The sequence below is a fragment of the Kitasatospora xanthocidica genome, from assembly GCF_014656195.1.
Taxonomy (GTDB): Bacteria; Actinomycetota; Actinomycetes; order Streptomycetales; family Streptomycetaceae; genus Kitasatospora; species Kitasatospora xanthocidica.
In genome coordinates this window covers 1-114,201 of sequence record NZ_BNBY01000007.1, presented here as the reverse complement: position 1 = coordinate 114,201, position 114,201 = coordinate 1, and the positions used below count along the sequence as shown (strand labels likewise).

General features: G+C 73.8%; 103 protein-coding genes and 1 riboswitch (1 of these 104 only partly in view). Of the genes, 65 read left to right on the top strand and 38 right to left on the bottom strand.

What is annotated here, in order from left to right; all coding sequences use genetic code 11:
• Nucleotides 1-338: the 5' end (the start) of a 2-trimethylaminoethylphosphonate dioxygenase gene (tmpA, locus tag IE332_RS15010; protein WP_189916345.1), read on the bottom strand. Its footprint begins 1,243 nt before the window's first position; 338 of the gene's 1,581 nt are visible here — the first part of the coding sequence; it begins with the start codon at nt 336-338; its stop codon lies off the left edge, out of view.
• A 182-nt stretch (nt 339-520) separates the two neighbouring features.
• Here tmpA and IE332_RS15005 point away from each other — a divergent pair, with 182 nt between their 5' ends.
• Both IE332_RS15005 and IE332_RS15000 read left to right on the top strand, forming a co-directional pair.
• Complete coding sequence (locus tag IE332_RS15005) at nt 521-1,147, top strand: hypothetical protein (RefSeq protein WP_189916344.1); 627 nt, start codon at nt 521-523, stop codon at nt 1,145-1,147.
• 141 nt (nt 1,148-1,288) lie between these two features.
• Nucleotides 1,289-2,932: an APC family permease gene (locus IE332_RS15000; protein ID WP_189916343.1), complete on the top strand. Its 1,644-nt coding sequence runs from the start codon at nt 1,289-1,291 to the stop codon at nt 2,930-2,932.
• A gap of 76 nt (nt 2,933-3,008) precedes the next feature.
• On the opposite strand, the gene IE332_RS14995 is transcribed toward IE332_RS15000, so the two are convergent.
• On the bottom strand, nt 3,009-5,090 hold the full coding sequence (locus IE332_RS14995; RefSeq protein WP_229928611.1) for a transglycosylase domain-containing protein: 2,082 nt from the start codon (nt 5,088-5,090) through the stop codon (nt 3,009-3,011).
• A gap of 251 nt (nt 5,091-5,341) precedes the next feature.
• Nucleotides 5,342-6,427 (bottom strand): pyridoxal-phosphate-dependent aminotransferase family protein, encoded by a 1,086-nt coding sequence (locus IE332_RS14990; protein WP_189916341.1) that lies wholly within the window; start codon nt 6,425-6,427, stop codon nt 5,342-5,344.
• A gap of 104 nt (nt 6,428-6,531) precedes the next feature.
• Here IE332_RS14990 and IE332_RS14985 point away from each other — a divergent pair, with 104 nt between their 5' ends.
• From IE332_RS14985 to IE332_RS14950, 8 genes are all read left to right on the top strand, one after another.
• Entirely contained in the window at nt 6,532-7,623 is a 1,092-nt protein-coding gene (locus IE332_RS14985) for an amidohydrolase family protein (RefSeq protein WP_189916340.1), read from the top strand.
• A gap of 136 nt (nt 7,624-7,759) precedes the next feature.
• Entirely contained in the window at nt 7,760-8,437 is a 678-nt protein-coding gene (locus IE332_RS14980; RefSeq protein WP_189916339.1) for a uracil-DNA glycosylase, read from the top strand.
• Between the two features lie 147 nt (nt 8,438-8,584).
• Entirely contained in the window at nt 8,585-9,604 is a 1,020-nt protein-coding gene (locus tag IE332_RS14975) for an SCO1860 family LAETG-anchored protein (RefSeq protein ID WP_189916338.1), read from the top strand.
• 167 nt (nt 9,605-9,771) lie between these two features.
• Nucleotides 9,772-10,794 (top strand): glutamine synthetase, encoded by a 1,023-nt coding sequence (gene glnII / locus IE332_RS14970; protein WP_189916337.1) that lies wholly within the window; start codon nt 9,772-9,774, stop codon nt 10,792-10,794.
• A gap of 300 nt (nt 10,795-11,094) precedes the next feature.
• Entirely contained in the window at nt 11,095-12,192 is a 1,098-nt protein-coding gene (locus IE332_RS14965; protein WP_189916336.1) for an LLM class flavin-dependent oxidoreductase, read from the top strand.
• A 128-nt stretch (nt 12,193-12,320) separates the two neighbouring features.
• Entirely contained in the window at nt 12,321-12,908 is a 588-nt protein-coding gene (locus tag IE332_RS14960) for a hypothetical protein (RefSeq protein ID WP_189916335.1), read from the top strand.
• A complete protein-coding gene (locus tag IE332_RS14955; protein ID WP_189916334.1) occupies nt 12,905-13,441 on the top strand; it encodes a hypothetical protein in 537 nt (178 codons plus the stop codon). Before IE332_RS14960 ends, IE332_RS14955 begins: the two co-directional genes overlap by 4 nt.
• Nucleotides 13,438-14,253, top strand: a complete 816-nt coding sequence (locus tag IE332_RS14950; RefSeq protein WP_229928610.1) for an MOSC domain-containing protein — start codon at nt 13,438-13,440, stop codon at nt 14,251-14,253. Before IE332_RS14955 ends, IE332_RS14950 begins: the two co-directional genes overlap by 4 nt.
• Before the next feature lie 64 nt (nt 14,254-14,317).
• Here IE332_RS14950 and cobC read toward each other — a convergent pair whose 3' ends face one another.
• Together cobC and IE332_RS14940 are read right to left on the bottom strand one after the other, a co-directional pair.
• Complete coding sequence (gene cobC / locus IE332_RS14945) at nt 14,318-15,361, bottom strand: Rv2231c family histidinol phosphate aminotransferase CobC (protein WP_189916333.1); 1,044 nt, start codon at nt 15,359-15,361, stop codon at nt 14,318-14,320.
• Nucleotides 15,358-16,689: a cobalamin biosynthesis protein gene (locus IE332_RS14940; RefSeq protein WP_189916332.1), complete on the bottom strand. Its 1,332-nt coding sequence runs from the start codon at nt 16,687-16,689 to the stop codon at nt 15,358-15,360. Before IE332_RS14940 ends, cobC begins: the two co-directional genes overlap by 4 nt.
• A gap of 331 nt (nt 16,690-17,020) precedes the next feature.
• On the opposite strand from IE332_RS14940, the gene IE332_RS14935 reads away from it, so the two are divergent.
• From IE332_RS14935 to IE332_RS14920, 4 genes are all read left to right on the top strand, one after another.
• Entirely contained in the window at nt 17,021-17,989 is a 969-nt protein-coding gene (locus tag IE332_RS14935; RefSeq protein ID WP_189916331.1) for an alkaline phosphatase family protein, read from the top strand.
• A 5-nt stretch (nt 17,990-17,994) separates the two neighbouring features.
• Nucleotides 17,995-19,302 carry an MFS transporter gene (locus IE332_RS14930; protein ID WP_189916330.1) on the top strand — a complete coding sequence of 436 codons (1,308 nt, stop codon included), beginning with the start codon at nt 17,995-17,997 and terminating at the stop codon, nt 19,300-19,302.
• Between the two features lie 20 nt (nt 19,303-19,322).
• Nucleotides 19,323-20,330 (top strand): TolB family protein, encoded by a 1,008-nt coding sequence (locus IE332_RS14925; RefSeq protein ID WP_373313740.1) that lies wholly within the window; start codon nt 19,323-19,325, stop codon nt 20,328-20,330.
• Nucleotides 20,331-20,422: 92 nt separating this feature from the next.
• A complete protein-coding gene (locus tag IE332_RS14920; protein WP_189916329.1) occupies nt 20,423-21,223 on the top strand; it encodes a hypothetical protein in 801 nt (266 codons plus the stop codon).
• A 274-nt stretch (nt 21,224-21,497) separates the two neighbouring features.
• Here IE332_RS14920 and IE332_RS14915 read toward each other — a convergent pair whose 3' ends face one another.
• Complete coding sequence (locus IE332_RS14915; protein ID WP_189916328.1) at nt 21,498-22,433, bottom strand: EamA family transporter; 936 nt, start codon at nt 22,431-22,433, stop codon at nt 21,498-21,500.
• Nucleotides 22,434-22,599: 166 nt separating this feature from the next.
• Here IE332_RS14915 and IE332_RS14910 point away from each other — a divergent pair, with 166 nt between their 5' ends.
• Both IE332_RS14910 and IE332_RS14905 read left to right on the top strand, forming a co-directional pair.
• Entirely contained in the window at nt 22,600-23,112 is a 513-nt protein-coding gene (locus IE332_RS14910) for a MarR family winged helix-turn-helix transcriptional regulator (protein WP_189916327.1), read from the top strand.
• Between the two features lie 158 nt (nt 23,113-23,270).
• Nucleotides 23,271-23,738, top strand: a complete 468-nt coding sequence (locus tag IE332_RS14905) for a hypothetical protein (RefSeq protein WP_189916326.1) — start codon at nt 23,271-23,273, stop codon at nt 23,736-23,738.
• Between the two features lie 16 nt (nt 23,739-23,754).
• On the opposite strand, the gene IE332_RS14900 is transcribed toward IE332_RS14905, so the two are convergent.
• Nucleotides 23,755-24,936, bottom strand: coding sequence for an FAD-dependent monooxygenase (locus tag IE332_RS14900; RefSeq protein ID WP_189916325.1), 1,182 nt, complete (start codon nt 24,934-24,936; stop codon nt 23,755-23,757).
• 129 nt (nt 24,937-25,065) lie between these two features.
• Here IE332_RS14900 and IE332_RS14895 point away from each other — a divergent pair, with 129 nt between their 5' ends.
• On the top strand, nt 25,066-25,653 hold the full coding sequence (locus IE332_RS14895; RefSeq protein WP_189916324.1) for a TetR/AcrR family transcriptional regulator: 588 nt from the start codon (nt 25,066-25,068) through the stop codon (nt 25,651-25,653).
• Between the two features lie 74 nt (nt 25,654-25,727).
• Here IE332_RS14895 and IE332_RS14890 read toward each other — a convergent pair whose 3' ends face one another.
• The 7 genes from IE332_RS14890 to IE332_RS14860 all read right to left on the bottom strand — a co-directional run bounded on the left by IE332_RS14890 (nt 25,728) and on the right by IE332_RS14860 (nt 33,595).
• Nucleotides 25,728-26,204, bottom strand: a complete 477-nt coding sequence (locus IE332_RS14890; RefSeq protein WP_189916323.1) for an OsmC family protein — start codon at nt 26,202-26,204, stop codon at nt 25,728-25,730.
• A gap of 76 nt (nt 26,205-26,280) precedes the next feature.
• Nucleotides 26,281-26,817, bottom strand: a complete 537-nt coding sequence (gene cpt / locus IE332_RS14885) for a chloramphenicol phosphotransferase CPT (protein WP_189916555.1) — start codon at nt 26,815-26,817, stop codon at nt 26,281-26,283.
• A gap of 15 nt (nt 26,818-26,832) precedes the next feature.
• The gene (locus IE332_RS14880; RefSeq protein ID WP_229928609.1) at nt 26,833-28,248 is read right to left on the bottom strand and encodes a cobyrinic acid a,c-diamide synthase CobB; all 1,416 of its coding nucleotides are present in this window, start codon (nt 28,246-28,248) and stop codon (nt 26,833-26,835) included.
• Nucleotides 28,249-28,264: 16 nt separating this feature from the next.
• Nucleotides 28,265-28,870: a cob(I)yrinic acid a,c-diamide adenosyltransferase gene (gene cobO, locus IE332_RS14875; RefSeq protein WP_189916322.1), complete on the bottom strand. Its 606-nt coding sequence runs from the start codon at nt 28,868-28,870 to the stop codon at nt 28,265-28,267.
• Nucleotides 28,871-28,873: 3 nt separating this feature from the next.
• Nucleotides 28,874-30,988: a putative cobaltochelatase gene (locus tag IE332_RS14870; RefSeq protein ID WP_189916321.1), complete on the bottom strand. Its 2,115-nt coding sequence runs from the start codon at nt 30,986-30,988 to the stop codon at nt 28,874-28,876.
• Nucleotides 30,989-31,115: 127 nt separating this feature from the next.
• Entirely contained in the window at nt 31,116-32,630 is a 1,515-nt protein-coding gene (locus tag IE332_RS14865) for a cobyric acid synthase (RefSeq protein WP_189916320.1), read from the bottom strand.
• Complete coding sequence (locus IE332_RS14860; RefSeq protein ID WP_189916319.1) at nt 32,627-33,595, bottom strand: cobalamin biosynthesis protein; 969 nt, start codon at nt 33,593-33,595, stop codon at nt 32,627-32,629. The genes IE332_RS14865 and IE332_RS14860 overlap by 4 nt, the downstream gene beginning before the upstream one ends.
• Nucleotides 33,596-33,736: 141 nt before the next feature.
• A riboswitch (cobalamin riboswitch) is annotated at nt 33,737-33,869 on the bottom strand.
• 197 nt (nt 33,870-34,066) lie between these two features.
• Here IE332_RS14860 and IE332_RS14855 point away from each other — a divergent pair.
• From IE332_RS14855 to IE332_RS14845, 3 genes are all read left to right on the top strand, one after another.
• Nucleotides 34,067-34,750, top strand: coding sequence for a helix-turn-helix domain-containing protein (locus tag IE332_RS14855; RefSeq protein ID WP_189916318.1), 684 nt, complete (start codon nt 34,067-34,069; stop codon nt 34,748-34,750).
• 250 nt (nt 34,751-35,000) lie between these two features.
• Nucleotides 35,001-36,143 (top strand): alpha/beta hydrolase family protein, encoded by a 1,143-nt coding sequence (locus IE332_RS14850; RefSeq protein ID WP_229928608.1) that lies wholly within the window; start codon nt 35,001-35,003, stop codon nt 36,141-36,143.
• A 609-nt stretch (nt 36,144-36,752) separates the two neighbouring features.
• The gene (locus IE332_RS14845) at nt 36,753-38,078 is read left to right on the top strand and encodes a hypothetical protein (RefSeq protein ID WP_229928607.1); all 1,326 of its coding nucleotides are present in this window, start codon (nt 36,753-36,755) and stop codon (nt 38,076-38,078) included.
• A gap of 74 nt (nt 38,079-38,152) precedes the next feature.
• Here IE332_RS14845 and IE332_RS14840 read toward each other — a convergent pair whose 3' ends face one another.
• The 9 genes from IE332_RS14840 to IE332_RS14800 all read right to left on the bottom strand — a co-directional run bounded on the left by IE332_RS14840 (nt 38,153) and on the right by IE332_RS14800 (nt 49,780).
• The gene (locus IE332_RS14840) at nt 38,153-39,031 is read right to left on the bottom strand and encodes a CDP-alcohol phosphatidyltransferase family protein (RefSeq protein ID WP_030242067.1); all 879 of its coding nucleotides are present in this window, start codon (nt 39,029-39,031) and stop codon (nt 38,153-38,155) included.
• Complete coding sequence (locus IE332_RS14835) at nt 39,018-39,710, bottom strand: phosphatidylserine decarboxylase (RefSeq protein WP_229928606.1); 693 nt, start codon at nt 39,708-39,710, stop codon at nt 39,018-39,020. The genes IE332_RS14840 and IE332_RS14835 overlap by 14 nt, the downstream gene beginning before the upstream one ends.
• 486 nt (nt 39,711-40,196) lie before the next feature.
• Nucleotides 40,197-41,399 (bottom strand): acyl-CoA dehydrogenase family protein, encoded by a 1,203-nt coding sequence (locus IE332_RS14830; RefSeq protein WP_189916315.1) that lies wholly within the window; start codon nt 41,397-41,399, stop codon nt 40,197-40,199.
• Between the two features lie 145 nt (nt 41,400-41,544).
• Complete coding sequence (locus IE332_RS14825) at nt 41,545-42,048, bottom strand: MaoC family dehydratase (RefSeq protein WP_189916314.1); 504 nt, start codon at nt 42,046-42,048, stop codon at nt 41,545-41,547.
• Nucleotides 42,049-42,052: 4 nt separating this feature from the next.
• On the bottom strand, nt 42,053-43,015 hold the full coding sequence (locus IE332_RS14820; protein WP_189916313.1) for an HpcH/HpaI aldolase/citrate lyase family protein: 963 nt from the start codon (nt 43,013-43,015) through the stop codon (nt 42,053-42,055).
• Between the two features lie 43 nt (nt 43,016-43,058).
• Nucleotides 43,059-45,089 (bottom strand): ethylmalonyl-CoA mutase, encoded by a 2,031-nt coding sequence (locus IE332_RS14815; protein ID WP_189916312.1) that lies wholly within the window; start codon nt 45,087-45,089, stop codon nt 43,059-43,061.
• 10 nt (nt 45,090-45,099) lie between these two features.
• Nucleotides 45,100-46,437, bottom strand: a complete 1,338-nt coding sequence (gene ccrA / locus IE332_RS14810) for a crotonyl-CoA carboxylase/reductase (RefSeq protein ID WP_189916311.1) — start codon at nt 46,435-46,437, stop codon at nt 45,100-45,102.
• Between the two features lie 380 nt (nt 46,438-46,817).
• Nucleotides 46,818-47,738 carry a TetR family transcriptional regulator gene (locus IE332_RS14805; protein ID WP_189916310.1) on the bottom strand — a complete coding sequence of 307 codons (921 nt, stop codon included), beginning with the start codon at nt 47,736-47,738 and terminating at the stop codon, nt 46,818-46,820.
• 266 nt (nt 47,739-48,004) lie between these two features.
• Nucleotides 48,005-49,780, bottom strand: coding sequence for a 3-hydroxyacyl-CoA dehydrogenase family protein (locus IE332_RS14800; RefSeq protein WP_189916309.1), 1,776 nt, complete (start codon nt 49,778-49,780; stop codon nt 48,005-48,007).
• 557 nt (nt 49,781-50,337) lie between these two features.
• Here IE332_RS14800 and IE332_RS14795 point away from each other — a divergent pair.
• The 5 genes from IE332_RS14795 to IE332_RS14775 all read left to right on the top strand — a co-directional run bounded on the left by IE332_RS14795 (nt 50,338) and on the right by IE332_RS14775 (nt 57,992).
• A complete protein-coding gene (locus tag IE332_RS14795) occupies nt 50,338-53,028 on the top strand; it encodes an MXAN_6230/SCO0854 family RING domain-containing protein (protein WP_189916308.1) in 2,691 nt (896 codons plus the stop codon).
• Between the two features lie 76 nt (nt 53,029-53,104).
• Nucleotides 53,105-54,565 (top strand): type I glutamate--ammonia ligase, encoded by a 1,461-nt coding sequence (locus tag IE332_RS14790; RefSeq protein ID WP_189916307.1) that lies wholly within the window; start codon nt 53,105-53,107, stop codon nt 54,563-54,565.
• A 3-nt stretch (nt 54,566-54,568) separates the two neighbouring features.
• Nucleotides 54,569-55,687 carry an amidohydrolase family protein gene (locus IE332_RS14785; RefSeq protein WP_189916306.1) on the top strand — a complete coding sequence of 373 codons (1,119 nt, stop codon included), beginning with the start codon at nt 54,569-54,571 and terminating at the stop codon, nt 55,685-55,687.
• 322 nt (nt 55,688-56,009) lie between these two features.
• Entirely contained in the window at nt 56,010-57,452 is a 1,443-nt protein-coding gene (locus IE332_RS14780) for a S8 family peptidase (RefSeq protein WP_229928605.1), read from the top strand.
• Nucleotides 57,453-57,644: 192 nt separating this feature from the next.
• A complete protein-coding gene (locus IE332_RS14775) occupies nt 57,645-57,992 on the top strand; it encodes a hypothetical protein (protein WP_189916304.1) in 348 nt (115 codons plus the stop codon).
• A gap of 35 nt (nt 57,993-58,027) precedes the next feature.
• Here the strand turns inward: IE332_RS14775 and IE332_RS14770 are convergent, their stop codons facing one another.
• Entirely contained in the window at nt 58,028-58,936 is a 909-nt protein-coding gene (locus IE332_RS14770; RefSeq protein WP_189916303.1) for a HipA family kinase, read from the bottom strand.
• 91 nt (nt 58,937-59,027) lie between these two features.
• Between IE332_RS14770 and IE332_RS14765 the strand changes: the two genes are divergently transcribed.
• The 9 genes from IE332_RS14765 (at nt 59,028) to IE332_RS14725 (ending at nt 70,033) form a co-directional block, all read left to right on the top strand.
• Nucleotides 59,028-59,468, top strand: a complete 441-nt coding sequence (locus tag IE332_RS14765; RefSeq protein WP_189916302.1) for an SRPBCC family protein — start codon at nt 59,028-59,030, stop codon at nt 59,466-59,468.
• Between the two features lie 204 nt (nt 59,469-59,672).
• Complete coding sequence (locus IE332_RS14760; RefSeq protein ID WP_189916301.1) at nt 59,673-60,827, top strand: glycosyltransferase; 1,155 nt, start codon at nt 59,673-59,675, stop codon at nt 60,825-60,827.
• 394 nt (nt 60,828-61,221) lie between these two features.
• Nucleotides 61,222-62,745 carry a sugar transferase gene (locus tag IE332_RS14755; protein ID WP_189916300.1) on the top strand — a complete coding sequence of 508 codons (1,524 nt, stop codon included), beginning with the start codon at nt 61,222-61,224 and terminating at the stop codon, nt 62,743-62,745.
• A gap of 5 nt (nt 62,746-62,750) precedes the next feature.
• The gene (locus tag IE332_RS14750) at nt 62,751-64,193 is read left to right on the top strand and encodes an O-antigen ligase family protein (protein ID WP_229928604.1); all 1,443 of its coding nucleotides are present in this window, start codon (nt 62,751-62,753) and stop codon (nt 64,191-64,193) included.
• On the top strand, nt 64,190-65,965 hold the full coding sequence (locus IE332_RS14745) for a lipid II flippase MurJ (protein ID WP_189916299.1): 1,776 nt from the start codon (nt 64,190-64,192) through the stop codon (nt 65,963-65,965). Before IE332_RS14750 ends, IE332_RS14745 begins: the two co-directional genes overlap by 4 nt.
• The gene (locus tag IE332_RS14740) at nt 65,955-66,815 is read left to right on the top strand and encodes a polysaccharide deacetylase family protein (protein WP_189916298.1); all 861 of its coding nucleotides are present in this window, start codon (nt 65,955-65,957) and stop codon (nt 66,813-66,815) included. Before IE332_RS14745 ends, IE332_RS14740 begins: the two co-directional genes overlap by 11 nt.
• On the top strand, nt 66,812-67,927 hold the full coding sequence (locus IE332_RS14735) for a glycosyltransferase (RefSeq protein WP_189916297.1): 1,116 nt from the start codon (nt 66,812-66,814) through the stop codon (nt 67,925-67,927). Before IE332_RS14740 ends, IE332_RS14735 begins: the two co-directional genes overlap by 4 nt.
• 49 nt (nt 67,928-67,976) lie before the next feature.
• Complete coding sequence (locus IE332_RS14730) at nt 67,977-68,879, top strand: Wzz/FepE/Etk N-terminal domain-containing protein (protein ID WP_189916296.1); 903 nt, start codon at nt 67,977-67,979, stop codon at nt 68,877-68,879.
• Nucleotides 68,876-70,033 carry a GNAT family N-acetyltransferase gene (locus IE332_RS14725; RefSeq protein WP_189916295.1) on the top strand — a complete coding sequence of 386 codons (1,158 nt, stop codon included), beginning with the start codon at nt 68,876-68,878 and terminating at the stop codon, nt 70,031-70,033. Before IE332_RS14730 ends, IE332_RS14725 begins: the two co-directional genes overlap by 4 nt.
• A 6-nt stretch (nt 70,034-70,039) precedes the next feature.
• Here IE332_RS14725 and IE332_RS14720 read toward each other — a convergent pair whose 3' ends face one another.
• Nucleotides 70,040-71,242, bottom strand: a complete 1,203-nt coding sequence (locus IE332_RS14720; protein WP_189916294.1) for a glycoside hydrolase family 26 protein — start codon at nt 71,240-71,242, stop codon at nt 70,040-70,042.
• Between the two features lie 357 nt (nt 71,243-71,599).
• Between IE332_RS14720 and IE332_RS14715 the strand changes: the two genes are divergently transcribed.
• The 9 genes from IE332_RS14715 to IE332_RS14675 all read left to right on the top strand — a co-directional run bounded on the left by IE332_RS14715 (nt 71,600) and on the right by IE332_RS14675 (nt 78,702).
• Entirely contained in the window at nt 71,600-72,655 is a 1,056-nt protein-coding gene (locus tag IE332_RS14715; protein ID WP_189916293.1) for a PQQ-binding-like beta-propeller repeat protein, read from the top strand.
• Between the two features lie 216 nt (nt 72,656-72,871).
• A complete protein-coding gene (locus IE332_RS14710) occupies nt 72,872-74,470 on the top strand; it encodes an ABC-F family ATP-binding cassette domain-containing protein (protein ID WP_189916292.1) in 1,599 nt (532 codons plus the stop codon).
• A gap of 327 nt (nt 74,471-74,797) precedes the next feature.
• Nucleotides 74,798-75,031 carry a helix-turn-helix domain-containing protein gene (locus IE332_RS14705; protein WP_030059940.1) on the top strand — a complete coding sequence of 78 codons (234 nt, stop codon included), beginning with the start codon at nt 74,798-74,800 and terminating at the stop codon, nt 75,029-75,031.
• 251 nt (nt 75,032-75,282) lie between these two features.
• Nucleotides 75,283-76,089, top strand: a complete 807-nt coding sequence (locus IE332_RS14700; RefSeq protein ID WP_189916291.1) for an enoyl-CoA hydratase/isomerase family protein — start codon at nt 75,283-75,285, stop codon at nt 76,087-76,089.
• 192 nt (nt 76,090-76,281) lie between these two features.
• Nucleotides 76,282-76,794, top strand: a complete 513-nt coding sequence (locus tag IE332_RS14695) for an Asp23/Gls24 family envelope stress response protein (protein ID WP_189916290.1) — start codon at nt 76,282-76,284, stop codon at nt 76,792-76,794.
• Nucleotides 76,795-76,851: 57 nt separating this feature from the next.
• The gene (locus IE332_RS14690; RefSeq protein ID WP_189916289.1) at nt 76,852-77,043 is read left to right on the top strand and encodes a hypothetical protein; all 192 of its coding nucleotides are present in this window, start codon (nt 76,852-76,854) and stop codon (nt 77,041-77,043) included.
• Complete coding sequence (locus IE332_RS14685; protein ID WP_189916288.1) at nt 77,043-77,396, top strand: Asp23/Gls24 family envelope stress response protein; 354 nt, start codon at nt 77,043-77,045, stop codon at nt 77,394-77,396. The genes IE332_RS14690 and IE332_RS14685 overlap by 1 nt, the downstream gene beginning before the upstream one ends.
• Nucleotides 77,393-78,058 (top strand): DUF6286 domain-containing protein, encoded by a 666-nt coding sequence (locus IE332_RS14680; protein ID WP_189916287.1) that lies wholly within the window; start codon nt 77,393-77,395, stop codon nt 78,056-78,058. The genes IE332_RS14685 and IE332_RS14680 overlap by 4 nt, the downstream gene beginning before the upstream one ends.
• Nucleotides 78,059-78,063: 5 nt before the next feature.
• A complete protein-coding gene (locus IE332_RS14675) occupies nt 78,064-78,702 on the top strand; it encodes an Asp23/Gls24 family envelope stress response protein (protein ID WP_189916286.1) in 639 nt (212 codons plus the stop codon).
• A 7-nt stretch (nt 78,703-78,709) separates the two neighbouring features.
• On the opposite strand, the gene IE332_RS14670 is transcribed toward IE332_RS14675, so the two are convergent.
• Nucleotides 78,710-79,480, bottom strand: coding sequence for an SDR family oxidoreductase (locus IE332_RS14670; protein ID WP_189916285.1), 771 nt, complete (start codon nt 79,478-79,480; stop codon nt 78,710-78,712).
• A 134-nt stretch (nt 79,481-79,614) separates the two neighbouring features.
• Here IE332_RS14670 and IE332_RS14665 point away from each other — a divergent pair, with 134 nt between their 5' ends.
• Both IE332_RS14665 and trxA read left to right on the top strand, forming a co-directional pair.
• Nucleotides 79,615-80,022, top strand: coding sequence for a MerR family transcriptional regulator (locus IE332_RS14665; RefSeq protein ID WP_189916284.1), 408 nt, complete (start codon nt 79,615-79,617; stop codon nt 80,020-80,022).
• Nucleotides 80,023-80,025: 3 nt separating this feature from the next.
• Complete coding sequence (trxA, locus tag IE332_RS14660) at nt 80,026-80,358, top strand: thioredoxin (RefSeq protein WP_308437569.1); 333 nt, start codon at nt 80,026-80,028, stop codon at nt 80,356-80,358.
• A 19-nt stretch (nt 80,359-80,377) separates the two neighbouring features.
• Here trxA and IE332_RS14655 read toward each other — a convergent pair whose 3' ends face one another.
• Nucleotides 80,378-81,175, bottom strand: coding sequence for an SURF1 family cytochrome oxidase biogenesis protein (locus IE332_RS14655; protein ID WP_189916283.1), 798 nt, complete (start codon nt 81,173-81,175; stop codon nt 80,378-80,380).
• A gap of 31 nt (nt 81,176-81,206) precedes the next feature.
• The gene (locus IE332_RS14650; RefSeq protein WP_189916282.1) at nt 81,207-82,190 is read right to left on the bottom strand and encodes a DEDDh family exonuclease; all 984 of its coding nucleotides are present in this window, start codon (nt 82,188-82,190) and stop codon (nt 81,207-81,209) included.
• Between the two features lie 126 nt (nt 82,191-82,316).
• Here IE332_RS14650 and IE332_RS14645 point away from each other — a divergent pair, with 126 nt between their 5' ends.
• The 4 genes from IE332_RS14645 (at nt 82,317) to moaA (ending at nt 86,657) form a co-directional block, all read left to right on the top strand.
• Entirely contained in the window at nt 82,317-83,360 is a 1,044-nt protein-coding gene (locus IE332_RS14645; protein ID WP_189916281.1) for a zinc-dependent alcohol dehydrogenase family protein, read from the top strand.
• A 259-nt stretch (nt 83,361-83,619) separates the two neighbouring features.
• Nucleotides 83,620-83,976 carry a DUF485 domain-containing protein gene (locus tag IE332_RS14640; RefSeq protein ID WP_189916280.1) on the top strand — a complete coding sequence of 119 codons (357 nt, stop codon included), beginning with the start codon at nt 83,620-83,622 and terminating at the stop codon, nt 83,974-83,976.
• Nucleotides 83,973-85,592: a monocarboxylic acid transporter gene (locus tag IE332_RS14635; protein WP_189916279.1), complete on the top strand. Its 1,620-nt coding sequence runs from the start codon at nt 83,973-83,975 to the stop codon at nt 85,590-85,592. Before IE332_RS14640 ends, IE332_RS14635 begins: the two co-directional genes overlap by 4 nt.
• Before the next feature lie 75 nt (nt 85,593-85,667).
• Nucleotides 85,668-86,657 carry a GTP 3',8-cyclase MoaA gene (moaA, locus tag IE332_RS14630; protein ID WP_189916278.1) on the top strand — a complete coding sequence of 330 codons (990 nt, stop codon included), beginning with the start codon at nt 85,668-85,670 and terminating at the stop codon, nt 86,655-86,657.
• Between the two features lie 34 nt (nt 86,658-86,691).
• On the opposite strand, the gene IE332_RS14625 is transcribed toward moaA, so the two are convergent.
• From IE332_RS14625 to IE332_RS14600, 6 genes are all read right to left on the bottom strand, one after another.
• Nucleotides 86,692-86,922, bottom strand: coding sequence for a hypothetical protein (locus IE332_RS14625; RefSeq protein ID WP_189916277.1), 231 nt, complete (start codon nt 86,920-86,922; stop codon nt 86,692-86,694).
• A 263-nt stretch (nt 86,923-87,185) separates the two neighbouring features.
• Nucleotides 87,186-87,569: a DUF3099 domain-containing protein gene (locus IE332_RS14620; protein ID WP_189916276.1), complete on the bottom strand. Its 384-nt coding sequence runs from the start codon at nt 87,567-87,569 to the stop codon at nt 87,186-87,188.
• A gap of 162 nt (nt 87,570-87,731) precedes the next feature.
• The gene (locus IE332_RS14615) at nt 87,732-88,283 is read right to left on the bottom strand and encodes an RNA 2'-phosphotransferase (RefSeq protein WP_189916275.1); all 552 of its coding nucleotides are present in this window, start codon (nt 88,281-88,283) and stop codon (nt 87,732-87,734) included.
• A 29-nt stretch (nt 88,284-88,312) separates the two neighbouring features.
• Complete coding sequence (locus IE332_RS14610; protein ID WP_189916274.1) at nt 88,313-89,719, bottom strand: metallopeptidase TldD-related protein; 1,407 nt, start codon at nt 89,717-89,719, stop codon at nt 88,313-88,315.
• Nucleotides 89,719-91,311 carry a TldD/PmbA family protein gene (locus IE332_RS14605; protein WP_229928634.1) on the bottom strand — a complete coding sequence of 531 codons (1,593 nt, stop codon included), beginning with the start codon at nt 91,309-91,311 and terminating at the stop codon, nt 89,719-89,721. The genes IE332_RS14610 and IE332_RS14605 overlap by 1 nt, the downstream gene beginning before the upstream one ends.
• 175 nt (nt 91,312-91,486) lie before the next feature.
• The gene (locus tag IE332_RS14600) at nt 91,487-92,632 is read right to left on the bottom strand and encodes an MBL fold metallo-hydrolase (protein WP_189916272.1); all 1,146 of its coding nucleotides are present in this window, start codon (nt 92,630-92,632) and stop codon (nt 91,487-91,489) included.
• A 326-nt stretch (nt 92,633-92,958) separates the two neighbouring features.
• Between IE332_RS14600 and fabG the strand changes: the two genes are divergently transcribed.
• Nucleotides 92,959-93,678, top strand: a complete 720-nt coding sequence (gene fabG / locus IE332_RS14595) for a 3-oxoacyl-[acyl-carrier-protein] reductase (protein ID WP_189916271.1) — start codon at nt 92,959-92,961, stop codon at nt 93,676-93,678.
• Nucleotides 93,679-93,680: 2 nt separating this feature from the next.
• A complete protein-coding gene (gene fabI, locus IE332_RS14590) occupies nt 93,681-94,448 on the top strand; it encodes an enoyl-ACP reductase FabI (RefSeq protein WP_189916270.1) in 768 nt (255 codons plus the stop codon).
• A 111-nt stretch (nt 94,449-94,559) separates the two neighbouring features.
• Here fabI and IE332_RS14585 read toward each other — a convergent pair whose 3' ends face one another.
• Nucleotides 94,560-95,234 (bottom strand): FadR/GntR family transcriptional regulator, encoded by a 675-nt coding sequence (locus IE332_RS14585; RefSeq protein WP_189916269.1) that lies wholly within the window; start codon nt 95,232-95,234, stop codon nt 94,560-94,562.
• 116 nt (nt 95,235-95,350) lie between these two features.
• On the opposite strand from IE332_RS14585, the gene IE332_RS14580 reads away from it, so the two are divergent.
• The 3 genes from IE332_RS14580 (at nt 95,351) to IE332_RS14575 (ending at nt 97,566) form a co-directional block, all read left to right on the top strand.
• Entirely contained in the window at nt 95,351-96,667 is a 1,317-nt protein-coding gene (locus IE332_RS14580) for a CynX/NimT family MFS transporter (RefSeq protein WP_373313730.1), read from the top strand.
• Between the two features lie 151 nt (nt 96,668-96,818).
• Entirely contained in the window at nt 96,819-96,941 is a 123-nt protein-coding gene (locus IE332_RS41885) for an SGM_5486 family transporter-associated protein (protein WP_268256572.1), read from the top strand.
• A 97-nt stretch (nt 96,942-97,038) separates the two neighbouring features.
• Nucleotides 97,039-97,566, top strand: a complete 528-nt coding sequence (locus IE332_RS14575; RefSeq protein ID WP_189916267.1) for a SixA phosphatase family protein — start codon at nt 97,039-97,041, stop codon at nt 97,564-97,566.
• 153 nt (nt 97,567-97,719) lie between these two features.
• Here the strand turns inward: IE332_RS14575 and serB are convergent, their stop codons facing one another.
• Nucleotides 97,720-98,982, bottom strand: a complete 1,263-nt coding sequence (gene serB, locus IE332_RS14570; protein WP_189916266.1) for a phosphoserine phosphatase SerB — start codon at nt 98,980-98,982, stop codon at nt 97,720-97,722.
• Nucleotides 98,983-99,206: 224 nt separating this feature from the next.
• On the opposite strand from serB, the gene IE332_RS14565 reads away from it, so the two are divergent.
• The 3 genes from IE332_RS14565 to IE332_RS14555 all read left to right on the top strand — a co-directional run bounded on the left by IE332_RS14565 (nt 99,207) and on the right by IE332_RS14555 (nt 104,076).
• Nucleotides 99,207-101,801, top strand: coding sequence for an FHA domain-containing protein (locus IE332_RS14565; RefSeq protein WP_229928603.1), 2,595 nt, complete (start codon nt 99,207-99,209; stop codon nt 101,799-101,801).
• Nucleotides 101,802-102,317: 516 nt separating this feature from the next.
• Nucleotides 102,318-103,415 carry a GAF domain-containing sensor histidine kinase gene (locus tag IE332_RS14560; RefSeq protein WP_229928633.1) on the top strand — a complete coding sequence of 366 codons (1,098 nt, stop codon included), beginning with the start codon at nt 102,318-102,320 and terminating at the stop codon, nt 103,413-103,415.
• Complete coding sequence (locus IE332_RS14555) at nt 103,408-104,076, top strand: response regulator (protein WP_189916263.1); 669 nt, start codon at nt 103,408-103,410, stop codon at nt 104,074-104,076. The genes IE332_RS14560 and IE332_RS14555 overlap by 8 nt, the downstream gene beginning before the upstream one ends.
• A 202-nt stretch (nt 104,077-104,278) precedes the next feature.
• On the opposite strand, the gene IE332_RS14550 is transcribed toward IE332_RS14555, so the two are convergent.
• Entirely contained in the window at nt 104,279-105,082 is an 804-nt protein-coding gene (locus tag IE332_RS14550; protein ID WP_189916262.1) for an Rv1486c family protein, read from the bottom strand.
• A 151-nt stretch (nt 105,083-105,233) separates the two neighbouring features.
• Between IE332_RS14550 and IE332_RS14545 the strand changes: the two genes are divergently transcribed.
• From IE332_RS14545 to IE332_RS14515, 7 genes are all read left to right on the top strand, one after another.
• On the top strand, nt 105,234-106,025 hold the full coding sequence (locus tag IE332_RS14545; RefSeq protein ID WP_189916261.1) for an ABC transporter ATP-binding protein: 792 nt from the start codon (nt 105,234-105,236) through the stop codon (nt 106,023-106,025).
• A 177-nt stretch (nt 106,026-106,202) separates the two neighbouring features.
• Nucleotides 106,203-106,625 carry an NfeD family protein gene (locus IE332_RS14540; RefSeq protein ID WP_229928602.1) on the top strand — a complete coding sequence of 141 codons (423 nt, stop codon included), beginning with the start codon at nt 106,203-106,205 and terminating at the stop codon, nt 106,623-106,625.
• 10 nt (nt 106,626-106,635) lie between these two features.
• Nucleotides 106,636-107,685 carry an SPFH domain-containing protein gene (locus IE332_RS14535; RefSeq protein ID WP_189916260.1) on the top strand — a complete coding sequence of 350 codons (1,050 nt, stop codon included), beginning with the start codon at nt 106,636-106,638 and terminating at the stop codon, nt 107,683-107,685.
• Nucleotides 107,686-107,915: 230 nt separating this feature from the next.
• The gene (locus IE332_RS14530; RefSeq protein WP_189916259.1) at nt 107,916-108,674 is read left to right on the top strand and encodes a sulfite exporter TauE/SafE family protein; all 759 of its coding nucleotides are present in this window, start codon (nt 107,916-107,918) and stop codon (nt 108,672-108,674) included.
• Between the two features lie 91 nt (nt 108,675-108,765).
• The gene (locus tag IE332_RS14525; protein ID WP_189916258.1) at nt 108,766-108,945 is read left to right on the top strand and encodes a DUF1272 domain-containing protein; all 180 of its coding nucleotides are present in this window, start codon (nt 108,766-108,768) and stop codon (nt 108,943-108,945) included.
• A gap of 55 nt (nt 108,946-109,000) precedes the next feature.
• A complete protein-coding gene (locus tag IE332_RS14520; RefSeq protein WP_189916257.1) occupies nt 109,001-109,306 on the top strand; it encodes a 4a-hydroxytetrahydrobiopterin dehydratase in 306 nt (101 codons plus the stop codon).
• Between the two features lie 112 nt (nt 109,307-109,418).
• Nucleotides 109,419-111,503 carry an outer membrane protein assembly factor BamB family protein gene (locus IE332_RS14515; protein WP_189916256.1) on the top strand — a complete coding sequence of 695 codons (2,085 nt, stop codon included), beginning with the start codon at nt 109,419-109,421 and terminating at the stop codon, nt 111,501-111,503.
• 55 nt (nt 111,504-111,558) lie between these two features.
• Here the strand turns inward: IE332_RS14515 and IE332_RS14510 are convergent, their stop codons facing one another.
• Nucleotides 111,559-112,089: an HNH endonuclease gene (locus IE332_RS14510; protein ID WP_189916255.1), complete on the bottom strand. Its 531-nt coding sequence runs from the start codon at nt 112,087-112,089 to the stop codon at nt 111,559-111,561.
• Between the two features lie 293 nt (nt 112,090-112,382).
• On the opposite strand from IE332_RS14510, the gene tyrS reads away from it, so the two are divergent.
• Nucleotides 112,383-113,651 (top strand): tyrosine--tRNA ligase, encoded by a 1,269-nt coding sequence (gene tyrS, locus IE332_RS14505; RefSeq protein WP_189916549.1) that lies wholly within the window; start codon nt 112,383-112,385, stop codon nt 113,649-113,651.
• The last annotated feature ends 550 nt before the right edge of the window (nt 113,652-114,201 follow it).

Here is a 114,201-nt window from a genome sequence, read left to right as displayed (position 1 = left end):
GCGGCGAGCACGGCGGCCTGCTCGGCCGGGTCGGCGAGGTAGGCCTCCCACTCCGCCTCGGGGATGCCGCGGGCGAAGTCCCCGGCCGTCCAGAGCCGCTTGCCCTCCTCGGTGCGGCCGTCCTCTCCGGCTTCCTCCGCCAGCCAGGAGAGCGGGTAGCGGGAGCGGTGCCCGTCCGACCAGAGCACCTCCAGCCGTCCGTCGGCCTCGGTGCTCGCCGCGACCGCCAGGTCCTGGGGCAGGTCGTCGATCTGGAACAGCTTCTGCCCGTTCCGGGGGTCCCGGCACTCGGCGCACGGGCAGTTGTCGCGCAGCCAGTACGGCGGCAGCTCGGTCATGGGTGGTCTCCTCCTCGGCGGCTTTTCGGGCTGAAGTTGTATAGCCAACTTGCCCTCCCGCTGGAGCCTTCCTGCCCCCGATGAGTTCCACGTGCCGCGCAGGTGAACGCTGCGGGAACTGTGCCGGCGGCGGTGGCCGGGAACCCTTGCGCCAGGTGGTCCAGACCTGCTCGGATGTGCCGGTGAACGATCGACTCCCGAGGGCCGTCGCGCTGACGGCCCTGGCCGCGCTGGCGGCCTCCTGCACCGGCGGCGCCGCCACCCCGGCCGCCGCACCGGCTGCCACCCAGCCCGCCACCCAGCCCGCCACCCAGTCCGCCACCCAGGCCGTGACTCGGACCGCGGCGGACTGGCGGTACCTCCCGCCGCCGGCGTTCGACGGCGTCCCCTCCGTCCCGGACTCCGCCTTCGTGAAGCTCATCCGCAGCGGGGTGGCCAAGGGGGACCTGCCCGCCACCGCCGTGGGCACCAGCTACATCAGCGCCGACCAGGCCCGGAAGATCAGCATCCGCGCGGTGCCGCAGCACAACGCCGACCCGGCCGGGGCCCTGGACGACCTGCTGCGGAAGGAGTTCCCCAAGGGGGACGTACGCGCGCACTACACGGACGTCGACCCCGGCGGGCGCGGCGGCGCGATGCGCTGCGACGCGGTCCGGGGCGACGAGGGCACGGTGACCGGGCTCTGCTTCTGGAGCGACGGCAGCATGGTCGGCATCTACGGCGAGTACGTCCTGGGCACGGACCTGGGCGTCGACACCACCGCCCGGCACACCCGCGACTTCCGCGTCCTCGCCGAGGTCCCGTCCTGAGCCGGGGGGCGCGTGGCCGGTAGGGGCGCTTCGCCCGTCTGGCTGACGGGGGCGGGGTGCCGGGTGTTTCGGGGTGGGGGAGGGGGCGGGGCTGCGGCACTGTCGGGGTGGATTTTCCCCTGATGTGAGAGGCGGCCGCGCATGGCTCATTCCGATACGAACACGGGTCCGGCGGCCTCGGGGCACACCGAGCTCAAGCGCGAGGTCGGTGTCATCGGGCTGTTGTGGGCCTCGGTCGGGGCGATCATCGGGTCCGGCTGGCTGTTCGGGGCGCAGAAGGCGGCGGTGGCGGCGGGGCCCGCCGCGCTGTTGTCGTGGGGGATCGGCGCGGTGGCGATCATCCTGCTGGCGCTGATCCACGCCGAGCTGGGCGGGCTGTTCCCGGTGGCGGGCGGGACGGCGCGGTACCCGCACTACGCGTTCGGCGGGTTCGCGGGGATGTCGTTCGGGTGGTTCACCTGGCTGCAGGCGGCGACCATCGCGCCGATCGAGGTGCAGGCGATGATCAACTACGCCCAGCACTGGTCCTGGGCGGACGGCCTGCTGAACAAGAACCTGACGCTCACCGGCGCCGGGTTCGTGGTCGCGGCCGTCCTGCTCGGGGTGTTCGTCGCGATCAACTTCCTCGGCGTCCGGCTGCTCGCGCACACCAACAGCGCGGCCACCGTGTGGAAGGTCGCCGTCCCGGTCCTGGCCATCTTCGCCCTCGGGATCACGGAGTTCCACGGCTCCAACTTCAGCGTGCACGGCTTCGCGCCGGACGGCGCCAAGGGCGTGCTCGCCGCGATCAGCACCAGCGGTGTGATCTTCGCCCTGCTCGGCTTCGAACAGGCCATCCAGTGGGCGGGCGAGAGCCGCAACCCGCGCCGGGACATCCCCCGGGCCGTCCTCGGCTCGGTCGTGATCGGCACGGTCGTCTACGTGATGCTCCAGGTGGTGTTCATCGGCGCCCTGCCGCCGGAGACCTTCGCCGACGGCTGGGGCTCGCTGACCTACCCCGGCATCAGCGGGCCGTTCGCGGGCCTCGCCACGCTGATCGGGCTCGGCTGGCTGGCCACCGTCCTGTTCATCGACGCGATCATCTCGCCCGCCGGCACCGGGCTGGTCTACATCACCTCCAGCTCGCGGGTCACCTACGGCCTGAGCCGCAACGGCTACGCCCCGCAGGCCCTGCAGTACACCGACCGCAACTCGGTGCCCTGGCTGGGCCTGGTCATCGCCTGGGTCGCCGGGGTGCTCTGCTTCCTGCCCTTCCCCAGCTGGCAGCGGCTGGTCGGCTTCATCACCTCGGCCGTGGTGCTGATGTACGCGGGCGCGCCGCTGGCCTTCGGCGTGCTGCGCAAGCGGCTGCCCGCGCTGGAGCGGTCGTACCACCTGACCGGCGGAACGATCATCTCGCCGCTGGCCTTCGCGGTGGCGAGCCTGATCATCTACTGGTCCGGCTGGGACACCCTGTGGCGCCTGGGCCTGGCGATCGTGATCGGGTACGTGCTGCTCGGCGGTTACTCCGCGTACGCCGCCTCGAAGGGGGTGCCGAACGCGCCGCGGATGGACTTCAAGGCCGGGCAGTGGCTGCCGGTCTACCTGGTCGGGATGGGGATCATCTCCTGGCAGGGCACCTTCGGCGAGGGCTCGCAGGGGAACCTGCCGCTGTGGTGGGACATCGGCGTGGTGGTGGTGTTCGCGCTGGTCGTCTACTACTGGGCGCTGGCGGTCGCGCTGCCGGCCGAGGAGATCGAGCGGAACATCCGGGGCGTCGAGGTGGTGGAGGCCGGCGGCCACTGAGGCTCGTGTACGCGCGCGAACGGCCCCGGTCGGTCGACCGGGGCCGTTCGATGTTCCGACCGGATCGGCGAAGCGGTCAGCGCTGGCGGCCGGCCGGAGTGGTGGGCGGCGCGCCCGTGCCGGAGCCGGTTCCGGTGGCGTTCTGGTCGGGCCTGGGGGCCGGGTCGGGGATGTCGGCCATCGGCAGGTTCTGCTTGGGCGCACCTCGCAGGGCCTGGTTCATGGCGTCGCGCCAGATCGGCCCGGGGCCGGTGGCGCCGAACACCTCGTCGTAGTGCTCCCCGTTGATGGTGATGTCGCGCATCTCGACCCCGCCGTCGGGCCCCCCGAGCCAGACGGCGGCGGCGAGTTGGGGGGTGTAGCCGCTGAACCAGGCGGCCTTCTTGTGGTCGGAGGTGCCGGTCTTTCCGGCGATCTGCCGGTTGCCGTCCAGCTTGAGCGCGGAGCCGGTGCCGTCCACGGTCACGCCGTTCAGGATGGTGTTGATCGCCTTCGAGGTCTCGTCGGAGATGACCTTCTCGCAGTGGCCGGCCGGGACGGGCACGTTCTTGCCGTCCATCGTGGTGATCCGGTCGATGGCGACGGGGTCGCAGTGGGTGCCCCCGGCGGCGAAGGTCGCGTAGACGTTCGCCATGGTCAGCGGGCTCATCTCCTCGACGCCCAGGGCCATCGCGGGCACCTCCTTGAGGGGCTTGCCGCTGGCCATGGAGGTGATGCCGAACTTGTTGACCATCTGCTTGACCGCGCAGAGGCCGATCTCCTGCTCCATCTGCACGAAGTAGGTGTTGATGGAGCGCGCCATGGCCTCCTTCAGCTGGTACGGGCCCTTCTCGTTCGGGGACTCGTTGGGCACCACCGTCTTGGGCCGGCCGTCGTTGCGCCAGGTGCCCTCGCAGGTCTTCATGGTCGGGTACTCGAGCTTGTTCGGGGACGAGTACTCCTGGGTCGTCGGCAGGCCCGCCTCCAGGGCCGCGGCCGCGACGATCGGCTTGAAGGTGGAGCCGGGCTGGAAGCCGGTGCCGCCGCCCATCGCCAGGTCGACGTTGAGGTTGACGGTGGTCTGGTTCTTCTCCTTCACCAGGCCGTACGGGCGGGTCTGGGCCATGGCGAGGATCTTGCCGGTGCCGGGCTCGATCATGGTGGTGGCGGCGGAGACGCTGTCGGTGACCTTCACGTCGCCGCTCACCGCGCCCTGGGCGGCGGCCTGCTTGTCCGGGTCCAGCGTGGTGTGGATGTTCAGGCCGCCGGTGTTCCAGAGCTTCGTGCGCTCCTCGGCGGTCTTTCCGAAAGCCGGGTCCTGCTTCACCACGTGCTTCACGTAGTCGCAGAAGAAGCCCATGCCGGCCTGGGCGGTGATGCAACCGTTGCGCGGCTCGTGGTAGTCGAGGCCGAGCGGGGAGGCCTTGGCCTCCTGCGCCTGCTCGGCGGTGATGTGCTTGTTCTCCAGCATCTTGTCGATGACGGTGTCCCGGCGCTTCTGCGCGGCCACCGGATGCAGCTTCGGGTCGTACTGGAACGGGTTCTGCACGATCCCGGCGAGGGTGGCGGCCTCGGCGACGGTCAGGTCCTTGTTGCTCTTGCCGAAGTAGCGCTCGGAGGCGGCCTGCACGCCGTAGGCGCCGTTCCCGTAGTAGGTGATGTTGAGGTAGTTGGTGAGGATCTGGTCCTTGGGCAGCTCCTTGTCCAGCTTGATCGCGATCTTGAGTTCCTGGATCTTGCGGCCCAGGGTCTTGCGCTGGGCCTCCAGGACGGCGTCCTTGTCGTCCCCGGCGATCTCGACGTTGACGTTCTTCACGTACTGCTGGGTCAGCGTCGAGGCGCCCTGCGAGGTGGTGCCGCTCTCGGCGTTCTTGCCGATCGCACGCGCGATGCCCTTGAGGTCGACGGCGCCGTGCTCGTAGAAGCGGGCGTCCTCGATGTCGACCTGGGCGTGCCGCATCAGGGGCGACATCTGCTCGGCCGTGAGGATGGTGCGGTCCCGCGCGTAGACCTTCGCGATCTGCCCGCCCTTGGCGTCGAAGATCAGCGTCGCCTGGGTCAGCGGCGGCGTCTTGAAGTCGTCGGGGATGTCGTCGAAGCCCTCGGCCGTGCCCTTGGCGGTCAGCCCCACGCCCCCGACGAGGGGTAGGGAGATGCCCGCCAGCAGTACCCCTGACACGACGCTCGCGCTCAGGAAGGCCATGCCGAAGCGGGCCAGCCGGAGCGGCCCGCTGCGGGACGGGCGGGGGGCGTCGGCAGTGCCGGTGTTCGTTATGGGTGGGTGTTGTGATGCCACATCACTTTGACGCCACGAACGGGAGAAGAGTTGCATGCGGACGGCCCGGCGGGCGGTATCGGGCGGGATGTCCGGTGCGCGGAACGTCGCCCCGGCGAGTGGTGGCTCGCCGGGGCGACGCGGTCGGGACCCGATCAGGCGACGGCGGTGGCGTTCCAGGCGGTGTCGGCGGCGGTGAGGGCGGGCTCGGCGTCGGCGTCCGTCGCCGCGGCGAGGGCGGTGAGGCAGGCGCGGACGGTGGCGAGGGTGGCCGCCGGGCCGTAGTGGTTGACCCGGAGCATCGTGGCGGCCAGCGCGCCGCCGCCCGGCTGGACGGGCAGGGCCGGGTCGAGACGGGCGGCGAGCTCCGCCGCGTTCAGGCCGTCCGGGGTGCGCAGGGTGGTGGCGACCGGCGCCGCGTGGGCGTCCTCGGCGACGAAGGGGGAGAGGGTGCCGAGGGCGCGGACGCCGGCCCGGGTGGCGGCCGCGGCGGCGCGGTGGCGGGCGATGACGGCGGGCAGGCCGTCGGCGGCGATCCGGTCCAGGCAGGCGCCGAGCGCGAGCATCTCCAACTGGGCCGGGGCGTGCGGGAGTACGGTGCGGCCGGCGTCCGTCCAGCGCTCCTTCCAGTCCAGCAGCGACAGGTAGGAGCGGCGCGGCGCGGCCGGGTTGGCGGCGATCCGCTCCCAGGCCCGCTCGGACACCGAGACGGCGGAGACCCCGGCCGGGCCGCCCATCGCCTTCTGCCCGCCGATGACGCACAGGTCGACGCCCCACGCGTCGGTGAGCAGCGGCTCGGCGGCGACGGAGGCGACCGCGTCGAGCATCAGCAGGGCGCCGTGCTCGCGGACCGCGGCGCCGATCCCGGCCACCGGGTTGGTGTTGCCGGTGGCGGCTTCGGCGTGCACGAGGGAGACGAAGTCGATCGTCGGGTCGGCGTCGAGCGCCTCGGCCACCTGGTCGGCGCTCACCGCGGTGTCGAAGGGCACGGCGAGGTCGACGACGGTCGCGCCGCAGGAGCGCAGCCAGTTGCCGAAGGTCTGCCCGTACGGGCCGGTGACGATGTTGAGCGCGGTGGAGCCCGGGTGCGCGGCGCCGCGGATCGCGGCCTCCAGGGGGAGGAGCGCCTCGCCCTGGGTGACGATCACGTCGGCCTCGGTGTGCAGCAGCGCGGCCACCTTGTCCTCGATCGCCGCGAACTCGGCGGCGCTGAGCGGGGGGAGGTCGAGGAAGGGACTCACGGCTGTTGGACCTTTCGCCTGCGGGACCGGGATGGTGGGTGCCGGAACGAGTCTGCCGCATCCGCGCCGCTTCCACGGAACCCGCCCGTCGGTAGAGTGCGGCCATGAGCGATGGCGCGGTGCTGCACGTGCGGGGTCGGGTGCTGGTCGGTCCCGAGGACGTCCGGGACGAACTCTGGGTGGTGGACGGCCGGGTGAGCTTCACCCGCCCGCCGACCGCCGGGGACGTGCGCACGGTGACCGGCTGGGTGCTGCCCGGCCTGGTGGACGCGCACTGCCACGTCGGCCTGGACGCGCACGGCGCGGTGGACGCCGAGACCAGCGAGAAGCAGGCGCTCACCGACCGCGACGCCGGCACCCTGCTGATCCGCGACGCCGGCTCGGCCGCCGACACCCGGTGGATCGACGAGCGCGAGGACCTGCCCCGGATCATCCGGGCCGGCCGGCACATCGCCCGCACCCGCCGCTACATCCGCAACTACGCGCACGAGATCGAGCCCGGCGACCTGGCCGCGTACGTCCGGGCCGAGGCCCGGCGCGGCGACGGCTGGGTGAAACTGGTCGGCGACTGGATCGACCGCGACCGCGGCGACCTCGCGGCCTGCTGGCCCGGCGACGCGCTGGCCGAGGCGATCGCGGCGGCGCACGAGGAGGGCGCGCGGGTCACCGCGCACTGCTTCTCCGCGGAGTCGCTGCCGGACCTGCTGGCGGCCGGCATCGACTGCGTCGAGCACGCCACCGGGCTGACCGAGGAGCTGATCCCGGTCTTCGCCGAGCGCGGGGTGGCGATCGTGCCGACCCTGGTCAACATCGCCACCTTCCCGGACCTCGCGGCCGGCGGCGAGGGCAAGTTCCCGGCCTGGGCGGCGCACATGCGGCGGCTGCACGAGCGCCGGTACGACACCGTGGGCGCGGCCCACGACGCCGGCATCCCGGTGTTCGTCGGCACCGACGCGGGCGGCTCGCTGGCGCACGGGCTGGTCGCGGACGAGGTGGCGGAGCTGGTGAAGGCGGGGCTGAGCCCGGCCGAGGCGCTGTCGGCGGCGAGCTGGGGCGCCCGGGAGTGGCTGGGGCGGCCGGGGCTGGAGGAGGGCGCGCCGGCGGACTTCGTGGTGTACGGGGAGGACCCGCGGGCGGACGTGCGGGTGCTCGCGGACCCGCGTCTGGTGGTGCTGCGGGGGAGGCCGGTCGGCTGACCGGGCTTCCGGTGGCCGGTCGGGCGGGGCTTCGGGTGGGTCGGTCGGGCAGGGCTTCCGGTGGCTGTCGGCCGCCCCTCGGTCACATGATCATCTGTTGAACGCCCTGTCGGCGTAGGCCGATAGGGTGGCGCCCATGGCACCGCGTCCACTGAACGAGATCGTCGAGCCCGGCTGGGCCACCGCCCTGGAACCCGTCGCCGGACGGGTCGCCGCGATGGGCGACTTCCTGCGCGCCGAACTGGCCGCAGGCCGCACCTACCTGCCGTCCGGCCCGAACGTGCTGCGGGCCTTCCAGCAGCCCCTCGCCGACGTGCGGGTGCTGATCGTCGGGCAGGACCCGTACCCGACCCCCGGCCACGCCGTGGGGCTCAGCTTCTCGGTGGGGCCGGAGGTGCGCCCGATCCCGGCGAGCCTGATCAACATCTTCCAGGAGTACGGCACCGACCTCGGCCTGCCGCAGCCGTCCAACGGGGACCTCACCCCGTGGACGCGGCAGGGCGTGCTGCTGCTCAACCGCGCGCTGACCACCGCGCCGCGCAAGCCCGCCGCCCACCGGGGCAAGGGCTGGGAGGAGGTCACCGAGCAGGCGATCCGGGCGCTGGCGGCGCGCGGCGGCCCGCTGGTGGCGATCCTGTGGGGGCGCGACGCCCGTAACCTGCGGCCGTTGCTCGGGGACATCCCGGCGATCGAGTCGGCGCACCCGAGCCCGTACTCGGCGAGCGGGGGCTTCTTCGGCTCGCGGCCGTTCAGCCGGGCGAACGAGCTGCTGGTGCGGCAGGGGGCGCAGCCGGTCGACTGGCGGCTGCCGTAGCCGGGCCTGGGACGCCCTAGCAGAGTCGAGTCAGCTCGGAACGTCAATCTCACTCCAACGGGTGAAATGACGTTCCGTGTTGCTCATGTGACTGATTGTTCGAGAAGACTGGCGGCTCATCGTTTCATCCTGTGTGGGGGTACCGCCATGTCTTCTCGCCGAATCGTTTCCGCAGCAGCCGTCGTGGTCGTGAGCACGGCGCTCACGGCGCTCGCCGTCGGGCCCGTCCAGGCCGCCCCTTCGGCCGCGCCGGGTGCCGCTTCGGCCGCGCCCGCCCCGGCCGCGGTAGGCAAAGCCCGCGCCGTCACCGCCGAACTCGCGCTGGACGTCAAGCTGTTGAACAACGCGGTGGACGTCCCGGTGAACATCGCGCTGAACAAGGTCGAGTCGCCGGCGCAGCGCGACGGCTCGGTGCTCACCGCGAACGTGGACGGCATCGACCAGCAGGGGCCGGTCACCCTGGTCAAGGCCGACATCGGCAAGTCCGTCACCCGCGTCGACGCCAAGGGCGCCACCGCCTCCGTCAAGCTGGTCAACGCCGACGTGCACGCCCCCGGCCTGCCGGCCACCGCGCTGCTCGGCCTGGAGGCGATGAGCGCCGAGGCGACCTGCCCGGTCGACGGGCAGCCGACCGCGGACGTGGTCGCGCCCGCCAAGCTGACCGTGCTCGGCAAGCCCGTCACCGTCGGCCTGTACGGGCCCACCACGGTGGACGTGCCGCTGATCGGCAGCGTCTCGGTCGAGTTCTCCAAGAAGACCACCACCTCGACCACCGCCGCCGCCTCGGCCCTGGAGGTACAGGTGGAGGTGAACCCGCTCAACCTGAACGTCGCCAAGGTCACCGGGAAGGTCACCGTCGCGTCGGTCGGCTGTGAGAAGCCCGCCGCGCCGTCGTCCGGCCCGTCCGCCACCGGCGGCCCGAGCACCCCGCCCCCCGCCCAGCCGGCCGCCGACACCACCACCTCGCGCGCCGCCGTCCCGCCGGCCGGGACGGGGCAGACGGCGCATGCGGAGAAGCAGCCGGAGAAGCAGCCGGAGAAGCTGGCCAGCACCGGCGGCAGCAGTGCCACCGGCCCGCTGGCGGCCGGGGCCGCCGCCCTGGTCGCGGGCGGAGCGGCCGCGCTGTGGGCCACCCGGCGCCGCCGGGCCGCGCACGCCCGTCGGTGACCGCGTCACCCTGCGGGGCGGGAGTGCCACCCCCGGCACTCCCGCATCGTGATCGTGCCAACGCGGACGGTTGGTTCACATGCGCGTTACATGAGAGGAACAACCGGGAAACGGCGGCTTGCGACGCTACGCGGGCACCCACCACCCAGCAATGCGAGGGACACGTCGTGGCAATCAAGGCCGAGTACATCTGGATCGACGGCACCAAGCCGACCGCGAAGCTCCGTTCCAAGACTCGCGTCCTGCCGAACGCCGACAAGATCCCCACCTGGGGCTTCGACGGTTCCTCGACCAACCAGGCCGAGGGCCACGCCTCGGACCGCGTGCTGGAGCCGGTGAAGGTCACGCCGGACCCGATCCGCGGTGGCGACAACATCCTCGTCCTCTGCGAGGTCCTGGAGACGGACGGCACCCCGCACGAGTCCAACACCCGCTCCCTGCTGCGTGAGGTCGCCGAGAAGTACGCCTCCCAGGAGTCGATCTTCGGCATCGAGCAGGAGTACACCTTCTTCAAGGGCTCCCGCCCGCTCGGCTTCCCGGAGGGTGGCTTCCCGGCCCCGCAGGGCGGCTACTACTGCGGTGTCGGTGCCGAGGAGGTCTTCGGCCGCGAGATCGTCGAGCTGCACCTCGACCGCTGCCTCGACGCCGGCCTGGCCATCTGCGGCATCAACGCCGAGGTCATGCCCGGCCAGTGGGAGTTCCAGATCGGCCCGGTCGACGCGCTGACCGTCTCGGACGACATGTGGATCGCCCGCTACCTGCTCTACCGCACCGCCGAGGAGTTCGGCATCGACGCCACCCTGGACGCCAAGCCGGCCAGGGGCGACTGGAACGGCGCGGGTGCCCACACCAACTTCTCCACCAAGGCGATGCGCGAGGGCTACGAGGCCATCATCACCGCCTGCGAGTCGCTCGGCGCCTCCCAGGAGAAGGTCCTGGAGCACGTCAGCCAGTACGGTGACGACATCCAGTCCCGCCTCACCGGCAAGCACGAGACCGCCCCGTGGAACGTCTACAGCTACGGCGTTTCCAACCGCGGTGCCTCCGTGCGCATCCCGTGGCAGGTCGAGGTGGAGCAGAAGGGCTACATCGAGGACCGTCGCCCGAACGCCAACGTCGACCCCTACGTCGTCACCCGCCTCCTGATCAACACCTGCTGCGAGGCCCTGGAGAAGGCCGGCCAGGTCTGATCCGACGCCCCTGGTGTGTGCGAAGCCCGCAGGCCCCTCCCCCCGCCGGGGAAGGGGCCTGCGGGCTTTCCCGGCGCGGGCCGGCTGATCGTCCGAGGGGCGGGGGCACCCGTGGGCCGGGCGGGAGGTCTTGATCGCGGTGGAGGAGTCCCGGAGAATCGGTCCATGACCGCTCCGGGCCTCCTCCTCGTGCGTCGACTGCACGTCGACCTGGTGCGGGTGTGCGCGGCCGGGTGTCGCCGTCGGTGGATTCCGTAACACCGACCGCAGGCAGCACCGACCGCAGGAGCGTGTCCGTCCATGGCTCTCACCTTCCACTGGTTCCTCCCCACCAACGGCGACAGCCGGCAGATCGTCGGCGGCGGGCACGGCTCCACGCCCGGCACGGCCGGCACGGACCGGCCGCCGAGCGTCGCGTACCTCGGGCAGATCGCCCGCAGCGCCGAGCAGTTGGGCTTCGAGGGTGTGCTGACGCCGACCGGGGCCTGGTGCGAGGACGCCTGGCTGACCACGGCGATGCTGAGCCAGGTGACCGAGCGGCTGAAGTACCTGGTGGCGTTCCGCCCCGGCCAGATCAGCCCGACGCTGGCGGCCCAGATGGCCGCGACCTACCAACGGCAGTCCGGCGGGCGGCTGTTGCTCAACGTGGTGACCGGCGGGGAGTCCGCCGAACAGCGCGCCTACGGGGACTTCCTGGACAAGGACGCCCGGTACGCGCGGACCGGGGAGTTCCTCGACATCACCCGGCGGCTCTGGGCGGGCGAGACGGTCGACCACCACGGGCCCCATCTGCGGGTCGAGCGGGCGGTGTTGAACCGGCTGCCGGACCCGGTGCCGACGGTGTACTTCGGCGGCTCCTCCCCGGCGGCCGGCGACGTCGCGGCGCGGCACGCGGACGTCTACCTGACCTGGGGCGAACCGCCGGCCCAGGTACGGGAGAAGATCGATTGGATCCGCGGACTCGCGGCCGAGCGGGGCAGGACCGTACGGTTCGGGATCCGGCTGCACGTGATCACCCGGGACACCGCCGCGCAGGCCTGGGCGGAGACCGAGCGGCTGCTCGCCGGGATGGACCCGCGCCGGGTGCGGGAGACCCAACGGGCGCTCGCCGAGAGCGAGTCGGAGGGGCAGCGGCGGATGCTCGCGCTGCACGGCGGCTCGGCGCAGCGGCTGGAGGTGTACCCCGGACTGTGGGCCGGCATCGGCCTGCTGCGCGGCGGCGCCGGGACGGCGCTGGTGGGCAGCCACCGGGAGGTCGCGGACCTGATCTGCGAGTACCACGGGCTGGGCGTCGACGAGTTCGTGCTGAGCGGGATGCCGCACCTGGAGGAGGCGTACTGGTTCGGTGAGGGGGTGCTCCCGCTGCTGGCCGCCCGCAACCTGTGGACGCGGCCGTGAGCGGCGAGGCCGGGTGGGGTCGGGTGGCCGGGCGGGGCCGGGTGGCCGGGCGGGACCGGGCGGCGGACCCCCGATCGTGACCCGCAAATCGCTGGTCAACCTCACCCGCCGGACCGAGAATTCATGGCATGACCCAGCAGCCCCTGCTCCTCCTCGACGTGGACGGACCACTCAACCCCTTCGCCGCGCCGAAGCGGCGGCCGGACGGCTACACCACCCACCGCCTGCTGCCCACCTGGTGGGTCGCGAAGCAGGAGCGTCAGGCGGCTGCGCAGGCCAGGCTGGCGCCGCGCGCTTCGCGCGCGAAGCACGCGAAGCGCCCGGTCGGCCGGGTGAAGCCGCTGCGGGTGTGGCTGAACCCGGCGCACGGGCCGGAACTGCTGGCGCTGCCGTACGAGTTGGTGTGGGCCACCGGGTGGATGAGCGAGGCGAACACCCACATCGGGCCGAACATCGGCCTGCCCGAACTGCCGTACATCCGCTGGACGGAGATGTTCGCCGAGGACCCGGACGGGCTGCACTGGAAGACCCGCGACGTGGTCGCCTGGGCGGACGGCCGCCCGTTCGTCTGGCTGGACGACGAGCTCGGCCCGCGGGACGCCGAGTGGATCGCGGAGAACCATCCGGGGCCGGCGCTCACCCTGCACGTCAACCCCCGAATAGGCCTGCTGGCCGACGACTTCGCGACCCTGCGGGACTGGGCGGCCGCCGCGTGACCGGGCGGCCGCTGCTCCTGCTGGACGTGGACGGGCCGCTGAACCCCTACGCCGCGCCCGACACCCGCTGCCCGGAGGGCTACCGGACGCACCGGATGCTCCCCGAGTCGTGGGTGGCCCGCCACGCGCCGCGGCCGCGCGAGCAGGTGGAGCCGCTGCGGGTGTGGCTGAACCCGGCGCACGGGCCGGAACTGCTGGCGCTGCCGTACGAGTTGGTGTGGGCGACCACCTGGATGGACGAGGCGAACACCTTCATCGCCCCGCCCCTCGGGCTGCCCGAACTCCCGTACATCCGCTGGACGGAGGTCTTCGGCGTGGACCCGGACGGGCTGCACTGGAAGACCCGGGACCTGGTCGCCTGGGCGGACGGCCGGCCGTTCGTCTGGGTGGACGACGAGCTCGGCCCGCAGGACATCGAGTGGATCGAGGCGAACCATCCGGGGCCGGCCGTGGCGCTCTGGGTCGATCCCCGGTTCGGGCTGCGGGAGGTGCACTTCCAGGCCCTGCGGGAGTGGGCGGAGGAGGGGGAGTGAGAGCCGGGGGTTCGGGTACGGGCGTCGGCAGGGTCGAGCGGCTGCGGCGCTACCCGGTGAAGTCCCTGCTGGGGGAGGAGCTGGACGGGGCCGAGGTGACCGGGCGCGGCCTGGCCGGGGACCGGGAGCGGGCGCTGCTCGACCTGGTGACCGGGCGGGTGGCCAGCGCCAAGCACCCCCGGCTCTGGTCCGGCCTGCTGGGGTACGCGGCGTCCACCGGGGCGGACGGCGGGGTGGCGATCACCGGCCCGGACGGGCGTGCCGCCGACGAGGCGGAGCTGTCCGAGGCGCTCGGCCGCAAGGTCGCGCTGGTGGCCGAGCGCCCGCCCGGAGCGACGGTCGAGCGGGCCGTGCCGGAGGAGGTGCTGGCACGCGGCATCGCGGCGGAAGTGTCCTTCACGGTCAGTGAGTTGGGCCGCGCGGCGCCCGACGGCGGGTTCTTCGACTTCGCCCCGCTGCACCTGATCACCACGTCCACCCTGGAGGCCACCGGCTCCGCCGCCGAGCGCTACCGGCCGAACCTGGTGATCCGCACCGAGGGCGATGGCTTCGTCGAGAACGCCTGGGTGGGGCGGGAGTTGGCCATCGGGCCGACGCTGCGCCTGCGCGTCCTGGCGCCCACGCCGCGCTGCGCCGTCCCCACCCTGCGGCACGGCCCGCTGTCCCGCCGTACGGAGGCCCTGCGCATCCCGGCCGAGCGGAACCGACTGGTCCCGCTGGACGGCATGCCCGAGCTGCCCTGCGCGGGGGTGTACGCGCGGGTGCTGGCGCCCGGGCCGATCCGGACGGGCGACGGGCTCAGGCTGGACTGAGCGCGACCTGGAGGGTTGGCGCGGCCTCAAGGGCGGAGCGAGGACTCAGGGGCGGAGCGAGGACTCAAGGGCCGAGTACGGCCGCCAGGGCCTTGAGGAAGCGGTCGGTGGTCTCCTCGTCCCGGACGGCGATCCGCAGCCATTCCCCGCCCAGCCCCGGGAAGGTGTCCCCGCGCCGGACGGCGAAGCCGTGCTCGCGCAGCCGGGTCCGGACGGCGGCCGCCTCCGGCAGCCGGATCAGGACGAAGGAGGCGGCCGGCTCGCCGTACAGCCGGACCGACCGGAAGGCGGCCAGCCCCTGCACCAAGTACCGTCGCCAACGGGTGAGTTCGGCGGCGGCCTGCTCCGCCTCGGCGAGGGCCGCCGGGGTGCTGCAGGCCTCGGCGGCGGCCAGCGCCGGGGTGGATACCGGCCAGAGCGGCTGGGCGGCGGCGAGTTCGGCGATCAGCGGCGCGGGCCCGAGCACGTAGCCGATGCGCAGCCCGGCCAGCCCCCAGGTCTTGGTGAGGCTGCGCAGGACGACGACCCGGCCGGGCAGGTCCCGTACCGAGGCGAGGGACTCCCGCTCGCCCGGCACGGTGTCCATGAACGCCTCGTCCACCACCAGGGTCCGGCCCGGCCGGGCGAGCGCGGAGACGGCCGCGGCGGGGTGCAGGACGGAGGTCGGGTTGGTCGGGTTGCCGAGGACGACCAGGTCCGCCTCCTCGGGGACGGAGCCGAGCCGGAACCCGTCCTCGGGGGAGAGCAGCACCCGGTGCACCCGGTGCCCGGCGTCCCGGAGCGCCGCCTCCGGTTCGGTGAACTGCGGGTGGACCACGGCGATGTGACGGGCCGTCGCCACGCGGGCCAGCAGGACGAAGGCCTCCGCCGCGCCCGAGGTGAGCAGCACCTCGTCGACCGGGCGGGCGTGCCGGGCGGCCACGGCGGCGCGGGCGGTGGTCTGGTCGGGGTAGGCGGCCAGGTCGGCGAGGGTGGCCGCGAGGCGCTCGCGCAGCCAGGCCGGGGGCGTGCCGGTGCGGACGTTGACGGCGAGGTCGACCAGGCCGAGCCCGTCGGCGCGGACCTCGGCGTCGCCGTGGTGGCGCAGGTCGGGTTCGGGGGCGGTCACGCGGGGTCTCCTGGGTGGTGCGCGGGGGCGGGTGCGGCGGGCTGTCCGGGTGGGGTGCGCGGTCCGGGCGGTCCGAGTGGCCCGGCCGGGGCTGGCACGCGGTGGACCTCGTACGGGCCGGGCGGCACGGCCAGCCCGGCGCCGTCGTCGCCGAGGGTGACCAGCGCGACGCCGTGCCCGTGGGTGGCCAGCCGTACGGCGGCGCCGGCCGGGTCGACCGGTGTCCCGGAGCCGTCCGTCGCCGTTGCGGCGGCCGCGTCCACGGCGATCCGCCTGGTGGTCGGCCGGAGCGCTCCGGTCGCCGCCTCGACGGCTTCGACCGCCGCCAGCGCCTCGGGCGTCCCCACCACGGCCGAGGCGCGCCGCAGCTCGGCGAGCACGCCCTCGGGCAGCCGGTCGGGCCCGTGGATCCCGTTGGGCCCGCCGGTCCGGTCGGTCCCGTCGTCCCCGAGGTCGACCAGCGCGAGCCGCCCGGGGACGGCGGCCCGGGCGACCGCCACCGTCGCCGTCGCGGACTTCCGCTTGGCGACCACGAGCCGCCCGCCCGGCGCACTCGCCAGCGCGGCCGCCTCGGCGACGCTCGCGGTGCCGACGGCCGCCCCGACCCGGGCGGACGGGTTCGGCACCGGCAGGCCCGCCAGGTCCTGCGCCGGGTGCTCGTCCACCGGCACCCCGCCGAGGCAGTACGCGGCCCAGCGCACCGCCGGGTGGTCCGCCTTGCCCGCCACCGTGGCCAGCCGGGCCACCGCGTCGAGGGCCAGTCCGGTCTCCGCGAGGGTGGCGGTCAGCAGCCGCATCGCCTCGGTCCGGTCGGCACCGGCGGTGGCGCCGATCCCGACGACGAGGGTGCGGGGGAGCACGAGCAGGTCTCCGTCGCCCGGGTCGTCCTGGTCGGTGATCCGCAGGACCGGGGCGTCCGCGGGCGGCACAGACGGCACAGACGGCACCGGCGGCACGTTCGACGAGTGCGGCCCGGCCCCGGTGGGCACCGGGGTGACGCCGAGGGCGGCCGCCACCTCCAGGGACAGTTCCTCGGCGGCCTCCCCGCCGGCCACCGGGATCACCCAGCGCCGCCGCGGGTCCACGCAGAGCAGGGCCGTGCCGCGCGGGAGGTCGACCAGGCCGCCGGTCAGCAGGGAGACGAGGTCCGGGAGGGAGGCGAAGGCGACCACGGCCGGGTAGCGGTGGAGCGCGAAGTGCAGGACGTCGGGCGGCTGGGAGCAGTTGCCGCGGGAGGCCCAGTGGACATGGCTGCTCTCCGGCCAGCGGGCGTGCAGGTCGTCGGCGAGCGGACGGCCCGGCCCGTCGATGGCGACCAGTCCGATCACGTACCGCACTCCTTGCCGTTCCCGGCCCCCGGCAGCGGGCCTCCGCGATCCCACCACGGGCGGCCGGAGGGGGTCAATCGCGGTCTCTATGACGTCCGCCGCCGGGACGCCGCCGGGACGCCGCCGGGACGCCGCCGGGACGCCGCCGGGACCGGCCCGGCCGGAACGCCGCATGTCCACGATCCGGAACGGCGCTCGTCCACGAACCGGATGGTCCGCGCGCGGCAGCTGTTCGCCTGTTCTTCACTTGCCTTGTGCGGTACACGACACCGCTCCGCTCCTACTGTTTGCGGCGCTCCTGCCCCGGCAGCCCCGACACCCGGAGGACCCCATGGCCATCACGCGACCGCGTACCCCCGGCGCCCCCGCATCCTCGTCCGTCCCGACCGGCACCGCGGGCCCTGACCACCGTCCCGCCCGCCGTCGCGTCCGGCGCCCGCTGACCGCCCTCGCCGCCGGCCTCGGCCTGGTCGCCGGCTCGCTCGGCCTGTGGGCCGCGGGCGGCAGCGCCGCCGCCGCCGGCACGGCCGCCGGTCTGCCCTCGCCGGACCATGTGGTGGTCGTCGTGCTGGAGAACCACGCCTACAAGCAGATCATCGGCAGCGGCAGTGCCCCGTACATCAACGGCACCCTGGCGGCCGGCGGCGCGCGGCTGACCCAGTCCTACGGGCTGACCCATCCCAGCCAGCCCAACTACTACATGCTGTTCTCCGGCAGCGCGCAGGGCATCGTCGACGACGGCTGCGTGGACGTCGGCGCCCTCCAGGAGCCCAACCTGGCCTCCGAACTGCTCGCCTCCGGCCAGACCTGGGCCAGCTACAACGAGGGCCTGCCCGCCCAGGGCGCCACCGACTGCCGCGTCGACTCCTACGCGCAGAAGCACAACCCGTGGTTCGGCTTCGGCAACGTGCCCACCGACAGCGCCTTCGGCATGGACGCCTTCCCGGCCGACTTCAGCACCCTGCCCAAGGTCTCCTTCGTCATCCCGGACCTCTGCGACGACATGCACGACTGCTCCGTCGGCACCGGGGACTCCTGGCTGCGGAACAACCTGGACGCGTACGCGCAGTGGGCCAAGAACAACAACAGCCTGCTCGTCGTCACCTTCGACGAGGACAACCGGCTGGCCGGCAACCGCATCCCGACCCTCGTCTACGGCGCCCACGTCGCCCCGGGCAGCTCCACCGCCACCACCTACAACCACTACGACGTGCTGCACACCCTGGAGGACCTGGCCGGGGTCAACGCCCACGCGGGCAACTCGGCCGGCGCCACCGACATCACCGGCATCTGGAACTGACGCCCGTGTACGTCGCGGACTCCCGGGGCTCGAAGGCGCCCGTCGCACCCTCGGCCGGCCCGCTCCGGCGGGGTGCCGTCCCCGGGACGGTGCTCGCCCTCGGCACCGTCAGCATGGTCACCGACATCTCCTCCGAGATGGTCACCGCCGTCCTCCCCCTCTACCTGCTCACCGGGCTCGGCCTCTCCCCGCTCGGCTTCGGCCTGCTCGACGGCATCCAGAACGGCTTCAGCGCCCTCGTCCGCCTGGCCGGCGGCCACCTCGCCGACCGGCGCGGCCGCGACGGCGCCGCCCGCCACAAGGCCGTCGCGGCCCTCGGGTACGGGCTCTCCGCGCTCTGCCGGCCGCTGCTGCTGATCGTCCACACCGTGCCGCTGATCGGCGCGGTGATCGCCGTCGACCGCACCGGCAAGGGCCTGCGCACCGCGCCCCGGGACGCGATGATCTCGCTCGCCACCGAACCCGCCAACCGGGGAAGGGCGTTCGGCGTCCACCGGGCGATGGACACGGCCGGCGCCCTGATCGGCCCGCTCACCGCCTTCCTGGTGCTGCGGCTGGCCGGCGGCCAGATGCTCGCCGACGGCGGCGAACGGCACGGCTACGACGCGGTGTTCACGGTCAGCTCGTGCGTCGCGGTACTGGGCGTGCTGATCCTGCTGCTGTTCGTGCCGAACCGGCAGCAGGCTGACGATCCGTCAACTCCCGCCCCCTCGCTGCGCGACAGCCTCACCCTGCTGCGCCTGCCCGGACTGCGCCGGCTGACGTCGTGCGCCGTACTGCTCGGACTCACCACCGTCAGCGACTCCTTCCTCTACCTGCTCGTCCAGCGCCGGCTGGGCCTGTCCGTCAGCCTCTTCCCGCTGCTGCCGCTGGGCACCGCGGCCGCCTTCCTGCTGCTCGCCGTCCCGCTCGGCGCGCTCGCCGACCGGATCGGCCGCCACCGGCTCTTCCTGGCCGGCCACGGGGTGCTGCTGCTCGCCTACGGGGTGCTGCTCTCGCCGCTGCGCGGGGTGCCGGCGGCGGTCTGCGTCCTGGTGCTGCACGGCGCGTTCTACGCGGCCACCGACGGCGTGCTCGCGGCCGCGACCGCCGACGCCGTACCGGCCGAGCAGCGCGGCGCCGGCCTCGCCCTGGTCGGCACCGGGCAGGCGCTGGCCCGGTTCGCCTGCTCGCTGGCGTTCGGGGCGCTGTGGGGCGCGGTCGGCGGCCCGTCGGCGCTCGGCTGGTCGGCGGGGGCGCTGGCGCTGTGCGTGGCCGGGGCGGCGGCGGTGCTGCGCCCGTCCGAACCCGTCGTCGTCGAGGAGAACCCGTGAACCTGCCGAACCGGACCAGGATGATCATCCTGCTGGTCGCCGTCCTCCTGCTCGGCGCCGTCGGCACCGGAGCCGTCCTCTACGCGGCCGACCGCACCTCCCGCCGGGACCAGGCCCAGCCCGGCGGGCCGTCCGTCGCATCCGGCGCCGTCTCGCTCGACGCGCCGAGCGGCGGCCGGCAACTGCTCTTCCGCAACATGGCCTGGGGCCCGCACCGGGACGAGATCACCACCGTCCCCGCCGACCACCCCGACGGCCCGCGCACCGCCTCCGGCGTCCAGTGCCTGCGCTTCCACGCCGCCGCCGGCACCGGCATCTGCCTCCAGGCCCAGCACGGCGCGCTCGAGGACACCTACCGGGCCGTCATCCTCGACGACCACCTCCGCGAGCGGCGCTCCTTCCCCGCCGCCGGCATCCCCACCCGCTCCCGGGTCTCGCCGTCCGGACACCTCGCCGCCTGGACGGTCTTCGTCAGCGGCGACTCGTACGCGGGCAGCAACTTCTCCACCCGCACCTCCGTCGTCGACGTCCGCGACTGGAACCTCCGGGAGAACCTCGAGGACTTCGCGGTCATCCTCGACGGCCACCCCTACCAGGCCCACGACATCAACGTCTGGGGTGTCACCTTCGCCGACGACAACACCTTCTACGCCACCGTCGCCAGCGCCGGACAGACCCACCTCGTCCGCGGCGACCTCACCGCCCGCACCCTCACCGCCCTGCACGACAACGTCGAATGCCCCTCGCTCTCCCCGGACGGCACCCGCGTCGCCTACAAGAAGCGCGTCCCCGGCCTGCCCGCCGACTCGCCCTGGCGGCTGTACGTCCTCGACCTCGCCACCATGACCGAGACGGCCACCGCCGAACAGCGCGAGATCGACGACCAGGCGCTCTGGTCCGGCGACGCCACCCTCGTCTACGCCCTGCCCGGCGACTACGGTGCCGACCTGTGGACCGTCCCCGCCGACGGCTCGGGCAGCCCGCAGGCGCTCACCAAGGCCGCCGTGGCCCCCGCCTACCTGGGCTGAGGAACTCTCGGCTACCGTCCCACGTCGAGCACAGTGCGACGTCCTGATCGAAGGTCCTGATCGACGTCCGGATCGAGGGGGAGCGAGCAACCGTGGACGGCATCCCACCCGAGCGCGTGGTGACCGACTCCTGGCCCGCCCTGCACGGCCGCCCGGTCCTGCGGCGCACCGTCGCCGTCGGACTGGTGCTGTGCGTGTCCGTCGCCGCCGCCCTCGTGGTGCGCGGCGTCAACGCGCTCACCGTCGGCGGCACCGGCCACGAGACCGACCGCGACCGCGCCGAACGCCTGGCCGGACTCCACCCCTCCCAGCACCCCGGCGTCGGCCGGTACTACGTCCCGGTCGGCGCCGTCTACACCCACACCTCCGACGGCGCTCCCGTCGCCTACCTCCACTACCGCCTCGGCGGCGGCAAGGCCCCGGGCGTCGGCGACTTCCTCAGCGCCTACGACCTGCCCTCCCCGGGCCCCGCCGCGCCCCTCCCGCCCGACCTCGTCGCCGCCCTCGGCGGCGACGAGCCGGCCGAGGCCCCGGAACTCCCCGAGGGGCCGCCCGCCACCCCGACGGTCCTCCCCACCGACTCCGCGTCCGTCCCGGAAGCTCCGTCGCCGCCGTCACCGACGCCGTCACCCACGCCCACGCTCACCGAGGACACGCCCGTCCCCGCCGAGGACGCGGACCCCGACGCGGACCCCGACGACGAACCCACACCCACCCCCACCCCCGACGACGACCCCTCCGTCACCACCCCGACCCCCCTCCCCACCCTCACGCCCACCTGGACCCCCACCCCCACGCCCACCCACGCCCCCACCGCCCGCCGCATCTACGTCGCCACCATCCCCGGCGGCCTCCCCGGCGCCGCGGACATCTACATCCGCGCCACCGGCTGACGGCCCCGGGGTCCGGCGTCCGTGCGGGTTGTGTGGTGCGGGCCCGGCGGGCATGGCTGTGCCCCGCCGACGGGGTCGGCGGGGCACGGGCCGGGGGATCGCGGGGTGGTCGGTGGGTGGTGGCCGGGGCTCGGGGCTCGGGGGCTGCTCGCGGTCGGGGCCCGGTGTCCGTCGCTTCGTCCTGAGCTCGTGGCCGCTGCGCCGTGCCCCCGCGGGCATGGCGGTGCCCCGCCGAGGGGGTCGGCGGGGCACGGGCCGGGGGATCGCGGGGTGGTCAGTGGGTGGCGGCCGGGACGCGGGGCTCGGCGGCGGTGGTGGGGGTGGGGAGCGGAGTGGGGGCGGGGGCCGGGGTGCGGCGGGCGGGGGCCTGGCCGGCGACGAGGGCGCCGAGGGCGAGGAGGAGGCCGAGGACCTGCCAGGGGGTGAGGGTCTGGCCGAGGACGATCAGGCCGCCGAGGGTGGCGATGACCGGGTTGACCAGGCCGAGGAAGGAGGCCGGGCCGGCGCCGAGGTGCTCGATGCCGCGGAACCAGAGGACGTAGCCGAGGGCGGTGCTGAGGAGGCCGAGGTAGGCGAAGCCGGTCAGGTTGGCGGCGCTCAGCGCGGGCGGCGCGCCCTCGACGACGGCCGCGAGCGGGACCAGGAAGACCGAGCCGGCGAGCAGCTGCCAGGCGGTGAGGTCGGCCAGGGTGGCTCCCTCGGGGCGGCCCCAGCGGCGGGTGAGGACGGTGCCCATGGCCATCAGTGCGATGCCGACGACCATCGCGGCGAGTCCGATGCCGTCCAGTCGCGCACCGGACTTGAGGACCAGGAGGGCGACTCCGCCGACTCCGACCAGTCCGGCGATCAGGGTGCGCCGGCCGGGCCGGACGCCGAGCACGCCGATCGAGAACCCGGCGACGAGCAGCGGCTGGATCGCGCCGATGGTGGCCGCGACCCCGCCGGGCAGGCGGTAGGCGCCGACGAACATCAGCGGGAAGAACAGCCCGATGTTGAGCATCCCGAGGACCGCTGATCGGCCCCACCAGCGTCCCTTGGGCAGCTTGCGGCCGATCGCCAGCAGGAGCAGGCCGGCGGGCAGGGCGCGGAGTGCGGCGAGCAGCAGCGGGCGGCCCTCGGGCAGCAGCTGGGTGGTGACCAGGTAGGTCGTCCCCCACATGGCCGGGGCCAGTGCTGCGGTGGCGGCGATTCCTGCGCGCTTGCGGTCCATGACGGCGATCCCCTCAACGTTGATTATCTGAACGTTGAGATAAGTTCTACGCCCCCAAGTAGGTGAGCGTCAAGTATGTGAAGGTTAAGATATTCAGGCGGGGGTCCTCCGAGACGGACCCCCGTGGAACGGACCCCGTGAAACGGATCCAGGAAGGCGGCAGACCATGCAGCAGCGCGACACCGTCGACGACATCGTCGAGCAGTGGGCCAACGCCCGTCCCGACCTGAACCCCGAGCCGATGGCCCTGATCGGCCGGCTGCGGCGGCTCAACGTCCGGGTCGACAACGCCCTGCGCGAGTACTTCGGCACCTGCGGCCTGGACTCCTCCGAGTTCGACGTCCTGGCCACCCTGCGCCGCTCCGGCGAGCCCTACGAGCTGAACGCCCGCGCCCTCCTCAAGTCGGCCATGGTCACCTCCGGGGCCATCACCAACCGGGTCGACCGCCTCTCCGCCAAGGGCCTGGTCGAGCGCAACCCCTGCCCGGACGACCGCCGCGCCGTCCTGATCCGCCTCACCCCGGCGGGCAAGGACCTGATCGACGGCGCCCTGGAGGGCCACGTCAGCAACGAGGCGCGCATCCTCTCCGTGCTCGACGAGGACGAGCGCGCCCAGCTCGACGGCCTGCTGCGCAAGCTGCTCATCGCGCAGGGCGACACCGAGTCGCTCCTCGGCTGAGCGGCGGGCCGTCGACCCCGGCGGGCCTCCGGTCGGTCGTACGGGCACCGCGGTGCGGGCCGCCGGGCGGGCGGGCGTGTCCGCCGGCGGCCCGCTCGCGTTGACCCCGGCGGAACCGCATCCGCGGACCTGCGGAACCGCACCGGAGGAGAGGCCCGATGAAGGACAGGACCCCCAGGGACATCGCCGTCGACGACCAGCTGCGGGCGGCCGGCGCGGAGGGCGCCCAGTGGCTCACCGCCGCCGGCTGGGGCCCGCCGGTGACCGTCCCGCTGCACCGGGCCGCCCGCTGGCAGCGGGAGACCCGGGCCAGGATGCTGGCCGCCGAGGCCGACGAGTCCTGGACGTGGTGCGACCACCTGCTCGACGGCGGCCCCCAGCCCGTGGTGGTCCACGCCGAGCACCCCACCGACCTGCTCTGCCGCGCCTGCTCGGTCGCCGCCCGCCCGTACCGCAGGTGCCTGGACTGCGGCGGGCCCGCCGCCTCCGAGTCCCCGGCCGACGGCCGGGAGGACGTCTTCATGGGCCCGGTGGCCATCTACACCCGGGTGCGCTGCGCCACCTGCCACCGCGCCGACCCCCGGCACGGCACCTTCGGCAACGGAACGTTCGGCAACGGCGGGTAGGCCGTCCCTGGCCGCGTCAGGCCGGGCCGGGCAGGGCCGGGGGCTGCCAGTCGTAGGTGTCGGCCGAGAGGCCGAGCAGGGTGCGGGCGGGGAGGAGGCCGGCGAGGGTCAGGGCGGTGGTGCGCAGGAGGGTGGCGGCGGGGGAGCGGAGGGCGATGAGGCTGCCGATGCGGCGGGAGCCGGTGACGACGGCGGTGGTGCGGGGGAGCCGGGCGGCGGTGTAGGCGGGGAGCGGGGCGGCGAGGTCCGCGGTGGGGGTGAGCAGGGAGGCGAGGACGACGGCGTCCTCGATCGCCTGGCAGGCGCCCTGGCCCTGGAAGGGGCACATCGCGTGGGCGGCGTCGCCGAGGAGGGCGACCCGGCCGTGGTGGTGGGCGGGCAGGGGGTCGGCGAGGTCCCAGACGTCGTGGCGCAGGACGCGTTCGGGCTCGGCGAGGGCGAGCAGCTGGGGGAGGGGCGCGCACCAGGTGCCGTACTGGCGCAGGAGTTCGGCCTTCTCGCCGCCGTCGGCGGCCCGGGCGCCGGCGGGGGCGAGGGCGGCGCCGTAGAGGTAGGCCCGGCGGTCGGCGAGCGGGATGATCCCGGCGATCCGCCCGGGGCCCCAGATCTCCCCGGCGGCGGCCGGCGGCCGGTCGGGGGTGACGATGGTGCGCCAGGTGGTGAAGCCGCTGTAGCGGGGGCCGGGGTGCCGGGGGAAGAGCAGCTCGCGGGTGGCGGAGCGGATGCCGTCGGCGGCGACGACCAGGTCGGCGGGCTGCTCCCCGGCCGCGGTCCGGACGACGGCGGGCTCGGTGGCGTTCCCCGGGGTGACGAGTGCGGCGGGCGAGTCGGTGCGGACGGTGCCGTCCGGGAGGGCGTCGACCAGGGCGGCGATGACGTCGGCGCGGGCGACGGCGGCGATGGTGTCGCCGAAGTGGGCCTCGAAGGCGGCGGTGTCGGTACGGACGAGCCAGCGGCCGGAGGGGTGGCGCAGGCCGACCGCGGGGTGCGGGGTGGCGAGGGCGCGCAGGCGTCCGCCGATGCCGAGCCGGTCGAGGGCGCGCAGGGCGTTGGGGGCGAGGGCGAGTCCGGCGCCGACGGGTTCGAGTGAGGTGGCGCGCTCGTGGACGGTGACGGGGACGCCCCGCCGGTGGAGGGCGAGGGCTGCGGTGAGTCCGCCGATGCCGCCGCCGATGACGATCGCCTGCTGCCGGTTCATGGGAGCTCCTCTCGTCGCACTACGGCTGTAGTGGCGACTGCCCCAGCACCGTACTACATGTGTAGTGGGGCGTAAACTACGGCTGTAGTGAGCTGGGGCGGTCCCAGCGGAAAGGCGATGATCGGATCCATGACACCCCCGCGCCCGACCCTGATCGCCGACGCCGCCATCGACCTGATCGCCGACACCGGCCTGCGCGGGCTGACCCACCGCGCCGTGGACGAGGCCTCCGGCCTGCCCGCCGGCTCCACCTCCAACCTCGCCCGGACCAGGGCAGCCCTGCTCGAACTCGTTCTCACCCGGATCGTCGAGCGGGAGACCGCCGACCACCCCGTCTTCACCGAGGGGCCCCCGCCCGCCGTCCCGGCCCGCGACCTGCTGGCCGAGGTCGGCGCCGAGGCGCTCTTCCAAGCCCTCACCACCGGCCGCAGGCTCACCCTGGCCCGCCTGGAACTCGCCCTGGAAGCCACCCGCCGGCCCGAACTGCGCGCCGTCTACGACCGCTTGGGCGCGCGCTTCGCCGAACTCGCCGCCGTCCTGCTCGCCCGGGCCGGCTCCACCGACCCGACGGCCGACGCCCGCCGACTGATCCGCTGGTGCGACGGCCTGCTGTTCAACGCGACCGCCGGCAGCGGCCATCGGTACGTCCCGATGCCGGAGGAACTGCGCGCGGAGGTGGCGCGCTACCTGGCCGCGCTGCTGGACGAGAAGTTCTAGGGCCCGTCTTCGAGCCCCCGCCTGCGGGGCGACGCCGGGGGTTCGAAGACGGGCCCGCGGCCTCGCCGCGCCCGTCAGCTCGCGACTCCCACCGTCACCTCGGCCTCGTGGCGCACCGGGAAGTTCACCGAGTTGGCGATGAAACAGCCCCGGTTCGCCGCCGCGTGCAGGGCGAGCGCCTGCTCCACCATCCCCGGCTCGGCGACCTCGACCCGAGGGTGCAGCACCACCGAGGTGAAGCGCACGCCCTCCGGGGTCACCGGCATGGTGCCGGCCGGGCGGTCGACGTACGAGGTCACCACGACGCCGTTGACGGCGCACTGGTGCAGGTACGACAGCAGGTGGCACTGGGAGAGCGAGACCAGCAGCAGCTGTTCCGGGTTCCAACGGGCCGGGTCGCCGCGGAAGGCGGGGTCGGCGGAGCCGGGGATGTCCGGCAGGCCCTCGGCGGACACCTCGACGTCGCGGGCGTAGGCGCGGTAGTCGCTGGTGCCGGTGCCCCGGTTGCCGGTCCAGACGATCTCGGCGGTGTACTCGTACTGCCTGGCCATGGGCGTGCCTCCGTCACAAGGGGTCGGAAGGGGATGTCCCCGGACAGTCAACCGCAACCGGCCGCCCGCGCGGGGCTCATCGGGTCGCGGCCAGGCGCGCGAGGACCGCGTCGGCGCAGTCGTCCACCGAGGCCCGCGAGGTGTCGACGACCAGGTCGTACACGACCCCCTGGTGCACCGCCTCCGCCTGCGCGGCGGCCATCCCGGCGACCCGGTCGCCGCGCGCGGCCTCCCGGGCGGCGGCCACCGCCGGGTCGCAGCGCACGCCGACCCAGAGCACGTCCAGGCCGTCCAGTGCCGCGCGCCAGCGGGCCTGCGAGGCGGTGGTGCCGAGGAAGACCTCGTCCACCACGATCCGGGCGCCGGCCCGGGCCATCGCGGCCACCCCGGCCGTCCAGGCGGCGTCCAGTTCGGCGAAGGCCGGTCCGACCTCGACCGTGCCGTCCCCGTCGGTCAGGCCGCCGATGCCCTCGGCGCCGCCGAGCAGCCACGGTGGCAGCGCGTCGACCATGGTGTCCGCGCCAAGGTGCAGCCACGGCTGCGGCAGCCGTTCCTGCAAGCGCCGGGCGATGCTCGACTTGCCGGAGCTGGAGCCTCCGTTGAGGACGATCACATGCATGCGGGCATCCTACGAAGCGCCGCCGTCGTACGCCGCCGCCGCGGCCGTGAAGGTGGCGGCCAGGCCCGGCGCCCCCGCCCAGTGCAGGTGCAGGTACGAGGCGTGGACGTTGCCCGCGGCGAAGCCCTCGGTGTGCGCGCCGGTCGGCAGGCGCCAGCCCCAGGCGGGGTGTTCGCCGGCGCCCGGTTCGCAGACCGTGCGGTGGAACTCGTGTCCGCGCAGCCGGGTGCCGGCCGGGGCGAGCGGCGAGTCGTGCAGGGCGACGGCCTCCCGGTAGCCGAGGGTGAGGCGTTCGGTCATCCGGGCGTCGGTGTCCAGTACCCCGCACATCGGCAGGCCGTCCAACTCCCGCCCCAGGTACAGCAGTCCGGCGCATTCGGCGGCGACCGGCCCGCCGGCGGCGGCGAACGCGGCGATGGCCGAGCGCAGTTCGGCGTTCCCGCTCAACTCCCGGACGTACAGCTCGGGGAAGCCGCCGCCGATGACCAGCCCGGCCGTTCCCTCCGGCAGCTCCGAGGCGTGCAGCGGGTCGAAGGGGGCGACCTCCGCCCCTGCCGCGCCGAGCAGTTCGGCGTTCTCCGCGTACGAGAAGGAGAACGCGGCGCCGCCCGCCACCGCGATCCGCGGCCGTCCGGCGACCGGGGTGACCTCGGCCGACGGGTCCCACGGCTCGGCGTTCAACTCGGGTGCCGTGCGGGCGAGTTCCAGTAGGGCGTCCAGGTCGACGGAGGAGGCGACCAGGTCGCCCATGTCGGCGACCGCCTTCAGCGCCTCCGCCGAGCGCTCCACCGCCGGGATCAGCCCGAGGTGGCGGGACGGCGTGGCGACCGCGGCCGAGCGGCGCAGCGCCCCCAGCACCGGCACGCCGGACCCCTCCTCCAGGGCCTCGCGCAGCAGCTGCTCGTGCCGGTCGGAGGCGACCCGGTTGAGGATCACCCCGGCGAGCCGCACCTCCGGGTCCCAGGAGGCGAAGCCGTGCACCAGCGCGGCCACCGAGCGGGACTGCGAGGAGCCGTCGACCACCAGGACCACCGGCGCCCGCAGCAGCTTGGCGACGTGCGCCGTGGACGCCAGTTCCCCGCGCCCGGAAGCCCCGTCGAACAGGCCCATGACGCCCTCGACCACCGCGACGTCCGCCCCGGCCGCGCCGTGCAGGAACAGCGGGGCGATCCGCTCGGGGCCGCACATGAAGGCGTCCAGGTTGCGGCCCGGGCGCCCGGCGGCGAGCGCGTGGTAGCCCGGGTCGATGTAGTCCGGGCCGACCTTGTGCGGTGACACCGCCAGCCCGCGCGCGGCGAGCGCCGCGATCAGGCCGGTGGCGACGGTGGTCTTGCCGGCGCCGGAGGAGGGCGCGGCGATGACGAGCCGGGGGACGGCGGTGCGGGCGGCCGCGGTGCGCGCCGCGGTGCTGGAGATGGTGCTCAACGGTCTGCCGCTCGCTCTACCACTCGATACCGCGCTGGCCCTTGCGGCCGGCGTCCATGGGGTGCTTGACCTTGGTCATCTCGGTGACCAGGTCGGCGAAGCCGGTCAGCGCCTCGGGCGCGTACCGGCCGGTGATCACGACGTGCTGGCTGCCCGGGCGGTCCTTGAGCACGGCCACCACCTCGTCCGCGTCGATCCACCCCCAGTGCATCGGGTAGGTGAACTCGTCGAGCACGTAGAAGCGGTAGGTCTCGGCGGCGAGGTCGCGCTTGACCTGCTCCCAGCCCTCCTTGGCGGCTTCCTCGCTGGTCATCTCCTGCTCGGCGGTGCGCTGGATCCAGGACCAGCCGGAGCCCATCTTGTGCCAGTCGACCGTGCCGCCCTCGCCGGAGGCGCCGAGCACGCGCAGCGCGTTCTCCTCGCCGACCTTCCACTTGGCGGACTTCACGAACTGGAACACCCCGACCGGCCAGCCCTGGTTCCAGGCCCGCAGCGCCATGCCGAACGCGGCCGTGGACTTGCCCTTGCCGGGGCCGGTGTGCACGGCGGTGATCGGCTGCGTACGGCGCTGCCGGGTGGTCAGGCCGTCGTCGGGAACGCTCTCGGGGACGCCCTTGGGCATGGGTCAGGCCGCCTTTCGGATAGTGGTCGCACGGACGTCGCCGCGGCCGGCCGCGGGACGGTTCTCACGGACGAGCGAGGCGACGCCCTCGGCGCGCAGCTCGTCCAGGCTGACGGAGGTGCCGCCGAGCAGGCCGGCCAGGGTGTGGGCCAGGCCGAGCCGGACCGGGCCGGACTCGCAGTCCAGCACCACGCTCGCGGTGCCCTGCGCCGCGAACAGCGCGGCCGCGCGCTGGGAGCGGGCGAGCGCGTCCCGGCCGCCGGTGGCCCGGCCGTCGGTCACCACGACCAGCAGCGGGCGCCGGTTCGGGTCGCGCAGCCGCTCGACCCGCAGCACCTCGTGGGCGCGCAGCAGGCCCTCGGCCAGCGGGGTCCGCCCGCCGGTGGGCAGCGACTCCAGCCGGGCCGCTCCGACCTCGACCGAGGAGGTGGGCGGCAGCGCCAGCTCGGCGCCGGCGCCGCGGAAGGTGATCATGCCGATCTTGTCGCGCCGCTGGTAGGCGTCCATCAGCAGGGACAGCACTGCGCCCTTGACGGCGGTCATCCGCTGCCGGGCGGCCATCGAGCCGGAGGCGTCGACGACGAACAGCACCAGGTTGGACTCCCGTCCCTGGCGGACCTGTTCGCGGAAGTCGTCCTTCTGCAGCACCAGCGCCCGGCCGCCGCGCCCGCGCGCCACCTGGTGCGGCGCGGCGGCCTGCAGGGTCGCGGTCAGGTGCAGCCGGCCGAGCGCGCCCTGCGGGCGGCGGGAGCGGATGGTGTGTCCGCCGGTGGTCTCGGCGGGGGAGCGGCGGCCCTGGGCGCCGTGGCCGGTGCCGCGGACGGTGAACAGCCTGGTCCGGTACGGGTCCCCGGCCGCGACCGGCGCCGACTCCCGCGCGGGGGCTGGGTGTTGGGCCGGGACGGGCTGCTGCGGCTGGTCGCCGGTGGCGTCGGTGTCCGCGGTGGTCGCCTCCGGGGCGCCGCCGTCGGACGGCTCGGGAGCGCCGCCGCCGTTCGGGCCGCCGCCGTCGCCGGGGCCGTCGCCGTCCCCGTCGGGTCCCTGGTCGCCGCCGTCGCCGCCTCCGTCACCCTCGGGCTCCGGGTCGGGCTCGGGGTCGTCCTGCTGCGCGTGCTCCTCCAGCGTGCGCTCCAGCTGCTCCTCGTCCAGCCCCGGCGCGTCGAAGGGGTTGCGGCGGCGCCGGTGCGGCAGGGCCAGCCTGGCGGCCTGGCGGACGTCCTCCTCCTGCACCTCGGTGCGGCCGTCCCAGGCGGCGAGCGCGACGGCGGTGCGGGCCATCACGATGTCCGCGCGCAGGCCGTCCACCTCGAACGCGGCGCAGACGGCGGTGATCTGACGCAGCGCCACCTCGGTCAGCTCGACCTTGGGCAGCAACTCCCGTGCGGCCGTGATGCGTTCGGCGAGCGTCCGCTCGTCCTCGGCGAACCGCGCGGCGAAGCCGGCCGGGTCCGCGTCGTACGCGAGCCGCCGCCGCACCACCTCGGCGCGCTCGGCCGGGTCCCGGGTGGCGGCGATCTCGACGGTCAGGCCGAACCGGTCGAGCAGCTGCGGCCGCAGCTCGCCCTCCTCCGGGTTCATCGTGCCGACCAGCAGGAACCGGGCCGCGTGCCGCACCGACACACCCTCGCGCTCGACGTACGAGCGGCCCATCGCGGCGGCGTCCAGCAGCAGGTCCACCACGTGGTCCTGGAGCAGGTTGACCTCGTCGATGTAGAGCACGCCGCGGTGCGCCTTGGCGAGCAGACCGGGCTCGTACGCCTTGACGCCCTCGGCCAGCGCGCGCTCCAGGTCGAGCGAGCCGACGATCCGGTCCTCGGCCACGCCGACCGGCAACTCGACCAGCTGGGACGGGTGTTCACTGCTCGTGGCGGAGGCGTGCGGCCCGTCCGGGCACTGCGGGTCGGGCGTGGCCGGGTCGCAGGCGAAGCGGCAGCCGTCCACGGTGGCGATGGACGGCAGCAGGCCGGCCAGCGCGCGCACCATGGTGGACTTCGCGGTGCCCTTCTCGCCCCGCACCAGCACGCCGCCCACGGCCGGGGAGACCGCGTTCAGCAGCAGCCCGAGCCGCAGGTCGGCCATGCCGACGATCGCGGTGAACGGATAGCGGACGTCACTCATGCCGTACCCCACTCCTGTCGTGCCCGGTCCTGCGGTCGTCCTGGGCTCGTGCGAACCCGGCTCATGCCTTCTCGGCCCTGCGGTCGTCCCGGGCTCGTGCGAACCCGGCCCTGTGGTCCTACCAGGCTCATGCGTCACTCCCAGGTGCCCCGGGCGGCAGGAACGGCAGCGATCCGGCCGCCGGCACCCCGCCCTCGATCAGCTTCCACAGCGCGTCGGTGTCCGCGTGCTCCTCGATCAGGTCGCCCAGCCGGTCCAGCCGGGCCTCGCGGGCCGCGGCGAAGCAGGTGTCCGGCGCCGGGACGAACGCCCGGCCCGCCAACGCGGCGACCTCGCGCAGGAGTTCGCGGCGGAAGCCGTCGTTCTCCAGCGCGCCGTGCCAGGTCGTGCCCCAGACCGAGCCCACCCGGCAGCCGTCCAGGAAGGGTTCGCCGCCCTCCACCGCCACCACCCCGTGGTGGATCTCGTAGCCCTCGACCCGCTGCCCGTACGCCTCGCCGACCGGCCGCGCCAGCACCTTCTCGACGCCGAACCGCACATGCGTCGGCAGCAGGCCGAGCCCGTCGACGGTGCCCGCCTTGGACTCCACCTCGTCGACGATCCCGCGCGCCAGCATCTGGTAGCCGCCGCACACCCCGAGGACCGGCAGCCCGGCCGCCGCCCGCGCCTTCAGCGCCGGCTCCAGGCCGCGCTCGCGCAGCCAGGCGAGGTCGGCGACGGTGGCCCGGGTGCCGGGCAGCACCACCAGGTCGGCGTCGGCCAGCTCCTCCGGCCGGGTCGCCCAGCGCACCAGGACGCCCGGCTCCTGGGCCAGCGCGTCCAGGTCGGTGAAGTTGGACAGCCGGGGGAAGCGCACCACGGCCACCCGCAGCACGTCCGCGCCGAGCGGCCCGCGCCCGTCCACCCGGTCCACCACGGTGGACAGGTCCAGCGAGTCCTCGGCGTCCAGCCACAGCCCCGGCAGCATCGGCAGGGTACCCAGCACCGGACGGCCGGTCAGCTCGTGCAGCATGTCCAGTCCGGGCGCCAGAAGTCGCGCGTCGCCGCGGAACTTGTTGACGAACCAGCCCGCCACGTGCCGCTGGTCCTCCGCGGACAGCAGCGCCAGCGTCCCGTACATGGCCGCGAAGACGCCGCCGCGGTCGATGTCCCCGACCACCACCACCGGCAGCCCGGCGGCCGTGGCCAGACCCATGTTGGCGATGTCCCGGTCGCGCAGGTTGATCTCGGCGGGTGAGCCCGCGCCCTCGCAGACCACCACCTCGTAGCGGTCGCGCAGATCGGCCAGGCACTCCAGCGCGCGCTCCAGCAGGACGGGCTTGCGCTCGCGGTAGTCCAGCGCGCCCACCTCGGCGACCGGCCGGCCCAGCAGCACCACCTGACTGCGGCCGTCCGCGCCGGGCTTCAGCAGCACCGGGTTCATCGCCGCCTCCGGCTCCACCCGGGCGGCCTGGGCCTGCATCGCCTGGGCGCGGCCGATCTCGGCACCGTCGGCGGTGACGAAGGAGTTCAGCGACATGTTCTGTGCCTTGAACGGCGCGACCCGCACGCCCTGGCGGGCCAGCCAGCGGCAGATGCCGGCCGTCACCACGCTCTTGCCCGCGTCCGAGGTCGTTCCCGCGACCAGCAGAGCGTTCGTCATGCCCTTCCCCTCTTCCCCAGGAGCGCGCGCAGCAGGACGTGCCCCGCGACCGTCGTACCCAGCGCCAGCGCGCCCACCCGCCGGGAGAGCGCGCAGGCCCGCTCGATGTCGTCCACCGTCACCGGCCGCAGCTCCTCGCCCAGCACCGGACGGTGCTCCACCCGTTCCCCGTACCGCAGTGTCCCGCCCAGCCGGACGCCCACCGCGCCGGCGAACGCCGACTCGGCCTGACCTGCGTTCGGGCTCGGGTGCGCGGAGCCGTCGCGCCGCCAGACCCGCCAGGCCGTCCGGGGGTGCGGGGCGGCGGCCACCGTCAGCAGCGCGGTCAGCCGGGCACCGGGCCAGCCCGCCACGTCGTCCAGCCGGGCCGAGGCCCAGCCGAACCGGGCGTAGCGCGGCGAGCGGTGGCCCACCATGGCGTCCAGGGTGTTCACCGCGCGAAACGCCAGCAGGCCGGGCGTGCCCGCGAGGGCGCCCCAGGCCAGCGCGTTCACCACGGCGTCGGCGGTGTTCTCGGCCACCGACTCGACCACCGCGCGGGCGATCTGCTGCCCGTCCAGCGCGCTCGGGTCCCGCCCGCACAGGTGCGGCAGCCGCTCCCGGGCGGCCGGCAGGTCGCCGTCCGCCAGCGAGCGGCCGATCGTCCGGGCCTCCCGGGTCAGCGAGGTGCCGCCGAGCACCGTCCAGGTCGCGGCCGCCGCCAGGGCCGCCCGGCCCAGCGGACGCCGGCCCACCGTACGGTCCAGGGCGAGCGCGCCCGCCGCGACCGCGCCCACGCACAGCGCCGTGTACCCGGCCCCGGCCGCCCGGTCGTCCCGCCACAGCCGCCGCTCCAGCCGGGTCGCGGCGCTGCCGAAGAGCGCCACCGGATGGCCCCGGCGCGGATCGGCGAACCGGGCGTCGGCGGCGTAGCCCGCGACGGCGCCCAGCGCGAACACGGCGGCGCGGGCCAGCGGAGAGGTCATCGGCCGCACGACGGAGAGCAGAACAAGAACAAGGAGGAACACGGCGGAAGGCCGCTCGGAGTCCGACAGGGCGGGGCAGCCTGCATCGCGTGCGTGTCCTCACTCAGGGTCCGCGCCCTGGATCGACGTAGCGGGGGCGAGAGTCTCCTGGCTTCCGGGTCGGACGCACCCCCGGGGCCTTCCAGCGGCTTCTGACGGCCCGCCGTGGCGATTGTTTCCGAGCGTGCTCCCCGGTGACAGTGGCGGGACCGCGCCGGACTCGCACCGGCTTCCTCTCCATGCCTCCGATTGGCCCCAGGATCCCATCACGCGCCCGAACCGGGAGTCAACCGAGGTCACGGAGGGGTTGGTCACACGGGAGACCGGCCGACGGGCTGTGGGATCGCCCAGCGGCGCACCGCTCCGGTACCGGCCATTCCGTGCGTTCGGTCGGTGGGGCCGCGCCGTGGTCCGCGCCTAGCGTTCGGTGCCATGCGCCGCAGAAAGCCCCCCACCGCCCCGCCCCCGGTGCCGTTCTCGCCCGCGGCCGCCCGCGCCCACCGGGCGGGCCTCGGCCTGACCCCCGACCAGGTCGCCGAGGGCATGGCCGCGCACGGCGTCCGGCTGCTGCCCGCCCACGTCCTCGCCTGGGAGAACGGCGAGCTGCGCCCCAGCGAGCCGGAGTTCATCGCCCTCGCCCGCACCCTCTGGTGCCCCGCCGCCCAGCTGATGGACGGCCGCCCGGTCCGGCTGCGCGACCACCGGGTCGCCCGCGAACTCGGCCAGGCCGCCGTCGCCGACCGCACCGGCACCACCCTGGCCGCCTACCGGCAGGCCGAACTGACCGACCGGTGGGACGGCGACGAGGACCAGACCCGCGCCCTCGCCGACACCCTCGACCTGACCCTGCCCGAACTCGTCGCGGCCACCGGCCGCCTCGCGGAACTCGACCACCTCCTCCGCCAGTGCGTCGCCGGCCGCTGGCAGCCCCACCTCCGCGCCCTCACCCGGATCGTCCCGGCCCCCGCCGACACCCTCGCCGCCGTCCTCGCCACCCTCCACCAGGAGCACCACGTCCCCACCCACTGGGGCGCCACCACCCGCGCCACCCCGCCTCCCGCCACCGACACCCTCGTCCCCCGCTTCTGGCACCTCCTCACCACCGAGTCCCCCTAGGGCGTGTCTTGTGGATCTTTGCCGGGTCTGCGGCGTCAGGGCACGCACCTCGCCGCGTTGTCGTCAGTCGCCGATGCTCCGCATGGACTCCCTCCTCCGCCTTGCGATGCACGCACCCTGACGCCGCGGCCTGATCCGACAAGATCCACAAGACACGCCCTAGGGCCCCCGCCGAGTGACCCGGACGGCCCAGTCCGGTGGCCGGGCGGGCGGGGCGCCGGTGGACTGGTGCACGAACACCGTCCGGTCCGTGAGCAACAGAGCGGGGAACGATATGCGCTGGGGAACCGCTGCCGCCGTGGCGGCCGCCGCCGTCGGGGCCGGGGCCGGGGCCGTGGTCCTGGTGGTCGGCCGCCGGGCCTCCGAGCGGATGCTCCGCCCGGTGACCGCCGTCCAGGAGTCCGGGCCGGTCGTCGTCCGGAGCCTCGGCACCGGCCGGATCACCTTCAGCCCCGGGCCGGAGAGCCGGCACCCGGGCCGCTGGGCGGTCGAGTGGGCGGACGGCGGGCACGCGGTCGTCGAGGAGGTCCTGCGCAGCGACGAGCAGGGCGTCACCCGCCGGCTGGTCCGCGCCGACCAGGGCACCCTCGCCCCCGGCACCGAGGTCCGCTTCACCCCGCGCGTCCACCTCGGCGACCCCACCCGGGCGTTCGGCCTCGCCTACACCGAGATCGCCGCCGACGGCGAACTCGGCGACCTCCCCGCCTGGTACCTCCACGGCAAGCGCGGCACCTGGGTGGTCCTCGTCCACGGCCCAGGGGCCGACCGCCAGCAGACCCTCCCCGTCCTGCCCGTGCTGGACCGCCTCGGCCTGCCCGTCCTCTCCGTCACCTACCGCGGCGACGAGGGCGCCCCCGCCTCCCCGGACGGGTACAGCCACTTCGGCGAGACCGAGTGGCGCGACGTCGAGGCCGCGGTACGGCTGGCGCTGGAGAACGGCGCGGGCCGGGTCGTCCTGTACGGCTGGTCGGTCGGCGCCACCATGGTCCTGCAGACGGCCGCCCGCTCGGCCTGGGCGCACGCGATCAGCGGCCTGATCCTCGACTCGCCGGTCCTCGACCTGCCCGGCACCGCCCGCCGCGACGCCGAACGGCTCGGCCTGCGCGGTGCGGTCGCCGAACTCGGCGCCCTCGCCGCGCAGGGCCGCACCGGCGTCGACCTCGCCGACTTCTCCCGCATCGCCGAGGGCGCCGACCTGCGGGTGCCCACTCTGCTCCTGCACAGCCCCACCGACCAGGTCTCCCCGTTCAGCAGCGCCGAACGCCTCGCCGCGGCCCGCCCGGACGTGGTCAGCCTCAGCTCCTTCCCCGGCGGCGACCACGCGACCCTCTGGAACACCGCCCCCGACCACTACACCGAACTCCTCCGCCGCTGGCTCACCCCGCTGCTCTGACCGCCGACGGGAGCGGCCGGAGCGCGAGAAGTCGACGGAGCCGACTTCTCGCGCTCCACGATCGGCACGCTCCGGCCCCCCATCCGGCCGCCATCCGTCCGGATTCGGGCTGGATTCGGGCTGGATTCGGGCTGGACAGCCCCAGCGGGAGTTGAGGGTTCCGTCGGCGGGTGCGGCGAACATCGGCCAGCCGGAGGCACAACTTTGGTCCCACCCTTCGGCCCTGTCGACACGCTGCGTGACCACTCGAACGGGCCCAGCGACCGTTCCGGCTCACCTGGCATGAGCAGGCCACACGTTTCCGGCCAGGCGGTTTGCCTCTGTTGCCCGATCTTGCGGAGGTGCGGCCACCGGTCGTCCGGTCGTACGGACAACCGGATGTGACAGAAGGCCCGTACAAGGGGAAGACTGCTCGACGTGACGTCTCGGAATCCGCGCGACCGTGATGCCCCGCTCCCGCCGACGATCGGTACCGGTGCGACGGTGACCCGTCTCCCCGGTACGGCCCACCGGCCCGACGGTGGCAGGCCGACCGGGGCGGGTGTACCCCGTAACGCCGTACCCCGGCGACGGGGTCCCGTGCCGGCTCCCGGGCGGGGCCGGGTTCCCGTGCCCGAGGGCTTCCCCGCGCCGGCCGAGCTTGCCCCGCTGGCCCGTCGGATGCTGGTGGACGCCGTCCGGATCGCCCGCTGGGCCGGGGAGCTGGAGGAAGTCGACAAGCGTGGCGAGCTGCTCCCGGACGACGCCCGTGCGGCGGGCCGGGCCCTGGCCATGACCGTCGGCGCCGCCACCAAGGCCTGGGGGCAGGCGCTCCTGGTCGGCCTGGTGGAGGCCCGGGACAACGGGGCCGGCCCGGGCTGGCGCCTGCACGCCTGGGAGCACGACGACGAGGCCGTGGTGCGCGGCTGGTCCGCGCTGTTCGACGCCTGGACCCTGCTCGCCCCGGTGCCGCCCGCCGCGCTGCGCGGGGTGTTCGCCGTGCTGGCCGGGCAGGCCGTGGACCAGGCCCCGCAGCTGCTCTCCTTCCTGCACCTGGTGGACGGCCCGGTGCCGGAGAGCGAGCTGCTGGAGCTGCTGCGCCGGGGCCTGGACGAGCGCCGGGTCGGCGGCGGGCCCGGTGGCCCGGGGCTGTCGCCGGTGCCGCACGCGGCCTCCGCGGTGTCCGCGGTCCGCGGCACCTGCCGGGAGCCGCAGATCGACACCCCGGCCTCGCCCTCGGACGTGGCCGCCGTCCTGGACTGGATGCTGGACGGCCTGGCGGCGGTCGGCGCCCTGACGCGCAGGGACGATGCCGCCGACCTGTCGCCGCTCGGCCACTGGGCGGTGCGGGCGAAGCTGGAGGAGATCTGCACGGTCGCGCAGACCGCGGCCGGGCACATCGAGCAGAGCGCCTTCGAGCTGCTGAACGCGTGCGCCGACTACTCGCCGGGCCCGGCCCGGGCCGAGTACCGGGCCTGGGTCGCGGCCCGTCCGGCGGACCGCGCGGTGGCGGAGCTGCTGGACGCGGCGCAGGGCGACGACGCGCTGGTGCGCGGGCTCGCCTTCGAGGCGCTGCGGGTGGCCGGCGGTCCGGCGGAGCAGGCGGTGCGGGCGTCGGTGGACGAGCCGGTGCTGCGCCCGTACGCGCTGCTGTGGCTGGCCGAGCGCGCGGACGAGGGGGTCTCCCCGGCGGACGTGCTGGGTGCGGCGGACGCGGCCTGGCTCTGGGTGGACACGGCGGCGGCGGTGCTGGACCACGGCGAGGTGGAGCTGCTGGTGGGCCACGTCGAGGGCGCCGCGGCGGGCGATCCGGTGCGGCTGTTCGCCCGGGCCCGGCAGTCCGGGCACCCGCGGGCGGCCTCGGTGCTGACGGCGGTCTCCAGCGTGCACCCGGACCCGGGGGTGGCCAGGGCGGCCCGCCGCTCGGCGTTCAGCGTGCACACCGGCGGCGCGTAGCCACCGCAGGCAGGTGAGAACGACGAAGGGCCCGGAACCGATGCGGTTCCGGGCCCTTCGTCATAAGGCGGGGATCAGCCGAGGCGCGACTCGGCCCGTCGGGCGCGGACGTCGCCGACCTTCTGGCCCACCTTGCGGCGGATGACCAGCAGCGGCGCCATGGCCGCGAGCGTGATCTGGGCGAACGCGCCGACGTGCATGAGCGCGTCGCCGCCGGGCAGCCCGGTGGCCCAGGCGGCCAGGCAGCCGATGGAGACCACGATCCAGCAGAGCGTGGCGGTGGCCAGCAGCCCCTGCGGCTTGGGGTACTCGATCCGGCTGACCATCAGGTAAGCGGCGCCGAAGATGGCGAGCAGACCGGGCAGGAACGGCGGGTCGAGCAGCACGATCGCGATGACCGTCATGGCGCCCATCGGGCAGGGCATGCCCTGGAACACCCCGGGCCGCATCTTGACGGCCGAGAAGCGGGCCAGCCGCAGGACGACGGCGAGCAGCACGGTGATCGCGATGAGCGCCGAGAGCTTGCTGTTGGAGCCCTGGGAGACCATGCCCCAGACCGCGACGAAGTAGGCCGGCGCGATGCCGAAGCTGATCAGGTCCGCGAGGTTGTCCAGTTCCGCTCCGAGGGCGGAGGAGCGCAGCTTGCGCGCCACCAGGCCGTCGAAGAGGTCGCACATCGAGCCGATGAGCAGCAGCGTGACCGCGGTGGCGGCGCTGTGCCGGTCCGGAGCGGCGTCCGGGTTGGTGATGTGCGGGACGAGGACCCCGGTGGTGATCGAGTAGATCGCCAGGAAGCCGCAGACGGCGTTCCCCAGGGTCAGGAAGTCGGCGGTGGACAGGTGCTGGGGAGAGCGCGGGGCGCGCAGCTCGCGGTCGCGCGCCCAGCGGCGGCGGCGCAGGGACGTCTCCTCGTCGTCCAGGCCGACGATTGTCTCAGGATCAGTCACGGTCAAGGCGCGTCACCCCGGCTGTGGTCTTCTGGCCGACCTCGACGCCGACCTCGACGCCGGCCGGCAGGTAGGTGTCGACCCGGGACCCGAACCGGATCAGGCCGATCCGGTCGCCCTGGTCGACCTTGGTACCGGCGGCGACGTACGGCACGATGCGGCGGGCCACGGCCCCCGCGATCTGGACCATCTCGATGTCGCCGAGCTCGGTGTCGAAGTGCCAGACGACCCGCTCGTTCTGGTCGCTGTCCTTGTTGAACGCGGGGACGAAGCCGCCCGCGACGTGCTCGACCGACGTCACCGTGCCCGGCAGGGGCGCGCGGTTGACGTGGACGTTGAGCGGGCTCATGAAGATCGCGACCCGGGTGCGGCCGTCCGGCCAGGCGTCGATGCTCTGCACCACGCCGTCGGCGGGCGAGATCACTCTGCCCGTGCCGATCTCACGCTCGGGGTCGCGGAAGAACCACAGCATGCCAGCGCTGAGCGCACAGGCCGGTACCGCGGCCAGGGCCCACTTGCCGCTGCGCCGGGTGAGGGCGGTGGTCACGGCTGCCGTGGCGAGGGTGGGGACGAACCAGGGGGTGGCTCCGCGCGCGATGGTCACGCGGGGTCGCCGACCGGCCGCCGGGGCTGCGAGGGCATCGCGGTCCGAGACGGAGTGGTGAGGGGACGGGCTGATGGGCATCGAAGACCTTTGTCGCGGGGGATCATGGCCGCTGGACGGGGGCCACCGCGGAATCGGTAATAGAGGGACGGCTTGCTGTCCCGGTGGATGCTATCGGGAGCACACGGTGGGTGGGCAACCCGCCTGCTCGTTCATGTGTCCGGTGGGAGTGCGTGTGCGCGTCCCACCTCTACGACCGTAGCTCGACCCGGTCCGGTTCCCAAGGGACCGGACACGGCTGGTGAGACTTGTCTCAACAGGTCCCCCGACGGAACCCGCCGGGGGAAACGGCCGTAGTGGCCGGAAGAAGGTGTGCGGAAGCGGCCGCAGGGCGCGCTGTCGCAGCTGTACGCCCTACGGCCGCTTCCGGAGGGCCGTGCCGGACCCTGGCGGACCAGGCCGGGCCCGTGACGGGGCACGGCGCTCCGCCGGTCCGGGCCCGCACGCCCGTCCACCGGCGGTTCGAGGGGGCCGCCCGGGACGCGGTGCGTCGCGGGCGGCCCGGGATCACTCGGCGATCCGGTACTCCTCCAGGAGCCGGCGTCCGACGATCATCTTCTGGATCTCCGCAGTACCTTCACCGATGAGCAGCATCGGGGCCTCGCGGTAGAGGCGCTCGATCTCGTACTCCTTGGAGAAGCCGTAGCCGCCGTGGATGCGGAAGGCGTCCTCGACGACCTCCTTGCAGTACTCGGAGGCGAGGTACTTGGCCATGCCGGCTTCCAGGTCGTTGCGCTCGCCGCTGTCCTTCTTGCGGGCGGCCATGACCATCATCTGGTGGGCGGCCTCGACCTTGGTGGCCATCTCGGCGAGCTTGAACTGGATGGCCTGGTGCTCGGCGATCTTCTTGCCGAAGGTGGAGCGCTGCTGGGCGTAGGAGATGCCCAGCTCGAAGGCGCGGCGGGCGACGCCGCAGCCGCGGGCGGCGACGTTGACGCGGCCGACCTCGACGCCGTCCATCATCTGGTAGAAGCCCTTGCCCGGGACGCCGCCGAGGACGCGGTCGGCCGGGATCCGGACGTCCTGCAGCACCAGCTCGGTGGTGTCGACGCCCTTGTAGCCCATCTTCTCGATCTTGCCGGGCACGGTCAGGCCGGGAACCTTGGGGTTCGGGCCGAAACCGGCCTCCTTCTCGATCAGGAAGGTGGTCATGTTCTTGTACGGGGTGTTGCCGCCCTCGTCGGTCTTGCAGAGGACCGCGACGAGGGTGGAGGTGCCGCCGTTGGTGAGCCACATCTTCTGGCCGTTGAGGACGTAGGAATCGCCGTCCTTGACGCCCTTGGTGGAGATGGCCGAAACGTCGGAGCCGAGGCCGGGCTCGGACATCGAGAAGGCGCCGCGGATTTCGCCGGCGGCCATCCTCGGCAGGAAGTGGTCCTTCTGCTCCTGGGTGCCGTGGGCGTTGATCATGTGCGCCACGATGAAGTGGGTGTTGACGATGCCGGAGACCGACATCCAGCCGCGGGCGATCTCCTCGACCACCAGGGCGTAGGTGAGCAGCGACTCGCCGAGGCCGCCGTACTCCTCGGGGATGGTGAGACCGAAGAGGCCGAGCTGCTTCATGCCCTCGACGATGGCGGTCGGGTACTCGTCCTTGTGCTCCAGCTCGGTCGCGACCGGAATGATCTCCTTGTCGACGAAATCCCGCACGGTGGCGAGGATGTCCCGCTGGATCTCGGTGAGGCCGTCGGTCTGTGCGAGGCGTCCCATCGTGCGGCTCCGGAAAGGTCTAAGAGGGCGGGGGGGGGATTGCGGGGGCCCTGCCGGCGTGGCTGCGGCAGCAGGGCCCCCGATACCGGGTGGGGGTCGGCCGATGACGGCGGCCTGCCCCTCCGGGGTCTCCGGGTGGGAGGGATTACGGGAGCGGGGTGGGGCGGCCGGGCTGCTCGCCGCCGCGCTCCTTGGTGTACGTCGCGGTCGGCACCATCACCTTGCGGCGGAAGACGCAGACGACCGTGCCGTCCTGCTTGTACCCCTTGGTCTCGACGTACACGATGCCGCGGTCGTCCTTGGACTTGGACGGCCACTTGTCGAGCACGGTGGTCTCGCCGTAGAGGGTGTCGCCGTGGAAGGTCGGCGCGATGTGGCGCAGCGACTCGATCTCCAGGTTGGCGATCGCCTTGCCGGAGACGTCCGGGACGGACATGCCGAGCAGCAGCGAGTAGATGTAGTTGCCCACCACGACGTTCTTGCCGAAGTCCGTCGTCTTCTCCGCATAGTTGGTGTCCATGTGGAGCGGGTGGTGGTTCATGGTGAGGAGGCAGAAGAGGTGGTCGTCGTACTCGGTGACCGTCTTGCCGGGCCAGTGCTTGTAGACCGCGCCGACCTCGAACTCCTCGTAGGTGCGTCCGAACTGCATGGCGTCAGGCCTCCGGGATCTCGAACTTGGTGGTGCGCTCCATGCCGGCGGCCCGGCCCTTGCCGGCGATGACCAGGGCCATCTTGCGGCTGGCCTCGTCGATCATCTCGTCGCCGAGCATCGCGGAGCCCTTGGCGCCGCCCGCCTCGGAGGTGCACCAGTCGTAGGCGTCGAGGATCAGCTCGGCGTGGTCGTAGTCCTCCTGCGAGGGCGAGAAGATCTCGTTCGCGGCGGCGACCTGGTCCGGGTGCAGCACCCACTTGCCGTCGAAGCCGAGGGCGGCGGAGCGGCCGGCGACCTCGCGGTAGCCCTCGGCGTTGCGGATCTGCAGGTAGGGGCCGTCGATCGCCTGCAGGTCGTTGGCGCGGGCGGCCATCAGGATGCGCATCAGGATGTAGTGGTAGGCGTCGGCGCCGTAGCCGGGCGGCTGCTCGCCGACGACCAGGGACTTCATGTTGATGGAGGCCATGAAGTCGGCGGGGCCGAAGATGATGGTCTCCAGCCGGGGCGAGGCCTCGGCGATGGCGTCGACGTTGATCAGGCCCTTGGCGTTCTCGATCTGCGCCTCGATGCCGATCTTGCCGACCTCGAAGCCCATGGTCTTCTCGATCTGGGTGAGCAGGAGGTCGAGCGCCTTGACCTGCTCGGCGTCCTGGACCTTGGGGAGCATGATGCAGTCGAGGTTGGGGCCGGCGCCCTCGACCACGGTGATCACGTCGCGGTAGGTCCAGTGGGTGGTCCAGTCGTTGACCCGGACGACCTTGGTCTTGTTGCCCCAGTCGCCGTTGTTCAGGGCGTCGACGATGTTGTGCCGGGCGCTCTCCTTGACCAGCGGGGCGCAGGCGTCCTCCAGGTCGAGGAAGACCTGGTCGGCCGGGAGGCCCTGGGCCTTCTCCAGGAAGCGCGGGTTGCTGCCCGGCACGGCGAGGCAGGAGCGGCGGGGGCGGAGACGGTTCACGTTCGTCATGAGGGTGGTTCTGTTCCTTCCCAGTGGTCAGCTGGTCAGCTGGTCAGTTCGAGGCCGGGGTCGGTGCGGGCGTCCACGGCTGGAGCTTGTTGGCGAGCCGGATCTCGTCCACGATCCGGCCGATGATGGTCGTGATGCCGAAGTCCTTCGGGGTGAACACGGCGGCGACGCCGGCGGCCTTGAGGGCCTCGCCGTCCGCTGCCGGGATGATGCCACCCACGATCACCGGGACATCCTGCACCCCGGCGCGGTCCAGGCGCTTGAGGACGTCGGGCACCAGCTCGCAGTGCGCGCCGGAGAGGATCGACAGGCCCACGCAGTGGACGTCCTCCGCGACGGCGGCGGAGACGATCTGCTCCGGGGTCAGCCGGATGCCCTGGTAGACCACCTCGAAGCCGGCGTCGCGGGCCCGGACGGCGATCTGCTCGGCGCCGTTGGAGTGCCCGTCCAGGCCGGGCTTGCCGACCAGCAGGCGCAGCTTGCCGGCGCCCAGCTCCGCGGCGGTCGCGGCGACCGCGGCGCGGACCTGCTCCAGCTCCCCGCCGGGTTCGGCGGCGACCGCGACGGGCGCGCCGCCGACGCCGGTGGGGGCGCGGTACTCGCCGAAGACCTCGCGCAGGGCGAAGGACCACTCGCCGGTGGTGACGCCGGCCCGGGCGCAGGCGAGCGTGGCCGGCATCAGGTTGGCCTCGGTGGCGGCGACGGCCTTGAGCCCTTCCAGCGCCTCCTGGGCGGCGGCCTCGTCGCGCTGTCCGCGCCAGGCCTCCAGGGCGGCGAGCACGGACCGCTCGGAGGCCGGGTCGACGACCATGATCGCGGTGTCGAGGTCGGCGGTGAGCGGGCTCGGCTCGGTGGTGTCGAAGCAGTTGACCCCGACGATCTTGTCCTCGCCGGACTCGATCCGGGCCCGGCGGGCGGCGTGCGAGGAGACCAGGTTGGACTTCAGGTAGCCGGACTCGACGGCCGGGATGACGCCGCCCATCTCCAGCACCTTGGCGATCTCGGCCTCCGCGCCGGCCAGCAGCGCGGCGGTCTTGGTCTCGATCACCTCGGAGCCGTTGAAGATGTCGCCGTACTCCAGCAGGTCCGACTCGTACGCCAGGACCTGCTGGATCCGCAGCGACCACTGCTGGTCCCAGGGCCGGGGCAGGCCGAGCGCCTCGTTCCAGGCGGGCAGCTGGACGGCCCGGGCGCGGGCGTCCTTGGAGAGGGTGACGGCCAGCATCTCCAGGACGATCCGCTGGACGTTGTTCTCCGGCTGGGCCTCGGTCAGGCCGAGGGAGTTGACCTGGACGCCGTAGCGGAAGCGGCGCTGCTTGGGGTCCGTCACGCCGTAGCGCTCCAGGGTGACCTTCTCCCAGAGCCGGGCGAAGGCGCGCATCTTGCACATCTCCTCGACGAAGCGCACGCCGGCGTTCACGAAGAAGGAGATCCGGGCGACCACCTCGCCCATCCGCTCGGCCGGCACCTGGCCGGAGTCGCGGACCGCGTCGAGCACCGAGATGGCGGTGCACATCGCGTACGCGATCTCCTGGACGGGCGTCGCCCCGGCCTCCTGCAGGTGGTAGCTGCAGATGTTGATCGGGTTCCACTTGGGGATGTTGCCGACCGTGTAGGCGATCATGTCGGTGATCAGCCGCACCGACGGGCCGGGCGGGAAGACGTGCGTCCCGCGCGACAGGTACTCCTTGACGATGTCGTTCTGGGTGGTGCCGGTGAGCTTGGCGATGTCGGCGCCCTGCTCCTCGGCGACCACCTGGTAGAGCGCCAGCAGCCACATCGCGGTGGCGTTGATCGTCATGGAGGTGTTGGTCTGTTCGAGCGGGATGCCGTCGAACAGGGCGCGCATGTCGCCGACGTGGCCGACCGGCACGCCGACCCGCCCCACCTCGCCGCGGGCGAGGACGTGGTCGGAGTCGTAGCCGGTCTGGGTCGGCAGGTCGAAGGCGACGGACAGGCCGGTCTGGCCCTTCGCCAGGTTCCGCCGGTAGAGCGCGTTGGAGTCGCTCGCGGTGGAGTGGCCGGCGTAGGTGCGCATCAGCCAGGGCCGGTCGCGCTTCTGGGGCTCGGTCATCGGAGGCGTCTCACACGTTCCGGAAGCGGTTGATGGCGGGCAGGTGCTTCTCGCGCAGCTCGGCGTCGCGCACGCCCAGGCCCTCCTCGGGGGAGAGGCAGAGCACGCCGACCTTGCCCTGGTGCTTGTTGCGGTGCACGTCGAGGGCGGCCTGGCCGGTCTCCTCCAGGGAGTAGACCTTGGACAGGGTCGGGTGGATCTTGCCCTTGGCGACCAGGCGGTTGGCCTCGAAGGCCTCGCGGTAGTTGGCGAAGTGCGAGCCGACGATGCGCTTGAGCGACATCCACAGGTAGCGGTTGTCGTACTGGTGCATGAAGCCGGAGGTGGAGGCGCAGGTGACGATGGTGCCGCCCTTGCGGGTGACGTACACCGAGGCGCCGAAGGTCTCGCGGCCCGGGTGCTCGAAGACGATGTCCACGTCCTCGCCGCCGGTGAACTCGCGGATCTTGGAGCCCAGGCGCTTCCACTCGCGCGGGTCCTGGTTGTTCTCGTCCTTCCAGAACTTGTAGCCCTCGGCGGAGCGGTCGATGATCGCCTCGGCGCCCATGGCGCGGCAGATGTCCGCCTTGGCCTCGCTGGAGACCACGCAGATCGGGGTGGCGCCGCCGGCCAGCGCGTACTGGGTGGCGTACGAGCCGAGGCCGCCGCTGGCGCCCCAGATCAGCACGTTGTCCCCTTGCTTCATGCCGGCGCCGTTCTGCGAGACCAGCTGGCGGTAGGCGGTGGAGTTGACCAGGCCGGGGGAGGCGGCCTCCTCCCAGGTGAGGTGCTTCGGCTTGGGCAGCAGCTGGTTGGTCTTCACCAGCGCGATCTGGGCCAGGCCGCCGAAGTTGGTCTCGAAGCCCCAGATGCGCTGCTCCGGGTCCATCATCGTGTCGTTGTGGCCGTCCGGGGACTCCAGCTCGACCGAGAGGCAGTGCGCGACGACCTCGTCGCCCGGCTTCCAGGCGTTGACGCCCGCGCCGGTGCGCAGCACGACGCCCGCGAGGTCGGAACCGAGGACGTGGTACGGCAGGTCGTGGCGCTTGGTGAGCGGGGACAGCCGGCCGTAGCGCTCCAGGAAGCCGAAGGTGGAGACCGGCTCGAAGATCGAGCTCCACACGGTGTTGTAGTTCACCGAGCTGGCCATGACGGCCACCAGGGCCTCGCCGGGGCCGAGCTCGGGCAGGGCCACCTCGTCGAGGTGGAGGGACTTCCGGGGGTCCTTGTCGCGGCTGTCGAGGCCCGCGAACATCTGCTCCTCGTCCTTGTGGAGCGTCACCGCTCGGTAGGACTCGGGGAGCTTGATCGCGGCGTAGTCCTCCGACGTGGCGTCGTTGCTGAGGATCGCGTCGAGGATTTCCTGCATGGCTGCCTCCGAAGGCGTACCTGTGTGAGGGTCACAGGGCGTCTGGGGGAGCCGGGAGCGGACACCGGCTTCGCTGAGGTGGGTGGTGGGCGGGTCAGGCTGGGCGCCCGGTGTGGACCGGGCCTGTGCTGGCTCTGCTCCCGGGGTGTGGGAACGCCGGACGACGGCGCGCCGAGGTGGGGAGCCGCGGCGCCGCGACTGGTGAGTAACAAGGTAGTGGCACCCTGTGCCACTCGTAAAGACACCGGGTGTCAGCAATTCCGGGGCTCCGGAACGGGCCGGAACGGCGCGTGACGCGCGTTGCGCGGGCATGGCGAAGGCCCGCGTCGAGAAGTCGACGCGGGCCTTCGATACCGCTCTGACCTGCGAAAATGCTGGGGCTATGACTCCCGGGCGCTGCTCAGTGCGGCCCGGATACTGTCCACCACGACATCCAGCGGAGCGTCCGTCCGGGCGACTGTGATGAGCACCTCACCTCCGGGGCTGGCACTCAGTGCGCTCTCCGCCACGATGTCACCGGGCGCCCCGTTGGCACCGGGTGCCACCACGGATCCCCGACGTCTCGCCCCCGGGGCGCTGGAGGCCCAGAAGGTCCGCCGGATCACCTCGAAGGAGTGGTCCAGCTGCTCCTCCACGTTCCCCCGGCCGCCGGCCCGCAGCCAGCGCCGCAGCACGTGGTTGTGCGCCGCGACGACCGCCGCCGCCGACACCTCGGCCAGCATCGAGTCGTCCTCGCCGCCGCGCTGCCAGCCGGACGGGATGGGCTCGCCGGTGTCGAAGCGGCCCAGCAGGTACCGGGTGAACAGCCGCTCGTAGCGGGCCACCACGGCGATCTCCCGCTCGCGCAGCGCCGGGACCTGACGGATCAACTGGTACCGCGCGACCGACACCCCCGGGGTGGAGGCGTACATCCGCAGCACCTCCTTGATGCCGCGGCAGACCACGTCCAGCGGGTGCTCCTCCGGCTCGGCGCTGGCCAGCAGGTCGGCCACCCGGACGAGGGTGTCGTCGTGGTCGGGGAAGATTGCCTCCTCCTTCGACCGGAAGTACCGGAAGAAGGTGCGCCGGGCCACCCCTGCGGCGGCCGCGATCTGGTCGACCGTGGTCTCCTCGTAGCCCTGCGAGGCGAACAGCTCCATCGCGGCCGTGGCCAGGTCCTGACGCATCTGCTGGCGCTGCGCCGCCGCCCGGCGGCTGCCCGGCCCGCCCTCCGGCCCGGTGCCGCCGGTCGAGGGGGTCGTCCGGTCGGCGCCGTGCGAACCGGCGGGGTGCTGCGGGGAGGCTGACTGAACCCGATCCATGTCCGGAACGCTACACGGCCCCGGGGGCGCGGCCGCGGGCCTTCCCCGGCGCACCGGGGCGACCGGACCGGTGACGGCCGGCCGCGGCCAGCGGGAGGACACCGTCCCGGGGCTCCAGCCGGAACGCCCGACGGACGCGGCCCCGAGCGGCGGCGCGCCGTTGCCGTGGGCCGCGGCGCCGTACGGAGGGGTCCCGGCGCCGTACGGAGCTTGCCCGGCGGGCGTGCCGGGCCCCTGCGCGGCGCCGCCCCCGGTCTGCGGCGTGGTCACCGGCGCGCGTGGTCGCGGAAGCCGCGGCCGGTCTTGCGGCCCAGGCAGCCCGCCGCGACCAGGTGCTCCAGCAGCGGCGCGGCGGCCAGGCCGGGCTCGCGGAACTCCTGGTGCAGCACCTGCTCGATGGTCAGCGAGACGTCCAGGCCGACCACGTCCAGCAGTTCGAACGGGCCCATCGGGTAGCCGCAGCCGAGCTTCATCGCGGTGTCGATGTCGTCCACCGTCGCGTAGTGCTCCTGCAGCATCCGCACCGCGTCGTTCAGGTAGGGGAAGAGCAGCGCGTTCACGATGAAGCCGGCCCGGTCGCCGCACTCCACCGGGTGCTTGCGGACCTTGGCGGTCAGCTCCAGCACGGTGGCGGTGACGTCCGGCGCGGTCAGCACGGTGGAGACCACCTCGACCAGCTTCATGGCCGGCGCCGGGTTGAAGAAGTGCATGCCGATCACGTCCTGCGGCCGCGAGGTGGCGGTCGCGCAGCTGATCACCGGCAGCGAGGAGGTGGTGGTGGCGAGCACCGCGCCCGGCTTGACGATCTTGTCCAGGGTGGCGAACAGCTCCCGCTTGACCTCCAGGTCCTCCGCCACCGCCTCGACCACCAGGTCCACCTCGGCCAGCTCGGCGTACCGGCCGACCGGGGTGACCAGCGCCAGCGCGGCGTCCCGCTGCTCGGCGGACATCCGGCCCTTGGCGACCGAGCGCTCCAGCGACCTGGCCAGCTGCGCCTTGGCCCGCTCGGCCTTCTCCTCGCTGCGGGCCGCCAGCAGCACCGGGTGCCCGGCCTTGGCGAAGACCTCGGCGATGCCGGTGGCCATCGTGCCCGAGCCGCAGACGCCGACGGTGCGGACCTCGCGGCCCGGCACCTTCGGCAGGGCCGGCCCGGTGGCCGCGTCCACGGCCTTGGACGAGCCCGGCGCCTCGTAGGTGTAGAAGCCCCGGCCGGACTTGCGGCCCAGCAGCCCGGCCGCGACCAGCTGGCCGAGGATCGGGGCGGGGGCGTGCAGCCGGTCCCGGGACTGCTCGTACATCGCCTCCAGGACGGTGCGCGCGGTGTCGACGCCGATCAGGTCGAGCAGCGCCAGCGGGCCCATCGGCAGGCCGCAGCCGAGCCGCATCGCGGCGTCGATGTCCTCCCGCGAGGCGTACTTGGACTCGTACATCGCGGCGGCCTGGTTCAGGTACGCGAACAGCAGGCCGTTCACCACGAAGCCGGCCCGGTCGCCGGCTGCCACCGGCTCCTTGCCGAGGTCGCGGGCGAACGCGGCGGCGTCCTCCGCGGTCCGCGGGGAGGTCAGCACGGTGCGGACCACCTCGACCAGCTTCATGGTGTGCACCGGGTTGAAGAAGTGCAGGCCCAGCACCCGCTCCGGACGGGCGGTCGCGGCGGCGATCCGGGTCACCGAGAGCGCGGTGGTGCCGGTGGCCAGCACGGTGCTCTCCGGGCAGATCCGGTCCAGCTCGGCGAAGATCTCCCGCTTCAGCTCCAGCTGCTCGGGCACCTCCTCGATCACCAGGTCGGCGTCGGCGGCGGCCGCCAGCTCGTGCCCGACCGAGATCCGGGCCAGCAGTCCGGCGCGCTCCTCGGCGGTGAGCCGCTCCCGGTCGACCGCGTGCGCGGTCGCCTCCTCGATCCGGGCCAGGGCCCGGGCGGCCGAGTCCTCGGAGGCTTCGATGCCGATCACCCGGCGGCCGCTCTTGGCGACCGCCACCGCGACGCCGGCACCCATCGTGCCGAGGCCGACGACGGCGACGGCGGGGAAGGGACGCTCCATGTCCTGACTCCTAGTCATGAAGGGCCCGCGCGTGCTCCGGCGGGCACGCCGCCGCGCCCGGAACGCCGGGGGCGGCCGCCGCCGGAGGAGGGTTCACGCGCGGGGGCTTGGGGAGATGACGGGTGCGGCATGCCCGGGCAGCGGCCGGTCCGCTCCGGCCGAACTGCGGGTGTGCCGTGGTACTCAGGCGCTCGAGGTGAAGGAAGCGACGCTGATACGAGGAGGAACCCGGCCCGCCGCGGTTCGCGGCACCGGCCGGTGAAGACGCACGGCGCGGACGCCGCAGACACGGCGACCGCAGGCCCCCGCCGGTGCGGCTCCCGAAGCCCGGCGGTGGTGCGTGCGGCCACTGTAGCGAAGCTACTCACGGGTAGGAAGAGGGTGTGAGCGGAAAACCGTTCGGGCGCCGGGCCGCGCTTCGCTAGGGTGATCGACGCGGGGGCGGCTCCGCGGCGTGCTTCCTTCTCACTCATCTCCAAAATGACCCGAGTGCGCCCACTCTCCGCCCCCGCTTTGTCATACCTACCGGGGGAAGAGCAGTGAAGAAGCCGAGCGCCATGACGCCCGAGACCGGCCTGGACGCCTACCTGCTGCGCCGCCACGGCAGGATCATGGTCGCCGCCGGGGCCCCGCCCGAGGAGCCGCGGCCGTGGACGGCGACGGCGATCACCCTGCTGGAAGCCGACCTGGCCGAGCGCGGGTACGTCCTCACCCGCGACCTGCGCGCCGCCCTCGCCCGGCTGCGCCAGGCCGACCTCACCGCCGCCGGCACCCGGCTGCTGGCGGGCGTCGACGCCATGCTCGGCGCCGACCGCCGCCACACCCCCCTGTTCCGCCGTTTCCCCGACGGGGTGCCCGCGCACGCGCGCGCCGACTACTCCGCGACCGTCCGCGGCTACCTGCTCAGCCAGAGCAGCCAGATCTGCCTGGTCTGCGACCGCAGCAGCCTGGAAGCCGGGATCGGCGCCCTCGCCCCCTGCGCCCACCTGCTGTGCGGCGACTGCTACGAGGACCTGGTCGTGTGCTTCGACGACCGCCGGTGCCCGGTCTGCCTCACCCCGCTGGAGCGCGAGCGCCACCTGAAGCCCGACACCAAGGGCGCCCGCGCCGTCGCCGAGCGCCTGCGGGCCGACCAGCCGCTCAAGCCGCTGCGCCTGGCCGGGACCGTGCTGATCGGCACCGAACTGGCCGCCCTGCTCGCCCGGCGGACCCCGCTCAGCCCGCAGGACCGCGAGGACCTCGCGCTGCTGCTCGACCACGCCCCCGCCGACCCGGCCGACTGGCTGCCCGCCGAGATCCCGGTCCGGGAGAGCCGCGCCACCGTGCTGGCCACCCTGCTGCGCCGCGACCCGGAGCGCGCCCGCCCGCTGCTCGCCGGCCACCTCACCACCGCCACCGACGTGCTGCGGCTGATCTGGGCGTGGTCCGGCGCCGAGCCCGACCTGCTGCGGGAGACCGCCCGCACCCTGCGGCTGCGCAACCTGCCCCGCCCGCTGCGCCGCGAACTGCTCGCCGTACTGGACGCGTTCCCGGTCGGCACCCTCGCCGAGGACCTGCGCCGCCACCGGCAGCCCTGGCTGCGGGCCGGCGAACTGCTGCACCCGTACGAGCACCGCGACCGCTTCCCGTACGCGGCGGCCGCCTTCGCCGTACTCCGGCAGACAGATCTCGATCTGCACGGCCTCGGCCCGCGGCTGCGCGAGGCGCCCGCCCCGCTGCGGGTGCGCGAGACGCCCGGCGGGCACACCCGGCTGACCGTCGAGACCTTCGCCGCCGCCGTCGAGCACGCCCTCCAGCAGGGCGACCTGCCCGCCGCCGTCGGGCTGCTGACCCGCCGCCCGGGCGAGCTGGTGCGCCGACTGCACCACCTGCTGCGGGTGCACGAGACCTGGTTCCCCGGCGAGCCGCTGCCCGCCGAGCTCACCGAGGCGCTGCCCGGAGCGCTGCGCGCGGTCGCCCCCGGCCCGCTGCTGGGCGCGTACGGGCGGCTGCGCGCGCCGCGCGGGGCCGGCGAGCGGCGGCTGTACTTCCCGCGCGGCCGGGTCGCCTCGGCGCACTCCCGCTTCGACTGGGGCACGCCCGTCCCGGCCGGGCTCAGCGCGCCGGTCTGCGCGCTGATCGAGGCCGAACTGCTGCGCCGGGCCGAGCGGTCGGCGCGGGAGGCGGGGCGCTACGAGGTGGCCGTGCTGGACGCCGGGCTGGCCGACCTGGTGGTGCCCTTCGCCGAGCGCGCCAGCGCCAAGACCCTGGTCGCCGTACCGCGCGGCAGCGTGCAGCGGCTCCCGGACGGGCAGCGGCTGCGGCTGTTCGTGCACTGGATGCAGCGCCCGAACCAGCGGGTGGACCTCGACCTGTCGGTCGCCTTCTACGACGAGCAGTGGCGGTTCACCGGCCTGTGCGACTACACCCGACTGGTCCTCGGCGCCCGCGCCGCCGTGCACTCCGGCGACTTCACCACCGCCCCGCCGCCGCACGGCGCCACCGAGTTCGTCGACCTCGACCTGCCCGCGCTGGCGGGCACCGGCGCCCGGTACGCCGTGGTGGTGGTGTTCAGCTACAACGACATCCCCTTCGAGGAGCTCACCGACGCCTTCGCCGGGTTCATGACGCTGGACCCGGCCGACGCGGCCGACGCGGCCAAGCACCGCAAGGGCGCCTTCCGGCCGAAGGACGTCCGCCAGCGGCTCGACCTCGCCGGGGACGCCAAGATCTGCGTGCCGATGATCGTCGACCTCGGGCAGCGCAGCCACACCTGGACCGACCTCAACCCCGGCTCCGGCACCGGGTTCCACAGCCTCGACCGGCACCACGCCAGGATCGGCTCGCTGGCCCAGGACGTCCTGGCGCACTTCGCCGCGGGCTCCCGGGCCACCCTCTGGGACCTCGCCTGCGCGGCCGCCGCGGCCGGCAGCGACGAGGTGCTGGTCCGCGACCGGACGGGCCGCGGGCTGGGCGCCTACCACCGCGGCGCGGACGAGCCGGTGGCCGACTTCGCCGCGCGGGTGCGCGGGCGCCACGCGAGCGACCGGCGCATCGAGCAGCCGGCCGACGACACCGCCCGGCTGATCGCCGAACGCCTCGCCGGCACCAGGGCGTTCGCGGCGCTGGTGCACGCCGACGTGCCGGCCCCGGCCGGGGCGCACGGGACGCTCTACCGGCTCTACCCGGGCCCGACGGACGCCGCCCCGGACGCCCTGGAGCGGATCACCGCGGGGGAGCTGGTGGCCCGGTTCGCCCCGAACGGGTGAACGGGTGGACGGGCATCCGTTTGAACCACTCGATAGGGGAGTTACGGAAGCCCAACCGGCGGGGCAGCATGGGGACATGACCATCGGAACCGTCACCGCCGACGCCACCGCGCCCGGGCCCGGGTCCGCCCAGCCGTCCGGTGCCGCCGGCCCGCTCGGCCCCGCCGCCGTCGCGCTGCCCCCGCGCGCCGAGCGGGCCGAGCGCGCCGAGGAGGCCGCCGACCGGCTGCGCACCGCCGCCGTCGAGGCGGTGGCCGTCACCTGGGTGGACAACGCGGGCATCACCCGGGTCAAGGCCGTGCCGCTCGGCGGTCTGGCGCACGCCGCGCAGTGGGGCGTCGGCACCGCGCCCTGCTTCGACGTCTTCCTCGCCGACGACGCGATCACCACCAGCCCGATCATCGGCGGCCCCACCGGGGACCTCCGGCTCTACCCCGACCTCGACCGGGTCGTCCCGCTGGCCGCCCAGCCCGGCTGGGCCTGGGCCCCGGGGGACAGGTACACCCAGGGCGGCGCCCCGCACCCGGGCTGCCAGCGGCTGTTCGCCCGCCGGGCGCAGGCCGCGGCCGCCGAGCGCGGGCTGAGCCTCAAGGCCGGCATCGAGGTCGAGTGGGTGGTCGCCCTGGCCGGCTCCCCGCAGGAGGAGCCGCGGTACCCGACGCACGGCCCCGCGTACGGGATGCACCGGCTCACCGACCTCTCCGACTACCTGCGGGACGTCCTGCGCGCCCTCCGCGAGCAGGGGCTGGAGGTCCTGCAGATCCACCCCGAGTACTCCCCGGGCCAGTTCGAGGTCTCGGTCGCCCCCGAGGGCCCGGTCGGCGCCGCGGACACCTCCGTCCTGGTCCGGCACACCGTCCGGGCCGTCTCCGCCGCGCACGGCCTGCGGGTCTCCTTCGCACCGGTGGTCGAGGCGGGCGCGGTCGGCAACGGCGGGCACCTGCACCTCAGCCTCTGGCGGGAGGGGCGCAACCTCGGCCACGGCGGCCCCGGGCCGCACGGCCTGACGGCCGAGGCCGAGGGCTTCCTCGCCGGTGTGCTCGACGCCCTGCCCGAACTCCTGGTGCTGGGCTGCTCCAGCCCGGCCGGGTACCTGCGGCTGGTGCCCTCGCACTGGGCCGGCGCCTACCAGTGCTGGGGCCTGGAGAACCGCGAGGCCGCGCTGCGCCTGGTGACGGGCTCCACCGGGGAGCGGGCCGCCGCCGCCAACGCCGAGGTCAAGTGCTTCGACGCGAGCGCCAACCCGTACCTGGCGGTCGGCGGGGTGATCGCGGCCGGCCTCGCCGGGCTGGACCAACGCCTGGCGCTGCCGCCGGAGTTCACCGGTGACCCGGCCGCCGCAGAGCCCGGCACGGTGCCCCGGCTGCCGACCGGCCCGGCCGAGTCGCTGGCCGCGTACGAGCGCTCGGCGGTGCTCCGCGAGGCGCTCGGCGAGCCGCTGTACCAGGCGGTGCTGGCGGTGCGCCGGGCGGAGAGCGAGCAGTACGCGGCGGCCGGCCCCGAGGAGGTGGCCGCGGCCACCCGCTGGCGGTACTGACCGGTGGTCCGGCCGGAGGCGCCCGAGCTGGTCGACCACCACTGCCACAGCGTGGTGGCGGCCGAGCTCACCGACGACGCCCTGGCCGGGCTGCTCACCGAGTCCGACCGGCCGCCCGCGCCCGGCTGCTCGCCCTTCGACAGCGCGCTCGGCCTGGCCGTGCGCCGCTGGTGCCCGCCCGTGCTCGGCCTGCCGGCGCACGCCCCGGCCGCCGACTACCTGGCCCGGCGGCGGGAGCTGGGCGCCGCCGAGGCGACGGCCCGGCTGCTCGCCGCGGCCGGTCTGACCACCTGCCTGGTGGACACCGGGCTGACCACCGCCGCGGGCCGGCCGCTGCTGCCGCTCGGCGAACTGGCCGAGGCCACCGGGGCGTCGGTGCGCGAGGTGGTCCGGCTGGAGACGGTCGCCGAGGCGGTCACGGCCGGCGCCGGGGACTGGCCGCGGGCCGTCGCCGAGGCGCTGGCGGCCGCCGCCGAGGGGGCCGTCGCGGTCAAGTCGGTGCTCGCCTACCGGCACGGCCTGGCCGCCCCGGCCGAACGGCCCTCCCGGGCGGCCGTGGTGGCCGCGGCCGGCGCCCGGCTGCGCGGCGGGCCGGGCCGGCTGACCGACCCGGTCCTGCTGCACCACCTGCTCTGGACGGCCGTGGACGTCTGCGCCGGGCTCGGCCTGCCGATCCAGCTCCACACCGGCTTCGGCGATCCGGACCTCACCCTGCACCGGGCCGACCCGTCCCTGCTGACGGACTTCGTGCGCGCCGCCGAGCCCAGCGGAGTCCCCCTGGTGCTGCTGCACTGCTACCCGTACCACCGCCAGGCCGCCTGGCTGGCTCAGGCCTTCCCGACGGTCTTCACCGACCTCGGGCTGACGGCCTCCTACACCGGCCCCCGGGCGGCGGCGGTGCTGGGCGAGATGCTGGAGCTGGCACCGTTCGGAAAATTGCTCTTCTCCACGGATGCTTTCGGGCTACCCGAACTATTTTTGGTGGGCACCTGTCAGTTCCGGCACGGACTGGCTCTGTTGTTGGACGGTTGGCAGGCGGACGGAGCGTGTTCCGAGGCCGACGCGGGCCGGCTGACGCGGTCGATCGCCGCCGACAACGCGCGGCGGCTGTACGGCTTGTAGCGGCATCGTGGCCGCCCAGCGGGGGCGTGGACGGGTCGGCCCGGCCGCCGTTCGGAAGTGCGCGGTCGCACGTCGGCGAAGCATCACTTTTTAACACTCTTGAATCTGTTGTTCTTGTTGACCTGCGGACTTCTGCCCTCCGCTGTTGTTCTTGATGTGACGATTAGATGACTACCTCTTGCGCATCTCATCGAATATTCATTAACGTCCGGGTCATTCTCAGTGCACCTGCCAACCGCAGCTGCCGCATGACGACTCGGGAGGGCCAACCCCAATGAGAGTTCCTCGGATCAGCCGGACTCGGTACGCGGCAGTGGGCCTCGTGCTCGCCACCGCCGGCGCCCTCGCGCTCCCGACCGGCACCGCGGTCGCGGCTCCCTCGGCCGACCCGACCCCCGGCCCGCTGCTCAGCTACGTCGTCAACACCAAGGCCAACCACGGTCAGGTGCAGAAGGTCGAGCAGGCCGTCAAGAGCCTCGGCGGCACGGTGGTCTACTCGTACGACCAGATCGGCGTCGTCATCGCCCGCTCGACGGACACCAAGTTCGCCGAGAAGCTGCGCCTCGCCAAGGGCGTCGACTCCGTCGGTTCCAGCCGCACCAAGGGCATCACCGCCGCCGACACCCAGAAGGCCGAGGTCGCCGCCGAGCCCACCGCCGCCCCGGCCCCCGGCCAGGAGCCGCTCGAGGCCAACCAGTGGGACATGCGCCAGATCGGTGTCGACAAGGCGCACAAGATCTCGCTCGGCAGCCGCAACGTCACCGTCGGCGTGCTGGACTCCGGCATCGACGCGACCCACGAGGACCTGGCCGCCAACGTGGACGCCTCGCAGTCGGTCTCCTGCGTCGAGGGCGGCAAGCCGAACACCGACTGGAAGGCCTGGCAGCCGGGCGTCGACGGTGACCACGGCACCCACGTGGCCGGCACCATCGCCGCCGCCAAGAACGGCAAGGGCATCGTCGGCATCGCCCCGAACGTCAAGCTGGCCGCGGTCAAGGTCGTGGACGACGGCGGCTTCATCTACCCGGAGTACGCGATCTGCGGCTTCGTGTGGGCCGGTGAGCACCAGTTCAAGGTGACCAACAACAGCTACTACATCGACCCGTGGATGTTCAACTGCCCGAACGACAAGGACCAGGCGGCCGTCACCGCCGCCGTCAAGAAGGCCGTCGCGTTCTCGCAGCGCAAGGGCGTCCTCAACGTCGCCGCGGCGGGCAACGAGAACATCGACCTGGCGCACAAGACCACTGACGTCTCCAGCCCGGACGACACCACCCCCGGCACCCGTCCGATCACCAACGACTGCCTGTCGCTCCCGACCGAGCTGCCCGGCGTCGTGGTCGTCTCCTCGGTCGGCGTCACCGGCGACAAGGCGTACTACTCCAGCTACGGCAAGGGCGTCGTGACCGTCACCGCGCCCGGTGGCGACCGCCGCTACCAGATCCCGGACACCCCGGACAAGAACGGCCGCATCCTGTCCACCATCCCCGGTGGCAAGTACGGCTACATGCAGGGCACTTCGATGGCCTCCCCGCACGCCACCGGCGTGCTCGCCCTGCTCGCCAGCACCTTCCCGTGGGCCAGCCCGGACGAGCTGACCGAGATGCTGACCAGCCAGGCCGAGTCCCACCCGTGCCCGACCGGCGACTTCAACCCGGGCGGTGCCGGTGAGTGGAAGGCCACCTGTGAGGGCGGCGCGGACGACAACGGCTTCTACGGCGCCGGCCTGATCAACGCCGAGAAGGCGGTCCAGTGGTGGCGCTGAGGCGCTGACCGCGACGACCGCTGACCGCCGAGTCGGTGGACTCGGTCGAGTCATCTGATCGCTGAGCCGGGGAGCGGGCCCACACGGGTCCCGCTCCCCGGTCGCGTTTGAGTACCCGTACTCAGGCCGCCGCGCTCGCCGCCGCCCAGGATGGATCCGTAACCGACGGAGTCACCACAGGAGTTGAGCGGCATGGCACAGACCCTCCCGGGACGGCCGACCCTGCCCGGCAAGCGGAACCTGCTCGCGGCGGCCCTGGGCGTGGGCCAACTGCTGCTCGCCGCCCCGATGCTGGCCACCCTGGTGACCGGCGGCCTGGTGGTCGCGGTGATGGGCCTGGCCGCCGGGGCCTCGGCGCTGGCGTTGCTGCCCCTCGTGCTGCTGCTCGCCGCGGGCCCGCTGCTCGGCCTGGGCATCACCGCGCTGATCGTCCGGGGGCAGCGCTTCCCCCGGGGGGTCGGGTTCCCGGTGGTCAGCTTCGGCCTGCTGCTGGGCACGGCGGTGGAGTACTTCGGCTGGATCCGCCCGGCGCTCGGCTGAGCCCGGCCCGCCCGGCCCCGCCCGGCCCCGCCCGGTCAGTCCTCGTCGGACGCGTCGACGTGGTGCTCCCAGACCGTCTCCACCGAGGGCTTGCCGTGCAGGTCCGGCACCTCCCGCAGCCAGGCCGGCCGCCCGGCCCGGGTCCGGGCCGCCCGCCGCCGCTCGGCCTCGCGCAGCTGCTCCGGCGTGGCGAAGCCCTCCGGCAGCCACTCCTCGGAGAGCACCACCCGGGCCGCCAGGTGGGTGACGTACGCGTGCCGGACGGCGTCCACCGAGTCGAAGCCGGGCTCGTCGGCCAGCCACTCGTCCGGGACGAGCGCCACGACCTCCTCCAGCAGCGGCACGGTGACCAGCGGGCCGAGCTCCTCGTCGGCCAGCCGGACGTCCGGGGCCGCGCCGCCGAGGGCGTGCGCGCTGAGGTCGTAGCGCTTGCCGACCGCCGCCTCGGCACCCGCCCAGCGGTGGTGGAAGATCAGCGCGGCGCCGTTGTCGATCAGCCAGAGCCGGCCGTGCCAGACCACCAGGTTGGGGTTGTGCACGGAGCGGTCGACGTTGCCGGTGAGCGCGTCCAGCCAGACCACCCGGCCGGCCTCGGCGGAGTCCACCGCGATCATCCCGGGCCGGAAGTCCCGCGCGCCCGGCAGCAGGTCCATCCCGAGGTTGAGGCCCGCGCTGGCCTTGAGCATGGACTGGATCTCGGCGTCCGGCTCCTCCGCGGCGACGGCCGGGTCGAAGTCCACCAGCCGCAGCTCCGGCACCCGCAGACCCAGCCGCCGGGCCAGCTCACCGACGATCACCTCGGCGATCAGCGCCTTGCGCCCCTGCGCGGCCCCGGTGAACTTGACCACGTACGTCCCCAGGTCGTCGGTCTCCACCACACCGGGTACGGAGCCGCCGGCCCGCAGGGGATCGACGTAGCGCACTGCAGTCACCAGATCGAGCACACCGGCCACCCTATCCCGCCGCGTCCCGGGCGTGACCCTGTGATTGGCTTGCCGCTGAGAGCGCGACCCACCACACGAGGAGAGCAAGGTCATGGGACAGGTGCAGGCCACCACCGAGCGGGACTACGACGCCGCGCCCGAGCGGGTGTACGAGGCGCTGGCCGACTACCAGGTGACCCGCCCGAAGCTGCTGCCCGCGCAGTACAGCGAGTACGAGGTCAGGGTCGGCGGCACCGGCGCCGGCACCCAGGTGCACTGGAAGCTGCAGGCCACCGAGAAGCGGGTGCGCGACTGCCTGTTCACCGTCTCGGCGCCGCAGCCCGACCAGCTGGTGGAGAAGGACGCCAACTCCAGCATGGTGATCACCTGGACCGTCGCGGCCGCGGGCGAGGGCCGCACCAAGGTCACCGTGACCGCCACCTGGCAGGGCGCGACCGGCATCGGCGGCTTCTTCGAGCGCACCTTCGCGCCGAAGGGCCTGAACCGGATCCACGACGAGGTGCTGGCCAACCTGGCCGCCGAGGTGCGCTGACCCTTCGCCCCGCCATCGGCCCGACCGCGCGGCCGGCAGCGCGATTCGGGCGCGTAGGTCCATCGACGCGCCCGAATCGCTCGGCGTTTCGAGCGGCTCGGCCACCCGTACGACCGGCAAGCCGTACGGGTGGCCGAACCGCCACCTCCGGGTGACGAGGGCCACCCGGCACGGGGGAGCGACCCTAGGCTCGCCGCCGTGCATATGACGATCCTTCACATTTCGCAACCGGTGGACGGCGGGGTCGCCCGCGTCGTGACCGACCTGGTCCGGGGGCAGCGCGAGGCCGGCCACCGGGTGCTGGTGGCGTGTCCGCGCGGCGGGCGGCTGGCCGAGGAGTCCGCCGCGGTGGGCGCGCTGGTCCAGGACTGGCCCGCCGGCCGCTCGCCGGGCCCGGGCACCGCCGGAGAGGCCTGGCGGCTGCGCCGGATCGTCCGGGCCGCCGCGCCCGACGTGGTCCACCTGCACAGCGCCAAGGCCGGGTTGGCCGGCCGGCTGGCGGTGCGCGGCGCCGTCCCGACGGTCTTCCAGCCGCACGCCTGGTCCTTCGCCGCCGTCGACGGCGCGCTGGCCGCCGCCACCCTGCGCTGGGAGCGCTTCGCCACCCGCTGGGCGCACCGGCTGCTCTGCGTCAGCGTCCAGGAGCGGGCCGACGGCGTGGCCGCCGGGGTGCACGCCGACTGGGCGGTGGTGCCCAACGGCGTCGACGTCCGGCACTACGCGCCCGCCGACCGCCGGGCCGCCCGGATCGCGCTCGGCCTGGACCTGGACGCCCCGCTCGCGGTCTGCGTCGGCCGGCTGTGCCGGCAGAAGGGCCAGGACGTGCTGCTGGAGGCCTGGCCGGAGGTGCTGCGCCGGGTGCCGCAGGCCCGGCTGGCGCTGGTCGGCGGCGGGCCGGAGGAGCAGCGGGTGGCGGAGCTGGTCCGGGAGACCGCCGAGCCGTCCCGGGTACGGCTGGTGGGCGACGTGGCGGACCCGCGCCCGTGGCTGGCGGCGGCCGACCTGGTGGTGCTGCCCTCGCGCTGGGAGGGCATGGCGCTGGCCCCGCTGGAGGCGATGGCGGCCGCCCGTCCGGTGCTGCTGACCGACGTGCCGGGGGCGCGGGAGTGCCTGCCGCCGGCCGAGCGGGCGCAGTCGGTGGTCCCGCCGGAGGACGCGTCGGCCCTCGCCACCCGAATGGCGGAAGCGCTGTCCGATCCGATCGAGTGCGAGCGACGCGGTTCCCGGCTGCGCGAGCACGTGGTCGCCCGGCACGACGTGCGCACCGTGGTCGAACAGGTGGACGTCCTCTACCGCCATCTGCTGGGTGCCGGACCCTCGGCGGGACGGCGCCGGGCCCGTGTCCCACAGCGGATCTGATCGTTTCACATGCCGTGAATGCCCGCCGCTCCGGCGCTGTCGTATTCGCACCCTCAACCGGATATGGGGCGAGGCGTCAAATCAGAAATACCTATTAATGGGCGGCTGGAATGAAACGGCAAGTCAACTTCCAGCCCTTGGCGCCCGGTTCGGTATTGTCAGATTTTGCCTGCTTCGTTCAGATTTCATACCGGAAATTCACGGCTGAGCCCCTCGCGACCGAGTCCTTCCCGACCGGCCCCTCAGCGATCGGCCCCGCCACGGGAGATCCGAATGCCGCCAGCGGCAGCAGGTGCTGTCAGGACCGCGCCCACCGGGCCGGGACGGCCGCCCCGCGCCAACCGGTGCCGGGGCACCGTCACCCCGGGCACACAGCAGGGGAGATCGTGCGCTGATGACCATTGACCACGACAGTGTGCCGCGATCGGGCGTGCCCCTGTCCGGCATCCGACGGCAGGGCACCGGACTGCTCGACCGCCCGGCGGGAGCGGCGCAGAGCCGGACGGTCCCGGCCGCCCGCCGGCACCGCGGGGCGGTCCGCAACCGGCTGGCCCTGCCGCTCGCCCTGGTCCAGGCCGACGCCATCGCGCTGTGCTCCGCCACCGGCATCGCCAACCGGGCCGTCGACCCGTCCACCCCGCTCGACCCACTGCTCGGCGTCCCCGCCGTCCTGCCCCTGCTGATCCTGCTCAACCTGGCCGGCGGCCTCTACCGGGCCCGGCTCACCCTGTCCGTCCTGGACGAACTGCCCGCGCTGGCCGCCCGGGCGGTGGTCGCCGCCGCCTTCGCCGTCACCCTGTCCGGCTGCCTGGGCCGCCGCTGGCCCGACTGCGGCCCGGCCACCCTCGCCCGCCTCACCGTCCTGCTCGGCGCCCAGCTGCTGATCGCCACCGCCGGCCGCGCCGTCCTCTACCACCTGGTCCGGCGGATCCGCCGCAGCCGCCCCAGCCCCGTCCTGGTGCTCGGCGCCGGAGCGCTCGGCCGCCGGATCGCCGCCGCCCTCGGCGAGCACGGCGAGTACGGGATGCGCCCGGTCGGCTTCCTCGACGCCGACCCGCCGCTGCTGGCCGGCGACACCGGCCTGCCCGTCCTCGGCGGCCGCGAGGTCCTGGAGCGCGAGGTGCGCCGGCACCGGATCCAGCACGTGATCGCCACCGCCGGCGCCGCCGACGAGGCCGAGACCGCCGCCGCCCTGCGCGAGGCCGCCGGGCTCGGCTGCCAGGTCTGGCTGGTGCCCGCGCTGCGCGAGTTCGGCTCGCTGCCCACCGCCCCGATCGCCGGCGGCGACCACCTGTGGGGCTTCCCCTGCCTGCGGGTCGACCGCCCGGCCATGCGCCGCCCCGGCTGGGCCGCCAAGCGCGCCCTGGACATCGCCGCCGCCGCGACCGGCCTGCTGCTGCTCGCCCCCGTCCTGGTGCTCTGCGCCCTCGCCGTCCGCTTCGACACCGGCCCCGGCGTGCTCTTCCGCCAGCAGCGCACCGGGCTGGACGGCAAGGTCTTCACCGTCCTCAAGTTCCGCACCCTGCGCCCGAGCAACGAGCACGAGTCGGCGACCCGCTGGAACATCTCCCAGGACCACCGGATGGGCGCCGTCGGCCGGCTGCTGCGCAAGAGCTCGCTGGACGAGCTGCCGCAGCTGTGGAACATCCTGCGCGGCGACATGAGCCTGGTCGGCCCGCGCCCCGAACGGCCCTACTTCGTCATGCGGTTCGGCCAGGCCTACCCCGAGTACGCCGACCGCCACCGCGTCCCGGTCGGCCTCACCGGCCTGGCCCAGGTCAACGGCCTGCGCGGGGACACCTCGATCGAGGACCGGGCCCGGTTCGACAACCGCTACATCGAGAGCTGGAGCCTCTGGCAGGACGTCAAGATCCTGTGCCGCACCGCGGTCCTGATGCTCCACCCGGACGGGAGCTGACCCGCGTGGCCCTGACCCCCACGGCCCTTCCCGCCCCGAGCCGACGGGGCACGCCGCCGCCGCGAGCGACGGGCGACGAGCGAACGCCGGGGGCACCCCCCGCCGGAGGCCGGGGGAGAACGTCGGAGGCGAGCGGGCGAGCCGCCGGGTCGCGGCGGGCACTGCCCGCGCTCGCCGAGCGGCCCAGCCTGCTCGCCGCCGCCACCGTCCTGCTGGTCTGCGTACCGACCGGCGAGAAGGACGTCACCGCCGCCGTCCACATCACCGCCGCCGACCTCGCCTCACTGGCCCTGGTCGCCCTCACCGCGCTGAACCTGCTGCGTGGCCGCCTGCCCGTCCTCGACCGCACCACCTGCGCGCTGTTCGGCGGGATCGTGGCCGCCGCCGCCGTCGCCACCCTCGGCTCGATCGACCCGGCCGCCAGCGTCACCGGCTTCGTCCGGCTGGTCCAGGTGTTCGTGCTGGTGCCCGCCGCGGTGCTCTGCGCCCTGCGCGACCGCACCGACCAGCGCCTGGTCCTCGGCTCCTTCGTCCTCGCCGCCCTGATCCAGGGCGTGGTCGGCGCCAAGCAGTACCTCACCCACACCGGCGCCTCCTACACCGGCCAGCCGATCCGCGCCGTCGGCACCTTCGGCGCGCTGGACATCATGGCGATGTCCACGGTGGTCAGCTTCGGCCTGCTCGCCGCCCTGGCGCTCGCGCTGGGCGAGCGCGGGCCCGGCGGCGACGCCCGGCTGCGGCGGGCGATGTTCGCCGCCGCCGCCTTCCTCGCCTTCCCGCTCGCCGTCTCGTTCAGCCGCGGCAGCTGGATCGCCACCGGCGTCGCCGCCACCGTGCTGCTGCTGCGCGCCGACGCCCGGCTCGCCGTCCGCTCCGCCGTCCTCGGCCTGGCCGCCGCGGTCGTCCTGGTCGGCGGCCTCGGCCTCGGCGGCTCCGGCGTCACCAAGCGGATCAGCTCGATCGGCTCCGTCTCCGCCGCCCCCGACCAGTCCGTCTCCGACCGCTACGACCTGTGGGCCACCGCCGGGCGGATCTGGCAGGACCACCCCGTCCACGGCGCCGGGCCCAAGGCCTTCCAGCAGCTGCGCGACAGCCACGCCCCGCTGCGGCTGTCCTCCGGCAGCGACGCCGCCGACGCCACCATCGGCTTCCAGCGCGAACCGCTGCTCTCCCCGCACAACATGTACTTCCTGGTCCTCAGCGAACAGGGACTGATCGGCATCACCGCCTACGCCGCGCTCTTCCTCGCCCTCCTGCTCGGCTGCCTGCGCCGCTCCCGGGGCCCCGGCCTCGCGGCGCTCGCCCTGCTCACCTGGGTGCTGGTCGACTTCCTGTACGCCGACATCGGCGGCACCACCACCGTGCTGACCTCCGTCGTCCTCGGCCTCGCCGCCCTCGCCGCCGCCGAGGACCGCCCCTCCGGCGGCGAGTGGGCGATGACACCGTGACCACCGACCAGCCGACCGCCCTCACCTCCGCCCTCCCGGCCCCGCGCAGCGCGCCCGGCGAGCAGCCGGCCCCCGCGCCGGACCCGGCGCCCCGCGGCGGCTTCCTCGCCAGGGCCTTCGGCATCACCGCGCTGCTCAGCGCCGCCGGCTCCGGGCTCGGCCTGCTGCGCGACCTCCTGCTGGCCCGCTACTTCGGCGCCAACCAGGGCACCGACGCCTTCCTGGTCGCCTGGACCGTCCCCGAGACGGCCGCACCGCTGCTGATCGAGGACGCCATGTCCTTCCTCATGGTGCCCGCCTTCGCCCTCGCCCTGGTACTGCGCGAGGAGGACCCGGACGCCCCCGACCCGGTCCGCCAGCTGGTCCGCGCCACCCTGCCCTGGCTGCTGCTCGCGCTCAGCGGGCTCGCCCTGGCCGCCGCCCTGGGCGCCCCGCAGCTGGTCGAGCTGCTCGCACCCGGCCTGCCCGACCCCGGACTGGCCGTCACCTGCACCCGGATCACCGCGGTCACCGTGCTGCCCTTCGGCGTGGCCGGCTACCTGGCCGCCGCGCTGCGCGCCCACCACCGCTTCACCGCCCCGGCCGGCATCTACGTCGTCTACAACCTCGGCATCCTCGCAGTCCTGCTGGCCCTGCACGCCGCCCTCGGGGTGCGCTCCGCCGCCCTCGGCGTCGCGGCCGGCAGCCTGCTGATGGCCGGTCTGCTGGTCGGCCCGTTCCTGCGGCGGCTGCGCGGGGGCCCGCCCGGCGCCGGCCGCGGCCGCCGCTCGCGCAAGGCGCTGGTGCTGATGCCGCTCGCCCTGTTGCCGGTCGGCGCCTTCACCCTGACCCGGCAGTCCCAGGTCTTCGTCGAGCGCTACCTCGGGTCGGCGCTCCCGCCCGGCACCATCTCGCACCTCAACTACGCCGCCAAGGTCTCCCAACTCGCCATGACGGCGGGCATCCTGATCTGCACCGTCACCTTCCCGCTGGTCGCCAGGGCGCTCGCCGCCGGGGACCTCGCCACCGCCCGCGACCGGGTGGAGAAGGACCTCGGCCAGGCCGCGGCGGTCGTGCTGCTCGGCACCGCCTTCCTGATGGCCTGCGCCCCCTCCGTCGTCTCACTGCTGTTCGAGCGCGGAGCCTTCGGCCCCCGGGACACCGCCGCCACCGCCGACGTCATCCGGGTGTACAGCTTCGGCCTGCCCGCCCAGGCACTGATCGGCGTGATGATCCGCCCGTACTTCTCGCTGCGCCCGGTGGTCCGCCGGGCCGACGACCCCCGCACCGACGACGGCCGGCGCCGGCTGCTGGACTGGTACCCGGCCGTCGTGATGGTGCTCGGCCTGGCCGTCACCGTCGTCACCGGCCTGCTCGCGACGCCCGCCTTCGGCGCGCTGGGACTCGCCGCCGGGAACGCGGCCGGCATCACCACCACCGCCGCGCTGCTGCTGCGCGGCCTGGTGCTGCGCGGCATCCCGCTGCGGCTGCGCCGGGTGCTCGGCGGCCACGGCCGGCTGGTGGCCGCCGCCGCCGGGGCCACCGTGCTCGGCACCGCCGCCGCCGGCCTCGCCGCCGACCCCCTGCTCTCGACCCTCCTCGGGGGCCTCACCGTGGCGCTGGCCTTCGCCGCCCTCGGCACCGGGTTCGGTGCCCGCGAGGTGCGCGGCCCGGTCCTCGCCGCCGCCCGGGCCGCGGGGCCCGCCCGGTGGATCCTGCCGGGCCCGTCCGCCGGACAGGCCCCGAACCCGCCAACCCTCGCCGAAGAAGGGAAGCGTCCCCATGGACAATGAACGGGGCACCGTCCGTTCGGCCCAGGCGGGCGTCAGCAACGCCCAGCCGCACCGGGCGCGACTCCCGAGGAGCCGCCACCCGGTCGGCGAACCGCCGATCCCCGGCCCCGCCTCGCCGTGGATCCTGATGTACCACTCGGTGGCGGTCGAGAAGGAGGACCCGTACCGGCTCACCGTCAGTCCCGAGCGGTTCGCCGAGCAGATCGCCTGGCTGCACCGGCGCGGCCGGCGGGGCGTCTCGGTCCGGGAGCTGATGCGGGCCCGGGCGCTCGGCCGGGACGAGAAGCTGGTCGGCCTCACCTTCGACGACGGCTACGCGGACTTCGCCCGGTACGCCGTCCCGATCCTCCAGGCCTACGGCTTCACCGCCACCGCGTACGTGGTCGCCGACCTGCTCGGCCGCGACAACGACTGGGACGTCGAGGGCCCCCGGAAGAAGCTGCTCACCGTCCAGGAGGTCACCGAACTCGCCGCCGCCGGCTGGGAGATCGGCTCGCACGGCCTCGGCCACCAGTCGCTTCCTGGCCTGCCGGCCGAGGCCCTCACGGTGCAGGCCCGGGAGAGCAGGCGGCTGCTGGAGGACGTGGTCGGCGGCCCGGTGACCGGCTTCTGCTACCCGTACGGCGCCGTCGACCTGCCCGCCGCCCTGGCCGTCCGGGACGCCGGGTACGACTACGCCTGCGCCATCGCGCACTCCCCGCTGACCGGCCGCTTCGCCCTGCCCCGCTGCTACGTCGGCGACCGCGACGGCGCCTGGCGGCTGCGCGCCAAGAAGGGCCGGCACCGGCTGCGCGACGCCGTCACCGAGCTGCGCCGTACGCGCAGGGAGCGCTGGGAGCGCCGGCGATGAGGGTGCTGCACATCGTCACCGGGCTCGCCTCCGGCGGCGCCGAACGTCAACTCCACCTGCTGCTGCGGCACTTGCCGTCGCACCAGCAGTGCGAGGTGCTGGCCCTGACCAACCCCGGCACGGTCGCCGCCGCCCTGCGCGCCGACGGCGTGACCGTCCACCACCTCGACATGCGCGGCAACCGGGACCTCGGCGCGCTGCCCCGGCTGGTCCGGCTGGTCCGGGCCGGCCGCTACGACCTGGTGCACACCCACCTCTACCGGGCGCAGCTGTACGGCCGGCTGGCCGCGCGGCTGGCCGGGGTCCGGGCGGTGGTCTCCACCGAGCACTCGCTGCACGCCGGGGTGATCGAGGGCCGCCCGGTCACCCGGGGCGTCAAGGGCCTCTACCTGGCGGCCGAGCGGCTCGGCTGCACCACCGTCGCGGTCTCCCGGCAGGTCGCCCAGACGCTGGGGTCCTGGGGGGTGCCGCCGGCCCGGATCGAGCTGATCCCCAACGGCATCGACACCGGCCGCTACCGCCTCCCGCCCGCCGAGCGGGCCGCCGCGCGCCGTCGGCTGCGGGCCGAACTCGGCCTGCCGGAGGGGAGTTGGGTGGTCGGCGGGGTGGGGCGGCTGGTCCCGGGCAAGCGCTTCGAGGTGCTGGTCGAGGCGCTCGCCGGACTGGACCCGGCCACCCGCCTGGTGCTGGTCGGCGAGGGTCCCGAGCGGGCCGCGCTGGAGCGCCGGGCCGTCGAACTCGGCGTCCGGGAGCGGCTGGTGCTCACCGGGGAGCGCGACGACGTGCCCGAGCTGCTGGCCGCCCTGGACGTCCTGGCCGCGCCCTCGACCGCGGAGACCTTCGGCCTCGGCGTCCTGGAGGGCCTGGCCGCCGGGCTGCCGGTGCGGCACAGCGCCTGCCCTGCCCTCGACGAACTGCCGCCCCGGGCCGCCCCGCAGGCCCGGCGGATCGCGTCCGAGCCGGCCGCCTACGTCGCCGAGCTGCGCGACCTGCGGCACCTGAGCGAGCACACCGCCGACCCGCTGCCGCACCCGCCGGCCGTCGGCCACTACGACATCGCCCGGGTCGCCGCCGACCTGAGCGCCCTCTACGACCGGCTGGCCCGCGCTTGACCGCCCGCCGTCGCCGGTACCGCCGTCCCATACCCAAGGAGCCACACCCATGACCACACCGCGCCGAAGCGCCCGCCGCCTGGTCCGCCGCTGGTGGCCGGTGGCGCTCGCGGTTCCGCTGGGCGCCGCGGCCGGCGCCGGGTACGCCGTCGTCTCGCAGCCCTCGTACGCCGCCAACGCCTACGTCCTGGTGGTCCCGCAGAACCCGGGGGAGGCCGCGACCGCGACCAACTTCGCCCAGGCGTACGGGCGGCTGGCGGGCCAGCCGCAGGTGCTCGCGGTGGCGGCCGCCGAGACCGGCCACACCCGGGCCGAGCTGGAGTCCCTGGTGCACGGGACGACCTCCCCGGACGCCCCGATGATCGAGATCACCGGCACCGGGACGGGCGCCCAGGAGGCCGCCCGGACCGCCGACGCGGTGGCCCGCTCGCTGGTCGCCTTCGCCAACACCAGCAGCAAGGACACCAACGTCCGGCTGGTCACGCTGGCCCCGGCCGCCGCGCCGGACGAGCCGACCACGCCCTCCGGCAAGCTGGACGTCGCCGTCGGCGGCGCGGCCGGGCTGCTGCTGGGCGCGCTGGTGATGATGACCCGCCGCCGGGGCGGGGCGGGGGAGCCCGAGGCCGCGGAGACCGCCGGGGTGCCGGACTGCCCCGCCGCCACCGGGCCGGCCGAGGTGCCGGCGCCGCCGCGCCCGCGTGCCGAGGAGCCGCCGGTCGAGGCGGAGCCGAAGGCGGCTGCCGCGAAGGATGCCGCGGTGAAGGGCGCTGCCGCGAAGACCGGCGCCGCGGCGAGCGCCGAGGCCATGGACGCCGACACCGCGGACACCGAGGCCGCGGCCGCCGACGCCCCCGCCGGGAAGGCCGCCCCGAAGGCCGGCGCGAAGACCGGGACCGGCCCGGCGGACCGCTCCCCGGCCAAGGAGAAGGCCGCCTCCGGGAGCGCCCGATGAGCACCGAGACACGCAGAGCCGGTCTGCCGGCCCAGACGTCGGCGCCGTCCTGGACCACCGAGGTGCGGTGCGAGGACGACGCCCTGGACACCCTCGCCGAGGAGTGGGACGACCTGGCCGGCCGCTGCCGGACCGCCACCTTCTTCCAGGCCGCCGACTGGCAGCGCTCCTGGTGGCGCCAGTACGGCAGCCCGGGCGCGCTGGTCGTGGTGCTGGTCCGCCGGAACGGCCGGCTGGTCGGCGCGGGTGCCTTCCGGCGCCGCGGCCCGTTCGGCGGTCTGACCGGCCTGGGCGCCGGGCTGATCGACTACACCGACGTCCTCCTCGACGACGGCTGCGCCGACCGGGCCGCCGCCGAGTTCGCCGCCGCCCTCCCGCTCACCCGCCCCTGGCACTGGCTGGAGCTGCGCGAGGTGCACCCCGAGGCCGCGGTGCAGCGGGTGTACGAGCAGTGGCGCGGCAACCGCCGCCGCTTCGAGGACTCGCTCTGCCAGTACCTGCCGGCCGTCCCGATGGAGCGGCTGCTCAAGCGGGTGCCCGGCAAGACCGCCCAGCGCAGCCGGGTGAAGCTGCGCAAGATCGCCGAGGCCGGGGTGCAGGTCCGCTCGACGCCGCCGGCCGAGGTGCCGGAGGCGCTGGAGGGGCTGCTGCGGCTGCACTTCCTCCAGTGGAACGAGCGCGGCGTCACCCCGGAGCACCGCACCGAGCGGTTCGCCCGGCACCTGACCGAGTCCACCACCGGCCTGGTCGCCTCCGGCCGGGCCGCCGTCCACCAGTTCCACCTGGACGGCCAGCTGGTCGCCGTCAACCTGCTGCTGCTCTGCCCGTCCTTCGGGGGGCTGTACATGTACGGCGCGCACCCGGTGCTGCGGGAGCGGCTGGACATCGCCGGGCTGCTGTTCAGCGCGGCGCTGGACGAGACGGTCGGCGCGGGCATCCCGGTGCTCGGCCTGCTGCGCGGCCAGGAACCGTACAAGCAGCGCTGGCGCCCGGACCGGCTGCCCAACCAGCGGCTGCTGCTGGGCCCCGCGGGGGCGGCGCCGGCCGCGGCCGCCCGGGCCGGGGTGGTCCGCGCCCGGCAGGCGGCGGTGCACCAGCTGCGCACCCGCTTCCCCCGGCTCAAGGAAGCGCTGCTGGCCCGCCGCCGCAGCTGACCGCGCTCAGCGCCGGGCGGGCGTCGGGCTCGCCGGCGGGCCGGCGGACGGGCCGGCCGACGGCTTCGGGGGCGCGCTCGGGGTCGCGCTCGCACTCACGCTGGCGCTCGCGCTCGCGCTCGGCAGGGCGGGGACAGCGGGCGCCGGGGGCGCCGTCGGGACCACCGCCGGCGCCCCCTTCGAGCCGGCCATCAGCTGCTTGAACCGCGCCGCCGAGCGCGGATTGCTGCCGCACTGGAAGAAGCCGTGCGGGCAGTAGTCGGTGATGGTCTGGTAGGCCGTGTCGTGGGTGCGCATCCACTCGACCATCCGCTGGACGAACTCGGGGTTGTCGCCGTTGCGGAACAGTCCCCACTCCGGGTACGAGACCGGCTTGCCGCGCTTGGCGGCGAACTCCACCTGGTCCTGCAGGCCGTACGGCTCGCGCACGTAGTCGTCGAAGGTGTTCCCGGCGGGCTGGTCGTAGCTGTCCATGCCGATGATGTCGACCACGTCGTCGCCGGGGTAGCACTTGGTCCACGGGATGGCGTCCAGACCCCGGTTGGGGGCGAAGTCGAAGCGGAACCGCTGCCCGGGCACCGAGCGCATCACCCCGACGATCCGCCGCCAGTACGCCTTCCAGGCGGCGGGGTCGGGCTTGCAGCGGTGGGTGTAGGTGGTGCCGTTCATCTCCCAGCCGAGGGTGAGCACGGTGTCCGCGCCGCCCAGCGCGACCAGCCGCCGGGCGAGCTTGAGGAAGTGCCCGTCGAAGTCCCCGCGGACGCCCCGGCCGAGCAGCTTGGCCACCTCGGCGTCCGGCACGCCCGCCTCGTTGGGCACCAGCATCGGCACGCCGAGCACCAGCTGCCGGGAGGGGTCGGCCAGCCGCCACTGCGACCACATGCCGAGCACCACCGGCTCGCCCTCGATGTCGGCCCAGCCGTTGCCGGCCAGGTAGGTGTGGCCGACCTGCAGGTTGGCGTCGCCCAGCCAGTGGGCGTACCGGCCGATCTGCGGGATGTAGTTGTCCCAGGAGCCGACGAAGGCGCCGAACGGCGGCTCGTGCTTCGGCCGCTGGACCGGCGGGCGGGGGGCGGCGCCGCGCGGCTCGAAGGCGTCCGAGGACAGGACGTGCCGTTCGGTCTGGCTGAGCGGCGTCCCGGCCGGGACGCTGGCCGTGGCCAGCAGCAGCAGGGCGGCGGCGGCCAGCGTCAGGCGGCCGATTCGCATGGTCTCTCCTCCTGGCGTCGCGGGGGCGGGGCGCCCGGTCTCGGCGTGGACGGACCGTGGCGCCCCGCTCGCCGACAGTAGGCCCGCCGGAGGACGGAAAAGCCGAATGTCACCCTAAAGTGGGCGATATTCGAACGCCGTCTGCCGCAACGGCCGTCGACCGGCCGCCGTGTATCAGATCTGTAACGGTCCGGCCGGGCCCGCGCGGCCCGGCCCGGGAGGCCCCGCGGAGCGGCCCGGGCGCCGACGGCGCAGGTGGGCGGGCGGGCGCACGGGCGGCCGGCGGCGCCGTTCGCGGCGCGGGCCGGGCCCGGAACCGGGCTGACTCGCGCGCCCGCCGAAAGGTACGCTCCGGCCGTGTCCCGGAAGCCGCTGCGTGTACTGACCCCCCGCTCGATCCTGCCTGCCCTGGCGGTGATGCTGGTCCTTGCGGCCGGCGCGGCGGCCCACGCGAACAAGCCGGTCCCGTTCGGCGACCGGGTGGCCGGGCCGGGCGCGGAGGCGACGCCGGTGAACTCGGAGTCGCTCAGCGCGGCCGACCTGGACCTCCGGGTGGGCCCGGGCCTGGAGGCCTTCCACAAGCAGACCGGCGAGCAGGCCTGGTCCTACCGCCGCGAGGGCGCCGAGGCGCTCTACCTGGCGATGGCCGGGGACAACGCGATCGTGGTCTGGGACGACGGCCTGGTCACCTCGGTGCGCCCGGGCGACCACGAGGTGCGCTGGCACCGCGCCGTACCGGGCCTGGCGGACTGGCTGCGCGGCGACGGCGAGCCCGGCGCCGACAAGCGGACCGATGCCCAGCGCAAGCAGCTCGCCAAGCAGCGGGCCGCAGCCGCGCTGCACACCGTCCAGCGGGACGGCTCGCCCTGGCTGGCCCTGGTGACGCCGAACCTGACCATGGGCCTGCGCGACGCCGACGGCGACCTGCGCTACAACGACAAGCCGGCCAACGGCTGCGCCTACGACCCGCTGCGCGCCGTGCACACCGACTACGCCGTGCTCATCCCGCGCACCTGCACCAACAGCGGCGGGCAGGCCGTCTCCGGCGGCCTCACCGGCTACCGGCTGGACAGCAACGGCTGGGCGATGAGCACCGGCCCGGCCGCGACCCTCAAGGTGCTGGACCGCAGCCGGGTGGAGATCACCGACGGTCCGATCGTCCCGGCCAAGGTCTTCGACACCAAGGCGGCCGCCCCCGAGACGGCCTGCGGCACCCTGGACGCGCCGTTCGCCGCCGTCCGGCCGCAGGGCGGCTGCGCCGACCCGGCGGGGGCTCCGGCGACCACCGACGCCCCGGTCCCGGCTCCGGCTCCTGCGACCGATGCTCCGGCTCCGGCCCCGGCGACCGATGCTCCGGCTCCGGTGGCGACCGACGCCCCGGCGGACGACCAGCCGGCCGCGGCGCAGCCGTAACCGACGGGCCGTCCGGGCGGCGGGCACCCGGGGCGACGGCCTCCGGGGTGTTTCGCGCGGCCCGGTAGACTTGCCGTCATGGCTATCTTCTCCGGGCAATAGCGGGCGGCGGCGCCCCAGCGTGGCGCGCCGACCACCGACGAAGCCCCCTTCCGCTCGCCCGGCCCCGGGCCCCGCCCGGTCCGCCCGCCCACGTCCCAGGAGTAGTTCCCAGCCATGATTTCCGCCAACGCCCTCGAGCTGCGCGCCGGTGCCCGGATCCTGATCGAGTCCGCCAACTTCAAGGTCGCCGCCGGCGACCGGATCGGTCTGGTCGGGCGCAACGGCGCCGGCAAGACCACGCTCACCAAGGTGCTGGCCGGCGAGGGCCTGCCCGCCGCCGGGACGGTCACCCGCTCCGGCGAGGTCGGCTACCTCCCGCAGGACCCGCGCACCGGTGACCTGGACGTCCTGGCCAAGGACCGCATCCTCTCCGCCCGCGGCCTCGACACCGTGCTGAAGAAGATGCGCGAGAACGAGGACCGGATGGCGAACGGCAAGGGCGCCACCCGCGAGACCGCGATGAAGAAGTACGCCCGACTGGAGACCGAGTTCCTCACCAAGGGCGGGTACGCCGCCGAGGCCGAGGCCGCCACCATCGCCGCCGCGCTGGGCCTGCCGGACCGCATCCTCAACCAGCCGCTGCACACCCTCTCCGGTGGTCAGCGCCGCCGCGTCGAGCTGGCCCGGATCCTCTTCTCGGACTCCGACGTGCTGCTGCTCGACGAGCCCACCAACCACCTGGACGCGGACTCGATCGTCTGGCTGCGGGACTTCCTGAAGACGTACAAGGGCGGCTTCATCGTCATCTCGCACGATGTCGACCTGGTCGAGACGGTCGTCAACAAGGTTTTCTACCTGGACGCCAACCGCTCCTGCATCGACGTCTACAACATGGGCTGGAAGCAGTACCAGCAGCAGCGCGAGGACGACGAGAAGCGCCGCAAGCGCGAGCGGGCCAACGCCGAGAAGAAGGCCGCGACCCTGAACGCGCAGGCCGACAAGATGCGCGCCAAGGCGACCAAGACGGTGGCCGCGCAGAACATGGCCCGCCGCGCCGACAAGCTGCTCTCCGGTCTGGAGCAGGTCCGGGTGAACGACAAGGTCGCCAAGCTGCGCTTCCCGGAGCCGGCCCCCTGCGGCAAGACCCCGCTGACCGCCAGCGGCCTGTCGAAGTCCTACGGCTCGCTGGAGATCTTCACCGACGTCGACCTGGCGATCGACCGGGGCTCCCGGGTCGTCGTGCTGGGCTTCAACGGCGCCGGCAAGACCACCCTGCTGCGGATGCTGGCCGGGGTCGAGGCGCCGGACACCGGCGAGGTCATCCCGGGCCACGGCCTGAAGATCGGCTACTACGCCCAGGAGCACGAGACGCTCGACCCCGAGCGCAGCGTCCTGGAGAACATGCGCTCGGCCGCGCCGGACACCGACCTGGTGCAGATCCGCAAGATCCTCGGCTCCTTCCTGTTCTCCGGCGACGACGTGGACAAGCCCGCCGGGGTGCTCTCCGGCGGTGAGAAGACCCGTCTGGCGCTGGCCACCCTGGTGGTCTCCTCTGCCAACGTGCTGCTGCTCGACGAGCCCACCAACAACCTCGACCCGGCCAGCCGCGAGGAGATCCTGGGCGCGCTGCGCGAGTTCTCCGGGGCGGTCGTGCTGGTCACCCACGACGAGGGCGCGGTCGAGGCGCTCGACCCGGAGCGGATCATCCTGCTGCCGGACGGTGTGGAGGACCTGTGGAACCCGGGCTACGCCGATCTGGTCTCGCTGGCCTGACCGGAAGTAGACGCGCCATCCGCTTTTCGGACCAGAAAAACTAGTCCTTACGGCGTGTCCGGGAATGAAGAAGACCCGGATTCCGTTTAAGGACTTCCCGTCGGCCCGCCACTCGATCGTGGTCGGGCCGACGTTGCTGATCAGCCCTTTTCCGGCGAACGGCGGAATCCGGCCGGGGGCGTGCACTCTGCGTGAGCGCCCTGATGCGCTCGGATCACCACCGGAGGACCACGCAATTCCGACATCGACCTTGCCGAATGGGTGGCCAGGACGCGGTGGATGGGTGATCATGGGAATCTGACCGAGCAACGCTACGAGGAGGCACGGGTGGCCGAGACTCTGAAAAAGGGCAGCCGGGTGACCGGTGCCGCGCGTGAGAAGCTCGCGGCCGATCTCAAGAAGAAGTACGACTCCGGGGCGAGCATTCGCGCTCTCGCGGAGGAGACCGGTCGTTCGTACGGCTTCGTGCACCGGATGCTGAGCGAGTCCGGAGTGATCCTCCGGGGCCGCGGTGGTGCCACGCGTGGCAAGAACAAGGCGACTGCCGGGGCCGGTTCCTGACGGTTCGTCAATCATTGGCTGGATGACGCGGCGGCAGGCTGCCGGCCGAGGAGACGAGGGCTGAACCATCAGCCGGGCGTCCGCCCTCGGGTCGTGTGGACCGGCCGCCGATCGTCATGTCCGGGGTGTCGTCCACCCCCGGCGGCCGTTCCGCGAGGCTCCGTCGATCTTTCGGGCCGGGGCCCCTGCCCTGCCGCGCCCAGGTTTGTTACTCTCCGGTAGCCACATCCCTCGCCACCGGAGGTCCCCGCATGACCGCTCCCGCCACCGACCCGCAGGCCCCGAGCTGGGAGCGGGACGGCGTCCGCCTGGAGATCGAAGGCGAACTCGCCGTCGTCACCCTCTGTCAGCCCAAGCGGCGCAACGCGCAGTCGCCCGCGCTCTGGCGCGCCCTCGCCGCCGCCGGCCGCGATCTGCCCGGCACCGTCCGGGTGGTCCTGCTGCGCGCGGAGGGCGTCTCCTTCTCGGCCGGGCTGGACCGGGCCATGTTCACCGCCGAGGGCATCCCGGGCGAGCCCACCTTCCTGCAGCTCGCCGGCGCGGGCGACAAGGAGCTGGACGACACCATCGCCACCTACCAGGAGGCCTTCACCTGGTGGCGCCGCCCGGACCTGATCTCCATCGCGGTCGTCCAGGGCCACGCCGTCGGCGCGGGCTTCCAGCTGGCGCTCGGCTGTGACCTGCGGGTGGTCGCGGAGGACGTCCAGTTCGCGATGAAGGAGACCTCGCTCGGCCTCGTCCCCGACCTGGCCGGCACCAAGCCGCTCACCGAACTCGTCGGCTACGCCCGGGCGCTGGAGATCTGCGCGACCGGCCGCTGGGTCGGCGCCGAGGAGTCCGCCACGATCGGGCTGGCCAACCTGGCCGTACCGGGCGCCGAGCTGGACGGCGCGGCCCGCGACCTCGCGGCGGCCCTGCTGGCCGCTCCGCGCGGCGCGGTGATCGAGACCAAGGCCCTGCTGCAGGGCGCCGCCGGGCGCTCCTTCGAGGAGCAGCGTTCGGCCGAACGGGTCGCGCAGGCGCGCCGGCTGCGGGAGCTCGCCGGTATCGGCGACTGACCGCCCGGTCTCGATCGGAGGCCCGGCCCCGGGGGATGACCCGGGGCCGGGCCTCCGGCGTTCCCGGGGTGTGGCGGCGGGTGCTCCGCGCGGAGCCGGGCGGGTGCCGCTCGGCGGGCGCGGACCGTGGCGAAATGCCAGAGTTGGGGAGGTTTGCGATATAGCTGGAGCCGTACGACGGGAGATGCGCCCATGCCTGACACTCCGACGCCCGCGACCCTGCACAAGAACGCCGGCGGCACGCCCACCCCCGGCCCGCCGCCTGGTGCCACCGGCGGTGCGAAGACGGCCGGGGAGCGCGGACGCACGGCGCTGGCCGTCGGCGTGGTCGAGAAGATCGCCGGAATGGCCGCCCGGGAGGTCTCCGGGATCCACGCGCTGGGCTCCGGGCTCTCCCGGACCTTCGGCGCGATGCGGGACCGGGTGCCCGGCGGCAAGTCCAGCATCGGGCGGGGCATCAAGGCCGAGGTCGGCGAGAAGCAGACCGCCATCGACATCGCCCTGGTGGTCGAGTACGGCGTGGTGATCCCCGAACTCGCCCGTCAGGTGCGGGAGAACATCATCAACGCGGTGGAGCGGATGACCGGCCTGGAGGTCGTCGAGGTCAACATCGCGGTCAACGACGTCCACCTCCCGGACGAACCGGAGTTCGAGGAGGAAGAGGAGACGGTGCCGTCGTCGGGGCAGCGGCCCAAGCTCAAGTAGCGGGCGGCGCTTGCGGAGTGGGCGGAGCACGGGCAGCGAGGAACGAGGGAGTAGCGGATGAACCTGGCCATCGTCGGCCTGGTGGTGGGCATGGCCCTCGGCTTCGCCGGGTACTTCGGGGGGTTCGCGGCGTTCCTGCTGGTGGCCGCGCTCGGACTGGTCGGCTTCGTGGTCGGCCGCCTCCTGGAGGGCGACATCGAGCTGGGCGAACTCGGGGACCTGCTCCGCGGCCGCGACCGGCGCCGCTGATGGCGGCCGCCGCCCCCGGCCCGGCCCCCGGCCTCGCCCCGGCGCGGCGCGGACGGCTGCGGGTCGCCGACCGGGTCTACGCCCGGATCGCCGCCCGGGCGGCGCGGGAGGTGCTGGCCGTGGCCTGGCCCGCCGGGCGGGTGAAGGGGGCGCCGCCGCGCGTCACGGTGGCGGTCCCGGGCAGCACCGTGACGGTCCGGGTGGAGCTCGAACTGCCCTTTCCGGCGGACGTCGCGGGGCTGGCGCGCGCGGTGCGGGAGGCGATCGCCGCCCGGGTGGCGGGCCTGACCGGGACCAGGGTGTCGGACGTGGTCATCGTGGTCGAGAAGCTGGTGACCGGGGGAACGTCGTGAGCGCGGAGGCCGGGGCGGCGCCCGACGGCGGGGCAGCGGCCCCCGGCACCGAGGAGCTGGGGAAGGTGCGGCGGCCACGGGCGCCGCGGACCGCGGCCGCGGCCCTGGTGGCGACGGTGGTGCTGGTCGTGGCCGGAGCGCTGCTGTACGACGTGATCGAGGTCCGGGCCGGACGGCCGGCCCGGAGGTGGCGGGCGCAGATCGCGGACGAGCTGGCCACCCGGCACCTCGACGACCTGTGGGTGCTGGTCGGCGCCGGGGCGGCGACGCTGCTCGGCGGGTGGCTGCTCTGGCTGGCGATCGCGCCCGGGCTGCGGAGGTGGCTGGTGCTGCGCCCGTACGGGGGCACGACCGCGGCCGTCGACCGGGCCGGGATCGGACACCTGCTGAGGGACCGGGCGGCGGGGCTGGCCGGGATCGACCACCTGCGGATCCGGGTCGGCCGGCGGCGGGTGCGGGTGGCGCTGGTCGGGCCCGCCGACCCGGCGTCGGTGCAGCGGCAGCTGCGGGAGGAGCTGGACCGGGTCGGGGCGGCGCGGCCCTTGCGGCTGGACGTCCGGACGGCGGGCGGGCGCCGGGCCGGGCGGGGCGCCCGGACGGAGCCGGCGGACGGAACGGAGTCGGGGACGGGGACGGAGTCGGGGACGGGGGTGGCGGAGTGAGGCGGGTGGTCGTCAACCGGGTGCTGCTGGGAGTGGTGGGGGTGCTGCTGCTGGGGGCCGGGGTGCTGGTGCTGGCGGGCGGGCTCGACCTCTACCGGCGGCTGGGCGCGCACCCGCCGCACTGGTGGCCGCTGACCTCGCCGGACCAGCCGGTGGTGAGCGCCCGGTCGCGGGGCCGGTGGGTGGACTCGGCGTGGTGGTGGCCGACGGTGATCGGCGGGCTGGCCGTGCTGGTGGTGGGGATGGCCTGGTGGCTGGTGGCCCAGCTGCGGCGGACCGGGCTGTCCAGCATCGCGGTCCCGACGCCGGGCGTGAGCGGGCTCCGACTGCGGGTCAGCGCACGGGCGTTGGAGGAGGCGATGGAGACCGGGACGGCGGTGCTGCCGGAGGTCGAGCGGGCCGGGGTCCGGCTGGTGCGGGCGCCGGGGCACCCGCGGCTGCGCGGTGCGGTGCGGCTGACACCGGGTGGGGATCCGGCCGCGCTGGTGGAGCACTTCGAGGACGGGCCCCGGACGGATGCGTGCCGCAGCCTGGGGCTGCCGGAGCTGCCCGCGGACCTGCGGATCCGGGTGCTGCAGGCCGCCCCCGCCGAACCGCGGCGCCGGTGGCGCCGACGGCGGCGGAGGCAGTCGAGGGTGCTCTGACCAGAAATCAGAGGGTGCGCAGGGCGCCGCCGTCGACCGGGACCATCAGGCCGGTCAGGTAGGAGGCGGCGGGGGAGAGCAGGAAGGCGGCGACCTTGCCGAACTCCTCGGGGGTGCCGTAGCGGCCGAGCGGGATGCCGGCGCCGGCCCGTGCCCGGGCGCCCTCGGGGTCGCCGCCGAGCGCGTCCAGCTCGCGTACCCGGTCGGTGTCGATCCGGGCCGGGAGCAGGCCGACCACGCGGATGCCGCGGGGGCCGAGCTCGTCCGCGAGCGCCTTGGCGGCCATCGCGAGGCCGGGGCGCAGGCCGTTGGAGATGCCCAGGCCGGGGATCGGCTGGCGGACGGAGCTGGAGAGCACGAAGCCGATCACCCCGCCCTCGCCGAGGGCCGCGGCGGCGGCGCGGGCGATCCGCAGGGCGCCCAGGAACACCGATTCGAAGGCGTCGCGCCAGGCGTCCTCGGGGGTGGTTTCGACCGGGCCGGCCTGGGGGCCGCCGACGCTGATCAGGACGCCGTCGAGCCGGCCGAACCGCTCGGTCGCCTCCGCGACCAGCCGCTCGGCGGTGCCCGGGTCGGAGTTGTCCGCGACCAGGCCGTGGGCGGTGCCGGGGCCGGCCAGGGCGTTCAGTTCGGCGACGGCCGCGTCCACGGCCTTCTCGTTCCGGCCGCTCACCAGCACCCGGGCGCCGTCGGCGGCGAGTTCACGGGCGGCGGCGAAGCCGAGGCCGCGGGTGGCGCCGGTGACGACGTATGCCTTGTCCTTCAGTCCGAGATCCATGGGGACATACTGCCGGGTGGGGCGGGGGCCCGGGGGCGGGGGTGCGGTTCCGGGAGTGGTCGCGCCGGGGCTGGCGTTGACGTCCGGGGCAAGGTTTACGGTCGTTGCCGGAAGCGCGGGAGGAGCGGGTTCGGATGCGGATCGGGGAGCTGGCGGAGCGGGCGGGGACGACCACGCGGGCGTTGCGGTACTACGAGCAGCTGGGGCTGTTGCCGGCCCGTCGGGCGGTCAACGGGTACCGGGCGTACGACGAGGGCGACCTGCGGCTGCTGCGGGAGATCCGGACGCTGCGGGACGCCGGGTTCGGGCTGGAGGAGACCCGGCCGTTCGTGGAGTGCCTGCGGGCGGGGCACCCGGAGGGGGACTCGTGTCCGGCGTCGCTGGAGGTGTACGAGCGCAAGCTCGCCGAGCTGGACGACTGCATCGAGCGGCTGCGGGAGGCGCGGGCGCGGGTGGCCGGCCAGTTCGAGCGGGCGGTGCGGGCCCGGGACGACCTCGCGGCTTCCGAAGGATCACCCCAGTGCGAACTGACGGAGGAGTAGACGATGACGCGGATCGAGGGTGTGCCGGCGGTGACGGACGAGACGTTCGCCACCGAGGTGCTGGCGGCCGAGGGGCCGGTGCTGGTGGACTTCACGGCGGACTGGTGCCCGCCGTGCCGGATGATGGCGCCGGTGCTGGCGGACATCGCGCGGGAGGAGTCGCACCGGCTGCGGGTGGTGAGCCTCGACGTGGACCACAACCCGCGGACGCAGGCGGCGTACGGCGTGCTGTCGATGCCGACGCTGATGGTGTTCCGGGGCGGGGAGCCGGTGCGGTCGGTGGTGGGGGCGCGGGCCAAGGCGCGGCTGCTCCGGGAGCTGGACGACGTGCTGTAGAACAGCCCGGGCCCGGGCGCTACGCCGGGACGGGTTCGGTGACGGTCTCCGGCTCGGCGGCCTGCTTGGCGCGGTCCTTGGCCTCGCGGCGGGCGAGGATCCAGACGCCGACCGGGATCATCGCGGTGAACAGCCACCACTGGACGGCGTAGGCCATGTGCGGGCCGATGTCCGAGTGGTTGGGCTCGGGGATCAGCTGGGGCTGGTCGGCCGGGGCCGGGGTGGTGGCGGCGAGTTCGAGGTAGCCGCCGAGGAGGGTGGTGCCGCTCTCCTTGGCCTGCTCCTCGGTGTTGATCAGGTTGAACTGGCGGTCCGGCAGGCCGGCGCGGTCCTTGATGCCGCTGGCGCCGTACGTCTCGTCGGCGCGCAGCCGGCCGGTGAGGGCGACCTCGCCGGCCGGGGCGGCCGGGACGGGCGGGTACTGGGTGGCGCCGTCGCCGGAGGGGACCCAGCCGCGGTTGACCAGGACGGTGCCCTTGCCGTCGGAGAGCTTCAGCGGGGTCACGACGAAGTAGCCGATGGTCCCGCTGGAGTCGGTCCGCTTGCGGACCACGAACTCGTGTGCCGGGTCGTACTGGCCGGTGGCGGTCACCGCGCGCCAGGTGAGGTCCTTGGGGACCGTGGCGCCGGGGGCCGTCGACAGGGTGTCGAAGGGGACCGGGGCGGCCGTCAGGGCCTGGCCGATCAGCTCGTTCCGGGCCACCCGCGCCTCGTGGCGGTGCAGCTGCCAGAAGCCCAGCTCGATCGTCGCGGGGATCAGCAGCAGCGCGATCAGCATGGTGATCAGCCACTGGCGGGTCAGCAGAAAACGGTACACATGGGAACGGTACGCCGACCTCACAACCGGCTCACGCACCGGGGTGCGGGGCGACCTCGCGCAGCAGTTGCAGGAACGCGTCCTCGGTGACCACCGGGGTGCCGACCTCCCGGGCCTTGCGGGCCTTGCCGCTCCAGCTGTCCGGCTCGTTGGTGACCAGCAGGCTGGTGAGGCGGCTCACCGAGGAGGCGATGTGCAGGCCGGCCTCGACGGCGCGGTCCTCCAGGAGCTCGCGGTCGGTGGCGGTGTCGCCGGTGAAGGCCACCCGCATGCCCTGGACCAGCGGCTTGCCGTCCTGCCAGCGCCCGGGGTTCGGGTACGGGCAGGCCGGGCGCTTCTTGGCCTGGCGGTAGTTCGCGCCGGTCCAGGAGGCGCGGCCGGGGGCGGCGGACTCCTCCTCGCCGAGGTCGGTGACCGCGACGCAGTTCTGCAGCGGCAGCGGGACGCCGCCGAGGCGGGCGAGGTGCAGGCTGGGGCGGAAGGCCTCGGCGAGCACCCGGGCGTCGTCCAGGGCGTTGTGGGCGTGCCGCTGCTGGACGCCGAAGTGGGCGGCGAGCGTGGCCAGCTTGCCGTTGGGCAGCGGCAGGCGGAGGTCCCGGGAGAGGACCATGGTGCAGATCCGCTGCTCGACCGGGGCGCGCAGGCCGGCCCGGGAGAACTCGCGGGAGATCATGTTCCAGTCGAAGAGCGCGTTGTGCGCGACCAGGACCCGGCCGCGCAGCCGGTCGGCGAGCTCGTCGGCGATCTGCGGGAAGGTCGGGGCGGTGGTGAGCAGCTCAGCGGTCAGGCCGTGGATCCAGACCGGGCCCGGGTCCCGCTCGGGGTTGACCAGGGTGTACCAGTGGTCGGTGACCTCGCCGTCCGGGTCCAGCTGGTAGACGCCCGCCGAGATGACGCGGTCGGAGCGGCCGAGACCGGTGGTCTCGACGTCGACGACCGCGAAGCCCTCGGTGAGGGCGGCTGAGCGCTGTGCGGGGACCGGGGCGGTCCTCGGCGCGGGCTGGATCGGTTGCATGGTCCAACAGGATAAGGGGCGGCGAGGACGGGTCCGGTCGGAATGTTCCGACCGACCGGCCGGAATAGAGTGGTCGGCGGGGGTGTCGTACACCTGGTCGATACGTTCTGAGCGAAGGAACAGCGCATGCGTGCCACCGTGATCCACGGCCCCAGTGACATCCGGATCGAGGAAGTACCGGACCCGGTGATCCGGCATCCCACGGACGTGGTCCTCCGGGTGCTGAACGCCTGTATCTGCGGCAGCGACCTGTGGGCCTACCGGGGCGTGGCCCAGCGGGTGGCCGGGCAGCGGATCGGGCACGAGTTCCTGGGCGTGGTCGAGGAGGCCGGCGCCGAGGTCCGGGGCTTCGCCAAGGGCGACCTGGCGGTGGCCCCGTTCGTCTGGTCGGACGGGACGTGTGATTTCTGTCGCGAGGGCCTGCACACCTCCTGCCCGCACGGCGGGTTCTGGGGCCAGGTCGGCTCGGACGGCGGCCAGGGCGAGGCGGTGCGGGTGCCGTTCGCGGACGGGACGCTGGTGAAGCTGCCGAAGGAGGCGGCGGGCGACGAGAAGCTGCTGCCGGGGCTGCTGGCGCTGTCGGACGTGATGGCGACCGGGCACCACGCGGCGGTCTCGGCGCGGGTGCGGCCCGGGTCGACGGTCGCGGTGGTCGGCGACGGCGCGGTGGGCCTGTGCGGCGTCCTGGCGGCGCACCGGCTGGGCGCGGGCCGGATCATCGCGCTGGGCCGGCACACGGCCCGGACCGAGCTGGCCCGGCGCTTCGGCGCGACGGACGTGGTGGCCGAGCGCGGGGACGCGGCCGTCGAGGCGGTCAAGGAGCTGACCGGCGGCGTGGGCGCGCACGCGGTGCTGGAGGCGGTCGGCACCGAGGAGTCGATGCGGACGGCCGTGTCGATCACCCGGGACGGTGGCGCGGTCGGGTACGTCGGGGTGCCGCACGGCGGCAGCGCGGGCGTGGACATCGGACAGATGTTCGGCCGAAACGTTTCGCTGAACGGTGGCGTCGCGCCGGCCCGCGCGTACATCCCCGAGCTGCTGCCGGACGTGCTCTCCGGGGCCATCGAGCCGGGCCTGGTCTTCGACCGCACGGTCGGCCTGGACGGCGTGCCGGACGGCTACCGGGCGATGGACGACCGCTCGGCGCTGAAGGTCCGGATCGCCTTCTGACGTCTTGTCACGAGGGGCGGCACCGCTGGTCGGTGCCGCCCCTTTCGCATGGGACGGGAGGGGCGCGAAGCGGCACGGGTGGTGGTTTTCGGCCATTCGGATGGTGCGAGGGGGTGAACGGCTGGCTGATCGCGGTCAACCCCTTTCGGGCTGGGCACGACGCTCCTAGCATTGCGCGGCGCGCCCGCGAAATGTGACGGCCCTCACGTTCGATCGTTCCCCCTGTGTGACAGCTACGCCGAAGGAGTGAGGAGAGAGAGTGGATTCGCCGCCGATCGCCACTTCCCCCACGGAAGTCCAACTCATCGACGAGAGTGAGGAGTTCCGTACCCTGCGGCGCTCGTTCCGGAGCTTCGCCTTCCCGGTCACCATCGGCTTCGTGCTCTGGTACCTGCTCTACGTCCTGCTCTCGTGCTACGCCCCCGGCCTGATGGGCACCAAGGTCATCGGGCACGTCAACCTGGCCCTGGTGCTGGGGCTGCTGCAGTTCGCCACCACCTTCGCGATCGCCGCCTGGTACGCCCGCTACGCCGACCGGCGGATCGACCCGGTCGCCACCGCGATCCGTGAGGCGCACGGCGCCGTCGTCCACGCCCCCCGGGAGTCCGCCGAATGACCTTGCTCGCCAGCTCCGCCACCGAGCACCGCGGCCTGACCATGACCCTGTTCGGGGTCTTCGTGCTGGCCACCCTGGTCATCACCGTCTGGGCAGGGCGGCAGAACCGGAGCGCCGCCGACTTCTACGCCGGCGGCCGGGGCTTCACCGGCTTCCAGAACGGCCTGGCCATCTCCGGCGACTACATGTCCGCGGCCTCCTTCCTCGGCATCGCCGGGCTGATCGCGCTCAACGGCTACGACGGCTTCCTCTACTCGATCGGCTTCCTGGTCGCCTGGCTGGTCGCGCTGCTGCTGATCGCCGAGCCGCTGCGCAACTCCGGCCGGTTCACCATGGCGGACGTGCTCGCGTTCCGGATGCGCCAGCGGCCGGTGCGCACCGCGGCAGGGGTGTCCACCATCGTGGTGTCGATCTTCTACCTGCTCGCCCAGATGGTCGGCGCCGGGGCGCTGGTGGCCCTGCTGCTGGGGGTCACCGGGGACGGCGCCAAGCGCTGGACCATCCTCGCGGTGGGCGCACTGATGATCATCTACGTGGTGATAGGGGGTATGAAGGGCACCACCTGGGTGCAGATCGTCAAGGCCGTGCTGCTGATCGTCGGCGCCGCGCTGATGACCGTCCTGGTGCTCGCCAAGTACCACTTCAACCCCTCGGAGCTGCTCGGCGCGGCCGCCTCCGCGAGCGGCAAGGGCACCGCCTTCCTGGAACCGGGGCTGAAGTACGGGGCCACCGACACCTCCAAGCTCGACTTCATCAGCCTGGGCATCGCGCTGGTGCTCGGCACCGCCGGCCTGCCGCACATCCTGGTCCGCTTCTACACCGTCCCCACCGCCAAGACGGCCCGGAAGTCGGTGCTCTGGGCGATCGGCATCATCGGCGTCTTCTACCTGATGACCCTGGCGCTCGGCTTCGGCGCGGCCGCCCTGGTCGGCCGCAGCGGCATGGTGGCCGTCGAGGGCAAGACGCCGTCCGGGAACACCGCGGCGCCGCTGCTCGCCGAGCAGCTCGGCGGCGGGGCCGGCAGCACCGGCGGGGCGATCATGCTCGCGGTGATCTCGGCGGTCGCCTTCGCCACCATCCTGGCCGTGGTGGCCGGCCTCACCCTGGCCTCCTCGGCCTCATTCGCGCACGACCTGTACGCCAACGTGATCCGGCGCGGCAAGGTGAGCGAGAAGGAGGAGGTGCTGTCGGCGAAGTGGGCCGCCGTCGCGATCGGCGCCGTCTCCATCGTCCTCAGCCTCTACGCGGGCAAGCTCAGCACCGCCGCCCTGGTCGCGCTGGCCTTCGCGGTGGCCGCCTCGGCGAACCTGCCGACCCTGCTGTACTCACTGTTCTGGAAGCGCTTCACCACCGCGGGCGCGGTCAGCTCGGTCTACGCCGGCCTGATCTCCTCGGTGGTGCTGGTGATCTTCTCCCCGGTGCTGTCCGGAACCCCGAAGTCACTCTTTCCGGACGTCGACTTCCACTGGTTCCCCCTGGAGAACCCCGGCCTGGTCTCCATCCCGATCGGCTTCCTGGCCGGCTGGCTCGGCACCCTGCTCTCCCCCGAGCGTCCCGACCCGGCGAAGTACGCTGAACTGGAGGTCCGCTCGCTGACCGGACTGGGTGCCCATTGATCATCCCGCGATGACTATGCTGGCCCGGCCCGCCTCACGGTGGCCGGGCCGGCCGCATTTCGGGGAAGGACGCACGTGCTGCTCGACACCTTCGGACGCCAGGCCGTCGACCTGCGGGTCTCCCTCACGGACCGGTGCAACCTGCGCTGCACCTACTGCATGCCGGAGGAAGGCCTCCAGTGGCTGGCCAAGCCGGACCTGCTGACCGACGAGGAGATCGTCCGGCTGGTCACCGTCGCCGTGCGCGACCTGGGCGTCCGCGAGGTCCGCTTCACCGGCGGCGAGCCGCTGCTGCGCCCTGGGCTGGTCGCGATCGTGGCCGCCTGCTCGGAGCTGGAGCCGCGCCCCGAGCTGTCGCTGACCACCAACGGCATCGGACTGGCCCGCACCGCGACGGCGCTGCGCGAGGCCGGGCTCGACCGGGTCAACGTCTCGCTGGACACCCTCGACCCCGAGGTGTTCCACACCCTCACCCGCCGCCACCGCCACCAGGACGTGCTGGACGGGCTGGCCGCCGCCGAGGCCGCCGGGCTCACGCCGGTGAAGCTGAACGCGGTGCTGATGCGCGGGGTCAACGACCACGAGGCCGCCGACCTGCTGGCCTGGTGCCTGGAGCGGGGCTACGAGCTGCGCTTCATCGAGCAGATGCCGCTGGACGCCCAGCACGGCTGGGACCGCAGCTCGATGGTCACCGCCGGGGAGATCCTCGACCTGCTGCGGGCCCGCTTCGCGCTCACCCCGGAGCCGTCCGCGTCCCGGGGCGCGGCGCCCGCCGAGCGCTGGCTGGTGGACGGCGGCCCGGGCCGGGTCGGCGTGATCGCCTCCGTCACCAGGCCGTTCTGCCGCGCCTGCGACCGGACCCGGCTGACCGCCGACGGCCAGGTGCGCAACTGCCTGTTCGCGACCGGGGAGACCGACCTGCGCGCCGCGTTGCGCTCGGGCGCCGCCGACGCCGAGCTGGCCACGCTGTGGCGGGCGGCGATGTGGGGCAAGAAGGCCGGGGCCGGGATCGACGACCCGGAGTTCCTGCAGCCGGACCGGCCGATGTCCGCGATCGGCGGCTGAGCGCGGGGGCGGAGAAGCGGGTTCGGGCTCGGGGTCAGGCGGAGGCGCCGGGGTCCTCGGGGGTCCAGTCGGCGAAGGCGACGACCTCCTTGAGGAAGCCGCGCACGCCGAGGAACTGGGACAGGTGCTCGCGGTGCTCGTCGCAGGCGAGCCAGGTCTTGCGGCGGTCCGGGGTGTGCAGCTTGGGGTTGTTCCACACCAGCACCCAGCCGGCGTCCGCCCGGCAGCCCTTGGCGGAGCAGATCGGCGTCTGCGGGGTGTCCATCGGGCCGTCCTCAGCGGTAGCGGGTGAATCTGCACCGCCAGTCTGTCACGCCCCGGCCGGACGACCGGATCCGGGCATGGCGACGCCGGGCAGCCACGGGGGGAGCCGCCCGGCGTCGGTCCGTCGCTCCGACGGGGGATGCGGAGCGCGTACGCAGTATGTCACGCCAAGACCCTCGGATGGGGAGGTCTTGCATGATTAATCTGAGGTTTTATTGAGCTTTCGTCGAGCCGGATCAGGACGGAACGGGACGGAACGGTCGGTCAGTTCACGTCCTGTGAAGGATCGGTGGCAGCGGTCTTCGCACCACCCGCACCGGCCGTCGCACCCGCCCCACCCGTACCACCGGGGCCGAGCATCAGCGGGGTGTCGAGCGGGATGTCGAAGGTGCTCGGCAGCCCCGGGGCCCGTTCCCGGCCCGCGTTGGCGATCAGCACCGCGAAGTACGGCATCAGGACGGCGCACGCCAGCGCCGCGAACGCCAGCCAGCGCTGGACGTCCCACAGCACCACCGCGAGCAGCACGCAGACCGTACGGAACAGCATCGAGATCACGTAGCGGCGCTGGCGCCCCCGGACGTCCTCGGTGAGGCTGCTGCGAGCCCCCGTGATCCGGAAGACCTGCCCGCCGCCGGCACTCTTGTCCATGTGTCCTACCGCCCTCGTCGCGCCCCCGCGCGTCTGGCCGCGCGGCCACTTCACGGTACGCCCGGGCGGTCGTGGCGACGAGACCGGGTGGGGCGGACGCACCCGGCCGGGTGCGCGAAGGGCCTGTCCGGCGGAGCGGACAGGCCCTTCGCGGAACGGGCTTCAGGAGCGCCGGGAGAGGTACTGCGGGGGCACGGCGTCGGTGAGCCAGACGCCGTTGTCGCTGATCCGGAACTCGTGGCCGGCCGCCGCCATCGCGGCGGCGTTCACCGTCAGCACCACCGGACGGCCGTGCCGGGCGCCGACCCTGGTCGCCGTCTCGGTGTCGGCCGAGAGGTGGACGTCCTGGCGGGCCATCGGGCGCAGGCCCTCGCGGAAGATCGCCGCCAGGTGCCGGTCGGCGGTGCCGTGGTAGAGCACGTGGGGCGGCACGGCGGCGGCCAGACCGAGGTCGACCGCCACCGTGTGGCCCTGGTTCGCGCGGATCGAGAGACCGTCCGGCGAGTAGCCGAAGCGGCGCTTGTTGTTGGTGGCCACCACGTGGTCCAGCTCGGCCCTGGTCAGCCGGTTGCCCTTCGCCGCGAGCGCGGCGAGCAGCACGTCGATCCGGACCCAGCCGGCCCCGTCGAGCGTGACGCCCACCCGCTCGGGCTCGTGCCGCAGGATGCGCGACAGCATCTTGCTCGTCTTGACCAGCCGCTTCTCGTCCGTCATGTCTCTCGTATCCCCCCGTAGGCCAGCGGCTAAGAGGCCTGGCTGACCGAACTCATGTTGAAGTCCGCGACACGCACGGGTGGCATCGCGGTGCGGGTGAACCAGTCGCTCCACTCGCGGGGCAGGCAGCGTTCGGTGCGGCCCACCTCGGTGATCCGGCCGAGCAGGTCCACCGGGGACTCGTTGAACCGGAAGTTGTTGACCGCGCCGACGACCTCGCCGTTCTCCACCAGGTAGACGCCGTCCCGGGTGAGGCCGGTGAGCAGCAGCGTCGCCGGGTCCACCTCGCGGATGTACCAGAGGCAGGTGAGCAGCAGGCCGCGCTCGGTGCGGGCGATCATCTCGTCCAGGGTCGGCGCCGACTCCTGCGCCGACCCCTGCACCGCCTCCAGGACGAGGTTGTCGATCGCCGGGCGCACCGGCAGGCCGGTGAGGCCGGCCGAGTGGCGGCTGGTCACCAGGTCGTTGAGCACGCCCTCGCGGATCCACTCGGTGGCGGCGGTCGGCTCGCCGTTGTCGAAGACCGAGACGTCCCCGCCGGTGGAGTGCGCGAGCACGAACGGCGCCGCCTCCAGGCCGGGCTCGGCCGGGTCCGCGCGCAGGGTCAGCGGCAGGCCGCTCAGCTTGTCGCCGATCCGGGTGCCCCCGCCGGGCTTGGAGAAGACCGTCCGGCCCTCGTGGGCGTCCCGGCCGCCGGCCGACCAGCTGAGGTAGACCATCAGGTCGGCGACGGCCGAGGGCGGCAGCAGGGTCTCGTAGCGGCCGGCCGGCAGGTCCACCTTGCGGGCGCCCCAGCCGAGGCGCCTGGTCAGCTCGGTGTGCAGGGCCGGCACGTCGACGTCGGTGAAGTCCCGGGTGGCGGCGCCGACCCAGGCCGAGTCGGACAGGTCGGCGGTCTTGGCGTTGATCTCGACCATGCCGGTGGGCTGGTCGTGGCGCAGCCGCAGACCGGTGGAGGTGCCCAGGTAGCTGGTGACCACCTCGTGCCGGGCGAAGCCGTACAGCAGCTCGCCCCGGGCGGCGGCGCGGGCGAAGGCCTCGCCGAGGGCCGGGCCGAAGGCCTCGAACACCGCGATCGAGGTCTCCGCGGGCGGCTCGGTGAAGTCCGGGGAGGCGGGCCGGTCGGCGACCAGCGGCTGGGCGTCCTCGGCCGGGCCGGCCGCGCGGGCGGCCGCCTCGGCGGCCCGGACCAGGTCCTCGACCTCGGCCGCGGTCACGGCCTCGCGGGAGACCACGCCGGAGGCGGTGCCCTCGGCGCCGGCCACGGTGGCGATCACGGTCAGCCGGCGGCCGCGGGTGACGCCGTTGGTGGTCAGGGCGTTGCCGGCCCAGCGCAGGTTGGCGGTGGACTCCTCGTCGGCGATCACCACGCAGCCGTCGGCGCGGGAGAGGCCGAGCGCCAGCTCGACGAGTTCGTGGGGCTGCGTCGCGGTCATCAGTGACCCGCCTCCTGCTGGGTGTTGAGCACGTTGACGTTCCGGAACAGGGCCGACGGGCAGCCGTGGCTGACGGCCGCGGTCTGGCCGGGCTGCGCCTTGCCGCAGTTGAAGGCGCCGCCGAGGACGTAGGTCTGCGGGCCGCCGACCGCCGCCATCGAGCCCCAGAAGTCGGTGGTGGTGGCCTGGTAGGCGAAGTCCTTGACCTGGCCCGCGAGTTCGCCGTTCTTGATGGCGTAGGCGCGCTGGCCGGTGAACTGGAAGTTGTACCTCTGCATGTCGATCGACCAGGAGCGGTCGCCGACGATGTACAGGCCGTTCTCCACCCCGGCGAACAGGCCCTCGGTGTCCGGGCCGTCGGCGGCGGGCCGCAGCGAGACGTTGGCCATCCGCTGCACCGGGACGTGCGCGGGGGAGTCCGCGAAGGAGCAGCCGTTGGAGCGCTCGAAGCCCTTCAACCTGGCCATGCCGCGGTCCAGTTGGTAGCCGACCAGGACGCCGTCCCGGACCAGGTCCCAGGACTGGGTGGCGACGCCCTCGTCGTCGTAGCCGATGGTGGACAGGCCGTGCTCGGCGGTGCGGTCGCCGGTGACGTGCATCAGCTCGGAGCCGTACTTCAGCGAGCCGAGCTGGTCGAAGGTGGCGAAGGAGGTGCCGGCGTAGGCGGCCTCGTAGCCGAGCGCGCGGTCCAGTTCGGTGGCGTGGCCGATCGACTCGTGGATGGTCAGCCAGAGGTTGGACGGGTCGATGACCAGGTCGTAGCGGCCCGCCTGGACGCTCGGGGCCTTCATCTTCTCGGCGAGCAGGGTCGGCAGCTCGGCGAGTTCGGCGTCCCAGTCCCAGCCGGTGCCCGTCAGGCCCTGTCCATCGGGGGACGACCCCCGGACCCCCGTGAGGTACTCGAAGCCGCGGCCGACCGGCGGGGCCAGGGTGCGCATCGAGTCGAAGGCGCCGGTGCGCTCGTCGACCGAGGTGGCCTCCAGCTCCGGGTGCAGCCGGATCCGCTGCTGGGTGGTCACGGTGCCCGCGGTGTCCGCGTAGAACTTGTTCTCCTGGACGGTCAGCAAGGACGCCTGGACGTGCGAGACGCCGTCGGCGGCCAGCAGCCGGGAACTCCAGTCGGCGAGCAGCGCGGTCTTCTCCGCGTCCGGCACCTCGAAGGGGTTGACCTCGTACGCGGAGACCCAGGTGACGTCCCGGTGGACCGGCTCGTCGGCCAGCTCGACCCGCTCGGCGGAGCCGGCCGCCCGGCTGATCCCGCCGGAGAGGCGGGCCACCGCGACGGCCTGCTCGGCGACCCGCACGGCCGCAGCGGCGGTGAGGTCGACGCCGGCGGCGAAGCCCCAGGCGCCGTCCAGCAGCACCCGGACGGCGAAGCCCAGCTGCATGCTGTCCGAGGTGCCGGCCGGACGGGCGTCGCGCAGCCGCCAGGAGGCGCTGCGGATCCGCTCCAGGCGGAAGTCGGCGTGGCTCGCGCCGAGTTCACGGGCCCGGGTGAGGGCGGCGTCGGCGAGGGCGCGCAGCGGCAGGGCGAGGAAGAGCGGGTCGACGGCGCGGGCGGGCGCGGCGCCGGCCCGGTCGGCCGGAGGGATCGGAGGCAATCGGGCTCCCAGGTCGCGGAGGGTGGCGGTGCGGGGCCACAGGGGCGCCCGCACCGCATCATTTCCCGTCCACCGGGTTTCCGGCCAGCGCATTTCGCCCGGTGCGCTGCGGTGTCGGCCCGTACGGTGCGCAGGTCAGGGCCGTTCGGAGCCGTTCGGGGGGCCGTCAGCCGACGGACTCCCACCAGCCGTCGAGCTCCGGCGGGTTGTCGACGTCCACCCGCTCGCCCGGGCGCGGCACGGCCAGCGGGACGCCGTGCTCCTTGGCCTCCGTGACCAGCCGCTCGATCGGCTCGGACCACCGGTGCAGGCCCAGGTTGAAGGTGCACCAGTGGACGGGCACCAGCAGGCCGGCCGTCAGGTCCCGGTGGGCGAGGACGGCGTCCTCCGGGGTCATGTGGATGTCTGCCCAGGCCGCGTCGTAGGCGCCGATCTGGACCAGCGCGGCGTCGAACGGGCCGTGCTGCCCGCCGATCCGGGCGTAGCCCTCGAAGTAGCCGGAGTCGCCGGTGTAGAAGACCTTGCGGTTCGGGCCGGCGATCACCCAGGAGCCCCAGAGGGTGGTGTTGCGGGTCAGGCCGCGGCCGGAGAAGTGGTGCGCGGCGGTGAGGGTGAGCACCAGCTCGCCCAGGTTGCAGGTCTCGTCCCAGTCCAGCTCGATGATCCGGTGCTCCGGGACGCCCCAGCGGCGCAGGTGGGAGCCGATGCCCAGCGGCACCGCGAAGGGCGCGGACTGGCTGCGCACCAGGCGCTTGACCGTCGCCATGTCCAGGTGGTCGTAGTGGTCGTGGGAGATCAGCACCGCGTCGACCGGCGGCAGCTCCTCCAGCTCGACCGGCACCGGGTGCAGCCGCTTGGGGCCGATGTGGGCGGAGGGGGAGCAGCGGTCGCTCCAGACCGGGTCGAGCAGCACCCGGAAGCCCTCGATCTCCACCAGCGCGGAGGCGTGCCCGTACCAGGTGATCTCCACGCCCTCGGCCGCCGGGCCGGGCGGGGTGGCGGGACGGACGGTGGGCACCGGGTGGGCGGGGACGCGGCCCTCGCGCTCGAAGAGCATCCGGCGGGCGGTGGCGCCGTCGAAGCCGGGGGCCCCGGAGGTGCGGGCGAGCGTGGAGGGGGCGTTGTGGAAGACGCCGTCGCGGTACTGGGGGGAGTTGCGCACCCGCTCCTCGCGCTCGCCGTCGGGGCGCCGCCCGAAGGCCGCCGGCAGGTCGCGCAGCGACCAGGCGGCCGCGCCGAAGCCGGCCGCGAGGGCGGTGAGGGCCAGCAGTCGTCCGGGTCGGTGGGTGCTCCCACGCCGTGCCTTGGTCATCCGCTCTGCCTTCGTCGCTCGCCGGGATGGTCGGGTGAACGGTACGGCAGGCCCGGGCCGACCCGTACCACGGGGGCAACGGGTGCGGCCGCCCGTGTTGTTCCCGCACAGTGGCGCCGATCCGGGCGGTGCCCGGGCCCGGGGCGGCGACCTGGGGCGGTGCCGCCGGGCCGGGCCCGGGCGGCGGGTGCGGGTTGTCGGATTGCGACAGTTCATTCGGTGCGGCGCTGTGGGAGCCCGATGCGCCGCCGTCGCCGGGCGCCCGATAGCGTCACACTGCGTACGCATTCCGACGTACGCGCTCACACACGGAGAGAGGTGGATCGTTGAGCCGCTCGGTTCTCGTCACCGGAGGAAACCGGGGCATCGGCCTCGCGATCGCCCAGGCCTTCGCCGAAGCGGGCGACAAGGTGGCCATCACCAGTCGCTCGGGTGAGGTGCCCGAGGCGCTGGCCAAGTACGACGTCCTCGCGGTCCGCTGCGACATCACGGACGCCGCGCAGGTCGACGCCGCCTTCACCGAGATCGAGGAGAAGCACGGCGCCGTCCAGGTGCTGGTCGCGAACGCGGGCATCACCAACGACACCCTGCTGCTGCGCATGTCGGAGGAGGACTTCACCTCCGTCGTCGACACCAACCTGACCGGCACCTTCCGGGTGGTCAAGCGCGCCTCCAAGCTGATGATGCGCGCCAAGAAGGGCCGTGTCGTCCTGATCTCGTCCGTGGTGGGCCTCTCCGGCTCGCCGGGCCAGGCCAACTACGCCGCCTCCAAGGCCGGCCTGGTCGGCTTCGCCCGCTCGCTGGCGCGCGAGCTCGGCCCGCGCAACATCACCGTCAACGTGGTCGCCCCCGGCTTCGTCGACACCGACATGACCGCCGTGCTCAGCGACGAGCGCCGCGCGGAGATCGTCTCGGGCGTGCCGCTGGGCCGCTACGCGGCGCCCGCCGAGGTCGCCTCCACCGTGCGGTTCCTCTCGTCGGACGAGGCCGCGTACATCACCGGAGCCGTCATTCCCGTCGACGGCGGATTGGGCATGGGTCACTGAGCATGAGCGGAATCCTCGAGGGCAAGCGGATCCTCATCACGGGTGTGCTGATGGAGTCCTCCATCGCCTTCCACACCGCCAGGCTCGCGCAGGAGCAGGGTGCGGAGATCATCCTCACCGCCTTCCCGCGCCCGAGCCTGACCGAGCGGATCGCCAGGAAGCTGCCGCGCCCGGCCAAGGTGCTGGAGCTGGACGTCTCCAACCCGGAGCAGCTGGCCGGCATCGCCGACCAGGTCCGCGAGCACCTGCCGACCCTGGACGGCGTCGTCCACTCGATCGGCTTCGCCCCGCAGGACGCGCTGGGCGGCAACTTCCTGGACACCCCGTGGGAGTCCGTGGCCACCGCGATGCACGTCTCGGCGTACTCGCTGAAGTCGCTGACCACGGCGCTGCTGCCGCTGATGCAGGATGGCGGCTCGGTCGTCGGCCTGACCTTCGACGCCCAGTACGCCTGGCCGCAGTACGACTGGATGGGCCCGGCCAAGGCCGCCCTGGAGTCGACCAACCGCTACCTGGCCCGCTACCTGGGTTCGCGGGACATCCGCTGCAACCTGATCTCGGCCGGCCCGATCGGTTCGATGGCCGCCAAGTCCATCCCGGGCTTCGGCGACCTGGCCGACACCTGGAACCACCGCTCCCCGCTGAAGTGGGACCTGAGCGACCCGGAGCCGGCGGGCCGCGGCGTCGTCGCGCTGCTGTCGGACTGGTTCCCGAAGACCACCGGCGAGATCATCCACGTCGACGGCGGTCTGCACGCCATCGGCGCCTGACGCTCCGGCGCCCCGCCCGTACGCCGCTGCCCGGCACCCCCTCCCACGGGGGGTGCCGGGCAGCGGCGTTTCGCGTCTCCGGGGGCTCGGGGCCCGTCGGGCGGGGCCCGCTCAGCCCTCGGTCGTGCCGCAGGCGCCGATGGCCCGGCCGGCCTCGGTCGAGGCGCGCTGGGCGTCGCCCGCCCGGATGGCGTCCAGGATGGTGTCGTGGCCGATGTAGCGCTCGGCGATCAGCTCCGGACCGACGTCGTGCCGCAGGTGCTCGCGGGTGACCTCGCCGAGGTCGGAGTAGACGGCGAGCAGCACGTCGTTGTGGGAGGCGGCCACCACGGCCTGGTGGAAGGCGGCGTCGGCCTGGACGAAGTCCTCCGCGTCGCCGGAGTGCCAGGCGGCCTCCCGGCGGGCCAGGGCGCCGTCCAGCAGCTCCAGGTCGCGCTCGGTGCGCCGCCGGGCGGCCAGGCCGGCCGCCGAGGTCTCCAGGGCCGCCCGCAGCTCGGCCACCTGCGCCTGCTCGGCGTCGGCGAAGCGGCGGTGCATCACCCCGGCCAGCTCGCTGGTGGCCAGCACGTACGTTCCGGAGCCCTGGCGGATGTCGAGCAGGCCGTTGTGGGCCAGCGCGCGGACGGCCTCGCGGACGGTGTTGCGGGCGACGCCCAGCTGCTCGACCAGGGCGGCCTCGGTCGGGATGCGCGAGCCGACCGGCCACTCCCCGGAGGTGATCTGGGCGCGCAGCTGGGCGATCACCTGGTCGGACAGCGGGGTGCGCCTCGGCGAGGACAGCGCCACGGGGTACTCCTTGCGACTACGGCTCGGGTGCGGCCTGGGTGGGAGGTGGCCGGTGGATGAACGGTCGGCACATCATGCCAATTCCGAGGTGCATCAATTCATCCCATCATTCTATGATGGCGCACATGCCCGCAGCAGAGACCACCGCTTCCCCGCGGAACGGGGCCAGGCCGCAGACCGAGCGGCCCGCCGACTCCGTTCCCTCCGCCGCCCCTTCCGCCGCACCCTCCAAGCACCTCGGCTGGCTGTTCGCCGTCGCGATCGCCGCCGCCGCCTTCAACCTGCGCCCGGTCGTCACCAGCCTCGGGCCGCTGCTCGACCAGGTCCGCGCCGGCCTCGGGATGAACCCGACCCTCGCCGGGCTGCTCACCGCCGTCCCGTCGCTCTGCTTCGGCCTGTTCGGCTTCGCCGCGCCCTCGATGGCCCGGCGGATCGGACCGATCGCGGTGATCACGGCCGGCCTGGCCGCCATCACCGCGGGCGTGCTGGCCCGGTCCTTCGCCGGCGGCACCGCGGTGTTCCTGCTGCTGACCGCGCTCGCCCTGGCCGGCGTGGCGGTCTCCAACGTGCTGATCCCGGTGGTCATCAAGCGCTACTTCCCGGAGAAGGTCGGTCCGATGATCGGCCTGTACTCGATGGCGCTGTCCGCCGGCACCGCGCTGGCCGCCGCCGTCACCGTGCCACTGACCAGCTCCCTCGGCGGCGACTGGCGCTACGGCCTGGGCGTCTGGGCCGGGCTCGGCGCGCTCGCGCTGCTGCTCTGGCTGCCGGTGCTGATCACCAGGCGCGAGCGCGGCGAGCGGGCGGGCGGCGCCGCCCCCGCCAGGCTGCCGATCACCCGCAGCCGTACGGCCTGGGCGCTGGCCTGCTTCTTCGGCCTCCAGGCCACCGGCGCGTACGTGGTGATGGGCTGGTTGCCGAAGATCTTCCAGGACGCCGGCGTCGACAAGGGCACCTCCGGGGTGCTGCTCGCGGTCACCATGGTGATCGGCGTGCCGGTCTCCTACGTCCTGCCCAACCTGGCCGCCCGCCGCGGCGACCAGCGGCTGTTCGTCGTGGTGCTGGCCTTGTGCGGCATCGCCGGGTACGCCGGGCTGGCCCTGGCCCCGGCCGGCGCGCCCTGGCTCTGGGTGGTCCTGGTGGGCCTGTCCAACTGCGCCTTCCCGCTGGTGCTGACGATGATCGGGCTGCGCGCCCGGACGGCGGGCGGGGTGGCGCAGCTGTCCGCCTTCGCCCAGGGCGTCGGCTACCTGATCTCCATCCCCGGCCCGATCCTGATCGGCCGGATCTACCAGGTCACCGGCGAGTGGTACTGGCCGCTGGGCTTCCTGGCGCTGCTGCTGGTGCCGCAGATGCTGTTCGGCCTGCGGGCCGCGATGGCCCGGCACATCGAGGACGAGGCGGTCCGCCCGGCGGAGCGGGTCACGGCCTGACGTCCGGGCGGCAAAGGCCGGGCCCGGCCGGGAGGCGCAGGTCACGGCCTGACGTCCGGGCGGCAAAGGCCGAGGCGGCGCAGGTCAAGGCCTCGCCAAGGACGTGGGGTCACCGGAGGGCGGGCGTGTTCGGGATGGGAGAATCCCGGACATGCCCGTTCTCGATCCCAACCCGACCGACGGCCGCAAGCAGCTCGGCCGTATCGCCCTGGCCTTCGCCGGCATCGCGGTGCTGGTGGTGGTGATCGCCACCATCGCCAATTCGATGGGCTGACGGCGCCCGGCCCCCCGACGGCACCCGCCACCCCTGGGGGTGGCGACGACCGGGAGCACCGCGCCCCCGGGCCGCTTTTCTGCCAAGCTTGCTGGGTATGAGCGCCGACACGCCCCGCAGGATCATCGTTCTCCGCCACGCCAAGGCCGACTGGCCGAACGGCGTGGACGACCACGAGCGGCCGCTGGCCGACCGGGGCCGCCACCAGGCCCCGGACGCCGGCCGCTGGCTGGTCGACTCCGGCATCAACCCCGACTACGTGCTCTGCTCCACGGCCCTGCGCACCCGCGAGACCTGGAAGCTGGCGGTGCACGAGTTGCCCAGGCGGCCGCTCAAGACCGTGTACGAGGACCGGATCTACGAGGCCAGCCCGGGCGAGATCATCGCCGTCCTCCAGGAGACCCCGGAGGAGTACGCGGACGTGGTGCTGGTGGGGCACAACCCCGGCGTGCTGGGCCTGACCCAGGTGCTGGCCGGGGACGCGGGCGACCGGGACGCGCTGGAGCGGCTGCGGCTCGGCGGCTTCCCGACGGCGGCGATCGCGGTGCTCTCCTTCAGCGGTTCGTGGAAGGGCGTCGAGCCGGGCGTGGCCCAGCTGGTCTCGTACCACACGCCGCAGGACTGACCCCGGGACGCGGGTGTCCGAACGTGGGTGAGGGGCGCGCGGATTCGGTCCGCGCGCCCCTCACCGTGTCCGCAGGACGCGCACTCGGCGTCCTCGGTGAGTCGTCCTCGGTCGGTCGTCCTCGGTGAGTCGTCCTCGGTGAGTCGTCCTCGGTCAGTCGTCCTCGGTCGGGGTGCCGTGCAGCACGTCGGCCGCCTCGACCTCCTCGCGGGTGATGCCCAGCAGGTACAGCACGGTGTCCAGGAAGGGCACGTTCACCGCGGTGTCGGCCGCCTCCCGCACCACCGGCTTGGCGTTGAACGCCACCCCGAGCCCGGCCGCGTTCAGCATGTCCAGGTCGTTGGCGCCGTCGCCGATCGCCACCGTCTGCTCCAGCGGCACCTTCGCCTGCTCGGCGAAGCGGGCCAGCCAGCGGGCCTTGCCGGCCCGGTCCACGATCTCGCCGACCACCCGGCCGGTGAACTTGCCGTCCACCACCTCCAGGGTGTTCGCCGCCGCGAAGTCCAGCCCCAGCTGCTCCACCAGGTGGTCGGTGACCTGGGTGAACCCGCCGGACACCACCGCGACCTGGAAGCCGAGGCGGCGCAGCGTACGGACCAGGGTGCGCGCGCCCGGCGTGAAGCGGACCTCCGCGCGGACCTTCTCCGTCACCGAGGCGTCCAGCCCGGCGAGCAGCGCCACCCGGGCGTGCAGCGACTCGGCGAAGTCCAGCTCGCCGCGCATCGCCGCCGCCGTCACCTCGGCGACCTGCTCCTCGCAGCCCGCGTGGGCGGCGAACAGCTCGATCACCTCGTCCTGGATGAGCGTGGAGTCGACGTCCATGACCACCAGGCGCTTGGCCCGGCGTTCCAGCCCGGCCGCCACCACCGCGACGTCCACCCGCTGGGCGGCCGCCTCCTGCGCCAGCTCGGCCCGCAGCTCCTCGGTGGCCACACCGGAGACGGCCAGTTCCACCGCCGTCACCGGGTACTTGGCGAGCCGGAAGACACGGTCGATGTTGCCGCCGGCCGCGGTGATCCGGGAGGTCAGCGCGGAGACGGCGGCGGCGGTCAGCGGGTGGCCGAGCACCGTGACGTGCGAACGGCCCTCGCGGCGCGGCCGGTTGTCGCCGATGCCGGAGAGGATCTCGGCCTGGAGCTTCTGTTCGTCCGCCCAGCGGTGGACGGTCGCCCGCAGCCCGCCCTCGGCGCCGGGTGCGGTGGGCGGGGTGACCAGGGCGCACAGCGTGATGCGGCCACGGGTCACGACCTGCTCGATGTCGATGACGACGACGCCGAATCCGGCCAGCGTCGCGAAGAGGCCGGCGGTGATGCCGGGGCGGTCCTTGCCGAACACCTTGACGAGCAGGGTGCGCTCGTCCGCGGTCCGGGGCTGGGCGGCGGGGAGGGGCTCAGCGGCCAGGGGCGATGCGTTCATGGTGACTCCCACGCTACCCGTCGCGGGGTGGCCCGAGGGCACCCGTCCCACCTCGCGGGACGCCGGGTACCGGCGCTCCGGTAGCAGCCTGGTCACAGTCACCCGGGGTGACTTTCACGGACGGTCGGCGGGCTGGAATGATTCCCCCCGTCAGTCACAGGAACAGCGCACCCCCGGCCGGGGGCCACAATTCGGGGGAACCGAGAGAGCGGGGCAGGCGAGCAGTGCCGCAACTCGTCATTGATATCAACGGACAGCAGCGGACCCTGGAGCCCGGGCGGTCCTACACCATCGGGCGCAACCCGCAGTCGGACTTCCCGTTCGACGACGCCAGGGTCTCCTGGCACCACGCGACCATCAGCTTCAACGGAAGCGGTTGGCAGCTGGACGACCACGGCAGCACCAACGGCACGTACGTGGCCGGCGCCCGCACCATGCAGGCCCAGGTGTTCCCCGGAGCCGTCGTCAACCTGGGCAACCCGGAGAACGGCCCCCGGCTCGGTTTCTCCGCCCCGGCGCACGCCGCGCCCCCGCAGGCCACCCCGATCCACGAGGCCGCCACCAGCCGCGGCCCGGTGCCCCAGCCCCAGCAGCCGGGCTGGCAGCAGCAGGACCCGTACCAGCAGCAGGACTCGTACCAGCAGCCGCAGCAGGCCTGGGCGGGCCAGCCGCAGGGCCAGCAGGGCGGGTTCCCGCAGCAGCAGGGGTTCCCGCAGGCCCAGCAGGGCTTCCCCCAGCAGCAGGGCTTCCCGCAGGAACAGGGCTTCCCGCAGGCGCCGCAGCACGGCGGCGGCCCCCAGCCGACCATGATCCGCAACCTGACGTCGGCCATGCGCACCGTCCGGATCGGCCGCGCGCTCGACAACGACATCGTGGTCTCCGACCTCCAGGTCTCCCGCCACCACGCCGAGCTGCACCAGCTGCCGGACGGCCGCTACGAGATCGTCGACCTCGGCAGCCACAACGGCATCTTCCTCAACGGCCAGCGGGTCCAGCGTCAGCTGATGGGCCCGCAGGACCGGCTGACCGTCGGCCACTCCAGCTTCGTGCTGGTCGGCGACCAGCTGCAGGAGTTCGTCGACACCGGCGCGGTCTCCTTCTCCGCCCGCCACCTGACCGTCGAGGTCGACCACAAGGGCGCCAAGAAGGTCCTGCTCAACGACGTCAGCTTCGGTGTCCCGGAGAAGTCCCTGGTCGCGGTCATCGGCCCGTCCGGCTCCGGCAAGTCCACCCTGCTGCGCGCCCTCACCGGCTACCGCCCCGCCGACCGCGGCGAGGTGCTGTACGACGGGCGCAACCTCTACAAGCAGTTCGCCGAACTCCGCTCGCGCATCGGCCTGGTGCCGCAGTCCGAGATCCTGCACCGCGAACTCACCGTCCGCAGCGGCCTCAAGTACGCGGCCCGGCTGCGCTTCCCCGGCGACACCGAGGCCAGCGAGCGTGCGGCCCGGATCGACGAGGTGCTGTACGAGCTGCGCCTCGACAAGCGCGCCGACAACAAGATCACCGCGCTCTCCGGCGGCCAGCAGAAGCGCGTCTCGGTCGCCCTGGAGCTGCTCACCAAGCCGTCGCTGATCTTCCTGGACGAGCCCACCTCGGGCCTCGACCCGGGCATGGACCGCGAGGTCATGCAGATGCTGCGCGGCCTCGCCGACGACGGCCGCACCATCCTGGTCGTCACCCACTCGGTGGCCGAACTCGCGCTCTGCGACCGGCTGCTGGTGATGGCGCCGGGCGGCTCTGTGGCCTACTTCGGCCCGCCGGACGAGGCGCTGCACTTCTTCGGGTACGAGACCTGGGCGGACGTCTTCCAGGCCTTCGAGAACTACCCGGACCACGACTGGGCCGGCCGCTACCGCGGCTCGGTGCACTACCAGCAGTACTCCGCCCCCACCGTCGAGGGCGCCGAGGTGCAGCACGTGCAGGTGGCCCAGGAGGCCGTCCGGCCGCCGAAGCCGCAGAGCTGGGGCTCCCAGCTGTGGACGCTGATGCGGCGCTACATGTCCGTACTCGCGTCGGACCGCGGCTTCCTCGCCCTGTCGGTGCTGCTGCCCGCGGTCATCGGCGCGGTCAGCGTGCTGATCCCCAACGAACCCGGGCTCGCGCCCAACCCGAAGACGCAGCTCCACCTCAACAGCGGGGCCGCGACGATCATGCTGATCCTGGCGATCGGCGCCTGCTTCTCCGGGGCGGCCAACTCGGTCCGAGAACTGATCAAGGAACGGGCGATCTACGAACGGGAACGGGCCACCGGGCTCTCCCGCTCGGCGTACATGATGTCCAAGATCATTGTGCTGGGCTTCTTCAGCGTGATCCAGGGCGCCATCATCTCCGCCGTCGGCTTCCTGCCGCGCAAGCTGCCCGAGCACGGCCTGCTCGTCAGGAACCTGCCGATCATCGAGATGACCATCGGCATGATCCTGCTGAGCTTCGCCGCGATGATGTTCGGCCTGATGATCTCCGCGCTGGTGAAGACCGCCGAGAAGACCATGCCGCTGCTCGTCATGTTCGCCATCGTCCAGGTCGTCTTCACCGGCTGCCTGTTCCAGATCTTCAGCAAGCCCGGCCTGGAGCAGGTCGCCTGGCTGATGCCCGCCCGCTGGGGCACCGGCATCGTCTCCACCACGCTCGACCTGTCCAAGCTCATGGGGCCCTGGAACAAGGACTTCCAGAACCCCGAGTACGACCCGCTCTGGACGCACTCGGTGGCCCAGTGGGCGATCGACGCGGGCGTGCTGATCGTGATCTCGGTCGCGATCGGCGTCCTCGTCACCCGGCTCCAGCGCCGGCACGAGCCCGAGGTCATGCAGAAGGGCTGAGCCCTTCCCGGCCTTCGAGGGGCGGTCCTCCCGATCGGGAGGACCGCCCTTCTGTTACTCGCCCGCTCGCCTCCGGGGCGCTTCGAGCCGGTGCCGACGGTCGGCGCTCCAAGACCCCTCGTTCCTCAGGGCCTCCTCGCTTCTCCCTTTCGGCACCGGCGCGCCCCTTCGGCTCGGGGCGGGGGCTCGCCCGCTCGCCTCCGGGGCGCTTCGAGCCGGTGCCGACGGTCGGCGCTCCAAGGCCCTCGTCCCTCGGGCCTCCTCGCTTCTCCCTTTCGGCACCGGCGCGCCCCTTCGGCTCGGGGCGGGGGCTCGCCCGCTCGCGGTGGGCCCAGCGGCCTAGGTCTCCGGGCCCGCGCCCGGGGCGGCCGCGGGCGGACGCGACCGCCCCCGGCGCGGCGGTAGTTTGGCGGTATGTCCAGCACCACCGGAGACCACCGGACCCACGCGGGCCCGCTGCCCGCCTGCGAACCCTGCCTGGCCGGGATCGAGGCGGTCAGCCAGGCGCTGCTCGCCATGAGCCGGCACCTGGAGGTCCGGGAGGTGCTGCGCCGCATCACCGCCTCCGCCCGGGAGCTGCTCGGCGCCGAGTACGCGGCCCTGGGCGTGCCCGACGACCACGGCGGCTTCGCCCAGTTCGTCGTCGACGGCGTCACCGACGAGCAGTGGCGGGCGATCGGCCCGCTGCCCCGCCAGCACGGCGTGCTCGCCGCGATGCTGCACGAGACCGGCCCCACCCGCCTCGCCGACGTCCGCCGGGCGCCCGCCTTCGAGGGCTGGCCCTCCGCGCACCCCGAGATGGACGCCTTCCTCGGCATGCCGATCCTGGACACCGACGCGGCCGAGGACGAGCCGCAGGTGATGGGCGTCGTCTTCCTCGCCAACAAGCGCGGCGGCGGCCTGTTCACCGACCACGACGAGGAACTGCTGCGGATCCTCGCCGCGCACGCCGCCCTCGCCCTGTCCAACGCCCGGCTGTACGAGCGCGGCCGCGAGCTCACCCTGGCCGGTGAGCGCGCCCGGATCGCCCACGACCTGCACGACGCCGTCGCGCAGAAGCTCTTCTCGCTGCGCCTGACCGCCAAGGCCGCCGCCAAGCTCGTCGACCGCGACCCGGCCCGGGCCCGCGCCGAGCTCGCCGAGGTCGCCCGGCTGGCCGCCGAGGCCGCCGACGAACTGCGCGCCGTCGTGGTGGAACTGCGCCCCGCCGCGCTGGAGGAGGACGGGCTGAGCGCCACCCTCGCCTCCCAGGTGCAGGTCCTCGACCGGGCGCACACCGCCGACCTCGCCTTCGCCGCCGACGGCGTCCGCGCCCTGCCGCCCGCCCAGGAGGCCGCGCTCCTGCGGGTCGCCCAGGAGGCGCTGCACAACGCGCTGCGGCACGCCGACGCCCGCCGGGTCACCGTCACCCTGACGGGGACGCCCGCGCGCGGCGCCGTGCTGCGGGTGCGCGACGACGGGCGCGGCTTCGACCCCGAATCCGTGCGCCGGGCCGGCCGCCACCTCGGCCTGGCCTCGATGCGCGACCGCGCGGCCGCCGTCGGCGGCACGCTCACCCTGGAGTCGGCCCCCGGCCGGGGGACGCTCGTCGAGATGGAGGTCCCCGGTGCCTGACAGCACTCCGTCGATCCGTGTGCTGCTGGTCGACGACCACCAGGTGGTCCGCCGCGGACTGCGTACCTTCCTGGAGGTCCAGGACGACATCGAGGTGGTCGGGGAGGCCGCCGACGGGGCCGAGGGCGTCGAGCGGGCCCGCGAACTCGATCCCGACGTCGTCCTGATGGACCTCAAGATGCCCGGCGTCGACGGGATCGAGGCGCTGCGCACGCTCAAGGGCGAGGGCAGCCGGGCCCGGATCCTGATCGTCACCAGCTTCACCGAGCACCGCACGATGGTCCCCGCGCTGCGGGCCGGTGCCGCCGGGTACGTCTACAAGGACGTGGACCCGGAGGCGCTGGCCGGGGCGATCCGCTCGGTGCACGCCGGCCACGTGCTGCTGCAGCCCGAGCTGGCCGAGGCCCTGCTCTCCGACGAGGGCCCGCGCGCGCCGCAGGGCCGCGGCGGCACCCTCACCGAGCGGGAGCGCGAGGTGCTGGGCCACATCGCCGACGGCCGCTCCAACCGGGAGATCGCGCGCAGCCTGCACCTGTCGGAGAAGACGGTGAAGACCCACGTCTCCAACATCCTGATGAAGCTCGACCTCGCGGACCGCACCCAGGCCGCCCTGTGGGCCGTCCGCAACGGCGAGGCCCGGGAGGGCGCCGGCGGCGCCTGACGGTGCGCCGGCGGGCCGGGCGGGGGCGCGCGCTGACACCGCACCGGGCCGAGACACGGTGGAGGAGCGGTCCGGAAGCCGGGAGCGGCACTGGACGTCGGGAACGGCACCGGAAGTCGGACGGGCCGACTTCCGGTGCCCGCAGGGGGCGGTTTCCGGCCAGGTGGACGGTGCGGCCCCCCGCGGGGTCCTCAGCGGGTCCTCAGCGGGCCTCGCGCTCGTCCGCGAGGGCGTTGTAGGCGGCCACCTGGGCCCGGCGGGCGGTGCGCCGCAGCGGGTCCAGGACGGACTGCCGCGCGGCCATCTCGGAGGCGCTGACGGCCGCGCCGTGCCCGCCGGAGGCGATCGACAGCAGGGCGGACACCTGGCGGGCGGACTCCAGCACCCGGACGGCGCGCGGCGGGTAGCCGGGCGCGAGCAGCTCGGCGTGGCCGCGCCGGCGGTACGCCTCCAGGGCGCGCACCGCCTCCGGCCCGGCGCCGGCCACGTCGAGCCGGGCGAGCAGCACGGTGGCCTCGCGCAGCCCGTCCGCGAGCTCGCGTTCGGCTTCGTGCAGCGAGGGCACGTCCGCCGGCGGCGCGTCGTTGACCTCGGCGCAGCGCCACAGCACGGTCGCCGAGCGGTCCCCGGCCGGTCCGAACACCTCGACCTCCGGCACCAGCCCGAGCGGGACGCCGACCGCCAGGACGGCCTCGCCCGAGGCCATCGCGAGCTCGTTGAACGCCGGCGGGCCGGTCAGCCCCAGTGGGTGGCCGGCCGAGGGCAGCGCGAGGCGCAGGCCCCGTACGCCCAGCACCCGCAGCCGGCCCAGCGCCCAGGTCAGTCCGTGCTGCTCGCCCGGCCGGTCCCCGGGCAGTCCGGTCACCCGGTGGCTCTCGTCGGTGCCCAGCACCGCCTCGGCGGCGTTGTCGGGCGGCACCAGGCCCGCCAGCAAGGCGTTGCCCCAGGCGGCCAGCCGCCCCGAACGGGGCTCTTCGTACGGATTGTCGGCAGGAGTCGCGAGCATCCGGCCAGCCTACGGAATCGGCGGTCATCCGCGTGGCGTAGGTTTGCCCATGCGTGTGCGGCGCACCCACCCCGTGCCCACCGGCTGCCGGGGTAGGCGTGCCGCCCGCGCCGACGGCCGAGAATCTGGTTTTTTTGGGGAAGGCATAGGCATGAGCGACGTGCTGGAGCTGGTGGACGTATCCGTGGTCCGGGAGGGGCGCGCGCTGGTCGACCAGGTCTCGTGGTCCATCTCCGAGGGTGAGCGCTGGGTCATCCTGGGCCCGAACGGCGCCGGCAAGACCACCCTGCTGCAGATCGCCTCCTCGTACCTGTTCCCGACCGCGGGCAAGGTCAGCGTGCTGGGCGAGAAGCTGGGCGAGATCGACGTCTTCGAGCTGCGCTCCCGGATCGGCCTGGCCGGTGCCGCGATGTTCGACAAGCTGCCGGCCGAGCAGACGGTGCTGCAGACCGTGCTCACCGCCGCCTACGGCATGACGGTCAGCTGGCAGGAGACCTACGAGCAGTCCGACGAGGGCCGCGCGCTCGCGCTGCTCGACCGCCTCGGCATGTCCGGCCTCACCGACCGCAAGTTCGGCACCCTCTCCGAGGGCGAGCGCAAGCGCACCCTGATCGCCCGCGCCCTGATGACCGACCCCGAGCTGCTGCTGCTCGACGAGCCCGCGGCCGGCCTGGACCTCGGCGGCCGGGAGGACCTGGTCCGCCGGCTCGGCGCGCTCGCCCAGGACGAGTTCGCCCCGGCCATGGCGATGGTCACCCACCACGTCGAGGAGATCGCCCCCGGCTTCACCCACGTCCTGATGATCCGCCAGGGCAAGGTGCTCACGGCCGGTCCGATCGACACCGAGCTGACCGCCCGCAACCTCTCCAAGTGCTTCGGCCTGCCGCTGACCCTGGAGCGCCACGGCGACCGCTGGTCGGCCCAGGGCCTGCCGCTGGGCTGAGGCCCCGTCGACCCCGCCCCGCCCCGGTCCGACCCGACCCGGGTTCGGTCCGCCCCGACCCCGTCCCGGCGCACTGTTCGGGAGGCTGCCGGAACCGGTCGCACGTGCGACCGGTTTCCGCCCCTCGACCTGCGGGAACTGTCCGCCTCGAAGGCCTTCGCTCCCTAGGATGGACGTGTGGACAGCTGGATCTGGTGGCTCCTGGCCGCCGCAGGGCTCGGCATACCGCTGGTACTCACCGCGATGCCGGAGTTCGCCATGTTCGCGGTCGGAGCACTGGCCGCCGCGGGCGTGGCCGGGCTGGGCGGGGGCGTGGTCCTGGAGACCGTGACGTTCCTCGTGGTCTCGGTCGCGCTGGTGGTCTTCGTGCGTCCCATCGCCTACCGGCAACTGCGCAAGGGCCCGCAGGTCAAGATGGGCATCGAGGCGCTGCACGGCGCCACCGCGGTCGTCGCGGAAACCGTCGACGGGGAGGGCGGCCGGATCAAGCTGAACGGCGAGATCTGGTCGGCCCGAGCGCTCCACCCGGAGCAGGTGTACCAGCCCGGGCAGCAGGTCGACGTCGTCGAAATCCAGGGCGCCACCGCCCTGGTCGTCTAGGGGAGAGTCCGTGGAACCCGTCCTTATCGTCCTGGTCGTCCTGGTCGTGGTGGCCTTCATCGCGCTGATCAAGACGATCCAGGTCATCCCACAGGCCAGCGCGGCGATCGTGGAGCGCTTCGGCCGCTACACCCGGACGCTCAACGCGGGACTGAACATCGTCGTGCCGTTCATCGACCGCGTCCGCAACCGCATCGACCTGCGCGAGCAGGTCGTGCCGTTCCCGCCGCAGCCGGTGATCACCCAGGACAACCTGGTCGTCAACATCGACACCGTCATCTACTACCAGGTCACCGACCCCCGGGCGGCCACCTACGAGGTCGCCAGCTACATCCAGGCCATCGAGCAGCTGACCGTCACCACGCTGCGCAACATCATCGGCTCGATGGACCTCGAGTCCACCCTGACCTCCCGCGAGGTCATCAACGCCGGCCTGCGCGGCGTCCTGGACGAGGCCACCGGCAAGTGGGGCATCCGGGTCAACCGCGTCGAGCTGAAGGCGATCGAGCCGCCGACCTCCATCCAGGACTCGATGGAGAAGCAGATGCGCGCCGACCGGGACAAGCGCGCCGCGATCCTCACCGCCGAGGGCCAGCGCCAGGCGCAGATCCTCAAGGCCGAGGGTGAGAAGCAGGCGGACGTGCTCCGGGCCGAGGGTGAGGCACAGGCCGCGGTGCTGCGCGCCGACGGTGAGGCGGCCGCGATCCGTACGGTCTTCGAGGCCATCCACGACGGCGACGCCGACCAGAAGCTGCTCGCCTACCAGTACCTGCAGACCCTGCCCGAGCTGGCCAAGGGCGACTCCAACAAGCTCTGGATCATCCCCAGCGAGGTCGGCGACGCGCTCAAGGGCCTCGGCGGCGCCTTCACCGGCCTGACCGGCAACGGCGGGGTCAACGGCGGCGCGATCGCGGCGCCCAGCGTGCCGCAGGCGGCCCCGGCGGCCACCCAGGTGCCGATCGACCCGGCGTCCGGGCCGCGGCCGGTGGACACCGACAAGGGCTCGGCCCGCCCCCGGGTGGACCCGACCCGGGAGTACCCCAAGATCGACCCTGAGTGATCCGCGGGTCCGGTGCTCCGCCGAGGGCCCGCCGCCGTACGCCTCCCGTACGGCGGCGGGCCCTCGGGGTTTGGGGTTTTACGGCGGGTCGGAGCCGTGGCGTGCGTCCGGTGCGGGGGGTGCGGGGCCGGTCCGGTGTGGTGTGCGTCCCGAATCGTGGTCGGGCCTGGTCCGGTGGGCGGGCGGTCCGGCATGATCCTCTCGGACAGGACCGAGAGGAGAAGTGACCCATGACGTTCTGGGAGGCGATCGCCGTCCTGGTGGCCGGAGTCGGTGCCGGAATGATCAATGTGATCGTCGGCTCCGGGACCCTGATCACCTTCCCGGTCCTGCTCGCCGTCGGCATCCCGCCGGTCACCGCCAACGTCTCCAACTCCTTCGGCCTGGTGCCCGGTTCGCTCAGCGGGGTGATCGGCTACCGGCGCGAACTGGCCGACCAGGGACGCCGGGTGCTGCGCCTGGGCACCGCCTCGCTGCTCGGCGGGCTGCTCGGCGCGCTGCTGCTGATCAAGCTGCCGAGCGGGGCCTTCGACGCGATCGTCCCGGTGCTGATCCTGCTCGCGCTCGTCCTGGTGGTCGTCCAGCCCCGGGTGGCCAAGGCCGTCGCCGCCCGCCGCCGGCCCGGCGGCGACCCGGACGGCAGCCCGGTGCTGCTGGTCGGGGTGTTCCTCACGGGCATCTACGGCGGCTACTTCGGCGCCGCGCAGGGCGTCCTGCTGATGGCGTTGATGGGCATGCTGCTGCAGGAGGAACTGCAGCGGATCAACGCGGTGAAGAACGCCCTGGCGCTGATCGTCAACGCCGTCGCGGCGCTGTTCTTCCTGTTCACCTCGACCGTCAACTGGACGGCCGCCGGGCTGATCGCGGTGGGCTCGCTGGTCGGCGGCCTGGTCGGCGCCAAGGTCGGCCGCCGGCTGCCGCCGGCCGCGCTGCGCGGGGTGATCGTGGTGGTCGGCCTCGCGGCCGTCACCAAGCTGCTGCTGGGCTGAGCGGCGGCGCCGGCCGGTCGGGCGATCGCCTGATCGAAGGATCGTCAGACCGTCGGAGAGTCGGAGAGTCGGAGAGTCGGAGGAGTGCGCCGTGGCCCTGGAGATGCGCGAGACCTGTGAGCGCTGCGCGGTGTCGCTGACCCCCGACGGCGCCGCCTCGATATGTTCCTACGAGTGCACCTTCTGCCCGGACTGCACCGGGACCATGGCCGCCACCTGCCCCAACTGCGGCGGCGAGCTGGTGGCCCGTCCGCGCCGGAAGGCCGCCTGACCCCGGCACCCCGGACCCGGACCACCCGGGCCGACGACGCACCAGGAGCGCAGCGATGAGCAGCAGGGCCCGGCTGAGCGAGGACGAGATCACGGCGGCCCTGGCGGCGCTGCCGCACTGGACCCGGGAGGGCGACAGCATCGTCCGCGGCGCCGACGCCCCGGACTTCCCGGCGGCGATCCGGGTGGTGGTCGCCGTCGCCGAGCAGGCCGAGGCGCTCGACCACCACCCCGACATCGACATCCGCTGGCGCACCCTGCGCTTCGTCCTGTCCACCCACAGCGCCGGCGGCCTCACCGGCCTGGACCTCACCATGGCCGCCCGCATCGACGAGGCGCTGCGCGCCGAGTCCGCGGGCTGAGGCGGTAGGGCCGAAGGCAGGCCGTAGGGCCGGGGTCGTCCCTCTGGACGGGCGTGAGATGCTGACTGCCGCAATCGGCAGGCAGGCAGGCGGCTCGGGAGGGACGGAACGGATGGCGCAGGAGCCCTTCGGAGACGCCCGGGCCGGGCAGCAGCCGTGGCACCCCCAGGGGCAGCCGTTCCAGGGACAGCCGTCCCAGAGCCAGGCGGACTGGCAGGGCGGCGGGTACTACGAGCAGCAGGCGCCGCAGGAACAGACGCACTGGCAGCAGCAGCCGGGCCACGAGCAGCCGGGCCACGAGCAGGCCGGGTACGGGCAGCAGCCGGCGTACGACCAGACGGGCTACGAGCAGAACGGCTACGACCAGGCCGGGTACGGGTCGTCGTACGGCTACGGACCGCACGGCGGCTACGACCAGGGCGGGTACGACCACGGTGGCTACGCGCAGACCGGGTACGTCGAGGGCGGTTTCGGCCAGGGGCAGTACGGCGGCCAGGAGCAGTACCAGCCGCACCCGGAGTACACCCAGCAGCCGTACGCGCCGTACGAGCCCCCGCAGCAGGCCGCCGGGGAGGGGCTGTACGTCCCGGCGGGGGCGGAGTACTCGGCGGACGGCTACGTGCAGGTCGAGGAGACCGAGGCGGAGACCGGGTCCGCCGCGTCCGGCGGGTCCGCCGGGTCCGCCGGGTCGGAGCAGGCGGCGGAGGAGACCCCGGGCCACGCGCCGGATCCCTCGGCCGGGCCGGCCGCACGGTCCCGGGCCGCCGCCCGGCGGGGCGGTGCCGGTTCCCGTTCCGGCTCCGAGCCCGGTTCGGGTTCGGGTCCGGGCGCCGGTTCCTCGTTCTCGGCCAAGGCCCGGAAGGCCGCCGACGCGGTGCTGACCGGGGAGCACGTGCCCAGCCGTAAGGCGCTGTTGGTGCGGGCGGGTGCCGGGGTGGCCGCACTCGGGGTGCTGGTGGTGGCCGGGCTGATGGTCGGCACCGAGGGCGGTGGCAGCGCGGTCGCGAGCAGCGGCGGCGAGCCCGGGTTCACGGTGGCGCACACCCGGGCGTGGTCCGCCCAGCCCGTCGCCGCCGGCCAGTCCGCGGGCGACGACACGCTGGTCGGCAGCTGGCTGCTGGCGGACACGGTGGTCCGGGCCGACGGCTCCGGCGTGCGCGCGTACGACCGGGCGAGCGGCAAGCCGACCTGGTCGGTGGAGCCGCCGGCCGCCGGGGCCGTGCCGTGCGGGCTGTCGGCGGGAGTGAACCAGGCGGGCCTGGGCGCGGCCCTGTTCCGCGCGCAGGCTGATCCGAAGAGCGCCTGCGCGCTGGTGGCCGTGGTGGACACCAAGACCGGCAAGACGGCGTGGTCCAAGTCCCTGTCGGACGCCAAGGGCGCCTATTCGGCCCGGATCGGCGTCACCGAGGACAAGGTGGTCGCGATCGGCGACGACCGCGCGGTGGCCTGGCAGTCGGCCGACGGGAAGGACGTCTGGCAGTACACCGGGCAGGGCAAGTTCTGCACCCTCTCCGGGGGTGTGAGCGGCAAGACCGTGCTGGTGGCCTCCTCGTGCGCGGACTCGACGCCCGCCGACCAGGCTGTGGCGCTGAACATCGCGGACGGCAAGGTCAGCTGGTGGCGGGGGCTGAACAACCAGCCGAAGACGGTGACCGTGCTGTCCGCCGAGCCGGCGGTGGTCCTCACCACCGGCGACAAGCCGGAGAACGACCGGGTGTTCGCCTGGGGCGCCGCCGGTGACCCGGCGGCCGAGATCCCGGTGGTCACGGACGGCGGCCGGCTGGACGTCGCGCACGGCACCTTCGCGGCGACCCCCGAGGTGTTCTTCGAGGGCCGCACGATGGTCACCACGCTGACCCCGGCGAACGGCGCCGGGCCGGCGGCCGCGGTCGGCTACGACCTGGACACCGGCAAGCAGCGCTGGAAGGTCCCGACCGCCGCCAAGGGCACCGTCCGGGCGGTCGGCATCGACGGCGGCTCGCTGGTGCTCGGCGCCGACGAACGCCGCGACCAGCCCGCCCACCTCACCCGGTTCCCGCTGGCGGGCGGCCAGGAGGCGACCGGCGGCAACTTCCCGCCGGGGACCGGCTCGCTGCTGGTCTCCGGGCGGGTGCTGATCGGCGGCGGGCAGGTGGTCGTGGTGCCCGACCACTCGGCCAACTACGGCACGGCGGCCGGATACCGGGCGAAGGACTGAGCCGGTCGCACTGGCCCGCGCCCGGGCTGGTCCGCGCAGGCTCGCCCAGACCTGCCTACGCCGCCGGGACGGACAGCCCCTGGACGGGCGGCAGCCAGTCGGCGAGCTCCCGCGCCTCCGAGCCGCGCAGGCCGAGCGCCAGCATCAGGCTGGCCTGTGGGGTCGGCTCGAACGGGCGGCGCAGCAGCTTCATCCCGGCCTGCTCCGGCGTCCGGTCCGCCTTGCGCTGGTTGTCCTCCGCGCACGCGGCCACGGTGTTCAGCCAACTGTCCGCACCACCGCGCGACTTGGGCTGCAGGTGGTCCACCGTGGTGCCCCGCCGCCCGCAGTACGCGCACAGGTGCTGGTCTCTGGCCAGTACACCCCGCCGCGACCACGGAGCCTGTTGTCGGAACGGTACCCGTACGTACCGTTGCAGTCTGATCACTCTGGGGACCGGTACGGCGACGCCCGTCCCCCTGATCGAGCGCAGCGGGTGAGCCTGCTCCACCACCGCCTTGTCCTGGAGCACCAGGACGACGGCGCGCTGGAGCGACACCGTCGTCAGGGGCTCGTAGCTCGCGTTCAGAACCAGCGTGTTGCGCACTCGGCACACCCTTCCCACGGGCGTGCCACGGCGGCACGACCGTCTCCACACACGTCACTGCCGCCGCACGGCGGTGACACCACTCTGAATGGGCACACAGCCGACGAACAACGGAATTTCCGGTATCGCGGAGGGGCCCGGGGGAGTGGACCACCGGGCCCGACGGGGTGCCTCGGGGGAAACTCGCTGGCCGGGACCGCGTAGGCTCTATCAGGCTGGAGTCGTCCCGAACCGGGGCCCGGAGGAAACGGGCCGCCACCGGGCGGGCGCCCGATAGAAGGAGAAGCGTGACCGTGACGGACATCGTCGACGAGCTGCAGTGGCGCGGGCTGATCGCCCTGTCCACCGACGAGGACGCACTGCGCAAGGCGTTCGCGGACGGCCCGGTCACGTTCTATTGCGGCTTCGACCCGACGGCCCCGAGCCTGCACCTCGGCAACCTGGTGCAGATCCTCACCATGCGCCGCATCCAGCAGGCGGGGAACCTCCCGCTCGGCCTGGTCGGCGGCGCCACGGGCCTGATCGGCGACCCGAAGCCCACCGCCGAGCGCGTGCTGAACGACCCCGAGACGGTGGCCGGCTGGGTCGAGCGCCTGCGCGGCCAGATCTCGCGCTTCCTCGACTTCGAGGGCCCGTACGCGGCGCGCATGGTCAACAACCTGGACTGGACGTCCGGGATGTCGGCGATCAGCCTGCTGCGTGACGTGGGCAAGTACTTCCGGGTCAACAACATGATCGCCAAGGAGGCCGTCGCCCGGCGGCTCAACTCCGACGCGGGCATCAGCTACACCGAGTTCAGCTACCAGATCCTCCAGGGCATGGACTACCTGGAGCTGAACCGCCGCTACGGCTGCACCCTGCAGACGGGCGGCAGCGACCAGTGGGGCAACCTGACCGCCGGCACGGACCTGATCCGCAAGGCCGAGGCCAAGTCGGTCCACGCGCTGGCCACACCGCTGATCGTCAAGGCCGACGGCACCAAGTTCGGCAAGACCGAGTCCGGCACGGTCTGGCTCGACCCCGAGCTGACCACCCCGTACGCCTTCTACCAGTTCTGGCTGAACGCGGACGACCGGGACGTCCCCAACTTCCTGCGGATCTTCAGCTTCCGCTCGAAGGAGGAGATCGAGGAGCTGGAGCGCGAGACCGTCGAGCGCCCCGCCGCCCGCCTCGCCCAGCGTGCCCTCGCCGAGGAACTCACCACCCTCGTCCACGGCGCCGAGCAGTACGAGCGCGCGGTCGCCGCGTCCAAGGCGCTGTTCGGCCAGGGTGACCTCGCCGACCTGGAGGCCCCGACCCTGGCCGCCGCCCTGGCCGAGGTCCCGAAGGCCGAGGTGGCCGAACTCCAGACGGTGGTCGACCTGTTGGTCGCCGTCGGCCTGGCGCCGAGCCGCTCGGCCGCCCGCCGGACGATCAAGGAGGGCGGTGCCTACCTCAACAACGTCAAGGTGACGGACGAGGAGGCCGTGCCGACCGAGGCCGACCTGCTGCACGGCCGCTGGCTGGTGCTGCGGCGCGGCAAGCGGAACCTGGCGGCGGCGGAGCTGGTCTCCGCCGGCTGACCGACGTGCTTGATCGGCTTGGCTGAAAGAGCACCCGCTCTGAACTGCGGTTTCAAGCATCGAGGGCCGGATCTGGACAGATCCGGCCCTCGACGTTTGACGGGGTCGTCCAGGTGGCCTAGTGTTGAACGAGTCGCTGGAGCGGCCACCCCACTCAGCACCACCCACCCTCACACTCCTCAACCCATTTACATGGGTTCGTTGGCGTTTTCGTCAACAGGGCCTGAGCGTGAATTTCGAGTAAATCTCGGAATGCGGTAACGTGGTGGTTGTCGCGGAAAGTGACCCCGCCAGTTCGGGAAATCAGATGAATGAAACTCCGGGTAAACGGAGCGGAAAACATCTGGTAAGCTGGAAACACGAAAGAACGAAGCCCGGAGGGCCTGCTGGAAGGCAGTCCGAAGGAAGCGTCCGTTCCTTGAGAACTCAACAGCGTGCCAAAAGTCAACGCCAGATATGTTGACATCCCCGGCCTCGATCGCTTGATCGGGGTTGGAGATTCCTTTTGAAGTAAAACACTAGCGAGGACGCAGTGCGCGGGATCACCCTA

Bases quoted from the DNA above. Each gene is read 5' to 3' on its own strand.
- IE332_RS15000 (WP_189916343.1), top strand. From the start codon at position 1,289: ATGGCTCATTCCGATACGAACACGGGTCCGGCGGCCTCGGGGCACACC.
- IE332_RS14985 (WP_189916340.1), top strand. From the start codon at position 6,532: ATGAGCGATGGCGCGGTGCTGCACGTGCGGGGTCGGGTGCTGGTCGGT.
- IE332_RS14980 (WP_189916339.1), top strand. From the start codon at position 7,760: ATGGCACCGCGTCCACTGAACGAGATCGTCGAGCCCGGCTGGGCCACC.
- IE332_RS14975 (WP_189916338.1), top strand. From the start codon at position 8,585: ATGTCTTCTCGCCGAATCGTTTCCGCAGCAGCCGTCGTGGTCGTGAGC.
- IE332_RS14965 (WP_189916336.1), top strand. From the start codon at position 11,095: ATGGCTCTCACCTTCCACTGGTTCCTCCCCACCAACGGCGACAGCCGG.
- IE332_RS14960 (WP_189916335.1), top strand. From the start codon at position 12,321: ATGACCCAGCAGCCCCTGCTCCTCCTCGACGTGGACGGACCACTCAAC.
- IE332_RS14935 (WP_189916331.1), top strand. From the start codon at position 17,021: ATGGCCATCACGCGACCGCGTACCCCCGGCGCCCCCGCATCCTCGTCC.
- IE332_RS14925 (WP_373313740.1), top strand. From the start codon at position 19,323: ATGATCATCCTGCTGGTCGCCGTCCTCCTGCTCGGCGCCGTCGGCACC.
- IE332_RS14915 (WP_189916328.1), bottom strand. From the start codon at position 22,433: ATGGACCGCAAGCGCGCAGGAATCGCCGCCACCGCAGCACTGGCCCCG.
- IE332_RS14910 (WP_189916327.1), top strand. From the start codon at position 22,600: ATGCAGCAGCGCGACACCGTCGACGACATCGTCGAGCAGTGGGCCAAC.
- IE332_RS14905 (WP_189916326.1), top strand. From the start codon at position 23,271: ATGAAGGACAGGACCCCCAGGGACATCGCCGTCGACGACCAGCTGCGG.
- IE332_RS14900 (WP_189916325.1), bottom strand. From the start codon at position 24,936: ATGAACCGGCAGCAGGCGATCGTCATCGGCGGCGGCATCGGCGGACTC.
- IE332_RS14895 (WP_189916324.1), top strand. From the start codon at position 25,066: ATGACACCCCCGCGCCCGACCCTGATCGCCGACGCCGCCATCGACCTG.
- IE332_RS14890 (WP_189916323.1), bottom strand. From the start codon at position 26,204: ATGGCCAGGCAGTACGAGTACACCGCCGAGATCGTCTGGACCGGCAAC.
- cobO (WP_189916322.1), bottom strand. From the start codon at position 28,870: ATGCCCAAGGGCGTCCCCGAGAGCGTTCCCGACGACGGCCTGACCACC.
- IE332_RS14870 (WP_189916321.1), bottom strand. From the start codon at position 30,988: ATGAGTGACGTCCGCTATCCGTTCACCGCGATCGTCGGCATGGCCGAC.
- IE332_RS14865 (WP_189916320.1), bottom strand. From the start codon at position 32,630: ATGACGAACGCTCTGCTGGTCGCGGGAACGACCTCGGACGCGGGCAAG.
- IE332_RS14860 (WP_189916319.1), bottom strand. From the start codon at position 33,595: ATGACCTCTCCGCTGGCCCGCGCCGCCGTGTTCGCGCTGGGCGCCGTC.
- IE332_RS14855 (WP_189916318.1), top strand. From the start codon at position 34,067: ATGCGCCGCAGAAAGCCCCCCACCGCCCCGCCCCCGGTGCCGTTCTCG.
- IE332_RS14835 (WP_229928606.1), bottom strand. From the start codon at position 39,710: ATGCCCATCAGCCCGTCCCCTCACCACTCCGTCTCGGACCGCGATGCC.
- IE332_RS14830 (WP_189916315.1), bottom strand. From the start codon at position 41,399: ATGGGACGCCTCGCACAGACCGACGGCCTCACCGAGATCCAGCGGGAC.
- IE332_RS14825 (WP_189916314.1), bottom strand. From the start codon at position 42,048: ATGCAGTTCGGACGCACCTACGAGGAGTTCGAGGTCGGCGCGGTCTAC.
- IE332_RS14820 (WP_189916313.1), bottom strand. From the start codon at position 43,015: ATGACGAACGTGAACCGTCTCCGCCCCCGCCGCTCCTGCCTCGCCGTG.
- IE332_RS14815 (WP_189916312.1), bottom strand. From the start codon at position 45,089: ATGACCGAGCCCCAGAAGCGCGACCGGCCCTGGCTGATGCGCACCTAC.
- ccrA (WP_189916311.1), bottom strand. From the start codon at position 46,437: ATGCAGGAAATCCTCGACGCGATCCTCAGCAACGACGCCACGTCGGAG.
- IE332_RS14805 (WP_189916310.1), bottom strand. From the start codon at position 47,738: ATGGATCGGGTTCAGTCAGCCTCCCCGCAGCACCCCGCCGGTTCGCAC.
- IE332_RS14800 (WP_189916309.1), bottom strand. From the start codon at position 49,780: ATGGAGCGTCCCTTCCCCGCCGTCGCCGTCGTCGGCCTCGGCACGATG.
- IE332_RS14795 (WP_189916308.1), top strand. From the start codon at position 50,338: ATGACGCCCGAGACCGGCCTGGACGCCTACCTGCTGCGCCGCCACGGC.
- IE332_RS14790 (WP_189916307.1), top strand. From the start codon at position 53,105: ATGACCATCGGAACCGTCACCGCCGACGCCACCGCGCCCGGGCCCGGG.
- IE332_RS14775 (WP_189916304.1), top strand. From the start codon at position 57,645: ATGGCACAGACCCTCCCGGGACGGCCGACCCTGCCCGGCAAGCGGAAC.
- IE332_RS14765 (WP_189916302.1), top strand. From the start codon at position 59,028: ATGGGACAGGTGCAGGCCACCACCGAGCGGGACTACGACGCCGCGCCC.
- IE332_RS14760 (WP_189916301.1), top strand. From the start codon at position 59,673: ATGACGATCCTTCACATTTCGCAACCGGTGGACGGCGGGGTCGCCCGC.
- IE332_RS14755 (WP_189916300.1), top strand. From the start codon at position 61,222: ATGACCATTGACCACGACAGTGTGCCGCGATCGGGCGTGCCCCTGTCC.
- IE332_RS14740 (WP_189916298.1), top strand. From the start codon at position 65,955: ATGGACAATGAACGGGGCACCGTCCGTTCGGCCCAGGCGGGCGTCAGC.
- IE332_RS14735 (WP_189916297.1), top strand. From the start codon at position 66,812: ATGAGGGTGCTGCACATCGTCACCGGGCTCGCCTCCGGCGGCGCCGAA.
- IE332_RS14730 (WP_189916296.1), top strand. From the start codon at position 67,977: ATGACCACACCGCGCCGAAGCGCCCGCCGCCTGGTCCGCCGCTGGTGG.
- IE332_RS14725 (WP_189916295.1), top strand. From the start codon at position 68,876: ATGAGCACCGAGACACGCAGAGCCGGTCTGCCGGCCCAGACGTCGGCG.
- IE332_RS14720 (WP_189916294.1), bottom strand. From the start codon at position 71,242: ATGCGAATCGGCCGCCTGACGCTGGCCGCCGCCGCCCTGCTGCTGCTG.
- IE332_RS14710 (WP_189916292.1), top strand. From the start codon at position 72,872: ATGATTTCCGCCAACGCCCTCGAGCTGCGCGCCGGTGCCCGGATCCTG.
- IE332_RS14700 (WP_189916291.1), top strand. From the start codon at position 75,283: ATGACCGCTCCCGCCACCGACCCGCAGGCCCCGAGCTGGGAGCGGGAC.
- IE332_RS14695 (WP_189916290.1), top strand. From the start codon at position 76,282: ATGCCTGACACTCCGACGCCCGCGACCCTGCACAAGAACGCCGGCGGC.
- IE332_RS14690 (WP_189916289.1), top strand. From the start codon at position 76,852: ATGAACCTGGCCATCGTCGGCCTGGTGGTGGGCATGGCCCTCGGCTTC.
- IE332_RS14685 (WP_189916288.1), top strand. From the start codon at position 77,043: ATGGCGGCCGCCGCCCCCGGCCCGGCCCCCGGCCTCGCCCCGGCGCGG.
- IE332_RS14670 (WP_189916285.1), bottom strand. From the start codon at position 79,480: ATGGATCTCGGACTGAAGGACAAGGCATACGTCGTCACCGGCGCCACC.
- IE332_RS14665 (WP_189916284.1), top strand. From the start codon at position 79,615: ATGCGGATCGGGGAGCTGGCGGAGCGGGCGGGGACGACCACGCGGGCG.
- trxA (WP_308437569.1), top strand. From the start codon at position 80,026: ATGACGCGGATCGAGGGTGTGCCGGCGGTGACGGACGAGACGTTCGCC.
- IE332_RS14650 (WP_189916282.1), bottom strand. From the start codon at position 82,190: ATGCAACCGATCCAGCCCGCGCCGAGGACCGCCCCGGTCCCCGCACAG.
- IE332_RS14645 (WP_189916281.1), top strand. From the start codon at position 82,317: ATGCGTGCCACCGTGATCCACGGCCCCAGTGACATCCGGATCGAGGAA.
- IE332_RS14635 (WP_189916279.1), top strand. From the start codon at position 83,973: ATGACCTTGCTCGCCAGCTCCGCCACCGAGCACCGCGGCCTGACCATG.
- IE332_RS14625 (WP_189916277.1), bottom strand. From the start codon at position 86,922: ATGGACACCCCGCAGACGCCGATCTGCTCCGCCAAGGGCTGCCGGGCG.
- IE332_RS14620 (WP_189916276.1), bottom strand. From the start codon at position 87,569: ATGGACAAGAGTGCCGGCGGCGGGCAGGTCTTCCGGATCACGGGGGCT.
- IE332_RS14615 (WP_189916275.1), bottom strand. From the start codon at position 88,283: ATGACGGACGAGAAGCGGCTGGTCAAGACGAGCAAGATGCTGTCGCGC.
- IE332_RS14610 (WP_189916274.1), bottom strand. From the start codon at position 89,719: ATGACCGCGACGCAGCCCCACGAACTCGTCGAGCTGGCGCTCGGCCTC.
- IE332_RS14600 (WP_189916272.1), bottom strand. From the start codon at position 92,632: ATGACCAAGGCACGGCGTGGGAGCACCCACCGACCCGGACGACTGCTG.
- fabI (WP_189916270.1), top strand. From the start codon at position 93,681: ATGAGCGGAATCCTCGAGGGCAAGCGGATCCTCATCACGGGTGTGCTG.
- IE332_RS14580 (WP_373313730.1), top strand. From the start codon at position 95,351: ATGGCGCACATGCCCGCAGCAGAGACCACCGCTTCCCCGCGGAACGGG.
- IE332_RS41885 (WP_268256572.1), top strand. From the start codon at position 96,819: ATGCCCGTTCTCGATCCCAACCCGACCGACGGCCGCAAGCAGCTCGGC.
- IE332_RS14575 (WP_189916267.1), top strand. From the start codon at position 97,039: ATGAGCGCCGACACGCCCCGCAGGATCATCGTTCTCCGCCACGCCAAG.
- serB (WP_189916266.1), bottom strand. From the start codon at position 98,982: ATGAACGCATCGCCCCTGGCCGCTGAGCCCCTCCCCGCCGCCCAGCCC.
- IE332_RS14560 (WP_229928633.1), top strand. From the start codon at position 102,318: ATGAGCCGGCACCTGGAGGTCCGGGAGGTGCTGCGCCGCATCACCGCC.
- IE332_RS14550 (WP_189916262.1), bottom strand. From the start codon at position 105,082: ATGCTCGCGACTCCTGCCGACAATCCGTACGAAGAGCCCCGTTCGGGG.
- IE332_RS14545 (WP_189916261.1), top strand. From the start codon at position 105,234: ATGAGCGACGTGCTGGAGCTGGTGGACGTATCCGTGGTCCGGGAGGGG.
- IE332_RS14530 (WP_189916259.1), top strand. From the start codon at position 107,916: ATGACGTTCTGGGAGGCGATCGCCGTCCTGGTGGCCGGAGTCGGTGCC.
- IE332_RS14520 (WP_189916257.1), top strand. From the start codon at position 109,001: ATGAGCAGCAGGGCCCGGCTGAGCGAGGACGAGATCACGGCGGCCCTG.
- IE332_RS14515 (WP_189916256.1), top strand. From the start codon at position 109,419: ATGGCGCAGGAGCCCTTCGGAGACGCCCGGGCCGGGCAGCAGCCGTGG.